This window comes from Streptomyces capparidis, assembly GCF_054782095.1.
Genome location: NZ_BAAGTD010000015.1, coordinates 1 through 111241, shown reverse-complemented (window position 1 = coordinate 111241; position 111241 = coordinate 1). Strand labels below are relative to the sequence as shown.

Below are 111241 nucleotides of genomic sequence, written 5' to 3'. Positions count from 1 at the left end.
GGCCGGGAGGCCGGGAGGCCGGGAGGCCGGGAGGCCGGGAGGCCGGGAGGCCGGGAGGCCGGGAGGCCGGGAGGCCGGGAGGCCGGTCCACGGTGCCGCCGTGGCGGCACCTGTGGACCGGCCCCGGGTGGATCCCTTCGCCACCGCGCTCGCCGGGCCCGCCCCAAGGGGGCGGGTCACTCCGTGTCGAGGCCCCGCTGGATCGCGTAGCGGACCAGTTCCACGCGGTTGTGGAGCTGGAGCTTGCCCAGGGTGTTCTGGACGTGGTTCTGCACGGTGCGGTGGGAGATGACCAGCCGTTCGGCGATCTGCTTGTAGGACAGGCCCTTGGCCACCAGCCGCAGCACCTCCGTCTCCCGGTCCGTCAGCCGCGGCGCCGCGGGCTCGTCCGCCCGCTTCGGCTCCGGGTCCGCCGCCAGCCGCCGGTACTCCCCCAGGACCAGCCCGGCCAGGCCCGGTGTGAACACCGGGTCGCCCACCGCCGTCCTGGCCACCGCGTCCAGCAGCTCGTCCCGCCCCGCCGACTTCACCAGATAGCCCGTGGCGCCGGACTTCACCGCCTCCAGCACGTCCTCGTGCTCGCCGCTCGCCGAGAGCACCAGCACCCTCAGCCCGGGGTCGGCGCCGACCACCTCCCGGCACACCTCCACCCCGGGCAGCCCCGGCAGGTTCAGGTCCAGGACCAGCACCTGGGGCCGCGCCGCGCGGGCCCGCCGCACCGCCTCGGGCCCGTCCCCGGCCGTGGCCACCACGTCGTAGCCCGCCTCCGCGAGGTCCCTGGCCACGGCCTCCCGCCACATCGGGTGGTCGTCCACGACCATGACGCGGACGGCGCCCTGCGTCGCTTGCTCCACTGCCGCTGCTCCTTCCGGTGCTCGCCTCACGCCCGTGCCCGGCGGCGCGCGGCGCGGGGCAGACGCAGCTCCACCTCGACGCCCTGCCCGGGCACAGCGTAGAAGTCCGCCTCCCCGCCGAGGTCGCGCAGCCTGCCCCGGATGGACTGGGCGACGCCCAGCCTGCCCTCGCGCGCGGCCTCGGCCAGCCGCTCCGGCGGGCAGCCCGGCCCGTCGTCGCGGACGCTGACCAGCACTTCGTCGGGGGCCTCCTCGATCAGGATCCAGGCGTGCGCCTCCTCGCCCGCGTGCCTGCGCACGTTGTCCAGCGCGGCCGACACCGCGGCGGTGACCTCCCGCGCGGCGTGCGCGTCCAGCGGCACGGGCGTGCCCGGCGAGGACACGGTCACCCGCGGCCCGGCCAGCGGGCACATCAGGGCGCGCAGGTCCAGCTCGCCCGGGGCGCCGGGGGGCGCGGCAGCGGCGGCCGTGGCGGGGCCGCCCGCGGACGGCGGGGCCGTCCCCGTCACCAGGGCCCGCAGCGCCACCTCCTGCTCGCCCGCCATCCGGCCCAGGTCCGCCGCCTCCCCGCCGATCTCCGCGCCGCGCCGCTGCACCATCGCCAGCACCTGGAGCACGCTGTCGTGGATGTCCCGGGCCAGCCGCTCCCGCTCGCGGGTGGCCGCCTCGATCCGCAGCGCCCGGGTGAGGGTGCGCTCGCTGGCGCGGCCGAGCTCGACGACGTAGCCGACGGCGGAGGCGGACACGAAGAGCAGCACGATGTTGTGCGTGTTGCGCTCGGTGACGTCGCCGCGCTCGATCACGTTGCACACGCCGATCAGCACCGAGGCGAGCGCGCCCCAGCGCCAGCCGCCCTTGATGGCGAACGCCAGCACGGAGGTCGCCGCCCAGATCGTCGGCAGGGTGGCCTGGCCCTCGGCGATCTGCTCGGGGTCGGCGAAGACGCGGGTGAGGATGATGCCCGCGGTGGCCAGGGACAGGTCGACGACCAAGAACGGCCTGGTGCAGCGCCGCGCGCCGCCCAGGCGGGGCAGGGTCACCAGGGACCACACGGTGAGCACGGCCAGGTACGCCCAGCCGCCCTCGGGGTGGCGGTACTCGTCGAAGGAGACGCCGTAGCGGAACAGCGCGTAGCCGAGGGTGATCAGCCGCAGCGCGATCAGCGCCCGCCACAGCGGCTGCTCCAGCGTCATCGCGCCGGGCGGCGCGATCCTGTCCGCGGCAGCCCGCACCAACCGCCTGACCATGCCTGCTCCCCCGCTCATCGGTTCCCGGCGCCGGACGTGCGGTGCAGGGTAGCCGGTGCGGAGGGGCGCGGCCCGCGGCGGGACGACGACGGGACGGGGGCGGGGAGGGGGACGGGGACGGGGCTGGGCTACGCGGCCCGGCCGGTGTCCTCGCCCGCGTCGGTGTCCGCCGCCCCCGGGTTCTTCTCCCCCGCCTTGCCCGCCGCCCTCTCGGCCGCCTTCTCCGCGGCCCGCTCGGCCTTCCGCGCCTCCTCGATGCTGCGCTTGGCCTCGCTGGCGTAGACGTCCACGTACTCCTGGCCGGACAGCCTCATGATCTCGTACATCACCTCGTCGGTGACCGAGCGCAGGATGTAGCGGTCGTTGTCCATGCCCTGGTAGCGGCTGAAGTCCAGCGGCTTGCCGATGCGGATGCCCGGGCGCATCAGCTTCGGCACGACCTTGCCCGGCGGCTGGATCTTCTCGGTGTCGATCATCGCGACGGGGATGACCGGCGCCCCGGTGGCCAGCGCCACCCGGGCCAGGCCGCCGGGCTTGCCCCGGTACAGCCGCCCGTCCGGGGAGCGGGTGCCCTCCGGGTAGATGCCGAACAGCTCGCCGCGCTCGATGACCTGGATGGCGCTGCGCACCGCCGCGTCGCCCGCGCCGCGCGCGCCCGAGCGGTCCACGGGAAGCTGGCCGACGGCCCGGAAGAAGGCGGCGGTCGCCCGGCCCTTCACACCGGTGCCGGTGAAGTACTCCGACTTGGCGACGAAGGTGATCTTCCGGTCCACCACGGCGGGCAGGAACATCGAGTCGGAGAAGGACAGGTGGTTGCTCGCCAGGATCGCCGGACCCTCCCGGGGGATGTTCTCGAGACCCTCCACCCACGGGCGGAAGACGACGCGCAGCAGCGAGCCGACGGACAGTTTCATCACGCCGTAGAACAACACCGGGGACCTCCTGTGCTTGACACGGGGAACCCTAGTACCGATTCCGCCGGGCGCCGCTCCTCACCGCCCTGTGAACCGCCTCGCCGCCGTCCGCCGCCTCCCTCCGCCCGGGGCGTCCCGTCCCCCGGCGCCTTCCCCGCGTGGGGTGGCGCACCACCAAAACCTGTTCGAAATCGGCCCGTACGCTCTCGACACGGGTCGAGTACCATGCGCCCGAGGTCCGCCTTTCCACGCACGCCCTTTCGTTCCCCGCTCCGCCTCCAGCCACGAGGAGCCCCAAGGTGCCGCTGATCCCCGGAGCCGAGCCGTTCCGCCACGAGGGCGGGGAGGTCGGTGTGGTGCTGAGCCACGGATTCACCGGATCGCCGCAGTCCATGCGCCCGTGGGCGCAGTACCTCGCGGCGCGCGGCCTGACCGTCTCCGCGCCGCTGCTGCCCGGGCACGGCACCCGCTGGCAGGACATGCAGCGCACCGGCTGGGAGGACTGGTACGCCGCGGTGGACCGCGAGGTGCGCAGGCTCTCCGAGCGGTGCTCGCGGGTGTTCCTGTGCGGCCTGTCCATGGGCGGCGCGCTGGTGCTGCACGCCGCGGCGCAGCACGGCCCCGCCGTGTCCGGGGTGGTGCTGGTCAACCCGTCGGTGCAGTCCGACCGGGCGGTGATCGCGGCCGTGCCGGTGCTGCGGCACCTGGTGCCGTCGGTGCCCGGGGTGATCTGCGACATCGCCAAGGAGGGCGTGGAGGAGTCCGGGTACGACCGGGTGGGGCTGCACGCGCTGCACGGCCTGGCGCGGCTGTGGAAGGTGGTGCAGGCGGAGCTGGCGCGGGTGAGCCAGCCGGTGCTGCTGCTGCACAGCCGGGTGGACCACGTGGTGTCGCCGCGGAACTCCGCGACGGTGCTGGGCGGCGTGGCGTCCACGGACGTGACGGAGGTGTGGCTGGAGCGCAGCTACCACGTGGCGACGCTGGACCACGACGCCGAGCTGATCTTCTCCCGGAGCTGGGACTTCATCCGGCGGCTCGCACCCGAGGCGCAGGCCCCGGCCGAGGCGGTGGCCGAGGCGGAGTCGGTGGCCCGGGCGGAGGCCGTCGCGGCGGGCGCCGCGGACGGCAGCGCGGACCGGAGCGTGCTCGTGGACGGGGCGGTGCCCGAGGCGGAGGCGGGCAGTGCCTGAGGAGCGCGAGGAGCGCGAGGAGCGGGACCGCCGCCCGCAGGACGACGACGCGGTCTGGGAGCAGTTGGTCGCCTCCTTCGCCGCGGACCCGCCGTCCGGCGGCGCGCGGCCGTGGCCGGAGGCCGAGCAGGTGGACGACGACCGGGACGACGGCGAGCGGGCCGGCGACGGCGACCGGAACGCCGACGACGCCGACGACCGGAACGCCGACGACGCTGACGACCGGGACGACGACGAGGGCGAGGACACGGCGGGCGGCCCGGGCGACGGGTCGCTGAACACCACCCGCAGCATCCTCGTCGCCACCGGGCCCGTCCACCACCCGCGCGAGCTCGGCCCCCGCGACCACGAGGAGGTGGAGGACGAGGACCACTTCGTGCCGCCGCCCCCGCCGCCGCTGCCGAAGGTGGACACCACCACCAAGTTCGCCTGGATCGCGGTGCTCGGCGGGCCGCTGCTGCTCCTCGCGATGGTGCTGGCCCAGCAGCCGATCACCTGGTGGATGGCCGTGCTGGGCGTCGGCGGCTTCCTGGGCGGCTTCGGCACCCTGGTCTTCCGCATGCCCGACCGCACCGAGGAGGACGAGGAGGACCCGGACGGCGGCGCGGTGGTGTGACCCGCGCCGCCGGGCCCGCGGCCGGGGTCAGGCCCTCAGGCGCACCGCGGCCAGCACCGGGCGGTGGTCGCTGGCCGAGGCCAGGTCCGACTCGGTGACGCCGGGCAGGTCCTCGGGGACGCCGCAGCCCAGGATCTCCACGTCGCGGGTGGTGAACACGCCGTCGATGCGCTGGTACGGGTCGCGGGCGGTGGAGGTGAAGGTGCCGCCCCAGGGCGCCGCGGCGTGGGCGTCGCGCAGCTCGCCCGCGAGCAGCTCCCACGACTTGCCCTCGGGCCGCTCGTTGACGTCGCCCGCGGCCACCGCGTACCGCTCCCCGGTGTCCGCGAGCCGCCGCAGCAGGGCCTGGGCCTGCTCGTGCCGCTCCGCGGCGTGCAGGCTCAGGTGGCAGCTCACCACCGCGAGGCGGGCCGCGCCGAACTGGAGGGTGGCGGTGGCGAAGCCGCGCCGGTGCGCGCCGGAGGTGCGGGGCAGCAGCACGTCCTCGGCGGTGAGCACCCGGGCGCGCAGCGACGCCAGCAGCAGCGGGCCCGCCGCGGGCTGCCCGCCGGTGACCACGGTCAGGCCGCAGTCCCTGGCCAGCCAGGCGGCCTTCTTGCGCCACCGGTAGAAGCGCGGGGCCTCCTGGACGCAGACGACGTCCGGCGCGCACGCCCGGACCACCCGGACCAGCGCGTCCCTGTCGTCCCGCAGCGAGCGCACGTTGTAGCTGAGGATCCGCACCACCGCGGAGCCGTCCGCCTCGGTGTGCGACTCCGGGAGGCCGCCGGGCTCGGGGCCGTGCCGCGGCCCGTCCTCGCGCTCCGCCCGCTCGCCGTCCCGGCCGGGAATGCCACCGCCTGACGCCATCATCGTTCGCCTCGCTCTCAGCGCCTTGAAGCACCCATCCCCCGCACGGCCGCCGGCGGGCTCAGGGGCCCGGCCGGCCGGCTGTGGACGCCAAGATAGCGGGGCGGGACGGCACTTGGGCGGGCAGGCCCGGCCTCGTGGGAGGCTGGACGGCCGGGCGCGCGCACGGCCCGGCCGTCCCCGCGGGCGAAGGCCCGGCCCCGAGGGCGGCAACACGGCCCCGGAGGGGCGGCCTCTCAGCCCCCGAGGGCGGGCACTCAGCCCTGGCGGGCCAGGTCCGCCGCGCCGACCAGGCCGGCGCGCCCGCCCAACTGGGCCACCAGGACCTGGGCGTGCGGCCGGTGGGTGCCGCCGACCAGCCAGCGGCGGAAGGACTTGCGGATCGGCTCGATGACCACGTCGCCCGCGTCGGACACGCCGCCGCCGACGATGAACGCGGACGGGTCGAACAGCGACGCCAGGTCGGCCAGACCCGCGCCGGCCCAGCGGGCCAGCTCGCGGAAGGAGTCCACGGCCACCGGGTCGCCCAGCTCCGCGGCGCGGGTCACGTGCTGGCCCTCGATGCCGTCGGCGGTGCCGTCGCCGAGGCCGAGCAGGGTCTCCGCGTTCTCCGGGGTGGCGGTGGCCCGCTGCCTGGCGTACCTGACCAGGGCACGGCCGCTGGCGTACTGCTCCCAGCAGCCCTGGCTGCCGCAGCCGCACAGCAGCCCGTCCGGCACCACCCGGATGTGGCCGAACTCCCCGGCGACCCCGAACCGGCCCCGGTGCAGCCTGCCGCCGATGATGATGCCGCCGCCCAGGCCGGTGCCGAGGGTGATGCACACGACGTCGTCGTGGCCCTGGCCCGCGCCGAACCGGTACTCGCCCCACGCGGCCGCGTTGGCGTCGTTCTCCACCACCACCGGCAGACCCACGCGCTGCTCGACCTTGTCCTTCAGCGCCTCGTGCCGCCAGTCGATGTTGGGCGCGAACAGCACGGTGGCCCGCTTGTCGTCCACGTAGCCGGCGGCGCCCACGCCCACCGCCTCGATCTGGCCGTGGCCGGAGCAGACCTCGCGCACCGCGTCGGCGATGGCGTCAACGACGCCCTCGGGGGTCGCCGGAGTCGGCACCTTGACCGTCTCGAGAATCGCACCTTCCTCGTTGACGACGCCGGCCGCGATCTTCGTGCCGCCGATGTCAACGCCGATGGCTAGTCCCATGTGTCCCTCAGTCGCTCGGTCGATCCCCGCTGGGGGTAACCGTACCGTTCCGGCCGGACAACCGGCTCGAACGGGGGCAGGGCGGGGGTCCGCCGCGGATCCGGCGGGGTACGGGTCGGACGCGCTCAGTCCAGGTCGATGCGCTCGCTGCTCGGGGGCTCCCCGTCCGTCCACCGCTTCTCGTGGTCGGTGACGGCGGCGCGGTACGCGGACAGGAGCTCGTTGCCCGCGGCCGCCAGGTGGTCGAACAGCTCGGGGTTGCGGTCCCTGGCCTGCCCGATGGCGGACCTGGCCTGCGACAGCAGCATCTGGGCGGGCAGGCCCAGCGGCCCGCTCGCCTCCTGCACCCGGTCGGCGACGGCCTCGGCGAGCTTGCGCAGCTCGTCGGCCGCGCTGCCGGGCTCCTTCGCCTGCCGCACCCGGCGCCGGGACGCCTGTTCCGCGGTGTCCTCGGCGCACGCCGTCGCCCAGGCGTCCTCGTCCGGGCTCTCTTCGCGGGAGGGCAGGGGTTCGCTCATGGGTCGCTCCTGACTGCGGTGGGTGCGGTGCTGCGGTGCTTGCTGGCTGCGGTGCTCGGGGCTGCGGTGCTTGCTGGCTGGGGTGCTTGCCGGCTGGGGTGCTCGCCGGCTGGGGTGCGGGCGGACCGGCGTGTGACCCGGCCCGGACGTGCACGGCGACCGGCCGGTGGGCCTCAGGGCGCGTCGCCTCGGCGGCACGGGTCGCGGAGCCGCTCCTACCGACGGTACCGGACGGTGTCAACGGGCACCCCCGCCGCGCACCGGGTCAGCCGCGCGGCCACAGACCGGGATCGGGCACGAACCGCACCCGCAGCTCCCCGTCCTCCAGGCGGGCCCCGGCCGCGTCGCAGCGCCGCAGCGCGGACGGGAGCGGGACGACGCGGCGGAAGCCGCCCACGTCCAGCACCAGCTCGTCGCCGTGCCGGGCCAGCTCCAGCTCCGGCCGCCGCGCGCCGGGCAGCGGCAGCCGCCACACCAGGGTGCCGTCCTCCTCGTCCGGGCCGACCGTCCACGGGTCGGGCGCGGGCCCGCCGGGGCGCGGCGGCACGTGCAGGGCGCGGCCCACCAGCGCCAGGTCGTCCCCGCCCACCGGGTCGCGGCCCAGGTCGGGCAGCTCGAGCACGGGGGCGCCCGCGGTGTCCAGCTCCTTGAGCGCCTGGCGCTGCCCGGCGGCGGCACCGGCGAGCCACGGGTCGGCGGAGCCGTCCGGCAGCAGCCGGTTGGCCAGCACCGCCTCCGGGCGGTGCCCGAGCAGGGCCAGCGCGGGCAGGGCCGCGCGCAGCCGGGCGGCGGAGTGCGGCCCGGGGACCAGGACGGTGCGGACGGTGGTGGCGCCGTCGCGCAGGACCCGCTCCACGGCGGCCAGCGCGGCGTCGGCGCGCCGGGCCGCGTCGTACAGCTCCTCCGGCGGCATCGGCACGCCCGCGGCGGCGGCCAGCAGCGGGCGCAGGGCGCGGGCGGCCTGCCGCCGCTCGGGGAGCAGGCGGCGCAGATGGCGGCGGAGCCGCTCGGGCAGGGCCAGCGCGGACAGGGCGGCGGGCAGCGGCGGGGCGTCCACCACCAGCACCTCCCAGCGCGGGTCGGCGGCGTGCGCGGCGAGCGCGCCGAGCAGGGCGGCCTCGGCGTCGCCGGGCAGCTCGGCGCGCTCCAGCGGGTCCAGGGGGCGGACGCCCAGCAGGCGGGCGGCCAGGTCCAGGGCGCGGGCCGCGGCGGTGCCGCCGCCGGGGCGGGCCAGGACGGCGTGCAGGCCGGGCTCGACCTGCTCCGGCTCCCCCGCGGGGACGGGGCGGGCCAGGACGCCGGGCAGCGCCGGGTCACCGGACAGCAGCAGCACGCGGGCGCCGGAGCGGGCCGCCGCGACGGCGGTGGCCGCGGCCGCGGTGGTGCGCCCCGCGCCGCCGGAGCCGGTGACCAGGACGGTGCGGGCGAGCCCCGGCGCGCTCAGCGGGAGCCGCCCGCCGCGGGGCTCTCCACGCGCTGCTTCAGACCGGACAGGGCGCGGTCGATGATGACCTTCTCCGCCTTGCGCTTGATCATGCCCAGCATGGGGATCTTGACGTCCACGGCGAGCTGGTAGGTGACCTCGGTGCGGCTGCCGTCGCCGAGCGGGGCGAGCGAGTAGGTGCCGTCCAGGGCGCGCAGCATCGTGGAGCGCACCAGCGTCCAGCTCACCTCGCGGTCGCCGTCCCAGGTGTAGGCGAGGGTGTGGTCGTCGCGGATGGCGCCCGCGTCCAGCAGCAGCCGCACCTCCTCGGCCCGGCCGTCGGCGCCCGTCTTCACGATCTCGGCCTCCTTGACCTCGCCGGTCCACTCCGGGTACCGGGCGAAGTCGGAGATCACCGCCATGACCTCGGCGGGGCTCGCCTCGATCGTGATGCTGGACCTGGTGTGTTCGGCCATCGCCGGGTCCCTCCGGGACTGTCGCGTACATGCGTGCGGGTCTGGTGTGACCTGGAAGATTACTCCCTCGCCCGGTCCGCGCGGCCCAGGAGGCGGCCGCCGTGCCGCGGGGAGTTCACCACGTGAGCACCCATGGCCTGCCCGTCGACCGGAAGTGACCGACATTGACGCACTCGGTGGTGCCGATGCGCATCCGCGCGGACAGCGGCTGGTGGACGTGGCCGAACAGGGCGTAGCGCGGCCGGGTGGCCCGGACCGCCTCCAGCAGGGCCTCGCTGCCCCGCTCGAAGCGGCGCGCCACCACGTCGTAGGTCAGCTCGGGCACGGCCGGCGGGATGTGGCTGCACAGCACGTCCACCGGCCCGAGGGCGGCCACCTTGGCGGCGTAGGCGTCCTCGTCCACCTCGTACGGGGTGCGCATGGGGCTGGGCAGGCCGCCGCCGACGAAGCCGAACGTCCAGTCGCCGATGCGCACCGTCTCGCCGTCCAGCACCGTGGTGCCCTCCCGGGCGAACTCCGGCCACAGGTGGGGCATGTCCACGTTGCCGTAGGTGGCGTAGGTCGGGGTGGGCATCGCCGCGAACAGCTCCGCGTACTGCTTGCGCACGGCCGCCTCGATGGCGCTCTCCCGGTCCATGCCCGCCCACAGCCGCGCGCTCATCGCCCGCGCCTCGTCGAACCGCCCGGCCGTGCGCAGCTCCACCACGCGGGTGGCGGCCTCCGCCCCGAACAGGTCGGGGAAGATCCCGCGGGAGTGGTCGGCGTAGTCGAGGAACAGGATCAGGTCGCCGAGGCAGACCAGCGCGTCCGCGCCCTCCCCGGCCCTGGCGAGGGCGTCGTGGGCGCCGTGGACATCGCTGACGACATGGACCCGCATGCGGACACCCTAGCCGGGCGGCGGCGGGATGATACCGGCCGGGGCGCCAGGAGGCAGGGCCGTTTCGCGGCGGCGGGGTCTCGGGGCAGCGCGGCTCCGGGAGGCGGCCGCGGGGGGCGGCTGTGGGGCGGAGGGGCGCGGGGGCCCGCGCCCGGCGGCGGGCGGGAGGCTACGCGCGAGTCACCTCCGAACTCACGTAGTGTTCCGGAAGGAGGCTCCGTCCGCGCAACCGCGGGCGCGGTGGGGTAAAGAACCAGCCAGCCCCGCCGCCGCTGTGTGACACGAGGAACATTGAGGGCCGACCCCCTACCTGAATTGTTTACCGGTCGGTAGCGTCCCGGGCAGTCCAGCGAAGCACCCCCGCTGGGGACACCGCCGTCACGCCGCCGGCGCCGATGAGGAGCAGCAGTCTTGCGCGAGTTCAGCCTTCCGGCCCTGTACGAGGTACCCGCGGACAGCAATCTGACGGATCTCATCCGCAGCAACGCCACGCGGCACCCCTCACGTGCGGTGATCAGCAGAAAGACCGCCGGGGCGTGGCAGGACGTGACCGCGGCCGAGTTCCTCGCGCAGGTGCGCTCGGTCGCCAAGGGCCTGATCGCCTCCGGGGTCCGCCCCGGTGACCGGGTTGGCCTGATGTCGCCCACCCGGTACGAGTGGACGCTGTTCGACTTCGCGGTCTGGACGGCGGGCGGCGTGTCCGTGCCCATCTACGAGACGTCCTCCGCGGAGCAGGTCGAGTGGATCCTCAACGACTCGGGCGCGGTCGGCTGCATGGTCGCCGACGCCTCCCACGAGGCGGCCGTGGAGTCGGTGCGGGAGCGGCTGCCTCAGTTGAAGAACGTCTGGCAACTGGAGGCGGGCGCCGTCGAGCAGCTCGTGCGGGCCGGGGAGGACATCGCCGACGGGACCGTCGACGAGCGCACCGCGATCGCCAGGGCCGACTCCCCCGCGTCCATCGTCTACACCTCGGGCACCACCGGCCGCCCCAAGGGCTGCGTGCTGACGCACCGCAACCTCCTCGCCGAGACCGGCAACACCGTGGAGCGGCTGCGGACGCTGTTCCACGAGGACGCCTCGGTGCTGCTGTTCCTGCCGCTGGCGCACGTGCTCGGCCGCATGGTGGAGATCTGCGCGATGCTGGCGCCGATCCGGCTCGGCCACGTCTCCGACGTCAAGCAGCTCCAGGGCGAGCTGGCGTCGTTCCGGCCCACCCTGGTCGTCGCGGTGCCCCGGGTGTTCGAGAAGGTCTACAACGGGGCGCGGGCCAAGGCCGAGGCCGACGGCAAGGGCCGCATCTTCGACCTGGCGGCGAACTGCGCCATGGAGTACAGCCGGGCGCTGGACACCCCGTCCGGTCCCGGCCTGCTGCTGCGGCTCAAGCACCGGCTGTTCGACAAGCTGGTGTACGGCAAGCTGCGGGCCGCGCTGGGCGGCCTGGCCACCCACGCCGTGTCCGGCGGCGGGCCGCTCGGCGAGCGGCTCGGGCACTTCTACCGCGGCATCGGGTTCGTCGTGCTGGAGGGCTACGGCCTGACGGAGTCCTTCGGCGCCACCACGTTCAACCCCCTGGAGCGGCAGAAGATCGGCACCGTGGGCCAGCCGATCCCCGGTTCCGGGGTGGGCATCGCCGAGGACGGCGAGGTGCTGCTCAGCGGCGGGCACCTGTTCTCCGGCTACTGGAACAACCCCTCGGCCACCGAGGAGGTGTTCGACGGCGACTGGTTCCGCACCGGCGACCTCGGCCAACTGGACGAGGACGGCTACCTGCGGCTCACCGGCCGGAAGAAGGAGATCATCGTCACCGCGGGCGGCAAGAACGTGGCCCCCGCGGTGATAGAGGACCGCATCCGGGCGCACGCCCTGATCGCCGAGTGCATGGTGGTCGGCGAGGGCAGGCCGTTCGTGGGCGCGCTGATCACCCTCGACGAGGAGTTCCTCGGCCGCTGGGCGGAGCAGCGGGGCAAGGCCGGGCGGGGCGCCGCCGAGCTGCGCGGCGACCCGGAGCTGCTCGCGGCGGTGCAGGCCGCGGTGGACGACGGCAACAGCGGGGTGTCGCGGGCCGAGGCGGTGAAGAAGTTCCGCGTCCTGGACGCGCAGTTCAGCGAGGAGGGCGGGCATCTGACGCCGTCGCTGAAGCTGAAGCGGCACCTGGTGCTGAAGGACTTCTCGGACGAGATCGAGGCGATCTACCGCTAGCCGGGGGGCCGGGCACGCGGGTCCGGGGCGGCGCCCCGGACCCGGGAGGGCGCGGCGCGGCCGGGCTCACAGCAGGGCGGCGAGCCGCCGCGCCAGCAGGTCCCAGCGCCACGCCTCCTCCACCCAGGCGCGGCCCCGCTCGCCCATGCGGCGGCGCAGCTCCGGGTCCGTGAGCAGGCGCACCACGCGCTCCGCGGCGGCCTCGGGGGAGCCGCCGGGCACCACGTAGCCGGTCTCGCCGTCGAGCACCGCGTCGGGCGCGCCGCCGGAGTCGCCCGCGATCACCGGCAGGCCCGTCGCCGACGCCTCCAGGTAGACGATGCCCAGGCCCTCCACGTCCAGGCCCCGCCGCCGGGTGCGGCACGGCATCGCGAACACGTCCCCCGCCTCGTAGTGCGCGGGCAGCTCCGCCCACGGCACCGCGCCGGTGAACACCACCGCGTCGCGCACCCCCGCGGACTCGGCGAGCCGCTCCAGGCTCCGGCGGTACGGGCCGCCGCCGACGACGAGCAGCGCCGCGTCCGGCACCCGGGCCAGCACCCGCGGCATCGCCCGGATCAGCGTGTCCTGCCCCTTGCGCGGCACCAGCCGGGACACGCACACCACCACGGGCCGCCCGGTCAGCCCCAGCCGCTCCCGCACCGCGGCGCCGCCCGCGCCCGGCCGGAACGCCCGCTCGTCCACGCCCGGGGTCAGCCGCACCATGCGCTCCGCCGCCCGCGGGCTCAGGGCCGGGGCGATCCGGGAGCGGGTGTACTCGCCGAGGTAGGTGAGGGTGTCCACGCCGTCCCCGATGCGGCGCAGCAGCGCCCTCGCCCCGGGCAGCGCCGCCCAGCCCGCCTCGTGGCCGTGGGTCGTGGCGACGATGCGCTCCGCCCCGGCGCGGCGCAGCGCGGGCGCCATCAGGCCCAGCGGGGCGGACGCGCCGAACCACACCGACGAGCACCCCTCCGCCCGGAGCAGCTCCGCCGCGCGCCGCGTCACCCTGCGGGTGGGCAGCAGCACGGAGGCGCGGTCCCGCACCACGGGGAAGGGCTGCTCCCGGTCGAACCGCGCCACCTCGGCGCCGTCCTTCCAGGTGGAGGCGTAGACCACCACCCGCGCGGGCTCCAGCCGCAGCGCCATGCTGTGCACGAACGCCTGGATGCCGCCGGGGCGGGGCGGGAAGTCGTTGGTGACGATGAGGGTCTTGTCGGTCATCACGGCGAGGTTAGCGGGAAGGGCGGGCGCGGACGGCGGGGAGGTAGGGTCGGGGACCGTCGTACGGAAAGCAGCGAGACCGGGCGGGGCCGTGACCAGCGCGCAAGAGGATCTCTCCGGCCGGGTCGTCCCGGCGGCACCGTCCGTCTCCCTGCCACGGCGCGCCCTGGCGGTGTGCGGGGTGCCGCTGGCCGTGTACACCGCGGCGGCGGCCCTCCAGCTCGCCGTGCTGTGGCTGATGATCCCCCCGGGCAGCGAGGAGGGGGTGCGGGAGCGGCTGCTGTCCTGGGACGGCAGGCTGTACCTGCACACCGCCGAGCACGGCTACCCGCAGGGCCTGGAGTACCGCGCCGACGGCACCCTCGCCGGGAGCAACCTCGCGTTCTTCCCCCTCTACCCCGGCAGCGTCCGGCTGCTGCGCGAGCTGACCGGCCTGGGCTGGGAGACCTGCGCCCTCACCTCCGCCAGGCTCGCCGGGGCCGCCGCCGCGGTGCTGGTGCACCGGCTCGGCCTGCGGCTGTACGACCGCAGGGTCGCGTTCGCCCTGACCGCGCTGGTGTGCGTGCAGCCCATGGCCGTGTCGCTGTCCATGGCCTACACCGAGAGCCTGTTCCTGGCCCTGGCCGCGGGCACTCTGCTGGCCGCGCACCGCCAGGCGTGGCTGACCGCCGGGGTGTGCGGGCTGCTGGCCGGGCTGACCCGGTCCACGGCGGTCGCGGTGGCCGCGGCGCTGGCCGTGGCCGCGGGCATCGCCATGTGGCGGGAGCGGCGGGTGCTGTGGCGGGCCGTCGCCGGGTGCGCGCTGGGCGCGGCGGGCGTCCCCTCGTACCTGCTGTGGGTGGCGCACAGGACCGGGCGGCTCGACGGCTGGACGGCCGTGCAGGAGGCGGGGTGGGGCACCCACTGGGACTGGGGCGCGGCCACCGCCCGGTTCTTCGCCGACACGCTCCGCGTCAGCGACGGGTGGGTGGCGCTGAGCGTGGTGCTGCTCATCGCGTTCACCGCGGTGGGCTGCGCGCTCGCGGTGCTGGACCGGGTGTGGCCGCCGCTGGCCGTGCACGGGCTGCTGGTGCTCGCGCTGACCGTCGGCCAGACGAACTACTACCACTCCAAGCCGCGCCTGCTGGTGCCCGCGCTGCTCGCGCTGGTCCCGGTGGCCGTGGCCCTGGCCAGGACGAGGACCCGCACGGCGGTGCTGGTGGGCGCGGCCCTGGCGCTGTTCGGCACCTGGTACGGCGCCTACATGATCACGGCGTGGCGCTTCGCGGTGTAGTCGCGCCCGCCGCCCCCGCGCGCCGCGCCGCCCACTCCCGGGCGGCGGCGACGCGCTGCACCGCGCTGGGGTGGGTGCCGTACAGGGCGTGCAGGAGGCGGGGCGGGTCCACGTCGGCGACGTTGGCGACGGACAGCCTGCGCTGCATGGCGACGAACGCCTCCGGGTCGCCGGTCAGGTCCAGGGCGTGCCGGTCGGCGCGGGCCTCCACGCGGCGGCTCACCGCGCGCCCGGCCGGGCCCGCCACCGCGGCCAGCAGCGCCGCCAGCGCGGCCAGCAGGAACACCGAGCCGGGGTCCCGGACGCGGTCCGCGCCGGCCGCCCGCAGCAGCGGGTCCCAGCTCGCGGCCGCCGCCAGCAGCAGCGTCCCGGCCGCGGCGCCGAGCGCGCCGAGCGCGGTGCCCCGCGCCACGTCCCGGTGCCGCACGTGCCCGAGCTCGTGCGCGACCACCAGCTCCACCTCCCGCGGCTCGGCCCGCTCCAGCAGCGTGTCGAAGACGACGACCCGGCGGGTGGCGCCGAACCCGGACACGTACGCGTTCAGGGCGGTGGTGCGGCGGGAGGCGTCGGCGACGAGGACGTCGCGCACCGCGACGCCGTCCCGCCGCGCCAGGTCCAGCAGCGCGGTGCGCAGCTCGCCCTCCGGCAGGGGCGTGAACCGGTTGAAGACGGGTTCCAGCAGCAGCGGGGCCACCCAGGACAGCAGCACCGACACCGCGGCGGCGCACCCGGCGGCGGCCCACCACCAGGTGTCCGGCCAGGCCCTGGCCAGGGCGTACCAGCCGAGGACGGCGCCGGCGGCGAGCGGCAGCGACACCAGCAGCCCGCGCAGCACGTCCGCCCACCAGCCGCTCCGGCCCTGCGTGACCAGGCCGAACCGGCGCCGCGCCGCCGTCACCCGGGCGCTGAACGGCAGCCGCACCGCCGTGCCCACCGCGACCAGCGCCGCCGCGCCCCACAGCGCCCGCGCCCACCAGGGGCCGCCCACCGCGTCCACCACCGCGGACCCGGCCGGGGTCAGGCCGAGGGCGAGCAGCGCCGCCAGGGAAGCGGCGCGGCCGGCGAGCGCGGGCGGCCACTGCGCGCGGCGCAGGGCGCGCCCGCGCTCCCGCTCCTCGTCGGTGAACACCTCGGTGACGGCCCCGCGGGCCCGCCCGGCCTGGCTCATCGCAGCTCCTCCTGCACATAGGCGCGCCACCGCGCGGTGAAGTCCGCGAGCCCGACGCCGAGCACGGACCGCATCCGGGCGTCCAGCTCCCGCTCCCCGCCCACGCCGCGGCCGGCCGCGCGGTACAGCTCCTCCAGCCTGTCCTGCCCCCAGGTGGCGGCGGTCATCCGGCAGGCCAGCCACGCCATCTCGTACGCCTGCGCGAGCCCGTCGCGCCCGGCGGAGAAGTCGGCGTCGCCGGGCAGCCGCTGCGGGACGTGCCCGGCGAGCACGTCGCGCCGCAGCTCGGGCGCGACCTCGGCCGGGGAGCGGCCGGTGCGGGCGTAGGCGACCCAGTCGGCGAAGCCCTCCGACAGCCACACCGGCGTGGCGGGCGTGGTGGCGCGGCGGGTGGCGACGTGGGTGGTCTCGTGGGTGAGCACCACCTGGCGGCCGAACGCGCTCAGGTCCCGGTAGGCCTCCGGGTTGACCAGGATCCGGTCGGCGGAGGCCGCGGAGGCGCCGCGGGCCTGGGCGGTGGTGACGGCGGCGATGCCCGCGTAGCTCTCCTCCGGGGCGCCGAGCAGCTCGGCCATCTGGCGCTGCGTGGCGGGCACCAGCACCACCACGGTCCCGCCCCAGCCGTCCGGCCACACGGCGCGCACGGCGGGCACCGCCCGGTCCGCCTCGGCCGCGCGGGCGCGCAGGTCCCGGAGCCCGCCGAGGCCGAGCACCAGGCTGTGCTCGCCGCGCACGGCCCGCACCGGCCCGAAGTCCCACAGTTGGGCGGTGCCGCCCGCGTCCCCGGTGAGGGTGACCCGGCCGTCGCGGGCGGCGAAGGTGAACCGCTCGGCGGCGGTGACGGGCCCGGTGTCGTGGCCGGTGAGGCGGTAGCGCAGCTCGACGTCCGCGGTGGTGCCGCGGATCCGCAGCAGCCGGTAGCCGTAGGAGGCCAGCGGCACCTCGGCGAGGTTGCCGAAGCGTGCGGCCTCGCGGCGGCGGAACGGCCCCGGCGCGGTGTCCCGCAGGAACGCGGCCCGGTCCCGCTCGACCACGGCCTCGCCGCGGCGCCGCAGCAGCTCGGTGAGGGCGGCGCGGGTGCCGGGCTCCGTGTCCCGCCCGGTGAGCGGCGGCACCAGGAACAGCGCCGCGAGCAGCACCGCGGCCGCCGCGACGACGGCCGCGACCGCGCGCGGCCCCGGCGCGAACCCCCACCGCCGGCCGCTCACGTCCACGGCCCGATCCTAGGCCGCTCCGGCCGCTCCGGCCGTCACACCCGGGTCACCGCGTGCACCGGCATCATGTCCACCGGGTCGTAGCGGACCCGCGCCCCGGGGTAGGGCGCGTGGATGACCCGGCCGCCGCCGACGTACATGCCGACGTGGCTGGCGTCGCCGCGGTAGGTGACCAGGTCGCCCGGCCTGGCCTGGGACAGCGGCACCCGGGTGCCCGCGCCGGCCTGGGCCTGGGAGGTGCGGGGGATGGTGATCCCGGCCTGCCGGTACGCCCAGTGGGTCAGGCCCGAGCAGTCGAACGCGTGCGGGCCCGCGCTGGCCCAACTGTAGGGGGAGCCGAGCGCCCCCATCGCCGCGCGCACGGCCGTCGCGGCGCGCCGGGAGGACGCCGGGGGGCCGTGCGGGGCGGCCACGGGCCGCCCGGCCCCGCCGTGCATCAGGCGCAGCCGGGCCCGCTCCCTGGCGTCGAGGGTGTGCAGCAGCCGCCGGGCCGAGGAGAGCTTGCGCTGCACGGTGCGCTTGTGGCGGGCCAGGTCGGCGCGGGCCTCGGCCAGATCCTCCAGTTCGGCGGCGGCCTCGGCCCGCCGCTGCCCCAGGTCCCGCTGGGCGTGGCGCAGATGCCGCAGGTCGGCGGCCTGGCGGCGGCCGACCTGGCTGAGCACAGCGGCGCGCTCCAGGTACTCGTCCGGGTCGGAGGAGAGCATGAGCTGGAGCTCGGGGTCCACGGCGCCGCCGCGGTACTGCGCGGCGGCCAGGGCGCCGAGGGCGTCGCGCATCCGGTTGATGACGGCCTGGCCGCGGGCCACCCGGTCCTGGAGGCGGCCGGCGCGCCGCTTGGAGCGCTGCTCGCGCTCCTTGGCCCCGTTGTACTTCTCGGTGGCCGCCTCGGCCTGCTCGTAGAGCCGCTCGACCTCGGCCTTCACCTCGTCCGCGTCCGTCTGCGGCACGGCGTCCGCGACGGGGGCGGCCGTGAGCGCGGCGACGAGGGTGGCGGCGCCCGCGGCCGCCACGGCGAACGGAGTCACCCGCGCCGTGCCCGGCTGCGGGGAACGTCGGTGGGACCCCACTTAAGGCGGACTCCTTCTTCCGTGCAGCCGCCTTCTCCCGGGCCTCGGCCGGACCGCGGCCCGCTCCCGGTGCCCGGTCCGGCTCCCCGTCACGGCCGTGCCGGGCTCCGGCGGAACCTCCGCGCCGTCACCCTCGGTGGGCGATCGACTACGCGGAGCTGCGGGGCAGACACTAGCCAGATGGGGCGGCGACACAAAGGTCCTGCGACTCAACCGCCACCGGGGCGCACCAAACACCGCAGGTCACCCGGCATGTGCGACAACACGGCGCCCCATGCGTTCACCCGTACGGGCGCCGCGGAGGAGTCCGCGAGGGCCGAGGAGGGGCCGAGGAGGGCCGGGGGCACGCGCCCGGCCCCACGACGACGCGGACCCCGCCCGGAGGGGGCGGGGTCCGCGGAGGAAGAGGGAAGCCGGGCCGCGGCCTCAGATGCGGACCGCGAACTGCGGCTCCATGTAGCTGAGCGTCTCGTAACGCACGTTGGCGCCGGGCTTGGGGGCGTGGAGCTGCATCCCGTTGCCCACGTACAGGCCCACGTGGTGGAAGTCGCTGTACTGGATGATCAGGTCACCGGGCTGCGCCTGACTCAGCGGGATGCGGGTGCCGGCGTTGGCCTGGGCCTGCGAGGTGCGGGGGATCGTCACGCCCGCCTGCGCGTACGCCCAGGAGGTCAGACCGGAGCAGTCGAAGGAGTTCGGGCCGCTGCCGCCCCACACATAGGGCGAGCCGATCTTCGTCTTGGCGGCCGCCAGCGCGGCGGACGCGCGCTGCGACGCCGGGACGCCGGTGACCAGGTCCTCGCGGGAGCCGCTGTCGCGGGAGGCGCGCTCGCCGCCGCTGTCCTGCTGGGGCGCGGTGACCTTCGCGCGCTCCTCGGCGGTCAGCGTGTTGAGGAGGTCCTGGGCCTTCTTCAGCTTGGCCTGAACGTCCTTCTTGTTCTTGGCGAGCTGCTTGCGGGTCTCCTCGAGGTCCTCGAGCTTGTTCGCGGCCTCCTCGCGCTCCTGGTCGAGGACCCGCTTCTGCTCCTGGATCTCCTTGATGGACTCCGCCTGCCGGGTGCCGACCTGGTCGAGGGCCGACGCCTGGTCGAGGTAGCTGTCCGGGTCGGAGGAGAGGAACAACTGGACGCTCGGGTCCATGCCGCCGTTGCGGTACTGGGAGCTGGCGAGGGTGCCCAGGTCGCTCTGGAGGTCGTTCAGCTCGGACTGCTCGCGGGCGACCTTGTCCTGGAGGTCGTCGACCTGCTGCTGGAGCTTGTCCTGCTTCTCCTTCGCGCCGTTGTACTTCTCGGTCGCGATCTCGGCGTCGTGGTAGAGCTTGTCGACCTGCTCCTTGACCTCGGACTTCGAGGGCTTGGCCGGGGCGGCGTTGGCAGCCTGGCCCGACAGCACGACCGCTGCCGCGGCAGCGGTGGTGAGCACGGTCACTCGTGCCTTGCCGGCCTGCTTGGGACGACGGTGGGACGCCACGAAGGCGAACTCCTTCTTCCTCAGTCCGCCTACCGGGTGAGCTGACGGGTTCGGGCCGGAAGCTGCCCTACGACGCGTCACCGACCCGCTTCCGCGGGGCGGCCCTCGCGCCGATTCACCCCGGAAGGACCCCTCTGGGAGGGAATGGGTCCCCGGCTCCGCGTTCCGGCGATTTCACCCTGCCAGGACGGGACTCGGCGGCACCCCCGCCGTCATCCGGGCTGGATGAACGACCAGGCGGAGGTTCGAGCCCCGACCATAGTGACCCGACGGCGATCGCTTCAAATCTTCCGGAAGAAAAAGTGGGGCACGCCGCAAATTAATTTGCCTCTTACCACGCCACGTGACAGGCGGGAGACACAGCGTCTGGCCGGAAACACCCATTCCGGACACGCTGTGCCGCAGGTCACACCGACCGCGACGCGAGGACGCAAACGGACATGAGGGACAGGTTCCCTGAATTGCCGTGAGTCGTCCGCATTCCCCTGGCGGGGCATCCGCATGACGCCCTTTCCGGAAAATTCCGACACCCCGCGCACACCCGCTCCGACGCCTCCGCCATTCACGGGGCCGGTGGAAGCGGGGCCGAAAAGGCGGAAAAGGGGACAGCGCGCACCCATCGAATGAACGGGGCATCACGGAGCATCAGCGGCCGAAACGCACGCGCTCGTGCGCGATGCCGCACGGGCGCCGCCCCCCCGCGGCCGGGGCTCGTGGAAGCGGGGTCCGGGGGCGGCGACGCGCCGTCAGCCGCGCGCCAGGCGCCGCAGCAGCAGCGTGGACGCCACCGGCCGCGCGCCCGCCCGGCGCACGCCGTCGGCGACCTCCCGGTCCGCCGAGACCACCACCACGGGGCGGCCCGGCGGCTCGGCGCGCACCAGACGCCGGATCAGCTCGTCGGCGGTCTCCCCCGGTTTGCTGAACAGCACCCGCACCCCGCGCGGCGGCGCCAGCAGCACCGGCCCCTCCAGCTCGGCGCCGTCGAACACGCACGTCACCTCGGCGCCGCTCTGCGCCGCCAGGCCGGAGAGGCCGCCGAGCAGGCGCAGCCGCTGCTTGTCCAGCGGCATCGTGGGATAGCCGGTCTTGGTGACGTTGTAGCCGTCCACGACCAGGTGCGCCTGCGGCAGCGCCAGCAACTGGTCGAGCAGCGCCGGGTCGTCCTCGGACAGGGCGCGGCGCGCGATGTCCTTCGGGGTCATCCGGCCGGGCGCGACCGCCTCCACGGTGTCCGCCGGCCTGCCGGTCGTCGGCGGCAGCGCCAGCTCCCTGCGCAGGCCCTGCGCGGCGTCGAGCACCGTGTCCAGCAGCAGCCGCAGCCGCATGTCCTCCACGCTGCGCCCCTCGCGGGCCGCCCTGCGGCTGGCCTCCAGCGCCGACTCGGTCTCGGCCAGCCGCGCCCGCAGCCGCCGCGCCTCGCTCTCCGCCGCCGTCCGCTCGGTGGCGGCCGCGCCGCGCACCGCCTCCAGCTCCGCCTGCGCCTTGCGCAGCTCGGCCTCGCCGCGCCGCACGTCGTTCACGGCGCTGCGCAGCTTGCGCTGGAGGGAGTCCGCCTCCTTGCGGGCCGCCTCCAGCTCGGCGCGCGCCTTGTCCGCCTCGGCGCGGGCGCCGGCGCGCAGCTCGGCGAGCTCCGCCTTGACCCGCGCCAGCTCGCGCAGCGCCGCCTCGTTCGCCCGCTCGCTGCGCTCCCGCTCCGCCTCGTCGCCCGCCGCGACGACCTGCTTGGTCCAGCCGGGCGGGCGCAGCAGGTACGCGGCGGCGGCGACGTCGAGGGGGTCGGCGGCGGCCGGGACCGTGCCCGCGTCCAGGGCCTCGGCCAGCTCCGGCTGGGCCTGGCGCAGCCGCGCGGCCATGCGGTGCCGGAACGCGGCGTCGCCCTCCAGGGCGGTGGCCAGGGCCGTGGCGGCGAACTTGGCCCGGCGGGCGGGGGTGAAGCGGGCGTACTGGCGCAACTGGGGCGGCAGTTCGGCGAGGCCGAACGAGCCGAACGCCTCGGCGGCCAGCCCTATGACCCGGCGGCGCACGCCCTCGGGCAGCGGCCGGTCCAGGACCTCCTCGGGAGGCGACTCGCCCGCGTCGCGCCCCGGCGGGGCGTCCGCCCGTGCCCGGTCCGGTTCCGTCCGCGCCTGCTCGCCCTCACGTTCCCTCACGTCCGCCGCTCCGTTCTCCGACCCGCCGCCCTTCCACGGGGGTGCGGCGTGCCGCGCTCCGCGTCTTCCGGCGCCTCCCCGTGTGTCGCCCGCTGTCGTCCTCATTCATTGTCTCCCGGCCGGGCCGGGCCCGTAATCAGCTCCCCGGCCGCTCGACCAGCTCCACCTGGTCCACCGCGTTGCACCAGCGGCAGCGCACCGACTCGATGGTGTCGCTGAGCACCTGGCGCTCCTCCACGGCGGGCTCGCCCGCGAGGTCCAGGTGGGTGTACTCCACGACCCGGCTGGTGCGGGTGACGTCGAACCGGGTGAGGTTGCCGCACAGGGTGCAGCGCCATCTGGTCCGCTCGGTGGGCACGGGAACCGCCATGGTGGTCGTCCTTGTCTGCGTGTCGGTCAGTGTCGGTGCCGCCGTCCGGCCGCCTTTCCCGGCGGCCCCGTCCCGCGCTGCGGGCAACCCTACGGCCTGCGGAGGCGTCCGTGTCGCGGGATACGCTGGTCCGCGCAGCGCTACCTGGGCGACCCGAGGAGACAGCCACCGTGATCACCGCGATCGTGCTCGTCAAGACCAACGTGGACCGGATCCCCGAGATCGCCGAGTCGATCGCCGCGCTGGACGGGGTCAGCGAGGTCTACTCGGTGACGGGCGCCTACGACCTGGTGGCCATGGTGCGGGTGCGGAACCACGAGGACCTCGCCGACATCATCCCCGGCCGTCTCAACAAGGTGCCAGGGGTGACGTACACCGAGACCCACGTGGCGTTCCGCACCTACTCCCAGCACGACCTGGAGGCGGCGTTCGCCATCGGCCTGGAAGCCTGACCCCGGCGCCCCGCCCGGCGCCGAGCCCGGTGCCCCGCCCGGCGGCTAGTCCTCCGCGGGGCCCGCGGCCAGCTCGCGCACCGCGGCCAGGAACCGGTCCACGTGCTCGTCCGGCGTGCCGACGCCGAAGCTCACCCGCACCGCGTGCAGCGTGCCGGGCGCCCCGTCGCCGTCACCGCACTCCCCGGGCACGTCCGCGGCCTCGCCCAGCAGCACCCGCACCAGCGGGTGCGCGCAGAACAGGCCGTCGCGCACCCCGATGCCGTACCGGTCCGACAGCGCCCGGGCGAACGCGGAGCTGTCCCGGCCCGCCACCACGAACGACACCACGCCCACCCGCGGCGCGTCCGGCCCGAACAGCGACAGCACCCGCACCCCCGGCACCGCGGCCAGCCCGGTCAGCAGCCGGTCCAGCAGCAGGCGCTCGCGCGCCACCAGGCGGTCGAACCCGGCCTCGGTCAGCGCCCGGCACGCCGACGCGATCGCGTGGGCCCCGATCACGTTCGGCGACCCGGCCTCGTGCCGCGCCTCCGAGGTGTGCCAGTCCACCCGCAGGCCCCCGCCGTCCCGCACCACCTGCCTGCTCGCGCCGCCGCCCGCCAGGTAGGGCTCGGCCCGGCGCAGCCAGTCCGCGCGCCCCGCCAGCACCCCGGCGCCGAACGGGGCGTACAGCTTGTGGCCGGAGAAGGCCACCCAGTCCACGCCGAGCCCGGTCACCGACACGGGGTGGTGCGGGGCGAGCTGCGCGGCGTCCAGGACGATCCGCGCGCCGTGGCGGTGGGCGGCCGCGGCGAGGTCGGCGACGGGCCACAGCTCGCCGGTGACGTTGGAGGCGCCGGTCACGCACACCAGGCGGGGTCCCCCGCCGGTGTCCGCGGCGAGGGCGCGCTCCAGCGCCTCGACGGCCTGCCGCGGGCCGCGCGGGGCGGGCAGGCAGACCACCTCGGCGCCCCGCCACGGCAGCAGGGCCGCGTGGTGCTCGGTCTCGAACACGTACACGCGGGTGCCCGGGGGCAGCGCGGCGGCCAGCAGGTTCAGCGAGTCGGTGGTGGAGCGGGTGAACAGGACCTGGTCGTCCTCCCGGCAGTCCAGGAAGTCCGCCACCTCGGCACGGCTGCGCTCGTACAGCTCGGTGGACAGGCGGGAGAGGTACCCGGCGCCGCGGTGGACGCTGCCGTAGTAGGGCGCGTACGCGGCGACGTCCTCCCACACCCGGCGCAGGACGGGGGCGGACGCGGCGTGGTCCAGGGCGGCGTAGGGCGCCTCGGTGCCGTCGGCCAGGGGGACGAGGACGTCGTGGCCCAGCACCGGAAGCGGCAGGGCGCCGCCGGTGGCGGGGCGGGGGGCGGTGCGGACGGGGGAAGAGTGCAGAACCATTGCGGAAGCTCCCATACCGGACAGGAAGACGATTCCGCGGGCACCACCCGCTGGGGGCATGCGCCGAGACGTGAGGAGCCCGCGCTTGCCGCGGGCACCCGCGCCCACGGCCCGGTCATCACCCGGGGCACCCCGCCACGGACGGAGGGTTGCCGGACAGCGGGCCGGGGCCTTGATCGCTGTCACTCGTGACCTGCGGTGGAGTATGGCACAGCCCCGGACGCCCCTCCCAGGGCGGCTCAGAGTGTGGAACGGGGGCGGGGGCGGGCGCCCCGGCCCGGGGCCGCCCGGGCGAGGCGGGCGCCGGGGGCGGCCGGGGCGGGCCGCGCACGGCACGGCGGCCCGTCCGCCCCCGCCCGCCCGGCGCCTACTTCTCCGGGGCGTCCTTCGTGGCCTCCACCCAGCGGTCCAGGGTCATCCGGGCGGCGCCGGAGTCGATGGAGCGGGCGGCCCTCTCCATCCCGGCCGCGATCTGCTCGGTGAGCGGGGCGTCCGTCTGGTCCACCGCCACCAGCGCCGCCGCCGCGTTCAGCAGCACCGCGTCCCGCACCGGCCCCCGCTCCCCCGCCAGCAGTCGCCGCGCCACCGCGGCGTTGTGCGCCGCGTCCCCGCCGACCAGGGCGCTGACCGGCACCAGGTCAAGGCCCACGTCCCGCGGGTCGAACGCCTCCCGGGTGACGCGGCCGTCCCGGACCCGCCACACCTGGGAGGTCGCGGTGGTGGTGAGCTCGTCCAGGCCGTCGTCGCCGCGGAAGACCAGCGCGGACACCCCGCGGTCGGCCAGCACCCCGGCCACGATCGGCGCCATCCGCGCGTCCGCGACGCCGGTGGCCTGGGCCCGCACCCGCGCGGGGTTGGTCAGCGGGCCGAGGAGGTTGAACGGGGTGGCGATGCCCATCTCGCGGCGCGCCCTGGCCACGTGCCGCAGGGCCGGGTGGAACTTCACCGCGAAGCAGAAGGTGATGCCCGCCTCCTCGGCGACCGCGGCCACCCGCTCCGGGGACAGCTCCAGGTTCACGCCCAACTGCCCCAGCACGTCGGAGGCGCCGCTGGCCGAGGAGGAGGCGCGGCTGCCGTGCTTGACCACCCGCACCCCGGCGCCGGCCACCACGACCGCGGACATGGTGGAGATGTTGACGGTCTTCGCGCCGTCGCCGCCGGTGCCGACGATGTCCACGGTGGGCCCGGGCACCTCGATCAGCCGGGCGTGCGCGTACATGGCCCGGACCAGGCCGCTGATCTCGGCGACGGTCTCGCCCTTGGCGCGCAGCGCGACGGCGAACGCGGCGATCTGGGCGTCGGTGGCCTCGCCGCTCATGATCTGGTCCATCGCCCACGCGGTGTCGGCGGCGGAGAGGTCCTCGCGGCGCAGCAGCGCGTTCAGCACGGCCGGCCAGGAGGTGGCCCGCGCGCGGTCGCCGCCTGCGGGGGTCGCATCGCTCATGGTCCACGCTCCAGTGGGTCGGCCCCCTCGCGCACGGGGCGAGGGGCGCGTCGACGAAGGACGCCGACCACCCTACTGAGCGGGCCGACCGCGGGCGTGGCTGAGTCCGGCAGGCGGGACGCGCCCGGCCGGGGCCGCCCCGCCCGCCCGGGGCCGCTACGAGGCGAGCTGCCGTCCGAGCCTGGCCCGCAGCAGGCCGGCGAGGGACTCGGCGCAGGCCACCGGGTCGACGGGGTGGGTGACCGCGGCGTCGGAGCGGCTCCAGGTGGCGAGCCACGCGTCCTGGGGCCGTCCGATGAGGAGCAGCACCGGCGGGCAGTTGAAGATCTCGTCCTTGACCTGCCGGCACAGGCCCATGCCGCCGGCGGGCACGGCCTCGCCGTCGAGCACGCACACGTCCACGCCGCCGCTCTCCAGCGCGGAGACCACGGCGGGCGCGGTGGCGCACTCCAGGTACTCCACCGGGGGCAGGTCGGGGGCGGGGCGGCGGCCCACGGCGAGCCTGACCTGCTGACGTGTGTTGGCGTCGTCGCTGTACACCAGCACGGTGGCCGTCCGGCGCGCGCTGTCCGTCATGTGCGGTACCCCCAGAAAGTGATCCCGGCTACTGCCCGGATGCTACTCCGGTCAGGGCCGCCCGCAGCAGGGTGCGGACCCTGCAAGATCGCCGTTTCCCCGCTCGTTCGTCCCTTGGGGGGACCTCGGCGGCGCCGGCGTGACGCGCCCGGGCGTAATCCGGGAGGAACCACCCGGCCGGGTGCCCGCCCGGGGCCCCGCGCCGGGCCCCGCCCGACCCGCCGGAGCGGCCCGGATGCCTTGACACACCGAAGGGGACCCCCCGGTAGTGAAGGCCGGATAAGCGACCGACATAATGTCGGCGTGGCGACAGCAACAGCAGTAGATACCGGGCACGCGCACCCGTCGGTCAACCGGCCGAACCTGGTCAGCGTCGGAACGATCATCTGGTTGAGCTCCGAGCTGATGTTCTTCGCGGCCCTCTTCGCGATGTACTTCACCGCCCGCTCGGTGAGTGGCCAGGAGTTCTGGGACGAGAAGAACTCGGCACTGAACCTGCCGTTCGCGGCGACCAACACCACGATCCTGGTGCTCTCCTCGCTGACGTGCCAGCTCGGCGTGTTCGCCGCCGAGCGCGGTGACGTCAAGAAGTTGCGCCTGTGGTTCATCATCACGTTCATCATGGGCGCGATCTTCATCGGCGGCCAGGTGTTCGAGTACACCGAGCTGGTCAAGCACGAGGGCCTCACGCTCTCGTCCGACCAGTACGGCTCGGTGTTCTACCTGACCACCGGCTTCCACGGGCTGCACGTGACGGGCGGCCTCATCGCGTTCCTCCTCGTGCTCGGCAGGACGTACGCGGCCAAGAGGTTCACGCACGAGCAGGCCACCTCCGCGATCGTCGTGTCGTACTACTGGCACTTCGTCGATGTCGTCTGGATCGGCCTCTTCGCCACGATCTACCTGATCAAGTAGTCACATGATCAAGTAACCGGACATGCCTGGTCAGCACGCTGCGCGACCGGCCACGACGAACTCGACGAACACTGACGCTGAAGATCCTGACACCGGGGTAATCCGTGAAAAAGCTCTCCGTGCGACGGCGCCACCCGCTGGCGGCGCTCGTCGTCCTACTCTTCGCGCTCGCGGCCACCGGGGGGCTGTACGCCGCGTTCGCGCCTGCCGAGAAGGCGAACGCCGACTCGTCCTCCCAGTCGCTCGCGATCGAGGAGGGCAAGAAGCTGTACGCCGTCGGCTGCTCGAGCTGCCACGGCACCGGCGGGCAGGGCAGCAGTGACGGCCCCTCCCTGGTGGGCGTCGGCGCCGCGGCGGTCGACTTCCAGGTCGGCACCGGCCGTATGCCCGCCCAGCAGCCCGGCGCCCAGGTGCCGGAAAAGCCCAAGGTCTACACCCAGGCCGAGATCGACCAGTTGGCCGCGTACATCGCCACGCTCGGCCCCGGTCCCTCCGTGCCCTCCGAGAAGAGCTACGACCCGAGCGACGCCGACCTCGCCAACGGCGGCGAGCTGTTCCGCACCAACTGCGCGCAGTGCCACAACTTCCGCGGCCAGGGCGGCGCCCTGACCAAGGGGAAGTTCGCCCCAAGCCTGGAGGGCTCCTCCGCGAAGCACATCTACGAGGCGATGCTCACCGGCCCGCAGAACATGCCGTCCTTCCCCGACAGCCTGATGCCGGAGGAGGACAAGCGGGACGTCGTCGCCTACGTCCGCCAGGTCACCGCCGATGACGACCCCAACCCGGGCGGTCTGTCCCTCGGCAGCCTCGGCCCCGTGACCGAGGGTCTCTTCGGTTGGATCTTCGGCCTCGGCGCGCTGATCGCCCTGGCCTGCTGGATCGCCGCCAGGAACGCCAAGGCGAGGAAGTCATGAGCAGCCGTCCCGACGACAACGACACCAACGAGCCCGAGAACCTGCCGGAGAAGCACGGGCAGTCCGGGCACCTGGAGGAGACGGGCTCCCCGTCCTTCCCCGACCCCGGCCTGCCGCCGCACGAGCCGCGCCGCCAGGACATCGACGAGCGCGCCGCCCAGCGGTCCGAGCGCGCCGTCGCCCTGATGTTCACCATCTCGATGCTGGCCACGGTCGCCTTCATCGCCTCCTTCGTCGCCTTCGACAAGGAGAAGATCGTCCACATCTGGCCGTTCGGCCACGTGAGCATCCTGAACTTCGCGCTCGGCACCACCCTGGGCATCGCGCTGTTCTGCATCGGCGCGGGCGCGGTCCACTGGGCCCGCACGCTGATGGACGGCCACGAGATCGCGCAGGAGCGCCACCCGGTCTCGGCCACCCCCGAGGTCCGCGAGCAGGTGTTCGAGGACTGGCAGACCGGTGTCCGCGAGAGCCAGTTCGGCCGCCGCAAGCTGGTCCGCAACACCATGTTCGGCGCGCTGGCCCTGGTGCCGCTGTCGGGTGTGGTCCTGCTGCGCGACCTCGGGCCGCTGCCCGAGAACAAGCTGCACAAGACCGCCTGGGCCAAGGGCAAGCTGCTGATCAACCAGAACACGCACGAGCCGATCAAGCCGTCGGACGTGACCGTGGGCTCGCTGGTCTTCGCCGCGCCCCAGGGGCTGGACGAGCACGACCACGACTTCCAGCAGGAGATCGCCAAGGCGGCCCTGATGATCATCAGGCTGGAGCCGGACGACATCAAGGACAAGCGCGAGCGCGAGTGGGCCTACGAGGGCATCGTCGCCTACTCCAAGATCTGCACCCACGTCGGCTGCCCGATCAGCCTGTACGAGCAGCAGACGCACCACGTGCTGTGCCCGTGCCACCAGTCGACCTTCGACCTGGCCGACGGCGGGCGGGTCATCTTCGGCCCCGCGGGTCACGCTCTCCCGCAACTGCGGATCGGCGTGAACGAAGAGGGTTACCTCCAGGCTCTCGGCGACTTCGATGAGCCCGTCGGCCCGAGCTTCTGGGAGCGCGGATGAGTACCACGAGCGGCAAGCCGGGCGGCAAGGACTCCAAGGGGGTCCGGGCCGCCGACTGGGCGGACGGCCGGCTGGGCATCTACGGCCTGGCCAAGGCCAACATGCGCAAGATCTTCCCGGACCACTGGTCCTTCATGCTCGGGGAGATCGCGCTCTACAGCTTCATCATCATCATCCTCACCGGCGTCTACCTCACGCTGTTCTTCGTCCCGAGCATGGGGCACGTCACCTACGACGGCTCCTACGTCCCGCTCCAGGGCGTGCAGATGTCGGAGGCGTACGCCTCGACGCTGGACATCAGCTTCGACGTGCGCGGCGGTCTGCTGATCCGGCAGATCCACCACTGGGCGGCCATCGTCTTCATCGCGGCGATGATGGTCCACATGATGCGGATCTTCTTCACCGGAGCCTTCCGCAAGCCGCGTGAGATCAACTGGCTGATCGGCTGGACCCTGCTGTTCCTCGGCATGTTCGAGGGCTTCTTCGGCTACTCCCTGCCGGACGACCTGCTCTCGGGCACGGGCATCCGGTTCATGGAGGGCGCGATCCTCGCCACGCCGCTGATCGGCACCTACCTGTCGATGTTCATCTTCGGCGGCGAGTTCCCCGGCCACCTGATCATCCCGCGCCTGTTCACCATGCACGTGCTGGTGGTGCCGGGCATCATGCTGGGCCTGCTGGTCGCCCACCTGATCCTGGTCTTCTACCACAAGCACACCCAGTTCCCGGGCCCCGGCCGCACCAACAACAACGTGGTCGGCGCCCCGCTGCTGCCGGTGTACACGGCCAAGGCGGGCGGCTTCTTCTTCATCGTGTTCGGCGTCATCTCCCTGATGGCGGCGATCGCCACGGTGAACCCGATCTGGGCGTACGGTCCATACCGGCCGGACCAGGTGTCCACCGACGCCCAACCCGACTGGTACATGGGCTTCTCCGAGGGCCTGATCCGCGTCATGCCCGGCTGGGAGATCACGGCCTGGGGCCACACCCTGGCACTGGGCGTGTTCGTCCCGCTGATGATCTTCCCGCTGGTGCTGCTGGCGATCGGCGTGTACCCGTTCATCGAGGCGTGGATCACCGGTGACAAGCGCGAGCACCACCTGCTGGACCGCCCGCGCAACGCCCCGGTCCGCACCGGCCTCGGCGCCGCCTGGATCAGCCTGTACCTCATCCTGCTCATCGGCGGCGGCAACGACCTGTTCGCGACCCACTTCCATGTGTCGATCAACGCGATCACCTGGGCGATCCGGATCGGGTTCTTCGTGGTCCCGGTGGTCGTGTTCATCGTGACCAAGCGGATCTGCCTGGGCCTCCAGCGGCGCGACCGCGAGAAGGTGCTGCACGGCCGGGAGACCGGCGTGATCAAGCGCCTGCCGCACGGCGAGTTCATCGAGGTGCACGAGCCGCTGCCGCAGGACAAGCTGTTCCTGCTAACGCAGCACGAGCAGCGCACGCCGTACGAGGTCGAGGAGGGCGTCGACGAGAACGGCGTCGCCCGCAAGGTGACGCTCTCCCAGAAGCTGCGGGCGAAGCTGTCCAAGGGCTTCTACGGCGAGAGCTCGCAGATCCCGAAGCCGACGGCGGAGGAGCACGCGGAGATCACCTCAGGACACGGCCACCACTGAGCCGGGTCCCCGCACCCGCACGACGAGAGGGCCCGCCCCGGACCACACGGTCCGGGGCGGGCCCTCTCACTTCGCCCTCGTTCGGGGCCGGGCCCGCCGGGGCCTACAGCGCGCCGTCCAGCCGTGCCCGCTGCTCCGGCGTCAGCTCCAGGTCCACCGCGGCCAGGCTCTCCTCGAGCTGGGCCACGGAGGAGGCGCCGACCAGGGGGATCATCGGGATCTCGCCGCCGATCAGCCAGGCCAGCACCACCTGGTTGGCCGTGGCGCCGGTCTCCTCGGCGACCTGCCGCAGCGCCGCCAGTCGGGCGGGAGTGCCCGCGTGGTCGAACGAGGAGTCCAGCGGCCGGTCCGCGCGGACGTAGGCGCCCGACAGCAGCGGCGAGTACGCCACCAGGGCGAGCTCGGGCTCGGCCCGCAGATAGGACAGCAGCTCGGCGCCGAGCACCCCCGGGTTGCCGTCCGGGGAGCGCAGGCTCGGCAGGTCGGTGCGGCGCCGCAGATAGCTGTGGTGGTACTGGAGCACCTCCCAGCCCGGGAGCCCGGCCGCTGCGGCCAGCGCCCGGCCCCGCTCCACCCGCCACGACCAGTGGTTGCTCACCCCGAGCAGGCCGACGGTGCCCTCACCGACGAGCTCGGCGAAGCTCTCCACGCTCTCGGCGAGCGGCACCGCCATGTCCTGGGCGTGCGCGTACAGCAGGTCGATGCGGTCCACGCCGAGCCGCTCCGCGCTGCGCTCCGCGGACTCGCGGATCACCTTGGCGGACAGGCCCTCGACGTGGAGGGAGAGCTCCGTGGCGGGGGCGAGGGGCCGTCCGCCGAGCTTCGTCGCGACGACCACCTCGTCCCCGATTCCGCGGCTGCGCCGCCACCGGCCGAGCAGCGCCTCGCTCTCCCCGCCCCGGGTGCCGTTCACCCAGTACGCGTAGTTGTTCGCGGTGTCCACGAACGAGCCCCCGGCCTCGACGTACCGGTCCAGGATGGCGAAGGACGTGGCCTCGTCCACGGCGGAGCCGAACAACATGGCGCCCAGGCTCAGCACGCTCACCCTGCGGCGGGTCGCCGGGTCCCGGCCGATCACGCGGTACTTCATGGGTGGGGTTCCCCCTCGTCGGGCCCGCTCGGTCGGCGGGCGTGGGGGTCCGAGTCTCGCTGTTGGAGCGCACTCGATGTCAACGCGGCCGGCCTGCCCGCGCGCCGGCCTGCCCGCGCGCCCGGCCGCTCAGCCGGCCAGGGGGCGCAGCCGGGCGCCTTCGGCGACGGGACGCCCGCCGAAGGCGCCCTCGGTGGCCTGGTTGAGGGCGCTGCCCGCCCGCCACCGGTCCCAGGGCAGGTTCCAGTCGCCGAAGCCGTTGCCGAAGGCCGGCATGGTCTCGCCCCTGCTGCCCACGACCTTCACCAGGTCGCCGGGGCGGACCAGGTCGTAGAACCAGCGGGCCGCCTCCTCGCTCATGCCGGTGCAGCCGTGGCTGACGTTGGCCCGGCCGTGGTGGCCCGCCGACCAGGGCGCCGCGTGGACGTACTCGCCGCTCCAGGTGATGCGGGTGGCCCAGCGGACCTGGAGGTCGTAGGACTCGGCGCTGCCCTCGGGGATGCCGACGGTGGTGCTCCGCATCCGGACCAGGGCCTGGCGCTCCAGCACCACCTTGGTGCCGTTGCGGGTCTCGAAGCCCGGTTTGCCGGTGGTGACGGGGATGACGCGCAGCGGCGTCCCGTCGCGGTACACGGTCATCCGGTGCGCTGCCGCGTCCACCACGGCCTCCACCCGGTGGCCCGTGGTGAACCGCGCCGAGGCGTCGGGCCCGCCGTGCAGGCCGGGCTGGACCTGGACGCCGTGGAGGGCGGAGCGCACCGTGACGGCGGCTCGGGCGGGCCAGTAGTCCTTGGGGCGGTAGTGCAGGGTGCGGTCGTCCACCCAGTGCCAGTGGCCGGTCACCTCGGGCCGGGACGTGACCCGCAGGCCGCGCTCCACCAGGGCGCGCGCCGCCCGGTCGGTGACGGCGTGGCTGAGCTGGGCGGTGACGGGCTGGCCCACGCCGTAGGTGCCGCCGTCGGAGGGGGTGAGGGTGGCGCGCAGCAGCTTGTCGGCGGGGGCCGTGGTGAAGGCGAAGGCGCCGCGGCCCTCGTGGCCCTTGCGGTTCACCGTCCGCACCCGCACCGTGTAGTGCAGGCCCGCGGCGAGCGGGGCGCTGCTGCGCCAACTGACCCCGCCGGGGGCCAGCTCGCCGCGCAGCGCCCGGCCCGCGGCGTCGGTGACCAGGACGTCGGTGATCCTGCTGCCCTTCGCCTTGCTGGCCACGACGACGTGCCGGTCGGGGTCCACCCGGTCGCTGCCGTGCGCCGGGCTGACCTCGACGTGGTTGGACACGTCGGTGGGCCGGGCCGCGGGCGGTACGGGGTCGCCGCAGGCGAGGACCACGGCCGCCAGCGGCATGCCTATCAGGGTTCCGTAGGTGAGCTGCCGGGGGATGTGCGGCCGTATCGCGGGTATCTTCGTCACCTTGCGCCTCCCGTGGTGCCGTGAGGGGTCTTCAGAGTGCGGCACGGGGGGCCGGTCGGCGCACTGGTGGCGCCCGGGATTGCGCCGCCCGGGTGGCGGCGGGCGGCCTTTCGGGGGACACGCCACGGGGCACGGGGGCGCGGGAGCGGGAAAGGGGCCGGCCCCGGCACCGTCGTCGGACGGTGCCGGGGCCGGCCCTGCGGCAGGTGGGGCGGGGGCTCAGTAGCGCTGGTTCTCTCCGCGATAGAACTCGAACACCCAGCCGAACAGGCCGAGGAAGAGGATCGGCAGGGAGAAGAACAGCAGCCACCAGCCGAAGACGATGCCGAGGAAGGCGAGCGCGCCACCGGCCGCGAGGAAGAGCGGCTGCCAACTGTGCGGGGCGAAGAAGCCCAGCTCGCCGGCGTCGTCCGCCACGTCGGCGTCCTTGCGGTCCTGGGCCCCGGTGTCCACCCGGCGGGCGGTGAAGACCAGGTAGTACCCGACCATCAGGGCCAGGCCGAACGACAGGACCAGCGCCGTGGTGCCGGCCGGCTCCTTGGACCACACGCCGTACAGGACGGCCATGCCCAGGATGAAGACCGCCAGCCCCAGGAACATCTTGCCTTGGACCTTCACTGCTGGCCCTCCTTGTCCTTCGCGTCGGCGCTGGAGGTCAGCACCAGGTCAGAACTGGACTCGCCGTAGTTCTCCCACTGGTCCAGGGCCGCGACCTCGGGGTGGTGCAGGTCGAACGCCGGGGACTCGGAGCGGATGCGGGGCAGGGTGAGGAAGTTGTGCCGCGGGGGCGGGCAGGAGGTCGCCCACTCCAGCGAGCGGCCGTAGCCCCAGGGGTCGTCCACCTCGACCTTCTTGCCGTACTTGGCGGTCTTCCAGACGTTGTAGAAGAACGGCAGGATCGACATGCCGAGCAGGAACGAGAAGATCGTGGAGATCGTGTTCAGCGTGGTGAGGTTCTCGGTCGCCAGGTAGTCGGCGTAGCGGCGGGTCATGCCCTCGGCGCCCAGCCAGTGCTGCACCAGGAAGGTGCCGTGGAAGCCGATGAACAGGGTCCAGAAGGTGACCTTGCCGAGCCGCTCGTCCAGCATCTTGCCGGTGAACTTCGGCCACCAGAAGTGGAAGCCGGAGAACATCGCGAACACCACGGTGCCGAACACCACGTAGTGGAAGTGGGCCACCACGAAGTACGAGTCCGAGACGTGGAAGTCCATCGGCGGCGAGGCCAGGATGACACCGGTCAGACCACCGAAGGTGAAGGTGATCAGGAAGCCGATGGCCCACAGCATCGGGGTCTCGAAGCTCAGCGAGCCCTTCCACATGGTGCCGATCCAGTTGAAGAACTTCACACCGGTCGGTACCGCGATCAGGAAGGTCATGAACGAGAAGAACGGCAGCAGCACCCCGCCGGTGACGTACATGTGGTGCGCCCACACCGTCACCGAGAGGCCGGCGATGGCGATGGTGGCGGCGATCAGGCCGCCGTAGCCGAACATCGGCTTGCGGCTGAAGACCGGGATGACCTCGCTGATGATGCCGAAGAACGGCAGCGCGATGATGTACACCTCGGGGTGGCCGAAGAACCAGAACAGGTGCTGCCACAGCAGCGCTCCGCCGTTGACGGGGTCGAAGATGTGGCCGCCGAACTTGCGGTCCATCTCCAGCGCGAACAGAGCGGCGGCGAGCACCGGGAAGGCCAGCAGCACCAGCACACCGGTGAGCAGCACGTTCCAGGTGAAGATCGGCATCCGGAACATCGTCATGCCGGGCGCGCGCATGCAGATGATCGTGGTGATGAAGTTGACCGCGCCCAGGATGGTGCCGAAGCCGGAGAGGGCCAGACCCATGATCCACATGTCGGCGCCGATGCCGGGCGAGCGGACCGCGTCGGACAGCGGCGCGTAGGCGAACCAGCCGAAGTCGGCCGCGCCCTGCGGGGTCAGGAAGCCGGCCACCGCGATCAGCGAGCCGAACAGGTAGAGCCAGTAGGCGAACATGTTCAGCCGCGGGAACGCCACGTCGGGCGCGCCGATCTGCAACGGCATGATCCAGTTCGCGAAGCCGGCGAACAGCGGCGTCGCGAACATCAGCAGCATGATCGTGCCGTGCATGGTGAACGCCTGGTTGAACTGCTCGTTCGACATCACCTGCGTGCCCGGCCGGGCCAGCTCGGCGCGCATGAACAGCGCCAGCACACCGCCGATGCAGAAGAAGGCGAACGAGGTGACCAGGTACATGGTGCCGATGGTCTTGTGGTCCGTGGTGGTCAGCCACTGGACGACGATGTTGCCCTTGGGCCTGCGGCGGGCCAGTTGCCCTTCGAGGGGCTCGACGGCGGCACCCAGGGACTCGTTAGAGGTGCTCACTTGTGCTCACTTCCCGCCTCGTGCTGCTCGCTGCCGGTCTCCGGCCGCTCGGCGTCCTTGAAGCTGGCGATGCCGGCCTTCAGGTAGCCGGTCTGCCCCTTCTTCTCCAGGTCCTTCAGGTGCGCCCGGTACTCCTCCGGGGAGACGACCTTGACGTCGAAGAGCATGCGGGAGTGGTCCACGCCGCACAGCTCGGCGCACTTGCCGAGGTACGTGCCCTTCTTGTTCGCGGTGATCTCGAAGCGGTTGGTGTGCCCGGGGATGACGTCCTGCTTGAACAGGAAGTTCGGCACCCAGAAGGAGTGGATGACGTCCCGCGAGGTGAGGATGAACTGCACCGTCTCGCCCTCGGGCAGGTACAGGGTCGGGCGCTCGCCCGGGGTGCCCCACTCGTAGACGCCCTCGGCGCCCTCGGGAACGCGCTCGAGCCAGTCGTCGTCGATGGCCTCGAGCTCCGCACTGTCCTTCAGGGAGGTCTTCGGCGTGGCCTTGTCGCCGTCGACGTCCTCCATGTAGTTGAAGGCCCAGCTCCACTGGAAGCCGATCACGTTGATCACGTGGTCCGGCTTCTTGGAGGTCTCCAGCAGTTCGGCCTCGTCCCGCGCGGTGAAGTAGAACAGGACCGCGATGACGATGAGCGGGACCACCGTGTACAGCGCCTCGATGGGCATGTTGTACCGGGTCTGCGGCGGCACCTCCACCTTGGTGCGGCTGCGGCGGTGGAAGATGACGGCCCACAGGATCAGGCCCCACACCAGCACGCCGACGGCCAGCGCGGCCGCCCAGGAACCCTGCCACAGCCGGATGACGATGGGACCCTGCTCCGTGGCGGGGCTGGGCAGACCGAGCCTGGGGAAGTCTTCGTAGGAGCAACCGGTGGCGGTCGCCAGGACCAGGCCCGCGACGAGCGCCTGCGGCAGCTTCCGCCGCATCGAGCGCCGCGGCGAGCGGTCGGAGCCGTTGGGACTCACGTAGCGCCTTCCCGAGAGTCTCGCCCGCGATTTCGCCTGGCCGCCGAGACCTTGTGGCGGTCCGGCCCTGCGCGGGCAGGGGTTTGGATGTTTATGCGGACCAAACCCTACTGGACGCCTCTCGGGCGGCTGCGGGCAGGTGGGGGTACCACGGCGTGGCGGGCGGCGAGGGGGTGATTCGCCCTTCAGGCGGGCCGGAGAACGCCCGCTCGGCGGGGACCGGGGCGCGGTCCCGGCGGGGTCCAGGGGGCGGGGCCCCCGGCCTCCGGAGGAACCCCTCCCCCGCCCCGGCGCCGCGCCGCCCGCCCGGCGTTGCGGGAGTTACCGTTCCAGCGTGCCCTACTTCGACGCCGCCTCCTCCGCCCCCCTCCACCCCGTGGCGCGGCAGGCGCTGCTCGCCGCGCTGGACGAGGGCTGGGCCGACCCGGCCCGCCTGTACCGGGAGGGGCGGCGCGCGCGGATGCTGCTGGACGCCGCTCGGGAGACCGCCGCCGAGGTGGTGGGCTGCCGTCCGGACGAGCTGACGTTCACCTCCTCGGGGACCCAGGCGGCGCATCTGGGGGTGCTGGGCGCGCTGGCCGGGCGGCGCCGGGTGGGCCGCCGTCTGGTGGTGTCCGCCGTGGAGCACTCCTCGGTGCTGCACGCGGCCGAGGCGCACGAGGCCGCGGGCGGCACGGTGGAGCGGGTCGGCGTGGACCGGACCGGGCGGGTGGACCCCGCGGCGTTCGCGGCGGCGCTGACCGCGGACACGGCGCTGGCCTGCCTCCAGTCGGCCAACCACGAGGTCGGCACCGTGCAGCCGCTCGCCGAGGCGGCTCGGGCGTGCCGGGCGGCGGGGGTGCCCCTGCTGACGGACGCGGCGCAGAGCCTGGGCCGGGCGGAGGTCCCCGCGGGCTGGTCGCTGCTCGCGGCCAGCGCCCACAAGTGGGGCGGGCCGCCCGGGGTGGGGCTGCTGGCGGTGCGCAAGGGGGTGCGGTTCCGGGGGGTGCTGCCCGCGGACGAGCGGGAGCGCGGGCGGGTCCCGGGGTTCGAGAACGTGCCCGCGGTGGTGGCCGCCGCCGCGTCGCTGCGCGCGGTGCGGGCGGAGGCGGACGCGGAGGGCGCCCGCCTGTCGGCGCTGGTGGACCGGATCAGGGCGCGGGTGCCGCGGCTGGTGCCGGACGTGGAGGTGGTGGGCGACCCGGTGCGCCGCCTGCCGCACCTGGTGACGTTCTCCTGCCTGTACGTGGACGGCGAGGCGCTGCTGCACGGCCTGGACCGGGCGGGGTTCGCGGTGTCGTCCGGGTCGTCGTGCACGTCGAGCACGCTGACGCCGAGCCATGTGCTGCGCGCCATGGGTGTGCTGTCGGAGGGGAACGTCCGGGTGTCGCTGCCGCACGGCACCACCGAGGAGGACGTGGACCGCTTCCTGGACGCCCTTCCTGAGGTGGTGCGGGAGGTCAGGCGGGAGCTGGGCGCGCCCGAGGGGGAGCCGGGGCCCGGCGCGGCGGGGGACGCCCCGGCGCTGGTGGTGGACGCGCTGGGCCGCCGCTGCCCGATCCCGGTGATCGAGCTGGCCAAGCGGATCGGGCAGGCGCCGGTGGGCGGTCTCGTCGCGGTGCTGTCGGACGACGAGGCGGCCCCGCTGGACGTGCCCGCGTGGTGCGGGATGCGGGGGCAGGAGTACGCGGGCGAGCGCCCGGCGCACGAGTACGGCGCCGGGCGCGGCACGGCCTACCTGGTGCGGCGGCTGGTGTAGGGCCCGTCGTCGGCGACGGGCCCCGGCGGCCGGGCGGGCCCCTACGCCGCCAGGTGGGCGCTCACCTCGGCGGCGGCCGGCTCGCCGTACGCCTTGGTGAAGCGCTCCAGGAAGTCGTCGCGGCGCAGCTCGTACTCCTGGGTGCCGACCGTCTCGATGACCAGCGTCGCCAGCATGCAGCCGACCTGGGCGGCGCGCTCCAGGCCGAGGTCCCAGGACAGGCCGGCGAGGACCCCGGCGCGGAACGCGTCGCCGACGCCGGTCGGGTCGGCCTTGCGGGTCTCCTCCGGGCAGGTGACGGCCACCGGCTCGGCCCCGGCCCGCTCGATCCGGGCGCCGCGGGGGCCGAGGGTGGTGACGCGGGTGGCGACGCGGGCGAGGATGTCCTCGCCGGACCAGCCGGTCTTGCTCTCGATGAGGGCGCTCTCGTACTCGTTGGTGAACAGGTACCGCGCCCCGTCGACCAGCCGCCTGATGTCCTCGCCCTCCATCCGGGCGAGCTGCTGCGAGGGGTCGGCGGCGAACGGGATGCCGCGGGTGCGGCACTCGTCGGTGTGCCGCAGCATCGCCTGCGGGTCGTCGGCGCCGATGAGCACCAGGTCCAGGCCGCCCACCCGGTCGGCGACGGGCCCCAGCTCGATGGAGCGGGCCTCGCTCATCGCGCCGGCGTAGAAGGACGCGATCTGGTTCTGGTCGGTGTCGGTGGTGCACACGAACCGCGCGGTGTGGTGCGTCTCGGAGATGTGGACGGACTCGGTGTCCACGTTGTGCCGCTCCAGCCAGGACCGGTACTCGGCGAAGTCGGCGCCCGCCGCGCCGACCAGGATCGGCCGCAGCCCGAGCACGCCCATCCCGAAGCAGATGTTGGGGCCCACGCCGCCGCGGCGCACCTCCAGGTTGTCGACCAGGAAGGAGAGGGACACCGTGTGGAGCTGGCCCTCCACGAGCTGCTCGGTGAAACGGCCCGGGAAGGTCATCAGATGGTCGGTGGCGATCGAGCCGGTGACAGCGATACGCACGGCTGGCTGCTCCTTGGGGGGTGGACGGGGGATGACGCTGCGACCGGCGTCCTCGGGCCGCCCGGTCACGGTACCGGGCGGCCGGGCACGTTCGGTCCAGCCCCGGTCGACTCCCGTAAATTACCCAGAGGTATGCCTGCTGCGGGCGCCGCGCGAGGCATAGGGTCGCCGACGAGCGGCCCTTTCCGCCCGTCTCCACCCCCTCCCCCGACGGCCGCCGCACAGGAGTCCTCTCATGTCCGACCGCCCCGCCCCCCGCAGCACGGCGTCCGCCCACGCGGAGCCGGAGTCGCTGGCCGAACTGGTAGGCGACGGCGCGCGGCTCGCCCCGCGCTGGCCGGTGCCGCACCGGGACCAGGCCGCGCCCTCGGCCGCGTGGGACCGCATCCACGGCGTCCGCGTCCCGGCCGCCTCCGCCCACCTGGTGGAGGGCATGTCCGGCTACGGCGGCTGACCGCCCGCGCCGCCGCTCCCGCGCCCCGCGGAACCGGACGGCGGGCCGCTCCGTCACAGTGACGGACCCGCCCGGGTCCGTCGAAGGTAAGAGCGGAGCCGAAGGAGCGCAGCCGTGGGCAGCGACGACACCACGAAGGGCACACCGGAAGCCGAGCCCCCGGCCCCCGGCGAGCAGACCGCCGGCGAGCGGGCCGCGCCCGGCGGGGAGCCCGCGGCCGACGGGCCGGGCGGCGACGGGCCGGACGGTGGGCAGCCGGACGGTGGACAGCCCGAGGCCGAGAGGTCCGACGCCGAGCAGCCGGACGGCGCGCGGCCCGGCGGTGACGTGCGGGCCGCCGACGACGAGGACGACCGGCCCGGCGAAACCGGCCCGGCCACGGGCGAGGAGGTGCCCGGCGCCGGGGCCGAGCCCCCGGTGCGGCGGCGCAGGGTGGCGCTGGTCGCCGCGGTGGCCGCCGCCGTGCTCGTCATGGGCGCGGGCGGCACGCTGTTCGCGGTGAACGACTCGGACGGCCCGGCGTCCTCGGCCGGAAGCGGCCCCGAGCTGCTCCGGCTCGACGGATACGGCGGCACCTCTGCGGACGCCGCCGAGCGCGCCGTGGGAGCGCAGGAGCCCTGGCCCGCCACCGCGTTCCGCACCGCGAAGCCGCTGCCGAAGGGGCCGAAGTCCGCCCGGGTGCACGAGGCGTCCCGCCCGGTGACCGAGCGGGACGCGGCGGCGCTGGCGAAGGCGCTCGGCGTGCCCGGCGAGGTCCGCCTGCGCAACGGGTCGTGGACGGCGGGCGCGGCGCACGGACCGGCGCTGACGGTGGACCGCAGGGCGCCGGGCGCCTGGTCGTACGTGAGCGCGAGCCTCGACGCCCCGTGCGAGAGCGCCGCCGGGTGCGCGCGGAAGGCGCCGGGCGGCCCGGTGTCCGCCGCGGAGGCGGAGCGCACGGCGCGGCCGGTGCTCAAGGCGCTGGGCCTGGCGGACGCCGCCGTGGACGCCTCGCACACCGCGGGCGACGAGCGGATCGTGACCGCCGAGCCCCGGGTCGGCGGCCTGCCGACGTACGGCTGGTCCACCTCGCTGCACATCGACCGGGACGGGGTGGACTCGGCCAGCGGCACCCTGGTGCGGCCGGAGCCGGGCGAGGAGTACCCGGTGGTGAGCGCGGAGCGGGCGCTGAAGGAGCTGTCGGCGCCGCCGGTGGGCGTCGCGGACGTCGCCGAGCCCGCCCCGCCCGCGCCGTGCGGGCCGCCCGGCGAGTCCCGCGAGGGGGCGCCGCAGGGGAAGCGGGGCGCGGAGCAGGGCGGCCAGGTGGCGCCGATGGACGCCGAGACCATGGCGCCCGACACCGGGCCGGCCGAACCGGCGCCGCCGCGCTGCGCGCCGGTGGGGAAGCCCAAGGCCCCGCTGCTCAAGGCGAGCCCGCGGGCGCCGGAGCCGTCCCAGGTGGTGAAGGCGGAGTTCGGCCTGTCCTCGCAGAGCGTCGCGGGGCAGCCCGCGCTGGTGCCCTCGTGGCTGTTCACCGTGGAGCAGCCGGGCGCGGACCACACCTTCACCCTGGTCCAGGTGGCGGTGGACCCGGTGTACATCACCCGTGCCGTGCCCGCCCAGGACCTGCCGACCTCCGCGCCGGGCGCGCCCACGTCGGCGCCGGGCGACGGCGGCGGCGACAGCGGGTCCGAGCCGCTGAAGGCGGAGTCGTACGCGGTGGACGGCCGCACCCTGACCGTCCGGTTCTGGGGCGGGGTGTGCGAGGACTACACGGTGCGGGCGAAGGAGTCCGCGGACCGGGTCGAGGTGACGGTGACCGGCAAGGAGCGCGACCCCGGCGCGGCGTGCATGGCGATCGCGCGGCGCTTCGACGAGCCGGTGCGGCTGAAGGCGCCCCTGGGCGACCGCGCGGTCGTGGACGCCCCGACCGGTGAGCGCCTGCGGCAGCCGCGCAAGTAGCGGGCCGCGGACGGAGCGAAAAGGAGGGCGGCGGCCACCCCGGTGGGGTGGCCGCCGCCCTCACACGCGGAGCGGGATCCGGCTCAGTGGAACGAGTCGCCGCAGGCGCAGGACCCGGTGGCGTTCGGGTTGTCGATCGTGAAGCCCTGCTTCTCGATGGTGTCCACGAAGTCGATGGAGGCGCCGGTCAGGTACGGGGCGCTCATCCGGTCGGTGACCACCCGGACACCGTCGAACTCCTTGACGACGTCGCCGTCGAGTGCGCGCTCGTCGAAGAAGAGCTGGTACCGCAGGCCGGAGCAGCCGCCGGGCTGGACGGCGACCCGCAGCGCCAGGTCGTCGCGGCCCTCCTGCTCCAGCAGGCCCTTGACCTTCGCGGTGGCGGCCTCGGACAGGATGATCCCGCTGTCGGCGGTGGTCTCGTCCTGAACGGTCATCTGCATACTCCCAGGTCGTACGGACTGCTGCCGCCGGGTTCAACCGGCGAGAGCCCGGTTTCATTTCCGGGCGCGGCGGTTGGTCGGTCTTTCGGTGTCAATGCTCGCACATCGCTCCCCGCCCGGGGCACCGTGGAAAGCCGTGAATCAGGCGACATCGGCCGCCGGGACCGGCCCGCGGGGGCGGCGGGCGGCACTCGCCCGGTCCCGGGGAGCCCCGGCCGTGATGTGGTGCACATGACGGCGTCCGTCATCGTCAGAGTGACGCGAACGCGTTATCATTGGATAGCGTCAGTTAGACGAAAAGTGCGTCATCCAACTGGCCGGGTCCCGCGGCCGTACCGCCCCACAAGGCGCCGTACGGCCGCTCGTACCGCGCCGAGCCGACCGAGAAGAAAGGGTGCGTGTCCCGTGACCACCACCCAGCCTGTGGACCTCGCCCCGGGACGGGTCGAGGAGCCCCAGCCCACTCCCCTGGCCCTGCTCCTGCTTGGCCGCGCCGCAGACCCGCGGAGCGAGCGCGGCGTCGAGTGCCCCGGCGACCTGCCCGCGCCCTCCGACCCCGGCCTGGTCGAGCGCGCCCGCGCCGCCAAGGAGCGCCTGGGCGAGCGGGTGTTCGTGCTCGGACACCACTACCAGCGGGACGAGGTGATCCAGTTCGCCGACGTCACCGGGGACTCCTTCAAGCTGGCCCGCGAGGCGGCGGCCCGCCCGCACGCGGAGTACATCGTCTTCTGCGGCGTCCACTTCATGGCCGAGAGCGCGGACATCCTCACCTCGGACGCCCAGCAGGTGATCCTGCCGGACCTGGCCGCGGGCTGCTCGATGGCGGACATGGCGACCGCCGAGCAGGTCGCCGAGTGCTGGGACCAGCTCACCGAGGCCGGTGTGGCCGACGTGACCGTGCCGGTGTCGTACATGAACTCCTCCGCCGACATCAAGGCGTTCACCGGCGCCCACGGCGGCACCATCTGCACCTCCTCCAACGCCCGGCGCGCCCTGGAGTGGGCCTTCCAGCAGGGCGAGAAGGTGCTGTTCCTGCCGGACCAGCACCTCGGCCGCAACACCGCCGTCCGCGAGATGGGCTTCTCCCCGGACGACTGCGTGGTCTACAACCCGCACAAGCCCGGCGGCGGCGTCAGCCCCGAGCGACTGCGCCAGGCCCGGATGATCCTGTGGCGCGGGCACTGCTCGGTGCACGGCCGGTTCAGCCTGGACTCGGTGGAGGAGGTGCGCGCGCGCATACCCGGGGTGAACGTCCTGGTGCACCCGGAGTGCCGCCACGAGGTGGTGTCGGCCGCCGACCACGTCGGGTCCACCGAGTACATCATCAAGACGCTGGACGCCGCCCCCGCCGGGTCGGCGTGGGCGGTCGGCACCGAGCTGAACCTGGTGCGGCGGCTGGCCAAGGCCCACCCGGACAAGACGATCGTCTTCCTGGACCGCACGGTGTGCTTCTGCTCCACCATGAACCGCATCGACCTGCCGCACCTGGTGTGGGCCCTGGAGTCCCTCGCCGACGGCAAGGTCGTCAACCGGATCCAGGTCGACAAGGAGACGGAACACAACGCCAAACTCGCCCTGGAACGCATGCTGGCCCTCCCGTAGGGGGTGCCGGCGGCGGGGGTGCTTCACGGGGGCGGCCGCCCCCGTGAAGCAAGAGCCCTCTCCCCGGCCGCCCGGCCGCCCGGCGTGGCCCGTCGGGGGGTTGCGGGGGTACCGGGGGCCGGGGTCAGGATTGCGGGATGCTGCTGCGTCACGTCCACGACACCGAAGACGACGCCGAGGCGGTCAGGGCGGTCACCGCGGCCGCGTTCGGGGATCCCGTCGGCGGCTGGCCGTGGGAACGGGTCGTCCGGCACAACAGCAGGGTCCGCCACCTGGCCCGCACCGACCCGGGCGGCTGCTGGCTCGCCCTGGACGAGGCGGGCGGGAACGCGCTGGGCGCCGCCCTGTCGCTGCGCCGCGAGGGCGTCTGGGGGCTCTCGCTGTTCGCGGTCGTCCCCGAGGCCCAGGGCAAGGGCATCGGCAAGGCCCTGCTGGACCGGGCGGCGGCCCACGGGCGGGGCTGCCTGCGCGGCATGATCTGCGCCTCCAGCGACCCGAGGGCGGCCAGGCGCTACCGCAAGGCGGGCTTCACCCTGCACCCCGCGATGCGGCTGAGCGGCATCGTGGAGGACCGCTCGGAGCTGCCCGACGCGGACGGGGTCCCGGTGCACCCGGGCTCCGCGCACCACCTGCACCTGCTGGACTCGGTGGACCGCAGGCTGCGGGGCGGCGCGCACGGCCCGGACCACGAGGAGCTGCTGCGCCACCACGGGCTGCTGGTGGTGGACACGCTGGTGGGCAGCGGCTACTGCTATCTGCTGGAGGGGCGGGTCGAGCTGCTGGCCGCCACCTCGCGGCGGGTCGCGACGGCCCTGCTGACCCAGGCGCTGCTGGCGATGCCGCGGGGCACACAGGTGCAGGTCAGCGATCTGACCGCGGAGCAGGACTGGGCGATCGACGTCGGCATGGCCGCGGGGCTCACCCTGTCGAACGCGGGCTACCTGTGCCTGCGCGGGATGCGCCCACCGATGCCGTACATCCCGTCGGACGCGTACCTGTAGCGCGCGGGCCCGCGGCACGGGGCGGGGCGGAGCGCCGCCGCACGGTCCAGGCGGTGATGACCGCGCGGCGGCAAGGAGGGCGCGCCCGTCAGCCGGGCAGCAGCCCATCGTCGCTGAGCATGGCCCTGACCTCCTTCAGCGAGGAGTCCCGGGCCGGCAGGATCAGCTCCGACGGCTCCAGGGCGTCGTCCGGAAGTCGCTCCCCGAGCTGGTGCACCGCGTCGAGCAGCGCGCCCAGCGTGAGCCGGAACGCGGGCTCGTCGCCCTTGTCCACCGCGGTGAGCAGCGCCTCGTCGAACTCGTTCAGCCTCGCGAGGTGGGCGTCGGACAGCTTCAACTGGCCCTCCCCCATGATCCGCACGATCATGCGGGCCTCCTCACATCGGGTCGGCGCCGCGCGGCGCCTGGCCCTTCGCCTAGCTCTTGTCGAACTTCGGCCGGTCCTGGGCGGGGGACTGGCCGCTCTCGATGGCCTGCTGCGGCGACCCGCCGGACAGCTCGGCCTTCATCCGCTGGAGTTCCAGCTCCACGTCGGACCCGGACGACAGCCGGTCGAGCTCGGCGGTGATGTCGTCCTTGGCCAGGCCGCTGTGGTCGTCCAGCGCGCCGGAGGCGAGCAGCTCGTCGATGGCCCCGGCCCGGGCCTGGAGCTGCGCCGTCTTGTCCTCGGCCCGCTGGATCGCCAGCCCGACGTCGCCCATCTCCTCGGAGATGCCGGAGAACGCCTCGCCGATCCGGGTCTGCGCCTGGGCCGCGGTGTAGGTGGCCTTGATGGTCTCCTTCCTGGTTCGGAAGGCGTCCACCTTGGCCTGGAGCCGCTGCGCCGCCAGCGTCAGCTTCTCCTCCTCGCCCTGGAGGGTCTGGTGCTGCACCTGGAGGTCCTGCACCTGCTGCTGGAGCGAGGACCTGCGGGTGAGCGCCTCGCGGGCCAGGTCCTCCCGGCCGAGGGCCAGCGCCTTGCGCCCCTGGTCCTCCAGCTTCGCGGACTGCTGCTGGAGCTGGTTCAACTGGAGCTCGAGACGCTTGCGCGACGTGGCCACGTCGGCGACCCCGCGGCGTACCTTCTGGAGCAGCTCCAACTGCTTCTGGTACGAGTAGTCGAGTGTCTCCCGCGGGTCCTCGGCCCTCTCCAGGGCCTTGTGGGCCTTCGCGCGGAAGATCATTCCCATCCGCTTCATGACACCGCTCATGGGCCTCGCGCGCCCCCTTCTGCGACTGCACCGCCTATACAGACCCCACAGTACGGGCCGTGGTTCCATTACCGCACTGTTCGGCGCCGGATGCGCTCCTCCTCCAGAACGATCGGGGCGCGCCCGGGTCCGGCGCAGGGAGTAGGTGACCGCTTCGGGCCCGGCCGCCCGACACCGGCCGCCTGATACCGGATCGTTCCCCCACCGGCTGGGGTCCAACCCCGGCCAGCACGTACTCTTCCCTTGTGTTCCGACGTCGTTCCAAGGATGAGCAGGCCGCGACCGCCACGGTCGAGCCGCCGGTGACCGGCCCCCGCGACCCGCAGGCCCCCAAGGGTCGCCCGACGCCCAAGCGCAGCGAGGCCCAGAGCGGGCGGCGCACGCGGGTGACCGGGCCGACGAACCGCAAGGAGGCCGCGCGGCGCGCCCGCGAGCAGCGCCGCGCCGATCTGGCCAAGCAGCGCGAGGCGCTGGCCTCGGGTGACGAGCGCTATCTGCCGCCGCGCGACAAGGGCCCGGTGCGCAAGTTCGCCCGCGACTACGTGGACGCGCGCCTGAGCGTCGCCGAGTTCTTCCTGCCGATGGCCGTGCTGATCCTGGTGATGAGCATGCTGCCCAACGCGGAGCTGCGGCAGGTGTCGCTGCTGGGCTGGCTGGTCGTGATCGCGATGATCGTCGTGGACTCGTTCCGCACCGGCTTCGGCGTCAAGCGCCAGGTCGCCAAGCGCTTCCCGGACGAGAACCGCAAGGGCATCGTGGCCTACGCGCTGATGCGCACCCTCCAGATGCGGCGGCTGCGGCTGCCCAAGCCGCAGGTCAAGCGCGGAGCGAAGGTCTGAGCGGCGCGTTTCCTCCCGTCTGGGCCGAGGCTGTGGGCCCCGGCCCCTCCCTCGGCCCGTCCCGCTTCTCGGCGGGCGCGGCGACCTGGCTGCACCGCCTGGGCGCGCTGCGGGACACCGTCCGGCAGGAGCTGGTCGCCCGCCAGCTCGCCGCCCACCTGCCGCGGGACACGTCCCTCGACGTGCTGGACGCCGGGTGCGGCCAGGGCACGCAGGCGCTGCGGCTGGCCCGCGCCGGGCACCGGGTCACGGGCATGGACCCCGACCCGGGCATGCTCCAGGCCGCCTCGGCCACGCTGGGCGCCGAGGCCCCCGAGGTGCGGGCGCGGGTCCGGCTGATCCGGGGCGACGGCCGCGAGGTGGGCCGCCACTTCGGTCCCGGCAGCTTCGACGTGGTGCTGTGCCACGGCGTGCTGATGTACCTGGAGGAGCCCGACCCGATGCTGGCGGCGCTGGCCCGGGTGCTGCGTCCCGGCGGGCTGCTGTCGCTGCTGGTGCGCAACGGGGACGCCCTCGCCATGCGGCCGGGGCTCGCCGGGGACTGGGCGGGGGCGCTGGCCGCGTTCGGCACCGACCTGTACACCAACCGGCTGGGGCTCACCGCCCGGGCGGACCGCCGCGAGACCCTGACGCGGACGCTGCGCGAGATAGGGGTGCCGCTGCGCGAGTGGTACGGGGTGCGGGTGTTCACCGACAACGCGCCCGACGGCGCCCCGCTGCCGGAGACCCCCGCCGAGCTGGCGGCGCTGCTGGCCGCGGAGGACGAGGCGGGCCGCCGCGACCCGTACCGCGCGGTGGCGGCGCTGCTGCACCTGTGCGGGGTGCGGGGCTGACACCCCGCGCGGGCTCCGGGACGCCGCGGCCGCGGCTCCGTCGGACGGCGGCTCCTTCGGACGGCGGCGGCGCCGGACGGGGCCTGCCGTCCGGGCCCGTGGCCAGCGGGTTAGGGTCGCGTTCATGGAATTCCGGCACCTCGGGCGCAGCGGCCTGATCATCAGCGAGATCTCCTACGGAAACTGGCTCACCCACGGCTCCCAGGTCGAGGAGGACGCCGCGACCGCGTGTGTGCGCGCCGCCCTCGACGAGGGGATCACCACGTTCGACACCGCCGACGTCTACGCGGCCACCCGCGCCGAGACCGTCCTCGGCAACGCGCTGAAGGGCGAGCGGCGCGAAGGGCTGGAGATCTTCACCAAGGTCTACTGGCCGACCGGTGAGGGCAGGAACGACCGCGGCCTGTCCCGCAAGCACATCATGGAGTCGATCAACGGCTCGCTGCGGCGGCTGCGCACCGACTACGTCGACCTGTACCAGGCGCACCGGTACGACTACGCCACGCCGCTCGAGGAGACGATGGAGGCGTTCGCCGACGTCGTCCACTCCGGCAAGGCCCACTACATCGGCGTCTCCGAGTGGCGCGCGGAGGAGATCCGCGCCGCGTACCCGCTCGCCCGCGAGCTGCGGATCCCGCTGGTGTCCAGCCAGCCGCAGTACTCGATGCTGTGGCGGGTGATCGAGGCCGAGGTCGTGCCGGTCTGCGAGGAGCTGGGCCTGGGGCAGATCGTGTGGTCGCCGATCGCGCAGGGCGTGCTCACCGGCAAGTACCTGCCGGGGCGGACACCGCCGGAGGGCAGCCGCGCCACGGACGCCAAGGGCGGCGCCGACATGATCAGCCGGTGGCTGCGCGACGACGTGCTCGAGCGCGTGCAGCGACTGCGCCCGCTCGCCGAGGAGGCGGGGCTGACCATGTCGCAGCTCGCGGTGGCGTGGGTGCTCCAGAACCCCAACGTCTCCTCCGCGATCATCGGGGCCTCCCGGCCCGAGCAGGTCAAGGAGAACGTGCGGGCGGCCGGGGTGAAGCTGGAGGCGGAGCTGCTCGCGAGGATCGACGAGGTGCTCGACCCGGTGGTGGAGCGGGACCCGGCGCTGACGGTGAGCCCGGCGCAGCGGCCCTGAGACGGCACCGGGGGCGGGCGCCGCGTCCGCGCGGGCCCGCCCCCGGCCCGCTCACACCTCGTGCAGGCTCATCGGACCGTAGATCTTCGCGCCGTCTTCGAAGAGCACGACCTGGTCCACACCGCCCTCGCGCAGTTCCTTCCAGTGCTCGCCGAGCCAGCTCTCGGCGTCGCTCTGGGTGCTGAACTCCTCCGGCTCCACCGCCGGAGGGACCTCGGTGCCGTCGGACCTCTCGAACCGCCACGTCCACGCCATTGATTCGTCTCCTCGAACGATGCGTCCGGTGGTGCCGTGCCCCCGCAGCGTATCCGGGGATGATCGCCGGGGCGACGACACCGCAGGGGGCCTCGGGCCCGGGCGGGGGCGGGTGGGCGGCCTCCGGGAGTCGCCGGGGCGCCCGGGGACGCGATGCCGGCGGGGCGTACGGGGACAGGGCGGTCGCCGAGGGCCGCGGCCGGGCCCCGTGCGGGGGCGGAGGGCGGGGTGGTCTGGTCGGATGGCTGGTGGGGGACCGTGGGAAGAGGCCAGGGGACGTGACATGGAAGTGACACTGCTCGGCACCGGAGCGCCGCCGGGGCTGCCCCGGCCCGACTGCCCCTGCGCCGTGTGCGCCACCGCCACCGGGGCGGAGGCGCGGGGGGCGACCTCGCTGCTGGTCGGGGACGCCCTGCTGCTCGACCTGACCGCGGGCCTGCCCGTGGCCGCGGCGCGGGCGGGGCGGGCGCTCGGGCGGGTGGAGCACGTCCTGCTGTCCCACCCCCACCAGGGCCCGCCCCTGCCGGTGCCGGACGGGCTGCCCCCGCCGGGCCGGGCCCCGGAGGGGCAGGAGAGGCTGCTCGGCGCGTACCGGGTGCGCGCGGTCGCGGTGGACGCGCCGGGCACCGGCTACGAGGTCGCGGACGGCGAGGGCGCCCGGCTGCTGTACCTGCCCCCGGGCGCGGGCCCCGCCGGCACCGCCGCGCCCCAGTTGCCCCTGGACGCCGTGCTGCTCGACGTCCTCGGCCGCCCGGACGCGCTGGCCAGGCTGCGGGAGACCGGCGCGGTGAACGGGGCCACGGACGTGATCGCGGTGCACCTGGACCACACCGTCCCGCCGGGTCCCGAGCTGCGCCGCAGGGCCGGGGCGCTGGGCGCCCGGGTGCTCGCCGACGGCGCGTCCCTGCGGGTGGGGGCGGGCGCGGCGGCGCCGCCCGGGCCGCCGCGCCGCACCCTGGTCCTGGGCGGGGCGCGGTCCGGGAAGTCCCTGGAGGCCGAGCGGCGGCTGGCCGCCTTCCCCGGCGTGGTGTACGTGGCCACGGGCGGCACCCGGCACGGGGACGACGAGTGGGCGCGGCGGGTGGCGGCCCACCGGGAGCGCCGGCCCGCCTCGTGGCGCACGGTGGAGACCTGCGACCTGGAGCCGCTGCTGGCCGAGGAGGGCCCGCCGCTGCTGGTGGACTGCCTGTCGCTGTGGCTGACGGCGGTGATGGACGAGTGCGGCGCCTGGGACGACGCGGCGTGGGCCGCCGGCGGCGAGCGGCGGCTGCGCGGGCGGGTGGACGCCCTGGCGCGGGCCTGGCGGGCCACGTCCCGCACGGTGGTGGCGGTCAGCAACGAGGTCGGCAGCGGGGTGGTGCCGGCCACCGCGTCGGGGCGGCGCTTCCGCGACGAGCTGGGCCGGCTCAACGGCGCGGTGGCGGCGGAGTCCGAGGTGGTGCTGCTCGCGGTGGCGGGCCAGGTCCTGCGGGTGAGGTGACGCCGTTAAGCTCCGGGGTGTGAGCCTGAATCTCGATGACTTCGCCGACCTCGTCGAGCGCCCCGACCCCGCGTTCCCCCGCGCCGCCGAGGAGCTGCGGCAGCGGCTCGTCCCGCGGCCCGGCTCCCTCGGCCGACTGGAGGAGTTGGGCGACTGGCTCGCCGGGGTGCAGGGGCGCTGCCCCACCCGGCCGCTGGAGCGCGTGAGGGTGGTGCTGTTCGCCGGCGACCACGGCGTCGCCGGGTACGGCGTGTCCGCGCGGCGCCCCGGGGACACCGTCCGCCTGGTGCGGGACGTGCTCGACGGCGAGGCGCCCGTCAGCGTGCTGGCCCGGCAGACCGGGGCGCAGGTGCGCGTGGTGGACATGTCCGTGGACTGCGACCCCGCCGAGTTCCCCGCGGACGTCACCCGCTACCGGGTGCGCCGCGGCTCGGGCCGGGTGGACGTGGAGGACGCGCTGACCGCCGAGGAGGCCGAGCGGGCGTTCCGCGCCGGGATGGCCGTCGCCGACGAGGAGGCCGACTCCGGCACCGATCTGGTGGTGCTGGGCGACCTGAGCGTGGGCGGCACCACCGTCGCGGGCCTGCTGGTGGCCGCGCTGTCCGGCACGGACGCCTCCGCGGTCACCGGGCGGGGCTCCGGCGTCGACGACTTCACGTGGATGCGCAAGTGCGCCGCGATCCGGGACGGGCTGCGCCGGGCCAGGCCGGTGCTGGGCGACCACATGGCGCTGCTCGCGGCGTGCGGCGGCGCCGACGTGGCCGCGATGACCGGGTTCCTCACCCAGTGCGCGGTGCGCCGCACCCCGGTGCTGCTGGACGGCGTGGTGTCGGCGGCGTGCGCGCTGCTGACCCAGCGGATCGCCTTCCGCGCCCCCGACTGGTGGCAGGCCGGGCACTCCTCGGGCGAGCCGGCGCAGGCCAAGGCGCTGGACCGGCTGACCCTGGAGCCGCTGGTGGACCACAAGGTGGCGTACGGGGAGGGCGTGGGCGCGCTGCTCGCCCTGCCGCTGGTGAAGGCCGCCGCCGGGCTGCTCGCCGAGCTGCCGGAGCGGGCCGCGGAGACGGAGGGGGCCGCGGAGGCAGAGGAGGCCGCGCCGGAGGGAGCCGCGCCGGAGCAGGCCGGGTCGGAGGAGGCCGCGGATGGCGTGGACGCCGAGAAGGCCGTGACGGACGCGGCGGGGCCGGCGGAGCCGGAGCGGGCCGACGGGTGAGCCCGCCCCTGCCGCCGGGCGACGGACTGCGGTTCGCGTTCGGGACGCTGACCGTGCTCCGGGTGCGCGTCACCCGCTGGGACCGCCCCGCCGCGCGCGCCGGGATGCTGTGGGCGCCCGCGGTGGGCCTGGTGGTCGGCGGGGCCGCGGCGGCGCTCGGCGCCGCGGTGCTGGAGCTGGACGGCGGGCCGCTGCTCGCCGCCGCCGCCGCGGTCGCGGTGCCCGCCGTCCTCACCCGCGGCCTGCACCTGGACGGGCTCGCCGACACCGCCGACGGCCTGGGCAGCAACCGGCCCGCCCCGCAGGCGCTGCGCGTGATGAAGGCGTCCGACATCGGCCCGTTCGGGGTGCTGGCGCTGCTGTTCGCGGTGCTCGCCCAAGTCGCCGCCACCGCGCGGCTGTACGAGAGCGGCTGGGCGGCGGGCTCCGCCGGGGTGGTGCTGGCCGCCATCACCGCGCGGCTCGCGCTGACCGCGGCGTGCCGCACGGGCGTTCCCGCGGCCCGCCCCGACGGCCTGGGCGCGGCCGTGTGCGCCAACGTGCCGGTGCCCGCCGTCGCCGCGCTGACCGCGGGAGTGCTCGCGGCGGGCGCCGCGGGCGGGGCGGTGCTGGCGGGCCCGGGCTGGGCGGGCCGCGCGGTGCTCGCCGTGCTCGCCGGCCTGGCCGCGGCGGAGCTGCTGCTGCGCCGCTGCCGCCGCCGTTTCGGCGGTGTCACCGGTGACGTGCTCGGCGCGCTGGCCGAGACCGCGGCGACCGCCGCCGTCGTCGCGGTGGTCCTGTCCTGACCCTCCGGCACCGGGTGAGCGTAGGCTCGGTGCCGGCACCCGTCCTCCATGCCCGACAGGGGCTGACCGCGGACGCGATTCGACACGACTCGGAACAGGAAGACCGTGACTGCACTCAATTTCAGTAGCTCATCCGCGGCCTCGCTGCGCGCGGACGCCGTCGTCGTCGGCGTGGCAAAGGGCCCGAACGGCCCGGTGCTCGCCCCTGGTGCCGAAGAGATGGACAAGGCGTTCGACGGCAGGCTCGCCCAGACCCTGGAGACGCTGGGCGCCTCGGGGGCCGAGGGCGAGGTGACGAAGCTGCCCGCGCCGCAGGGCGTGAAGTCCCCCGTGGTGCTGGCCGTCGGGCTCGGCGAGGCCCCGCGCGACGGCGCCGGCTACCAGCGGGAGGCGCTGCGCCGCGCGGCGGGCGCCGCCGCCCGCACCCTGGCCGGCTCCAGGAAGGGCGCGTTCGCGCTGCCCGTCGCGGAGGCCGCCGACGCCGAGGCGGTGGCCCAGGGCGCGCTGCTCGGCGCCTACGCGTTCACCGCCTACCGCACCGGCGGCGCCAAGGGCGCGGCCAAGCGCGGCGCCAAGGCCGACGGCGCGGCCGACGGCGTCAAGCAGCCCCTCGCCGAGGTGACCGTGCTCGGCGTCAAGCCGCGCGACAAGGCGTACAAGGCGGCGGCCGAGCGCGCCACCGCCGTCGCCGACGCCGTCAACCGGGCCCGCAGCCTGGTCAACACCCCCTCCAACGACCTCACGCCGCAGGACTTCGCCGCCCTTGCGCTCTCCGAGGGCAAGGAACTCGGCCTGAAGGTGGAGGTGCTGGACGAGAAGGCCCTCGCGAAGGGCGGCTACGGCGGCATCCTCGGCGTCGGCCAGGGCTCGGCCAACCCGCCCCGGCTGGTGCGGCTCGCCTACACCCACCCGAAGGCGAAGACCTCGCTGGCGTACGTCGGCAAGGGCATCACCTACGACTCCGGCGGCATCTCCCTGAAGCCGGCCGGCCACAACGAGACGATGAAGTGCGACATGGCCGGCGCCGCCGCCGTGCTCGGCGCGGTGTTCGCCGTGGCGCGCCTGGGCCTGCCGGTCAACGTCACCGGCTGGCTGGCGCTGGCCGAGAACATGCCGTCGGGCACCGCCACCCGCCCCGGCGACGTGCTGCGCATGTACGCGGGCAAGACGGTGGAGGTGCTCAACACCGACGCCGAGGGCCGCCTGGTGCTCGCCGACGCGCTCGCCCGCGCCTGCGAGGAGAAGCCGGACCGGGTGGTGGACGTGGCCACGCTCACCGGCGCGATGGTGCTGGCGCTGGGCACCCGCACGTTCGGCGTGATGTCCAACGACGAGGCGTTCCGGGAGAAGGTGCACCTGGCCGCGGGCCGCGCCGGCGAGCAGTCGTGGCAGATGCCGCTGCCGCCGGAGCTGCGCAAGGGCATGGACTCGCCGGTGGCGGACATCGCGAACATGGGCGAGCGGATGGGCGGCGCGCTGGTGGCCGGCCTGTTCCTGAAGGAGTTCGTCGCCGACGGCACGGTGTGGGCCCACCTGGACATCGCGGGCCCGGCGTTCAACGAGTCCGTCCCGTTCGGCTACACCCCCAAGGGCGGCACCGGCACGGCGGTGCGCACCCTGGTCCGGCTCGCGGAGGACGCCGCGGAGGGCGCCCTGTAGGAGCCTCGGCGGGGGCCAGGGTTCACTCCTTGGCCCCCTGGGCCCACCCGTCCCCCGGGGCCCGGGGCGCAGGCCCGGTGGGAGCCCGCGGGGCGCAGCCCTCGGCGGGGGGCCGGGCGGAGCCCCCGGCGTCCGGGGAAGGACCCCCGAACCCCCGCTACTCCAGCAGCCTCTTGCGCTCCTCCGCCTGCCGGCGGTTCCAGTCCCGCATCCGCTGCGGGTAGCCGACGACCTGCGCCTCGTACAGGGGTATGCGCAGCTTCTCGGCGAGGGCCTGCGCGGCGCGGCGGTCGCCGACCCGGCGGCGGGTCCACTCCCCGTCCGCCGCGATCAGGACGACGGTGGTCGCGGTGACCGCGGTGGCGGGTTCGACATAGGCCTCGACGCCGCGCCTGCTGGCCGCGAACTCGGCGAGGTGCCGCTCGCCCTCGGAGAGCTCCTGTCGTCCGGTGCGGGAGGGCTCGGCCCCGCGCCGCCGCCCGCCTCGCCGGAAAAGCCCCATCTCGCCCCTCCATTGCCGCCCCACCCTTGTTGACCGGCCACTCTACGGGAGCACGAGGGACGCGGCCCAGGCCGCGAAGACGATGGGCCGGCCGGGCGAACGGCCCGGTCGCGGGGCCCGCGGAGGGCGGCCCCGCATCCCCGGCCCCGGACGAGGAGTGCGAAGATGGTCTACCGGCACGACAGGCCGGATCCGGGCCGACCACGGGGTCGGCCCGTCACCCGGTCCACCCGACCGGTCATGGCGCAGGGCAGGCAGGAGAGGACGTGACGTGGCGAACGACGCCGGCACCGTTTTCGACGTAGTGATCCTCGGAGGCGGCAGCGGCGGCTACGCGGCCGCGCTGCGCGCCTCCCAATTGGGCCTGGACGTCGCGCTGATCGAGAAGGACAAGGCGGGCGGCACCTGCCTGCACCACGGATGCATCCCCACCAAGGCGCTGCTGCACGCGGGCGAGCTCGCCGACCAGGCGCGCGAGAGCGCCCAGTTCGGTGTGCGGGCCTCGTTCGAGGGCATCGACATGGCGGGCGTGCACGCGTACAAGAACAGCGTGATCGCCGGACTGTACAAGGGCCTCCAGGGGCTGCTGGCCTCCCGGAAGGTCACCTATGTGGCCGGGGAGGGGCGGCTGGTGTCGCCCACCGCGGTGGAGGTCGCCGGGCGGCGGTACGAGGGGCGGCACGTCGTGCTGGCCACCGGTTCCGCGCCCCGGTCGCTGCCCGGCCTGGAGATCGACGGCGAGCGGGTCATCACCTCCGACCACGCCCTGGTCCTGGACCGGGTGCCGAAGTCGGCGGTGGTGCTCGGCGGCGGCGTGATCGGCGTGGAGTTCGCCTCCGCGTGGCGGTCGTTCGGGGTGGACGTCACCATAGTCGAGGCGCTCCCCCACCTGGTCCCCGCCGAGGACGAGGGCAGCTCCCGGCTGCTGGAGCGGGCGTTCCGCAGGCGCGGCATCTCCTTCGAGCTCGGCGCCCGGTTCGCCGGGGTCGAGCACACCGCGGACGGGGTGCGGGTCTCGCTGGAGAGCGGCAAGGTCCTCGAGGCCGAGCTGCTGCTCGTGGCCGTCGGCCGCGGGCCGGTGTCGGCGGGGCTCGGGTACGAGGAGGCCGGGGTCGCCATGGACCGCGGGTACGTCCTCGTCGACGAGCTCATGCGCACCTCGGTGCCCACCGTCTCGGCGGTGGGCGACCTGGTGCCGACGCCGCAGTTGGCGCACGTCGGCTTCGCGGAGGGCATCCTCGTGGCGGAGCGGCTGGCCGGCCAGCGGACCGTGCCGATCGACTACGACGGCGTGCCGCGCGTGACGTACTGCTCCCCCGAGGTCGCCTCGGTGGGCATCACCGAGGCCAAGGCCAAGGAGCTGTACGGCGCCGACAAGGTCGTCACCCTGAAGTACAACCTGGCCGGCAACGGCCGGAGCAAGATCCTGAAGACCCAGGGCGAGATCAAGCTCGTCCAGGTCAGGGACGGTGCCGTGGTCGGCGTCCACATGGTCGGCGACCGGATGGGCGAGCAGGTCGGCGAAGCCCAGCTCATCTACAACTGGGAGGCGCTGCCCGCGGAGGTCGCCCAGCTCATCCACGCGCACCCGACGCAGAGCGAGGCCCTCGGCGAGGCTCACCTGGCACTGGCGGGCAAGCCACTGCACGCCCACGACTGACCCAGGACACGCCACTCATCCGCACAGAAGTAATAAGGAGCAACTGAAACCATGGCGGTCTCAGTAACACTGCCCGCGCTCGGCGAGAGCGTGTCCGAAGGCACCGTCACTCGCTGGCTGAAGGCCGAGGGTGAGCGGGTCGAGGCCGACGAGCCGCTGCTCGAGGTCTCCACCGACAAGGTCGACACCGAGATCCCCGCGCCCGCCTCCGGCGTCCTGGCCTCCATCAAGGTCAAGGAGGACGAGACGGTCGAGGTCGGCGCCGAGCTGGCCGTGATCGACGACGGGAAGGGCGCGCCCGCCGCCCCGGCCGAGCAGCAGGCGGCCCCGGCCGAGCAGGCCGAGCCGGCCCCGCAGCAGGCCGAGCAGCCCGCCCCGCAGGCCGAGGCCCCGGCCCCGCAGGCCTCCGCCCCGTCCGGCGGCGGCTCCGCCGAGGGCACCCCGGTGCTGCTGCCCGCGCTCGGCGAGAGCGTCACCGAGGGCACCGTCACCCGCTGGCTGAAGCAGGTCGGCGAGCAGGTGCAGGCCGACGAGCCGCTGCTGGAGGTCTCCACCGACAAGGTGGACACCGAGATCCCCGCCCCGGCCTCCGGTGTGCTGCTGGAGATCAGCATCGGCGAGGACGAGACCGCCGAGGTGGGCGCGCAGCTCGCGCTGATCGGCGCCCCGGGTGCCGCCCCCTCCTCCGCCCCTGCCCCGGCCGAGCCCGAGCCGCAGCCCGCCCCCGAGCCGGCTCCGGCGCCCGCCCCGGCCCAGCAGGCCCCCGCCGCGGCGCCCGCCCCGGCCCCGGCCCCGGCGCCGCCCGCCCCGGCCCCCGCCCCGCAGGCGCAGCCCGCCCCCGCCCCGGCCCCCGCCGCCGAGCCCGCCCCGGCCCCGGCCGCGCAGGCCCCGGCCGCGCAGGCCCCGGCCGCCCCGGCGGAGAACGGCGAGGGCTCCTACGTCACCCCGCTGGTGCGCAAGCTCGCCGCGGAGCACGGCATCGACCTGGCGTCGATCAAGGGCTCCGGCGTCGGCGGCCGCATCCGCAAGCAGGACGTGCTCGCCGCCGCCGAGGCCCGCAAGGCCGCCGCCGCGGCTCCGGCCGCCGCTCCCGCCGCGGCCCGCCAGGCCGCGCCGGTCGCCCCGTCGCCGCTGCGCGGCCAGACCGTGCCGATGAGCCGCATCCGCAAGGCCATCGCCAAGCACATGGTCAACTCGCTCAAGGTGTCGGCGCAGCTCACCACCGTGGTCGAGGTGGACGTCACCCGGATCATGCGGCTGCGGGCGCGGGCCAAGCAGAGCTTCCTCGAGCGCGAGGGCGTCAAGCTCTCCCCGCTGCCGTTCTTCATCAAGGCGGCGACGGAGGCCCTGAAGGTCCACCCGATCGTCAACGCCCGGGTGAACGACGACGACACGATCACCTACCACGACGTGGAGAACGTCGGCGTCGCGGTGGACACCGAGAAGGGCCTGTTCGTCCCGGTCATCCACAACGCGGGCGACCTGAGCATCGCGGGCATCGCCCGCCGCGTGGCGGACCTGGCCCAGCGCACCCGCGAGGGCGGCCTGAAGCCGGACGAGGCCACCGGCGGCACCTTCACCGTCACCAACACCGGGTCGCGCGGCGCGCTGTTCGACACGCCGATCCTCAACCAGCCGCAGGTCGGCATGCTGGGCGTGGGCGCCACCGTCCGCCGCCCGGTGGTGGTCAGCAGCCCCGACCTCGGCGAGACCATCGCGGTTCGCGACATGGTGTACCTGGCCCTGTCCTACGACCACCGCATCGTGGACGGCGCCGACGCGGCCCGCTTCCTGACGACCGTCAAGGCCCGTCTGGAGGAGGGCGCCTTCGAGGCCGACCTCGGCCTGTAACGGCCCCGGCCCCGCGCGCGCGGCAGGCCCCGGCGCTCCCCCGTGGGCGCCGGGGCCTGCCCCGTTCTCCCCCGCCTCCCCCCGCCCCGCCCGCTAGCCGACCGGGCGGCCCATCAGCACGTCGTCCACGTACCGCCCGTCCAGGAGGAACTCCCCGGGCAGCACGCCCTCGACCGTGTAGCCCGCCTTCTCGTACAGCCGCCGCGCCCGCGCGTTGTGGCCCAGCACCCGCAGGGTCAGCCGCCGCGCGCCGCGCCGCAGCGCCTCGGCGTACGCCGCGTCCAGCAGCGCCCGGCCCACCCCGCGGCCGCGCGCCGCCGAGTCCACCAGCAGGCCCTGGATCTGGAGGACGTGCGCGTTGCTCGGCAGCGGCGTCGGCGGGACCAGCCGCAGATAGCCGACGAGACGGCCGGCGGCCTCGGCGACCAGGTAGTGCCCGGGCAGGCTGCGGGGCTCGTGGAAGAACGGGCTGCCGGGCTCGGGCCGCGGGCCCACCGCGGACTCGGTGGACCACTCGCGGCGGTCCAGCTCCGCCAGCGGCGCGTCGTCCTCGGGCCGCGCGCCCCGCACCCGCACCTCGTGTGCCGAATCGTCAGACATGCCGGCCACCCTGCCAGGGACGCCGCGCCGGACGCGCCCCGTTTTCCTCGCCCGCCCCACCCCGTTCTTCCCCGCCCCCCGGTGATTCCCGCCACCCGTCCGGCCCGTCCGGCCGTCGCCCGTGGGTCGGTTTCCCGTCGGCGCCCCGCGCACGCGAGGATGGGGCCATGCGTGTCGCGGTCACCGGTTCCACCGGACTCATCGGCTCCGCCCTGGTGCGCTCCCTGCGCGCGGACGGGCACCACGTCGTGCGCCTGGTGCGGCGCGAGGCGCGCGCCGCGGACGAAGTGAGCTGGGACCCGTCCCGGCAGAGTGTGGACACCGGCGCGCTGGCCGGCACCGAGGCCGTGGTGCACCTGGCGGGCGCCGGGGTCGGCGACCACCGCTGGACCGCTGCCTACAAGCGCACCCTGCGCGACAGCCGGGTGCTGGGCACCGCCGCGCTCGCCGAGGCCGTCGCCGCGCTCGACCCCGCGCCGCGGGTGCTCCTGTGCGGCACCGCGATCGGCTTCTACGGGGACACCGGGCAGCGGGCCGTCGACGAGTCCGCGCCGCCGGGCACCGGGTTCCTCGCCGACCTGTGCCAGGACTGGGAGGCGGCCGCCGCGCCCGCCCAGGAGGCCGGGATCAGGACCGTCATGGCCCGCACCGGCCTGGTCGTGGCGCGGGCCGGCGGGGCGTGGGGGCGGCTGTTCCCGCTGTTCCGGGCCGGGCTCGGGGGGCGGCTGGGCGACGGCCGCCAGTACTGGAGCTTCATCTCGCTGCGCGACGAGGTGGCCGCGCTGCGCTTCCTGCTGGACACCGACGGCATCTTCGGCCCGGTGAACCTCACCGCGCCGAACCCGGTCACCAACCGCGAGGTCACCGCCGCGATGAGCCGCGCCCTGCGCCGCCCCGCGCTGCTGCCGGTGCCCGCCCCCGCGCTGCGGCTGGCGGTCGGGGAGTTCGCCGGCGACGTCCTGTCCAGCCAGCGGGTGCTGCCGGCCCGGCTGCTCGACTGCGGCTTCACTTTTGTTCACCCGAATGTCGACGAAGCGATAGGTGCGGCCCTGTCCGAACACGGGTAGGCGCGCCCCCACTGGCCACCCACAACCCCCACCGAACCGTACAAACCACCGCATCACGCCGGGGTGGCCTGCCTCCGTCCGCGTGCGGTCGAAGCGTCGCGCGCTGCCGAACGGGGCATGTCTGAACGTGATGCGGGGACACACCCGACCTCGGGGAGGGGCAGAACCGTGCTCATACAGCCACGCAACGCCGACGTCATCGTCGTGGGCGCAGGAGTCGCGGGACTCAGCGCGGCACACCACCTGGTCGCGGCGGGGCTGACCGTCGCCGTGCTCGAAGGGTCCGACCGGGTGGGCGGCCGGATGGCCACCGACATGGTCGCCGGGTTCCGGCTCGACCCCGGCAACCACCTGCTCAACACCTCGTTCGCCGAGCTGCGCCGCACCCCGGGGCTCGAGGGCCTGCGGATGCGCCAGCTCTCCCCCGGCGTGCTGGTGCGCGGCGGCGGGCGCAGCTACCGGGTCGGCGAGCAGCGCCGCCCCCGTGAGGGCCTGTCCCTGCTCATCGGCGGGGTGGCCCGCACCCCGTTCGGCGGAGCGCTGGACAAGGCCCGGGTCGGCGCCACCCTGACCCGTCTCGCCGCCACCCCCACCGGCAGGCTGCTGGCCAGGCCCGAGACCACCGCGGCGGAGGCGCTGTCCGCGCGCGGCTACTCGCCGCGCACCGTGGAGTTCCTCCGGCCGCTGCTGTCCGCGCTGCTCAGCGACCCCGCGCTGGGCACCAGCAGCCGCTGCGCCGACCTGGTGCTGCGCGGGTTCGCCCGGGGCCGCCTGTGCGTGCCCGAGGGCGGCTCCGCGTCCGTGCCCGAGCTGATGGCCAAGGCCCTGCCGCCCGGCAGCCTGCGCCTGGGCACCCGGGTGACCTCGGTGTCCACCAACGAGGTGGTCACCGAGGAGCAGGGCTCGATCCGCTGCCGCGCCGTGGTGGTGGCGACGGGGGCGCGGCCCGCGGCGGCGCTGCTGCCCGGACTGCACGTCCCGGAGTTCCACCCGGTCACCACGCTGCACCACGCCGCCGACGCCCCGCCGCTGCGGGAGCCGGCGCTGGTGCTGGCCGCCGACCACCGCGGCCCGGTGGCGTACTCGGTGGTGGCCAGCGAGATCGACCCGGGGTGCGCCTCGGACGGCAGGGCGCTGGTGTCCTCGACGGTGCTGGGCCCCCCGTGGCGGGACCGGGACGAGCTGGACCGCGCGGCGCGGCGCCACCTCGCCGACCTGTACGGCACCGACACCGGCAACTGGGAGCTGCTCGCGGTGCGCCGGGACCGGGACGCCGTGCCGGCGATGCCCGCGCCGCACCATGTGCGCCGCCCGGTGCGGCTGCTCAGCGGCCTGTACGTGTGCGGCGACCACCGGGACATCAGCACCGCGCAGGGCGCCCTGTCCTCCGGCCGCAGGGCCGCCCACCACCTGCTGCGCGACCTGGGGGTGCCGTTCGTCGCCGACGCCGCCGCGGGGCTGGCGGCGGCCTGACGGGCGGGGGCCCGGCGCGTCCGCGGCGCCGGGCCCCCGCCCGCGGCTCAGGCGCCCGGGGCGTGCGCGGTCAGGCCCACGGCCGCGGCCCGCTCGTGGAAGGCGCGCACCGCCGGGGAGTCCCGGTACTGCTGCAACTGGCGGCTGAACTCCCGCAGGTACTCCATCGCCCGGGACGAGCGCATCTCGGCGGCCTCGCGCAGCGCCTGCGTGCCCGCCTGGCACGCCTGCTCCACCTCGCCGAGCCCGAGCCGGGAGGCGGCCAGCACGGTGCGGCAGAACACCCGGCTGCGGGCGTACGCGGGGGCGCGCAACTGGAGCGAGCGCTCGGCGTAGCGGACGGCCGAGCGGTACTGCTCCAGGTCCCGGTGGCAGTGCGCGAACTCGTCGTTGAGCTGGGCCTCGTCGAAGAAGCGCACCCACCCGGGCAACTCGTCGCCCGGCTTGGCCGCCTCCAGGGCGCGCTCGGCCTTGATCAGCGCCGTGGTGCAGGCCCTGGAGTCGCCCAGCAGGCCGTGCCCGCGCGCCTCCGCCGCGTGCAGCAGCGACTGCACGACGGGCGGCGCGCCGGCGCCGACGCCCTGCTGGGCGACCCTGGCCAGTTGCACCGCCTCCCGGCCGTGCCCCAGGTAGACGGCCTGGCGGCTCATGGTGACCAGCACATAGGCGCCGTACACCCGGTCGGCCGCGGCCTGGGACAGCCGCAGCGCCTGCACGAAGTACCGCTGGGCCAGGCCGTGCGCGCCGATGTCGTAGGAGGTCCAGCCGGCCAGCCGGGTCAGGTCGGCGACGGCGCCGAACAGGGCCCGGCCCACCGTCTCCCCGTAGGTGCCGCGGAGCATGGACTCCGCCTCGTTCTCCAGGTAGCGCACCAGGGCCTGGCGGGCGTGGCCGCCGCCGTAGGCGTTGTCCAGGGCGCGGAACATCTCGCCGACGGCGTGCAGCGCGGCGATGTCGCCCTGGCCGACCCGCACACCGGGGCCGCGCTCGGTGCCCGGGCCCGGCAGGCGCCCGGCCGCCTGGCCCGGGACGCGCCCGTTGGCCTGCGCCGGGACCCGGGCCCGGTCGGCCGGGCGCGGCTCGCGGGCCACGCGCTCGTCGGCGCGGCCGATGAGCCAGTCCCGGCTGGGCACCACCAGGCCGGCCGGGGTGAAGGCGATGCGGCGCAGCTCGGCGTGGGTGCCGGTGTCCTTGCGCCACAGGCCGCTGACGATGTCCACGGCCTCCTCGGGGGTGGCGGCGAACTCCAGGCCCGCGTAGACCGGGGCGCACGCGTCCAGGCCCAGGTCCTGCGCGGTGAGGCGCCGCCCCAGGCGCCGGGTGAACACCTCGGCGATCAGGGCGGGGGTGGTGCCGCGCGGCTGCTGTCCGCGCAGCCAGCGGGTGACGGAGGTCTTGTCGTAGCGCAGGTCGAGGCCGTGCTCCACGCCGAGCTGGTCCACGCGTCTGGCGAGCCCCGCGTTGGAGAAGCCCGCCTCGGCGATGAGCGCGGCCAGTTGATGGTTCGGGGAGCGCTGGGCGGATCGGTCGGTCATCGCGCTGCCGTCTCCTGTCTTTCGAGCACGGCTGTCTCGAGCGGTGCTGCCTCGAGCGCCGCGGCTCGAGCGCGGCTGTCCCGAGCGCGGCTCTTCGTGTGTCGGCTCGTCGTTCCGTAAGGGACGCCCCGGACAGTGGCTGCCGGTTTTGGCCCTGGGTGATCGGTCGGCGCGAATGTAACGAGCGCCAGCGCCCGACTCACCACGTCTGCCCCTAATTCGCCGGATCGGGTGAACCAACTGCGGCGATCCGGTCGCAACCTTGGCGACAAGCCACGCAAAACGGCGCTCTGTGGTATGAAGCACCGCCCGCACCTCCGGGCGCCCCCCGCGGGCGGTCCGGGACACGGACGTACAGTGACTTGTGTCCCGCGGACGTCCCTCCGACACCACCGGGCGCCGGGACGCGCACCCGCAAGCCGTCGCCGGCCACCGCCGGCCAGCGCACAAGGAGAAGCCGTGAGCGATCTGCGGTTCGTCCACCTCGGGTTCGGCGCCGACGCCGTCGAGTACACCCGGGCCTGGGACGAGCAGCGCCGGGTGCACGAGGCCCGGTTCCAGGACGAGATCCCGGACACCTGCCTGATGCTGGAGCACCCGCCGGTGTACACCGCGGGGCGGCGCACGGCCGACGACGAGCGCCCGGTGGACGGCACCCCCGTCATCGACGTGGACCGCGGCGGCAAGATCACCTGGCACGGCCCCGGCCAGCTCGTGGGCTACCCCATCCTCAAGCTGCCCCGCCCGGTGGACGTGGTCGCGCACGTGCGGCGGCTGGAGGAGGCGCTGATCAGGGCGTGCGCCGAGTTCGGCCTGGAGACCACGCGGGTGGAGGGCCGCAGCGGCGTGTGGGTGCTCGGCGACCCGGTGCCCCGCACCGGCGGCCTCGACCTGCGGCTGAGCCCCGGGCTCCGCCGGGAGGCGGACGACGAGTTCGACCCGCGGCTGGCCGGCCCGGAGTACGCGCCGTCCAACGCGGGCCAGCGCGGCGAGGACCGCAAGCTGGCCGCCATCGGCATCCGGGTGGCCAGGGGCGTGACCATGCACGGGTTCGCCCTGAACTGCGACCCGGACAACACCTGGTTCGACCGGATCGTGCCGTGCGGCATCCGCGACGCCGGGGTGACGTCGCTCTCGGCGGAGCTGGGCCGCCGCATCACGGTGACCGACGCCCTCCCGGTGGTGGAGAAGCACCTGGCGGACGTCCTGACCTCTGCGGAGCCCCTGCCCCGGGCGAGCTGAACGCCCGGCCGCCGCGGACGCCCCGCGCCCCGGTACCCGCGGTGGCCCCTCCCCCACGGAATGTTCCGCGCGTCGATGGGGTTGAAGGCCCTGAAAGCCGCGGAAATGCACGGCGTAAGCTGGTCAGAGCCGAAGAATCTCAGCCGAGGGAGCTCCACGTGTCCGCTGCCGCCCCGGGAGGGTCCACCGCGCCAAGCCCTGACGGCAGGCGACTGCTGCGGCTGGAGGTCCGCAACAGCCAGACCCCGATCGAGCGCAAGCCCGAGTGGATCAAGACCCGGGCGAGGATGGGTCCCGAGTACACGGCGCTCCAGGGCCTGGTGAAGCGCGAGGGCCTGCACACCGTGTGCCAGGAGGCCGGCTGCCCCAACATCTTCGAGTGCTGGGAGGACCGCGAGGCCACGTTCCTCATCGGCGGCGAGCAGTGCACCCGTCGCTGCGACTTCTGCCAGATCGACACCGGCAAGCCCGCCGCCCTCGACCGGGACGAGCCCCGCCGCGTCGCCGAGTCCGTCCGGGCGATGGAGCTGAAGTACGCCACCGTCACCGGAGTGGCCCGCGACGACCTGGCCGACGGCGGCGCCTGGCTGTACGCCGAGACCGTCCGCCAGATCCACGCGCTGAACCCCGGCACGGGCGTCGAGCTGCTGATCCCGGACTTCAACGCGGTCCCCGAGCAGCTCGCCGAGGTCTTCTCCGCCCGCCCCGAGGTGCTGGCGCACAACGTCGAGACGGTGCCGCGGATCTTCAAGCGGATCCGCCCCGCGTTCCGCTACGAGCGCTCCCTGGAGGTGATCACCCGGGCCCGCGAGGCCGGTCTGGTCACCAAGTCGAACCTGATCCTGGGCATGGGCGAGGAGCGCGAGGAGATCAGCCAGGCCCTCACCGACCTGCACGCCGCGGGCTGCGAGCTGATCACCATCACGCAGTACCTGCGGCCGACCGTGCGGCACCACCCGGTGGCGCGCTGGGTGAAGCCGGAGGAGTTCGTGGAGCTGAAGGAGGAGGCCGAGGAGATCGGCTTCGCCGGGGTGATGTCCGGGCCGCTGGTGCGCTCCTCCTACCGGGCCGGCCGCCTGTACCGGCAGGCGATCGAGCGCCGCGGCGAGGCGGTGCGGGCGGCGCAGGCCGTCTGAGCCGCCGGCCGCGGGGCCGAAGCGGGACGGCGCCGCGGCGGCGGCCCGCTCCCGCGCGCCCGCGGCCCCCGGCGCCCACCCGTGCCCCGTCCGGGAGCGGATCCGCCCGTCACCCGATCGGCGGCGCACCACGTCGCATCCTTTCCGTCCGTTTTTCATGCTTGTTTGACCGGCCGGTCACCGACTGGTAACACCGGTTCGTGACCCTTGGTACAGGGGCGCTCCCTCCCCGCTGGGGGCGCACCCCGTCCACGGCCGAAGAAGGAGGGGCACCATGCAGACCGACGCCGTGCACGGCAGCCGCACCACCCGCCACTTCCCCCGCCCCGTCGCCGGGGCCCTGCGGGCGGTGGAGACCTATCTCCTGCGCGGCGGCGGCCAGCGCACCGCGCGGCGCAACGCCTGGAGCGCGGTCTGCGAGGACCGCCGGCGCGCCCAGGACAGGATCGAGGCCCAGAGCGTCCTCGACTCCTTCCGCGCGGGCACCGCCGACCCGAAGGCCCTGTGACGCCGGAGCGCCACCGGCCCGGCCGATTCTTCCCCTCCCAGCCCGGCCGGGCCGGCCCCGCACTCGCCCACCCGGCCCCTTTTCGTCATGGCCACATCCGGCACGTATCCTGTGCGGCATGGCGAGGAAGGAAGCATCCGAGAGCGAGAACCCCGGGCGGCTGAAGCAGATCCGCCTGGCTTACCAGATGACGAAGCGGGTCGATCCCAGGGTCGGGCTGATTGTCGCGGCCGTGGGCATCCTCACCTTCGGTGTGGCCCTCGCCATCGGCTTCCTCATCGGCCACCCGATCTGGCTGGGCATCCTGGGCTTCCTGCTGGCCTTCCTGGCCATGGCGATCGTCTTCGGCCGCCGCGCCGAGCGGGCCGCCTTCGGCCAGATGGAGGGCCAGCCCGGGGCCGCGGCCGCCGTGCTGAACAACATCCGCCGCGGCGGCTGGACGATCACCCCGGCCGTGGCCGCCAACCGCAACCAGGACGTGGTCCACCGCGCCGTCGGCCGCCCCGGCATCGTCCTGGTCGGCGAGGGCAACCCGAACCGGGTGCGGCACCTGCTGACGGCCGAGAAGAAGAAGATGGCCCGGATCGTGGCGGACGTGACCGTCACCGAGATCGTCGTCGGCGACGGCGAGGGCGAGGTGCCGCTGAAGAAGCTCCAGAGCACCCTGATGAAGCTGCCCCGCGTGGTGCCCGCCGCCCAGGTCACGGAGATCAACGACCGGCTGCGCGCCCTGGGTGACCTGATGAGCAAGATGCCGATCCCCAAGGGCCCGATGCCGAAGAACATCCGGATGCCGAAGGGCCGCTGACCGCCCCGCTTCCCGCACCGTCCGACATCGACCACCGACATCGACCACACGGCCCCGTGACGAGATCTCCCGTCACGGGGCCGCTCCGCCTCACCGGATCCGTTAGATCCGCACCTGCACGGCCTTCACGGCCTTGTCGTGCAGGCCGCGCGTGTCGCGGTCCCACACCACCGCGGGCACCACGAGCACCAGCAGGAACGTCCGCAGCATCCCCCACAGCAGCCCCAGCGGCCGCCCGTCGAGCCGCACCACCCGCAGCCCGAACAGCCGCTTTCCCGGGGTGCAGCCCACGGTGCCGACGAAGAGGGTGCCGGTCACGAAGAACACCACGCTCGCCCACACATTGGCCGACTGGGCGTCACCGCGTGCGATCAGGCCGTATGCGATCAGCACGCACAGCGCCCAGTCCACGAAGAGCGCTCCGAGGCGTCTGCCGATCGGTGCCACCGACCCGGGCCCCTCCTCCGGCAGGCCCAGCCGCTCGCCGCGGTAACCGAAGTCCACGCCCATGTCCTCGGCCGCGGCGCGAGGTCCGGAGAGCCACGATCCGATCGCTCTTCTGGTGTCCACGACACAACGGTAACGCGCGTGTCGCGGGCCGTCGCGCTCCGGGCTCGGTTAACGCGCGTGAAACATTTGGGTCACGCTCGAGAAATCGGGACTGCCTAGGGTCAAGGGCGTGCTGGGCCCCTTCCTGCGCTTTTGCTCGGGAGGGCGGGACGGCCCGCCAGTCACGATCAAAGCCCCGCGCGCGGGGCGAGGAGGATGGATGTTCCAAAACGCCGACGAGGTGAAGAAGTTCATCTCGGACGAGGACGTCAAGTTCGTGGACGTCCGGTTCTGCGACCTGCCCGGCATCATGCAGCACTTCACGGTCCCGGTCGAGGTCTTCGACCCGGCCGAGAACCTGATGTTCGACGGGTCGTCGATCCGCGGCTTCCAGGCCATCCACGAATCCGACATGGCGCTGGTCCCCGACCTGAGCACGGCCCGGGTCGACCCGTTCCGCCGGGACAAGACCCTCAACATCAACTTCTTCATCCACGACCCGCTCACGGGTGAGGCGTACAGCCGCGACCCGCGCAACGTGGCGAAGAAGGCCGAGGCGTTCCTCGCGGGCTCCGGCATCGCCGACACCGCGTACTTCGGCCCCGAGGCCGAGTTCTACGTCTTCGACAGCGTCCGCTTCCAGACCAGCGCCAACGAGTCGTACTACCACATCGACTCCGAGGCCGGCGCCTGGAACACCGGCGCGTTCGAGGACAACCGCGGCTACAAGGTCCGCTACAAGGGCGGCTACTTCCCGGCCCCGCCGGTCGACCACTTCGCCGACCTGCGCGCCGAGATCTCCCTGGAGCTGGCCAAGGCCGGCCTCCAGGTCGAGCGGCAGCACCACGAGGTGGGCACGGCCGGCCAGGCCGAGATCAACTACAAGTTCAACACGCTGCTGGCCGCCGCCGACGACCTGATGCTCTTCAAGTACATCGTGAAGAACGTCGCCTGGCGCAACGGCAAGACCGCGACCTTCATGCCCAAGCCGATCTTCGGCGACAACGGCTCCGGCATGCACTGCCACCAGTCGCTGTGGTCCGACGGCTCCCCGCTCTTCTACGACGAGCAGGGCTACGCGGGCCTGTCCGACACCGCCCGCTACTACATCGGCGGCCTGCTCAAGCACGCCCCGTCGCTGCTGGCCTTCACCAACCCCACGGTGAACAGCTACCACCGCCTGGTCCCGGGCTTCGAGGCCCCGGTGAACCTGGTGTACTCGCAGCGCAACCGCTCCGCCGCGATCCGCATCCCGATCACGGGCGCCAACCCCAAGGCGAAGCGCATCGAGTTCCGCGCCCCGGACTCCTCCGGCAACCCGTACCTGGCGTTCGCCGCCATGCTGCTGGCCGGCCTGGACGGCATCCGCAACAAGATCGAGCCGCTGGAGCCGGTGGACAAGGACCTCTACGAGCTCCCGCCGGACGAGCACGCCGCGGTCCCCCAGGTCCCGACCAACCTCTCCGCCGTCCTCGACTCCCTCGAGGCCGACCACGAGTACCTGCTCCAGGGCGGGGTCTTCACCCAGGACCTGATCGAGACCTGGATCGACTTCAAGCGCACCCAGGAAATCGCCCCCATCCAGCTCCGCCCGCACCCGCACGAGTTCGAGCTGTACTTCGACGTGTGACCCGCGGATCCCCGCACGAAGGCCGCCACCCCACTCCGGGGCGGCGGCCTTCGCCGTCGAGGGCCCGGCACGGCGGGGGGCGAGGTCGCGCCGCGGGCGGCGCCGGTCCGGGTCAGACGCGGCGGCGGGCGTAGGTTTCGATTTCGAATTTCATGCGGGGGTCGGCCAGGCCGCACACCAGCATGGTGGCGGCCGGGCGCGCGCTGCCGAAGGCGCGGCGCAGGGTGGGCCAGCAGGCGGGGAAGTCGTCGCGGTCGGGGAGCAGGTAGCGGACGCGGACGACGTCGGCGAGGGTGCAGCCCGCCTGGGCCAGGGCGTCCGCCACGTTGCGCAGCGCCTGCTCCGCCTGCTCGGCGACGTCGTCGGAGATGGTCATGGCGGTGTAGTCGAAGCCGGTGGTGCCGGAGACGTGGACCCAGTCGCCGTCCACGACGGCGCGGGCGTAGCCGATCTCCTCCTCGAAGGTGGAGCCGCTGAGGATCGCCCGCCGTTCTCGCGTGTCGGTCATGGGGGGACGGTAGGAGGGCGGGCGGTGATATGTCCAATAGCGGGGGCGGGGGTTGCTGATATCTCTGGGCGTATGGAATCGCGTATGGACTCGCCGGCGGACGGGCCCGTCCCCGGCCGCGCGGACACCCCGCCCGAGCTCGCCCTGCACCAGTTGCACGCCTTCGCCGTGCTCGCGGACGAGCTGCACTTCGGGCGGGCCGCCGAGCGGCTCGGGATCGCGCAGCCGCCGCTGAGCCAGCGGATCAGGCGGCTGGAGGAGCGGGTCGGGCACGCGCTGTTCGAGCGGGGGCCCGGCGGGGTGGCGCTGACCGCGGCGGGGCGGGAGCTGCTGCCCGCGGCGCGGCGGGCCCTGGACGAGGTGGCGGCGGGGCTGACCGCGGCGCGGCGGGTGGGCGACGGGGAGGCGGGGGTGCTGCGGGTGGGGTTCGCGGCGTCGCTGGCGCTGACCGTCCTGCCCGGTGTGCTGCGCGCCTACCGCGAGCGGTGTCCCGGGGTGGATCTGCGGATCCGGGAGATGACGACGGCGCCGCAGGTGGCCGCGCTGCGGGACGGGGTGATCGACGTGGGGCTGATGCGGGAGCCGCCGCGGGTGCCGGGGCTGGCGGTGGAGCCGGTGCTCTCGGAGGGGTTCGTGGCCGTGCTGCCCGCGGCGCACCCCCTGGCGGCCCGGCGCACGGTGCCCGTGGCGGCGCTGGCCGGGGAGCCGTTCGTGCTGCTGCCCAGGGACGCGGCGCCGACCGTCCACGACCGGATCGCCGGGCTGTGCCGTCAGGCGGGGTTCGAGCCCCGGGTGGGGCAGCGGGCCGTGGAGTGGCAGACGGTGTGCGCGCTGGTGGGGGCGGGGCTGGGGGTCTCGCTCGCCCCGGCGGGCGTGCGGCGACTGCGGGTGCGCGGGGTGGCGTGCCGCGGGATCGAGCCGGGCGGGGCGCGCACGGTGGTGGGGGTGGTGTGGCGGGCGGAGGAGCGCGGCGCGGTGGTGCGGCGCTTCGTGGAGACGGTCCGACCGCGGTGACGCGCGTCAACCGCACGGAGGCGGGGGCCGTGCATCCCCCCGCGGATCCAGGGCCCGCCGCCTCCGTGTCCTGCCACCCCTTCTCCCGCGTTCCCGGGCCAGGACGGCCCGCGTTCGCGGCAGAAGTCAAAAAGACGTGCTTCTTGACGTGAGACCAGGAAGAACGGTACTAACGGGACCGTTGCCCAGCTACCCGTAAAGCGCGGACCCCGGCCGGAAAACGCGGTTTTCCGTGAGGATTTCATATGACTGATGGCTCGGCTCCTTCACCCGGTCTGCGCACGCTGGTGGACAGTCACGACCTCGACGAGACACGGGACATCATCAGCTCCGCCTACAGCCCGTACGACCTGAGCTGCCTGGGCAGGACCGAGGACTTCTCCGCGTGGTACGCCGAGGGTGGCTTCCCCGGCGTGACCATCTCCGACCTGGCCTACGGCGCCGAGACGCTCGTCGCGCCGGAGCCGCTGAGCAGTTATCTGCTGGTCTGCCAGCTCACCGAGGGCCGGGTGCGGGTGCTGTCCCCCGGCCGGGAGGAACGGGACGTGGCGGCGGGCCAGTTGTACGTCCTGGACCCGTACCGCAGCTTCAAGGTCCACTGGCAGCCGGGCGCCCGGATGGTCACGATCCGGCTGCCGCGGGACCTGGTGGAGCGCGCCGCCGCCGACTCCCTCGGGGTGGACGGGCAGGTGAAGGCCAGGTTCACCCTGGGCCCCGCCATCTCCGCGGAGGCGGGGAAGTCCTGGTGGCGGGTGGCCGACACGCTTCAGCGGGAGGTCATGGAGGGCGGCATCGCCATGACCAGCCGTCTGGTGGCGACCAATCTGGCGCAGACCGCCGCCGCCACCCTGGTGGAGACCCACCGCCTGGTCACCGACGGGGTGGACAGCCGCCGGCCGGGTGTGGTCGCGCACGCGGCGGTGCGCCGGGCCGTGCTGTACATGGAGGAGCACGCCCACGAGCCGCTCACCCTGCGCGAGGTGGCGGCGGCGGCGCGGCTGAGCCCGCGGGCCCTCCAGGAGGCGTTCCGCCGCCACCTGGACACCACGCCGCTGGCCTATCTGCGGGACATCCGGCTGGTGCGCGCGCACGGCGACCTGGCGGCCGGCACCAGTGACCCCCGGGTGACGGTCACCGGCGTCGCCTACCAGTGGGGCTTCACCAACCTGGGCCGCTTCTCCGCGCTGTACCAGCAGCGCTACGGCCGCCCCCCGTCGGGGACCTTACGCGGCTGACCGGCCGCGCACCGGCCGGTCGGCGCGGCCCGGTCGGCGCGGCCCGGTCAGCGGCTCGGTCAGCGCGGCTCGGTCAGCGCGGCTCGGTCAGCGCGGCTCGGTCAGCGCGGCTCGGTCAGCGCGGCTTGGTCAGGTACTCCTCGGCGCGGGCCAGCACCTCCACCACCTGGAGGCCGAACGCGGCGTCGCAGGCGTGCGGGCGGCCGCTGCCGGCCGACTCCAGCAGGGCGTCCACGGCCCGGCCGAGCGCCGCGACGGGATCCCGGCCGCCCGCGGGCAGGCGGCTCACCCCGGCGTCGCCGCGCAGTTCGACGGCGGTCCCGGCGGCGGCGGGCGGGGCGGTCAGGCTCAGCGCCGCGGTGCTGGACGCGCCGCCGCAGTGGCGCAGCACCAGGTGGACGGTGTCGCCGGGGCCGCGCGCCGCGGTCACCTCCTCGGCGCCGCCGAGCACGGGCAGCAGCACGGACAGGGCGTGCGGCCCGACGTCCCACAGGGCGCCCCGGTCGCGGCGCCACGGGGACGCCGCGTACGGGCTGCCGTCCCGGCCGAAGACGGCGCCCAGCACATCGGCGCGCGCGGTGAACCAGCCGCCGGCGGCGGCCTGCTCCTCGGTCCAGGCGGCGCTCGCGGCGTCGAAGCGGATGGTGAAGAACACCACGGACGCCACGCCCGCGCCGCTCACCGCGTCGGCGACGCCGCGGGCGGCGGCCACCGAGGTGGCGAGCGGCTTGTCGAGCAGCAGGTGGCGGCCCGCCCCGGCGGCGCGGACGGCGACCTCCGCCTGGATGTCGGGGGGCAGCGCCACCGCCACCGCGTCCACCTCCGCCAGCAGTCGGTCCAGGTCGGCGTAGGGGCGGACGCCGAAGTCGGCGGCCAACGCCGTGGCGGCCTCGGGGCGGCGGCCCCAGATGCCGGTGAACTCCAGGCCCGGGTGGCCGTGCAGGGCGGGCGCGTGGGTGTTCCTCGCCCAGGGGCCGGTGCCGAGCAGTCCGATACGCACGCTGTCACCTCTCGTCGCGGACGTTGGCGGGGGCATCGTCGATCAGGCCCGTACCCTGCCGTCACCGTGCTCAGACAGCGCACCCGCCCCGGATGCCACCGATGTGGTCACCGCCGGTTCGGAGCGGCGGGCCCGGCGGATTGGCGGCGGGGCGGACGGCGCGGCGGACGGCGGACCGGCGGCGAGGGGGACGCCCGCCTCCGGGGCGCATCCGGGGCGCGGAGGACTGCCGGGCGCTTCGGCGGGTACCCGGGTGCGCCGGGGCACGCGGGCGGGACCGGACGGCGGGTTTCACCCGGACACTCCCCACAAGCCTCGTTTCACGGACATCCCCGACTTGTGCGACATGCCACCCCCGGGAACGGGACAGGCTAAGAGAGAAGAGGCGGCGCCGGGCCGGTGCGGCACCGACCGCCGCGAGCGAAGCGGCCGCGAGGAGGACCATGGCATGCCTCAGGATCTCGACATCTCACTCCACCACCGCCCCGACGGCACCGTCTACGCCCGGCTGTCGGGGGAGCTGGACTACGGCAGCGGCGGCCATGCGCTGGCCAGGCTGAGCGACGCGGTGCGGGCGGGCCACACCCTGCTCCTGGTGGATCTGGAGCACCTGTACTTCTGCGACTCCTACGGCCTGGCCTGCCTGCTCGGGCTGCGCAACTTCGCGGCCGGCCGGGGCGCGCGCATACGCCTGGTCAACGTCTCCCGGCAGCCGCTGCGGGTGCTGCGGACCACCGGCACCTACGAGCTGCTCACCGGGCCCGCCCCCGACCTCGTGGACGTGGTGGAGGAGTCCGCCCGGGACACCGTCCACGACGCGTCGGCGTGAACGGCGCCCCGGGGCGGGGGCGGGGCGGCGCGGGTCAGGCGCGCCAGGTGTCGTTCAGCGCGACCAGGCCGGACGGCGGGACCGTGGCGGTGCGGTCGGCGCCGGACTCCCAGGTGAAGGAGCCGTCGCTCTCGCGGCGCAGGTACTTGTACGGGAAGGTGGTCCCGGCGGGCAGCGCCACCTGGAGCCGCCAGACCGGGTACCCGGCGGAGGACAGGGGCAGCGAGCGGTCGGGGGCCCAGTTGCCGAGGGCGCCGATGCCGCCGGTGACGTGGATGTCCTGGCCGACCGCGGTGGTGGCGGTGACGTTGAAGGAGGCGCCGGTGGCCGCGGAGCCGGAGGAGACGCGGGCGCCCACGTGCAGGGCGACGGCGTCGTTGGCGCCGACGGTGGCGGTGAAGGTGCCGCCGGAGCCGACGGTGTGCACCGGTCCCGTGCAGCGGCCGTCCGCGGTGACGTCGCCGTGCTGGACGTCGCAGTAGGTGCCGGCGGGCAGCGAGGTGGTGAAGGTGCGGGTGAGCGCGGACGTCTCGTGGTTGATCGCCACATACGCCCGGTCGCCGCGGCCGAAGGCGACGGCGTCGTTGCCGTTGGACCACCAGTGGGTGATGCCGGTGCCCGCCGCGGTGTTGCGGAAGGCCACCATGTTGGCGATCTGGCGCCAGGCGTGCTGGCACTTCCAGCCGTCGCTGTAGCAGGAGTTCACCTGTCCGCCGAGCGGCGGGCCCGCGTCGTGGTCGGTGAACTCGTAGCCGCTGTACACGTTGGGCGAGCCGTAGGGGTGGGCCAGCATGAAGACGTTGGCCAGGGTGTAGTCGGCGCCGTGTTTGTAGGTGAGGGTGGAGCCGTTGCGCTCGGTGTCCCAGTTGTCGACGAAGGTGCGGGCCTTCCCGCCCGGCAGGTAGCCCCACGCCTCGCCGAAGTTGCTCAGGTACGACAGTCGCTCGTCGAGGAACATCCGCTTCAGGTCGCGGCCGTAGCGGAACTCGTCCACGTCGCCGTTGCCGGTGTACTCGGTCGGCTGCACGGCCTCGCCCGCGCCGTGGATGACCTCCTGCACCCAGAACTTCCCCTGGTCGCTGGTCCTGGCCTTGATCGCGGCGATGTCGGCGGCGGGCATGTGCTTGGCCGCGTCGATCCGGAAGCCGTCCACGCCCAGGGAGATCAGGTCATTGAGGTAGCCGGCGATCCGGCCGCGCACGTACTCGCTGCCGGTGTCCAGGTCGGACAGGCCGACCAGCTCGCAGTTCTGGACGTCGCCCCGGTCCCGGTAGTCGGAGATGGGCCGGCGGCAGGAGTGGAAGTCCTGCGTCTGGTAGTACCCGGGGTAGTCGTACTTGGTGTACGGCGAGCCGCCGGTGCCGGTGCCGCTGCCCGCCGACATGTGGTTGATCACGGCGTCGGCGATGACCTTGACCCCGGCGGCGTGGCAGGTGCGGACCATGTCGGCGAAGGCGGCCCGGTCCCCGAGGCGGCCCGCGATGCGGTAGCTCACCGGCTGGTAGGACGTCCACCACTGGGCGCCCTGGATGTGCTCCTGCGGCGGGGAGACCTCCACCCAGCCGTACCCCTTGGGGCCGAGGGTTCGCGTGCACTCCCGGGCGACGGAGGAGAACTTCCACTCGAACAGGGTGGCGGTGACGTCCTTGGTGCCGGGCGGGGCCGCCTGGGCGGTCTGCTGGGACAGCCCGGCGACGCCGAGCGAGGCGCCGAGCAGCAGCGCCAGGCCGGCGGCGACGGGTCTTGGGGTGCGGGATCCGATGGCCACGGTGGTCTCCTGGTGGGGGATTCCTGGTGGGGCAGGTGTGCCGCGCGGGCGGCGGGCGGGCGGCGACGCGCACGGCCCGCCGGACGAGGGGGCCCGAACATGCCGATACTTGCCAGGACTTGCGGAAAATCGCGGTAACAAGCGCGCAACCTTCCAGTGCGAGGTGACCGTAGGGGCGCGCCCATCGGGCGTCAAGGGAGCTCGCGGCCCCTGTTCCGGAGGCGGGGCGCGGGCCCGTTCACCGGAAGGTCACGATTCGGAAATCTGAGCAGCGTTCCCCCTGCAAGGTCTTTCGCAAGCTCCGCAAGCGCTGTTACCTTCCTCGGCAGCCCGAGGTCGGGCCAGCCTCTTCAAGGAGTTCCCATGCGACGTGGCATATCGATCGTGGCGGCGGTCGCCGCCCTGGCCCTGGGGGCCACCGCCTGCGGTGACGACGGCGGCGACAGCTCGCAGAAGGCCAAGGACCCCGCCGAGGTGTCCGGCACCGTCACCTGGTGGGACACCTCGGACGCCACGAACGAGGCCCCGGCCTACCAGGAGCTGATCAAGCAGTTCGAGGACAAATACCCCAAGATCGACGTCAAGTACCAGAACGTCCCGTTCGCCGACGCGGAGCAGAAGTTCAAGACGGCGGCGCAGAACGGCGAGGGCGCCCCCGACGTGCTGCGGGCCGACGTCGGCTGGACCCCGGGCCTGGCCGCGCTCAGCTACCTGGCCCCGCTGGACGGCACGGCGGCCCTGAAGGACACCGACGACGTGATGCCGGTGCCCGCGCAGAGCGCCGAGTACGACGGCAAGACCTACGGCGCCCCGCAGGTCACCGACTCCCTCGCGCTGCTGTACAACAAGGAGCTGTTCGCCAAGGCCGGGGTGGCCAAGCCCCCGACCACCTGGGACGAGCTGAAGACGGCGGCGAAGGCGATCAAGGACAAGACCGGCGCCGACGCCCTGTACCTCAACCCCGACAGCTATTTCGCGCTGCCGTTCGTGTGGGGCGAGGGCGGCGACATGCTGGACGTGGAGAACAAGAAGATCCTGGTCGACTCCCCGGAGTCGGTGAAGGGCATCGAGATCGCCAAGGAGCTCGTGGACTCCGGCGTCGCGGTCAAGCCCGACCTCACCGACGGCTACAACAACATGCAGGCGTCGTTCAAGGACGGCGACGTCGCCATGGTGATCAACGGCCCCTGGTCGGTGGCCGACGACTTCACCGGCAAGGCGTTCAAGAACCGCGACAACCTCGGCATCGCCCCCGTCCCGGGCGGCAGCGCCGGCTCCGCGTCACCGATCGGCGGCCACAACCTGGTGGCCTACGCGGGCTCGGGCAACCTGGACGCCGCCTACCTGTTCATCGAGTTCATGACGTCGGCCAAGAGCCAGGAGTTCGTCTCCACCAAGCTGGGCACGCTGCCGACCCGCACCTCCGCCTACACCCCGGCCGTCACCGCCGACCCGGTGAAGAAGGCGTTCAAGACCGTGCTGGACGGCGCCAAGGCCAGGCCCGCCGTGCCCGGCACCGGTGACCTGTTCAACCTGTGGACCCAGAACTACACCAAGATCCTGGGCGGTTCGGCGTCGCCGGAGAAGGGCCAGGGCAAGACCGCCGACCAGTGGAAGAAGCAGGTGCTGAAGGACTGGTCGTGACGGGCCGCAGGCACATCGCGCACCACGGCCGCACCAGCGGGAGAGAGCCCTCGTCATGAAGTCAGCCACCGCCGTCGCGCCCGAGCGGGCGCCGTCCGGGCGGGCGCCCGCGCCCCGTCCGTGCACCGGGGTGTGGACCCGGGTCAGACGTTCCTTCGACCAGTACTGGTACGCCTGGGCGATGGTGCTGCCGGTGGTGGTGGTCCTCGGCGTGCTCGTGGGCTACCCGCTGGGGCGCGGCGTCTACCTGTCGTTCACCAACGCCAACGAGATGAACGTCGCCAAGGACATCGGCGTCAACCACGTCCCGGCGACCTATGACTTCATCGGCCTGGACAACTACTGGGACATCCTCTCCGGCGCGGAGGGCACCTTCTACCCGCGCCTGGGCTGGACCGTGGTGTGGACGGTGTCGTGCGTGTTCTTCCACTACACCATCGGTCTCGGCCTGGCGCTGCTGCTCAACCGCGAGGTGCGGTTCCGGGCCGTGTACCGGGTGCTGCTGATCCTGCCGTGGGCGGTGCCGGCGTTCGTCGCCGCGTTCTCCTGGCGGCTGATGTTCAACAGCCAGTACGGCGTGTTCAACGTGTTCCTCACCGAGCTGGGGATGGACCCGGTGGACTGGCTGAACAGCCCCACCACGCAGAAGGTCGCGGTGGTCGCGGTCAACGTGTGGCTGGGCGTGCCGTTCATGATGGTGGCCCTGCTCGGCGGCCTCCAGTCCATCCCCAGGGAGCTGCACGAGGCCGCGGAGATGGACGGCGCGAGCGCCTGGCAGCGGTTCCGCCATGTGACGCTGCCGGGCCTGCGCCCGGTGAGCAGCACCGTCATCCTGCTCGGCACGATCTGGACGTTCAACATGTTCCCGATCATCTTCCTGATGCTGGGGCAGGCGAACAGCTCCGAGAGCGAGATCCTGGTGACCTACGCCTACCGCCTGGCCTTCGCCGGGGTGCGGGACTACGCGGGAGCGGCCACCTACGGCATCTGCATCCTGTCGATCCTGCTGGTGTTCTCGGTCTTCTACCGCCGGATGCTGGCCCGTCAGGAGGAGGTGCGATGAGCGGCGAGAACATCGCGGCCCGGCCGGTCGCGGCACCGCGCGAGCGGGCCGCGGCCCGCGGCCGGGGCCGGGTGGCGCGGGGGCGCGGGCAGCGGTCCCCCGGCGCGTCCGTGGCGCTGCACCTGGCGCTGATGACGGCGAGCGCGATCGCGGTCTTCCCGGTCCTGTTCGTCTTCTTCATCTCCCTGCGCGACCGCGACGGCTGGCAGGACCCGCTGGACTTCGGGGACGGCCTCGGCCTCGGGAACTACCGGCACGTGCTGTCCGACACGGAGTTCGCGCGCTGGTTCCTCAACTCCGTGATCGTCTCCGGGGCGACCATGGTGGTGGGGGTGTTCATCGCGGCCAGCGCCGGGTACGCGATCTCGCGGATGCGCTTCCCCGGGCGCCGCTCGCTGATGTGGACCTTCCTGATCACCCAGATGTTCCCCGTCGCCGTGCTGATCGTGCCGCTGTACAACATCCTGGGCACCCTGGACATGCTGAACAGCTACACCGGCCTCGTCCTCACCTACTGCTCGGTGTCCGTGCCGTTCTGCGCCTGGATGCTCAAGGGGTACTTCGACACCATCCCGATGGAGATCGACGAGGCGGGCCGGGTGGACGGCCTCACGCCGTTCGGCACCTTCTACCGCCTGGTGCTGCCGCTGGCCCGGCCCGGCATCGCGGTGACCTCGTTCTACACGTTCCTCACCGCCTGGGGCGAGGTCGCGTTCGCCCGGGCGTTCATGAGCAGCGACGACATGGCGACGCTCTCGGTGGGGCTCGGCTCCTTCATCGGCCAGCACAAGCAGGAGTGGGGGCTGCTGACGGCGGCCTCCGTAATGATCACCGTTCCGGCGGGGATCGTGTTCTTCTTCGCCCAGAAGCACCTCGTCTCCGGCCTCACCGCGGGCGGCACCAAGGGCTGACCCCCTTGGCCGCCCGCGGCCCGGCCCCCAGCGCGTGCCCGCACGGTCTCCTCCGCACGCACACCCGATTCCCCGAAGGAAGCACATGACCCAGGACCTCGCCCGTTCCGTCCGCGACCAGGCCGTCCCCGCCGCGACCGGCTGGTGGCGCAGCGCCGTCATCTACCAGGTGTACGTGCGGTCGTTCGCGGACTTCGACGGCGACGGCGTCGGCGACCTGCGCGGGGTGCGCAGCCGCCTGCCCTACCTGGCCGAGCTCGGCGTGGACGCGCTGTGGCTGACCCCGTTCTTCGCCTCGCCGCAGGCCGACGGCGGCTACGACGTGGCCGACTACCGGGCCGTGGACCCGCTGTTCGGCGACCTGTCGGACGCCGACGACCTGGTGCGCGAGGCGCACGCCCACGGCCTGCGGGTGATCGTGGACGTGGTGCCGAACCACACCTCCGACCAGCACGCCTGGTTCGCCGAGGCGCTGGCGGCGGGGCCCGGCTCGGCCGCGCGGGCCCGCTACCACTTCCTGCCCGGGCGGGGCGCGGACGGCGAACTCCCGCCGAACGACTGGGAGTCGGTGTTCGGCGGGCCCGCGTGGACGCGGGTGCCGGACGGCGAGTGGTACCTGCACCTGTTCGACCCCAGGCAGCCGGACCTGAACTGGGAGAACACCGAGGTCCGCGAGGAGTTCGAGTCGATCCTGCGGTTCTGGCTGGACCTGGGCGTGGACGGCTTCCGCATCGACGTGGCGCACGGCATGGTCAAGGCGCCGGGCTACCCGGACATCGGGCAGGCCGAGCAGGCCAGGCTGATCGGCGCGCAGCAGCTCCCGTTCTTCGACCAGGACGGGGTGCACGAGATCCACCGCTCGTGGCGCCGCCTGCTCGACAGCTACCCGGGCGAGCGGGTCGGGGTGGCCGAGGCGTGGGCGCCGAACGCGGAGCGCCTGTCGCTGTACGTGCGGCCGGACGAGCTGCACCAGGCGTTCAACTTCCACTACCTGACCGCCGAGTGGGCGGCGGGGGCGCTGCGCGCCGTCATCGACGAGTCGCTGGCCGCCGCCGGTTCGGTGGGGGCGCCGAGCACCTGGGTGCTGTCCAACCACGACGTGCAGCGGCACGCCACCCGGTACGGCGGCGGCGAGGCGGGGCTGCGGCGGGCGCGGGCCGCGTCGCTGCTGATGCTGGCGCTGCCGGGCTCGGCGTACCTGTACCAGGGCGAGGAGCTGGGCCTGCCCGAGGTGCTGGACCTGCCGGACGAGGTGCGCCAGGACCCGTCGTTCTTCCGTGACAACGGGCAGGAGGGGCTGCGCGACGGCTGCCGGGTGCCGCTGCCGTGGTCCGGCGACCGGCCGCCGTACGGGTTCGGCCCCGGCGCGAGCTGGCTGCCGCAGCCGCCGGAGTGGCAGCGGTACACGGTCGAGGCGCAGAGCGGCGACCCGCGTTCCACGCTCGAGCTGTACCGCTCGGCGCTGCGGCTGCGGCGCGAACTGCCCGGGCTGGGCGACGGCCCGCTGGAGTGGCTGGACGCGCCCGAGGGCGTCCTGGCGTTCCGGCGCCCGGGGTTCGTGTGCACGGCCAACACCACCGGGCAGGCGGTGGAACTGCCCGTGCCGGGCCGTCCGCTGCTCGGGACGGCGCCGGTGGAGTTCGCCGACGGGAGGGTGCGGCTGCCCGGGGACACCTGCGTGTGGTGGGCCCTTTAACGATGCGAGCGGTATCGTCCAACGGTATGACCGCAAGGCTCGCTGACATCGCGGCCCAGGCGGGGGTCAGCGAGGCCACGGTCAGCCGTGTGCTCAACGGCAAGCCGGGGGTCTCGGCCACCACCCGCCAGGCCGTGCTCACCGCGCTCGACCTCCTCGGGTACGAGCGCCCCGTACGGCTGCGCCAGCGCAGCGCGGGGCTGGTCGGCCTGGTCACCCCCGAGCTGGAGAACCCGATCTTCCCGATGTTCGCGCAGGTGATCGGCCTGGCGCTGGTCCGGCAGGGCTACACGCCGGTGCTGTGCACGCAGACCGCGGGCAGTTCCACCGAGGACGAGCTCACCGAGATGCTGGTGGACCGGGGCGTGGCCGGGATCATCTTCCTGTCCGGGCTGCACGCGGACACCACCGCGGACATGTCCCGGTACGACCGGCTGACCGGGCAGGGCGTGCCGTTCGTGCTGGTCAACGGGTTCACCGAGCGGGTCGCCGCGCCGTTCGTCTCACCGGACGACCGGGCGGCGGTCCGCCTGTCCATCACCCACCTCGCCGCGCTCGGGCACCGGCGCGTCGGGCTCGCGGTCGGGCCCAAGCGGTTCGTGCCGGTGCTGCGGAAGATCGAGGGCTTCGTGAAGTCCATGGAGGACGTCCTCGGGATGCCGCCGGAGGAGTCGCAGGCGCTGATCCAGCACTCCCTGTACACGCTGGAGGGCGGGCAGGCCGCGGCGTCGGCGCTGCTGGAGGACGGCTGCACCGCGGTGGTGTGCGCCAGCGACATGATGGCGCTCGGCGCGATCAGGGCGGCGCGGGAGCGCGGCCTGGCGGTGCCGCGGGACGTGTCGGTGGTGGGGTTCGACGACTCGCCGCTGATCGCGTTCACCGACCCGCCGCTGACCACGATCCGTCAGCCGGTGACGGCGATGGGCCAGGCCGCGGTGCGGGCCCTGCTGGAGGAAATCGGTGGCACCCCGGCGCCGCACAGCGAGTTCGTGTTCATGCCGGAGCTGGTGGTGCGCGGCTCGACGGCCTCGGCACCCAAGGGGCGGGCGGACGGCTGAGCGCGGACCCGGAGGGACGCGGACCCGCACGGCCTTCCGGCCGCCCCGCCCGCGTCCCTCCGGGTCCGGCCGCTCCCCCGGCGCCCGGCCGGATCCCGCTCCGCCGCAAGGTGGAGGGGGCGGGGCAAAGACCCGACCGGAGGATGATCGGCCGCCTTGGGGGTCTCTGGCAGACTATGCCCCCATGGGGGTACCTGCCGTGAACTCCAGGTCCGACCGGAAGGCCGCCATCCCGCCGCTGAGGCGCCCCGTGGCCCTCGGTGCCGCACGCGCCCGCCTGCGCACCGCCCGGCGGCCCCGCCTCGGCGTCGAGCTGCTGCTCATCGCGGTCGCGTACTGGGTGTACTCGCTGGTGCGCAACGCGGTTCCCGAGCACGAGGCCGCCGCCATGCGCCACGCCGACCAGGTGTGGGGCCTGGAGGCCGCGCTCGGCCTGGACGTCGAGCGGGCCGTCAACCACGCGGTGAACTCGGTGACCTGGCTGATCGTCGGGATGAACTACTACTACGCGACGCTGCACTTCGTGGTGACCCTCGGCGTGCTGGCGTGGCTGTTCCGCCGTCACCCCGGCCGCTACGCCCCGGCGCGCCTGGTGCTGCTGTCGATGACCGGGATCGCCCTGGTCGGCTACTACCTCTACCCCCTGGCCCCGCCCCGGCTGATGGAGGGCGAGGACTTCGTGGACACGGTGCTGGTCCACCACACCTGGGGCTCGATGGCCTCCGGCGACCTGGCGAACGTCTCCAACCAGTACGCGGCGATGCCGTCGATGCACATCGGCTGGTCCGCCTGGTGCGGGGTGGCGCTGGTGCTGCTCGCGCGGCGGCGGTGGGTGCGGGCGCTGGGGGCGGTGTACCCGTTCGCGACGCTGACGGTGATCGTGGCCACGGCCAACCACTTCTGGCTGGACGCGGTCGGCGGGGCGCTGTGCCTGGCCGCGGGCTCCGGGGTCGCGTACGCCGTGCACGGGCGGTGGCCGCACCGGTTCCCGCGGCGGCCCGAGCCGGTGCCGGCGGCGGGCGGGCAGCCCGTACCGGTGCCGGCGCCCGCCGCCCCGGAGGCTTCCCCCGGGGCGGCCCCCACCGCCCCCGCCGCCCGCGCGGACCGTCAGACCTCCGGCGCCCAGTCGTAGAACAGCCGGTCCACCACGCCGCGGGCCCGCCGGGTGGTGCGCCGGTACCGCTCGAGCAGCTCCCCGAGGTGGCCCGCCTCGACACCCAGGTAGTGGGCGACCCCGGCCAGCTCCCTGGTGTCGGAGGGGAAGGTGTCGCCGGGGCGGCCGCGGACCAGCATCACCGCGTTGCGCACCCGGGCGGCCAGCACCCATGCCTCGTCGAGCACCCGCGCGTCCGCGTCCGTGACCAGCCCGGCCTCGCGGGCCGCGGCCAGCGCGGCCCTGGTGCCGGTGGTGCGCAGGCCCGGCACCCGCGCGCCGTGCCGCAACTGGAGCAGTTGCACGGTCCACTCCACGTCCGACAGGCCGCCGCGGCCCAGCTTGGTGTGCAGGGTCGGGTCGGCGCCGCGCGGCACCCGCTCGTTCTCCATGCGGGCCTTGAGCCTGCGGATCTCCCGCACCGCGTCCTCGCCGACGCCCTCGGGCGGGTAGCGCAGCGGGGCGACCAGCTCCATGAAGCGGGCGGCGAGGTCCGGGTCGCCCGCGACCGGCGCCGCGCGCAGCAGCGCCTGCCGCTCCCAGGGGCGGGCCCAGCGCCGGTAGTAGGCCGCGTAGCTGGCGAGGCTGCGCGTCAGCGGGCCCTGGCGGCCCTCGGGGCGCAGGTCGGCGTCCACCGCGAGCGGCGGGTCGCTGCTCGGCACCTGGAGCAGCCGGCGCAGCTCGTTGGCGAGCCGCAGCGCCGCCCGGGACGCCTCCGCCTCGTCGGCGCCGTCCAGCGGCTCGTGGACGAACAGCACGTCCGCGTCGGAGCCGTAGCCGAGCTCGCCGCCGCCGAAGCGGCCCATCCCGATGACGCAGAACCGCACCGGCGGCGGCTCCCCGGTGTGCCGGCGCACCGCCTCCGCGGCGGCCAGCAGCGCCCCGGAGAGGGTGGCCGCGTTGATGTCGGTCAGGGCCCGGCCCACCGCGCTCACGTCATCGGCGAACCAGCCGATGACGTCGGCGGCGGCGGTGCGGAACAGCTCGCGGCGGCGCACGCCGCGGGCCACGGCCGACCCGAGCTCGGGCGTGCCCGCCCGCCCCACGGCCGCGGCGATCTCCTGCTCCAGCGCGGCCCTGGCGCGCGGCCGCAGCCCCTCCGGGTCGCCGAGCAGGGCGACGGCCTCGGGGGCGCGCATGAGCAGGTCAGGGGCGAGGCGGCCGGAGGACAGCACCCGGGCCAGGTTCTCCGCCGCGGCGCCCTCGTCGCGCAGCAGCCGCAGGTACCACGGGGTGCGGCCCAGCGCCTCGGAGACCTTCCGGAAGCCGAGCAGCCCGGCGTCGGGGTCGGCGGAGTCGGCGAACCAGCCGAGCAGCACCGGCAGCAGGGTGCGCTGGATCGCCGCGGCGCGGCTGACCCCGGCGGCCAGCGCCTCCAGGTGGCGCAGCGCCGCGGCCGGGTCCTGGTAGCCGAGCGCCTCCAGCCTGGTCAGCGCGGCCTGCGGGGACAGGCCGGTCTCGCCGGGGGCCAGGCGGGCGGCGGCGTCGAGCAGCGGCCGGTAGAACAGCTTCTCGTGCAGGCGCCGCACCTCCACGGCGTGCCGCCGCCACTCCCGGCCCAGCTCGGCCACGGGGTCCGCGCGCAGGCCGAGGGAGCGGCCCAGGCGGCGCAGGTCGGCCTCGTCGGACGGCACCAGGTGGGTCCTGCGCAGCCGGAACAACTGGATGCGGTGCTCCATGCGGCGCAGGAACCGGTAGGCGTCGTCCAGCGCGGCGGCGTCGGCGCGGCCCACGTAGCCCCCGGCGGACAGGGCGGCCAGCGCGGTCAGGGTGGTGGGGCTGCGCAGGGACGCGTCCACCCGGCCGTGGACGAGCTGGAGCAACTGGACGGCGAACTCCACGTCGCGCAGGCCGCCGGGGCCGAGCTTCAGCTCGCGGTCCACCTGCTCGGGCGGGATGTTCTCCACCACGCGGCGGCGCATCTGCTGCACGTCGGTGACGAAGTTCTCCCGCTCGGCGGCCTGCCACGCCAGCGGGGCCACCGACTCCGTGTAGGCGCGGCCAAGCTCCTCGTCGCCCGCGACCGGGCGGGCCTTGAGCAGCGCCTGGAACTCCCAGGTCTTGGCCCAGCGGCGGTAGTAGGCGAGGTGGCTGGACAGGGTGCGCACCAGCGGGCCGTTCCTGCCCTCGGGGCGCAGGTTGGCGTCCACCGGCCAGATGGTGCCCTCGGCGGTGGTGTCGGAGCAGACGCGCATCATGCGGGCGGCGAGGCGGGCGGCGGCCTGGAGCGCCGCGGACTCGGTGGCCTCCCCGGCGGGCTCGGCGACGAAGATGACGTCCACGTCGGAGACGTAGTTCAGCTCGTGGCCGCCGCACTTGCCCATGCCGATGACGGCCAGGCGGCAGGCGCGGGCGTCGTCCGGGGCCTCCTCGGCGGCGACGGCGAGCGCGGCGCGCAGCGTGGCGGTGGCCAGGTCGGCGAGCTCGGCCGCGGTCTCGGACACGTCCGTGGTGCCGCACACGTCGCGGGCGGCGATCGCCAGCAGGCAGCGGCGGTAGGCGGCGCGCAGCGCGTCGGGGCGGCGGGCCGGGGCGACGCCGTCGGCCCACACCCGCTCGCGCAGCGCCTTGGCGAAGTCCTCGGTGCCCGGGTGCATGTCGGCGACGTCGTAGGTGACCAGGGCGTGCCAGTCGCCGGGGTGGCGGGCGAGGTGGTCGCCGAGCGCGGCGGACGCCCCGAGCACCCCGAGCAGCCGGTCCCGCAGCGGCTTGGCGGTGATCAGGGTGTCCAGCAGGGCGCCGCGCTCCGCGCCGTCCAGCGCCTCGGCGAGCCTGAGCAGGCCGGCCAGCGCCAGATCGGGGTCGGCGGTGGCCCCGAGCGCGCCGAGCAGCGCCGGGTCGGAGCGCACGGCGGCCAGCGGCGCGGAGTCCAGGGCCTGCTCGGCGGAGCGCGTGTCGGTGAATCCGTAGCGGACCAGCCGCGACTGCGCGCTGGTCCTGCGGCCTGCGGGTACGCCCACCGTCGGCTCCCTCCCGTCCCGGCCCGAGATCACGGGCCGAGAACGAGAATATGCGGGCCGGACCCGGGGACGGGGACGCGCCCCTGCCCAGGACGCGAGCCGCCGCCTCCCGCGGTCCCCCCACCCGGCGGCCGCGCCGCGGGTGGGGGTTCGCCGCCTCCGCGGCCGTGGCGCTGCGGGGCGCGGCCTACAGCACCGGCAGGCTCTTCCTCAGCTCGAACGGGGTGACCTCGGAGCGGTACTCCTCCCACTCCTGCTTCTTGTTGCGCAGGAAGAAGTCGAAGACGTGCTCGCCCAGGGTCTCCGCGACCAGTTCGCTGTGCTGCATGAGGTCGATGGCCTCGCCGAGGTTCTGCGGCAGCGGTTCGATGCCCAGGGCGCGGCGCTCGGAGTCGGTGAGGGCCCACACGTCGTCGTCGGCGCCGGGGGGGAGCTCGTAGCCCTGCTCGATGCCGTGCAGGCCCGCGGCGAGCAGGACGGCGTAGGCGAGGTACGGGTTGCAGCCGGAGTCCAGGGAGCGGACCTCGACCCGGGCGGAGCCGGTCTTGCCGGGCTTGTACATGGGCACCCGGACCAGCGCGGAGCGGTTGTTGTGGCCCCAGCAGATGTAGCTCGGCGCCTCGCCGCCCGCGCCCGCGGTGCGGTTGGTGCCGCCCCAGATGCGCTTGTAGGAGTTGACCCACTGGTTGGTCACGGCGGAGATCTCGGCGGCGTGTTTGAGCAGGCCCGCGATGAAGGAGCGGCCGATCTTGGACAACTGGTACTCGGCGCCGGACTCGTAGAAGGCGTTGCGGTCGCCCTCGAACAGCGACAGGTGGGTGTGCATGCCGGAGCCGGGGTGCTCGGAGAACGGCTTGGGCATGAAGGTGGCCTGCACCCCCTGTTCGAGGGCGACCTCCTTCATCACCAGGCGGAAGGTCATGATGTTGTCGGCCGTGGACAGCGCGTCGGCGTAGCGCAGGTCGATCTCCTGCTGGCCGGGGGCGCCCTCGTGGTGGCTGAACTCCACGGAGATGCCCATGGCCTCGAGCATCGTGATGGCCTGGCGGCGGAAGTCCTGGCCGACGCGCTGCGGGGTGTGGTCGAAGTAGCCGGAGGTGTCGGCGGGCTCGGGCCGGGTGCCGTCGACGGGCTTGTTCCTCAGCAGGAAGAACTCGATCTCCGGGTGGGTGTAGAAGGTGAACCCGAGGTCGGAGGTCTTGGCGAGTATCCGCTTCAGCACATGGCGGGGGTCGGCGTACGACGGGGAGCCGTCCGGCATGAGGATGTCGCAGAACATCCGGGCCGTGCCGGGGGCCTCGGCGCGCCAGGGGAGTATCTGGAAGGTCGACGGGTCCGGTTTGGCGAGCATGTCGGACTCGTAGACGCGCGCGAAGCCCTCGATGGCCGAGCCGTCGAAGCCGATGCCTTCGTCGAACGCCTGCTCGAGTTCGGCGGGGGCCACCGCGACCGACTTCAGGAAGCCGAGGACGTCGGTGAACCACAGCCGCACGAACCGGATGTCGCGCTCCTCCAGGGTGCGGAGCACGAACTCCTGCTGCTTGTCCATGGGCACAGTCTCACCTCTGCTCTTTTCGCGCGTGTTACGCGCGGTCGCCTCCCGCCCATCATGGACCACGATCACCCGGACGTCGCAACAGGTGGAGGCGGCGCGGGCGTGGCGGGGGGATCGGGGCGGACCCGCGGGGGAAGCAGCGGTTCCGCCGGCCACACGGCGGAGGCGGCTGCATACAAAGGGGCACCGGCGGCGCCCGCGCCACGCGGCCCGCGGGTTTTACGTCACATTGACGCGAAGGGTCGGGGCGGGCCGCCCACCCCTCGCTTAGGCTGGCGGTGTGCCTCAACTACGCCTCGCCCTGAACCAGATCGACAGCACCGTAGGCGACCTCGCCGGCAACGGCGAGGCGGTCGTGCGCTGGACCCGGCACGCCGTGGACGGCGGCGCCCACCTGGTCGCCTTCCCCGAGATGGCACTGACCGGCTACCCGGTCGAGGACCTGGCGCTGCGCCCGTCGTTCGTCCGGGCCTCGCGGGCGGCGCTGGAGGCGCTCGCCGGGCGGCTGGCCGCCGAGGGGCTCGGGGAGGTGCCGGTGATCGTCGGCCACCTCGACCGCAGCGAGAAGGGCAAGCCCCGGTACGGCAGGCCGGCCGGCGCCCCGCAGAACGCCGCGGCCGTGCTGCACCGCGGCGCGGTGGCGCTGCGCTTCGCCAAGCACCACCTGCCCAACTACGGCGTCTTCGACGAGTACCGCTACTTCGTGCCCGGCGACACCCTTCCGGTGATCCGCGTGCACGGGGTGGACGTGGCCCTGGCCATCTGCGAGGACCTGTGGCAGGACGGCGGGCGGGTCCCGGCGGTCCGGGCGGCCGGCGCCGGGCTGCTGGTGTCGATCAACGCCAGCCCGTACGAGCTGAACAAGGACGACACCCGCCTGGAGCTGGTCTGCAAGCGCGCCCAGGAGGCGGGCTGCACCCTGGCCTACGTGGCCATGATGGGCGGCCAGGACGAGCTGGTGTTCGACGGCGACTCGATCGTGGTGGACCAGTACGGCGAGGTCCTGGCCCGGGCCCCGCAGTTCGAGGAGGGCTGCGTCCTGCTCGACCTGGACCTGCCCGCGGCGGGCCCGGCGCCCCGCGGCACCACCGACGACGGCCTGGAGATCGAGCACGTCATCCTCTCCGGCGAGCCCCTGGCCCCGTACCCGCCGCTGGTCCTCGGCGGGGAGGCGGAGCGGCTCGGCGACGACGAGGAGATCTACACCGCCCTGGTCATCGGGCTGCGCGCGTACCTCGCCAAGAACGGGTTCCGCACCGTGCTGCTCGGCCTGTCCGGCGGCATCGACTCGGCGCTGGTCGCGGCGATCGCCTGCGACGCGCTGGGGCCGGAGAACGTGTACGGCGTCTCCATGCCGTCCGGCTACTCCTCCGAGCACTCCCGGACGGACGCCGCCGAGCTGGCCCGGCGCACCGGGCTCAACTTCCGCACCGTTCCCGTCGCGCCCATGGTGCACGCCTACCAGGAGTCGCTGGGCCTGACCGGTCTCGCCGAGGAGAACCTCCAGGCGCGGGTGCGCGGCACCACCCTGATGGGCATCTCCAACCAGGAGGGCCACCTGGTGCTGGCCACCGGCAACAAGTCGGAGCTGGCCTGCGGGTACTCCACGCTCTACGGCGACGCGGTGGGGGCGTTCGCGCCGATCAAGGACGTGCCGAAGACGGCGGTGTTCCGGCTGGCCCGCTGGCGTAACGACGCCGCGGCGAGGCGGGGCGAGACGCCGCCGATCCCGGAGAACTCCATCACCAAGCCGCCGAGCGCGGAGCTGCGGCCGGGGCAATTGGACACCGACTCGCTGCCGGAGTACTCGGTGCTCGACGGGATCCTCGACCTGTACGTGGAGCAGGACCTGGGGCGCGAGGAGATCGTGGCGCGGGGGCTGGACGCGGGGCTGGTGGACCGGGTGCTGAAGCTGGTGGACACGGCCGAGTACAAGCGGCGGCAGTACCCGCCGGGGACGAAGATCTCGCTGAAGGCGTTCGGGCGGGACCGGCGACTGCCGATCACCAGCCGGTGGCGGGAGGGGGCCGCGGGGGCGGGGGGCTGAGGGGCGCCTTGCCGGCGGGGCGGAGGTGGGGGTGCGGGTTGGGGGTGTTTTTTTGGGGGGGCTCCGGAGGCCAGGAGGCTGCGCCCCTGGACCCCCACCGGGGGCTGCGCCCCCGGGCCCCCGGCCCTGCGGTCCCCCGCCCCGTGGGTGTCTACCCGTCCGACGGTGACCAGCGGCTCAGCAGCGGGTCCGCCACGGTGCGGGCGAAGGGGCACAGGGTTTGGCCGTGGGTGGTGAAGAGGGTGTCCCGGGACGGGTAGTGGCCCAGGTCCGCCAGGACGTGGGCGGACAGGTCGCAGGTGGAGCACTCGCCGGGGCGGCTGGTCGCCCCGTCCCAGTCCACGGCGGTGCGGGAGACCGCGTCGAACAGGGTCTCCCCGGAGGCGTTGGCGAAGCCCGTCACGCCGTCCGCCGCCAGCTCCGGCAGCGGGCCGTACAGCTCGGACACCGGCACCCAGCCGTCCGCGAGGCGGAACTCCGGCCAGGCCAGCACCACCTGGTCCGGCACCAGCGCCCGCAGTCGCGGGAAGCGCGGGTACCAGAACGCGCCGTCCACGATCAGGCCCCGCACCCGGGTGGGCACCCCGGACGCCCGGGCCAGCGCCTCCAGCACCGCCATGCGCTGGCTGCACGAGCCGCGCCCGCGGCGCAGCGTCACCGACACCGGCTGCTGCTCCGCCACCGCGTACACGGGGCGGACCTCCCGGGCGAGCCGGGTGTGGGCGGCGCGCAGCAGGCGGCGGGGGTCGCCGTCCGCGGCGGGGAGGCGGGCGAGCAGGGCGGCCACGCGGGGGTGGCGCCAGTCCAGGATCCGGGTGGGGTCGGTCCCGCCGGGGACGGGCGGCGCCGGGGGGCCGGGCAGGGGGCGGCGGGGGCGCAGCAGGGAGCTGGTCATGGGCTCACTTCACGTTCAGGTCGGCGGCGACGGGGCGGTGGTCGCTGCCGGTGGCGGGCAGCACCCAGGAGTGGGCGGGGGTGACGCCGCGCACCAGGATGTGGTCGATCCTCGCCATCGGGAACCCGGACGGCCAACTGAAGCCGAAGCCGTCGCCGGCCGCGCCCTGGGCGGAACGCAGCCCCGAGGTGACCGGGGCGAGGCTGCGGTCGTTGGCGGTGCCGTTGAGGTCGCCCATGAGGACCACCCGCTCCAGCGGGTCGGCGGCGATCTGCCGGCCGAGCAGCTCGGTGGTGCGGTTGCGCTGATTGGAGGTGAAGCCGCTGGAGTCCACCCGCACCGACGCCAGGTGCGCGACGTAGAACTTCACCGGGCCCTGCGGGGTGCGGACCTGGGCGCTGAGCGCGCGCGGCCAGCCGATGCCGATGTCCACCGTCCGGCCGTCGGAGACCGGGTAGCGGCTCCACAGGCCGACGGTGCCGCGCTGGACGCTGTAGGGGTACTTCTCGGCCAGCGCCTTCTCGTACACCGGCCGGGCCTCCTCGCTGAGCTCCTCCAGCGCCACCACGTCGGCGCCCGCGGCGATCACCTGGCGGGCGGTGCCCCGCGGGTCGGGGTTGGCGGCGTCCACGTTGTGGGTGAGGACCCGCAGGTTGTGCGGCCCGCCGCCCTTGCCGGGCATCACCAGGCCGCCGAACAGGTCCGCCCACACCACGGCGGGCACCAGCAGGGCGACCAGCGCGGTGGCGGAGCGCCGCACCAGCGCGCACACCAGCAGCACCGGCACGGCGAGGCCGACCCACGGCAGGAACGTCTCCAGCAGGCTGCCGATGTTGCCGACGGAGTTGGGCACCCAGTCGTGCAGCAGCATCAGCAGGCCGACGAGCACCGCGAGCACGGCCGGGATCCAGCCGCGCCGCCATGTCCCGGCCCAGCGGCTCCGCCCGCCCTCACCCCCGCCGGTGCCTGAGGAGCGGGCCCCGGGCCGGAGCCTCCGCCACAGCGCGCGCGCCGTGGGGCGGCCCGCGGCCGCGCCTTCCGGGTGCGTGCCGGTGGTGGTGGTCTGCGCCATGAGTCGTCCGTCCCTGAACGCTGGTCAGGGGCCGGGTGCGGCCCCCGTCTCGAACAGTTGCCCGTGCCCCTCTCCGACGTCCGGGGCACGGTCGAGGGTTCCGACGGGTGGGGACCCTATCCCATCGGGGAACCAACCGGGACGAAACAACAACGCCGCCGTTACCGTTTCCGGACGCCGTCGAGGACGGCGTCCACGATTCTGTCAGGCAGCCCGGGGTCGAGCGGCGCCCACTCGTGCAGCAGGGCGCGCACCAGCATGGGCGAGATGAACAGGGACACCATCAACTCCACGTCCAAGTCGCCGCGGAGCTCGCCGCTCTCCACTCCGCGCCGCACGACCCGGCGCAGCAGCTCGCGGCGCGGCTCGACGACCGTCTCGTGGTAGCGCCTGCGCAGCGCCGGATGGCGCATCATCTCGTTGTTCACGAACCGCAGCAGCGCGGACTCCCGCTTGGTGACGCCCCGTCTGCGCACCCACTCCACCAGGGCGACCAGGTCGTCGCGGGCGCTGGTGCCGGACAGCTCGGGCAGCGGCACGTCCTCCAGGACGGCGACGGCGTCCAGGACCAGCGCGTCCTTGTTCGGCCAGCGGCGGTAGATGGTGGCCTTGCCGACGCCCGCGACCTTGGCGACGCGCTCCATGGACAGCTCGCCGAGGCTGGTGCCCTCCTCGAGCAGGTTCAGCACGCCCTCGATGATGGCGCGCTCGGCCGCCTCGCTGCGGGGCCGCCCGCGGCGGGGCGCCTCCGGCTGCCCGGGCACCCGCCCGTCCCCGCCGCGCCGCCCGCGCCCGGCGCCCGCGCCCCCGCCCGCGCCCCTATCCCCCGGCCGGCCGTCCCGGACGCCCCCCGCCCCGGCATCCACCGTGGAATCCACCCTGGAGCAGCCCCTTCCCGATCCCGTGCCTAGCCTTTCCCGCCGATCGCCGTAGTCTGCCCGGCCCCCTCGCCCGCGCGCCCGCCGGGTGGGGGCGCGGCCCGCCGGGGCAGGAAGACGAACGCCACCGCGGCGCCGAGGAACGCCACCGCGGCGGAGCCGACCGCGGTGATGTGCATGGCGTGGACGAACGCGTCGTGGGCGGGCTCCACCAGGGACCGCCCGGCCGGCCCGAGGCGCCGGGCGACGGCGAGCGTGGCCTCCACCGACTCCCCCGCCTCGTGGCGGGCGCCCGCCGGCACCGCGTCCAGGTGCCCCTCGACGCCGGAGCGGTAGCCGGTGGACAGCACCGAGCCGAGGACCGCGACCCCGAGCGACCCGCCGACCTGGCGGAAGGTGTTGTTGATCGCCGACCCGGACCCGGCCTTCTCCCGCGGCAGCGCCGACATGATGGACACCGTGGCGGGCGGCATCACGTGCGCCATCGCCGTGCCCTGGCAGAAGAACAGCACGCACAGCACCCAGATGGGCGTGTCCTCGCCCAGGGTCAGGAACCCCAGGAACGTGAGCCCGATCAGGGTCATGCCGCCGCCGCAGACCGCGGACACCCCCAGCCGGTCGACGACCAGCCGGGCCCGGGGCGCGAAGAGCATCTGGGCGCCGGCCAGCGGCAGCAGCAGCAGACCGGACTGGAAGGGGGTGTAGCCGCGCACGCTCTGGAGGTAGAAGACCATGAAGAAGGTCACCCCCATCAGGGCGAAGAACACCAGGCCGATGCAGGTGACGGCGGCGGAGAAGCGCGGGTCGCGAAAGTAGCCGACGTTCAGCGCCGGGTGGTCGCTGCGCCGCTCGTGCAGCACGAACGCGGTCAGCACCGCCAGGCCGCCGAGCATGGCCGCCAGCACCTGCGGGTCGGCGAAGTCGGCGAGCTGGCCGCCCTTGATGATGCCGTAGACCAGCAGGACGAGCCCGGCCACGGACAGCAGCACGCCGACCGGGTCGAGCCTGCCGGGGCGGGGGTCCCTGGAGTCGGGGACGATCCAGGACATGGCGACGACGGCGACGGCCACGATCGGCACGTTGATCAGGAACACCGAGCCCCACCAGAAGTGCTCCAGCAGCGCGCCGCCGGTGATCGGGCCGACGGCGATGGCCAGGCCCACGGCGCCGGCCCAGACGCCGATGGCCTTGGGCTGCTCGTCGCGTTCGAAGACGTTCATGATGATGGCGAGGGTGGCGGGCATCACGAACGCGCCGCCGAGGCCCATCAGGGCGCGGAAGGCGATCAGCTCGCCCGGCGAGCCGGCGAAGGCGGACAGGGCCGAGGCGGCCCCGAACACCAGCATGCCCGCCAGCAGCGTCTTCTTCCGGCCGACGCGGTCGCCGAGCAGCCCCGCGGTGAACAGCAGGCCGGCGAAGACCAGCGTGTAGGAGTTGATGGCCCACTCCAGCTCGCTCTGCGTGGCGCCGAGGCCGACGGGCTCCGGAGTGGCGATGGTCTTCATGGCCACGTTCAGGATGGAGTTGTCGAGCACCACCACGAACAGGCTGAACAGCAGGACGGCGAGGATCCCCCAGCGGCGCCGGTGCACCGCCTCGGGGACCCGGTGGGTGGTGTTGTCCATGCGGTCCACGCTACCCGCTTTACGATACGGAACCGTCTCGTATCGCAAAGCTTGGGCAAATCGTCCGGTCGCGCCGGGTCCCCGGAATCCCGCGTTCCACACCTCCCCGCGCGCGTGGCCGACCCCACCCCGCCCGGCCTTTCCCGCCGCGCGCGGGCGTGCCAGCATGGAGGTGATCCGGGGACGCCGTGAGGGCGCCTCGAGACGACGACGAGGAGCATCGCCATGGCTCAGGCCCAGGCTGCCCGCGCGACCGACAGCAGCACCGCGCTGTACGGGGGGACGGGCACCCGACGCATCACCGTCCGCGACATCGCCGCGGCCAAGCGGCGCGGCGAGAAGTGGCCCATGCTGACCGCCTACGACTCGCTGACCGCCTCCGCCCTCGACGAGGCCGGGATCCCGGTCCTGCTGGTCGGGGACTCCGCGGCCAACGTCCACCTCGGTTACGACACCACCGTCCCGGTCACCGTCGAGGAGATGCTCATGCTCTCCGCGGCCGTGGTCCGGGGCACCCGGCGCGCCATGGTCGTCAGCGACCTGCCGTTCGGCTCCTACCAGGAGGGGCCCGTGCAGGCCCTGCGCACCGCGGCCCGCTTCCTGAAGGAGGCCGGGTCCGGCGCGGTGAAGCTGGAGGGCGGGGCGCGGACCCTGCCGCAGATCGAGACGCTGGTGCAGGCCGGGATCCCGGTGATGGCGCACCTCGGCCTCACCCCGCAGTCGGTGCACGCCTTCGGCGGCTACACCGTGCAGGGCCGCAGCGAGGAGGCCGCGCACCAACTGCTGCGGGACGCCAAGGCGGTGCAGGACGCGGGCGCCTTCGCGGTGGTGCTGGAGCTGGTCCCGGCGGAGCTGGCCGCCGAGGTCACCCGCTCGGTGGACATCCCGACGGTCGGCATCGGCGCGGGCCCGCACTGCGACGCGCAGGTGCTGGTGGTGACGGACATGGCCGGGATGGGGGCGGGCCGCACGCCGCGGTTCGTCAAGACGTACGCCAACCTGCGCGCCGACCTCCAGGGCGCGGCGCGGGCCTTCGCCGAGGACGTGGTGGGGCAGGCGTACCCGGCGGAGGAGCACAGCTTCCACTGACGCGCCGAACGCGCCGGCACGCCCGGCGCCGGCACGCCGAACGCGGGTCCGACGGGCGCCCGGGGTGATCCCCGGGCGCCCTTCTCGCCTCCGCGCGCCGGGGCCGTCGGGCGGGGCGGGAACGCGGAGGGTGCGGCGCGGCGTTGAGCCGGGTGCCAGGGCCGGTGCTCGCCGCACCGGGGGAGTCGTCGTCGGGGGAGAGCGGATGGACACCGTCAACGCCGTGCGCCGGGGGCGCGCGGACCGCCGGGTGAGCCCGGTCTTCCTCGGGCTGGTGGCGGTGACGCTGGTCTCCGGCTGGGGCGTGTGGCGGCTCGCCGAGGACGGCTCCACCGCCTGGGACGGGCGCGGGGTCGGCCTCGCGGTGTTCACCTTCGTCGTCGCCGCCTGGGTGGTGTCGCTGTGCCTGCACGAGTACGCCCACGCGCGCACCGCGCTGCACGGCGGGGACACCTCGGTGGCGGAGAAGGGCTACCTCTCGCTGAACCCGGCGCGGTACGCCAACGCGCTGCTGAGCGTGGCGCTGCCGGTGCTGTTCGTGGTGCTCGGCGGGATCGGGCTGCCCGGCGGGGCGGTGTTCATCGAGCGGCACCGCATCTCGGGGCGGCTGCGGCACAGCCTGATCTCCGCGGCGGGGCCGCTGACGAACGTCGCGTTCGCGGTGGTGCTGATGCTGCCGTTCCTCTTCCCCGGTCTGCTCCCGGACGGCACGCCCGGCGTGTTCCTCGCGGCGCTGGGCTTCCTGGCGCTGCTCCAGGTGAGCGCGGCGATCCTGAACCTGCTGCCGGTGCCTGGCCTCGACGGGTACGGCGTGATCGAGCCCTGGCTGTCGGAGCGCACCCGCAGGCAACTGGAGCCGTACGCCCCCTTCGGCCTGCTCGCGGTGTTCGGCTTCCTGTGGATCCCCGAGGTCAACGAGGCGTTCTTCGACCTGGTCGACCTGGTCATGGGCGCGTTCGACGTACCGGAGTGGATACCGTCCTACGGGTACGAGCTGTTCAAGTTCTGGAACTGAGGACCGGGCCGCGGGGCCCGGCCCGGCGGCGGGCCCGGCGGACCCCCGTCCGCGCGCCGGCCCCGCCCGGGGCGGGGCTCAGTGGGCGCGGTGGGCCAGCCTGGCGCGTTTGTAGTAGTACCAGGCCATGTTGCTGGACAGGCCCGCCAGCAGGACCCACACGATGCCCAGCCAGCTCCCCTGGGCGAACGACACCACGGCTGCCGCCGCCGTGAGCAGGCACACGAACGCGGCGAAGACGGCGATACCGAAACGGGGCATGGGGGGCGGCTCCAGGCTGGACACGGACACGAACCGCCCCCATTGTCACCCATCGCCTCACACGTCGGTGAGCCGCAGTCCCGCGTGCGCCTTGTACCGGCGGTTCGCCGAGATCAGGTTGGCCACCAGCGCCTCCACCTGGTGCGCGTTGCGCAGCCTGCCCGCGTAGATCCCCCGCATCCCGGGGATGCGCCCGGCCAGCGCCTGCACCGCGTCGGTGGCGTCGCGGTCCTCGCCGAGCACCATCACGTCGGTGTCGATCTCCTCGATCCCGGGGTCCTGGAGCAGCACTGCCGACAGGTGGTGGAACGCCGCGGTCACCCGAGAGTCCGGCAGCAGCGCCTGCGCCTGCTCGGCGGCGCTGCCCTCCTCCGGCCGCAGCGCGTAGGCGCCCTTCTTGTCGAACCCGAGCGGGTTGACGCAGTCCACGACGATCTTCCCGGCCAGCTCGCCGCGCAGCGCCTGAAGCAGCTCCCGGTGCCCCTCCCAGGGCACGGCGACGATCACGATGTCGCTCCTGCGGGCGCACTCGGCGTTGTCCGCGCCCTCCACCCCGCCGCCGATCTCGGCCGCCGCGGCCCGCGCCCGCTCGGCGCTGCGCGAGCCGATCACCACCCGCTGCCCGGCCCTGCCGAGCCGGTAGGCCAGGCCCCGGCCCTGGTCGCCGGTGCCGCCGAGCACGCCGACCACCAGGCCGGAGACGTCGGGCAGGTCGTGGGGGGACCGCTTGGGCGCGGTCGTCGTCGCGTTGTCTGTCATGCACCCGATCCTGCCAGCCGGGTGCGGGGCGTGCCGCTCCGGTCCCCCGCGCTCACCGCAGCAGGTCGCGGACGGGGATCCGGCGGAAGGTGATCGTGGTGTAGGGGTTCCAGTCGCCGGTCTCGTACAGCAGGCCGACGGTGTCCTCGTCCACGCGGACCAGGTCGGAGTAGGCGGCGGGCAGCCCGGACGCGGTGTGCACGGGCTGCCAGGTGACGCCGTCGTCGAAGCTGGCCCGCACCTGCATCAGCGCCCTGGCGCCGGGGTCGGCCGGCCCCGAGTACAGCAGCACGCCGTGGTCGGGCAGGGACAGCACGCTGCCCTCGACGACCGGGGTGACCAGGCCCGCCTGGGGCCGGAAGGGCCGCTCCAGGGTCTCGCCGCCGTCGGTGGAGCAGGCGTCGCCGCGGGTGCCGGGGGCGGTGGAGTCGGTGCGGGTGTTGAAGTAGACCCGGCCGTCGGGGAGCTCGGCGGCGGTGGTCTCGTTGACGTTGAGGTAGCCGTCGGGGTTGTCGTCGACGTAGCCGATCCGCCAGGTCTCGCCGCCGTCGTCGCTGATCAGGTCGTGGCCGCCGTAGTACTTGCCCTCCAGGCCGGTGTCGCTGCCGGTGGGCGGCAGGGAGTGGTTGGCGGGCACGACGACCCGGCCGTCGTGCGGGGGGCGGCGCAACTGGACGGCGTGGCCGGGCCCGGTGGCGTACCAGCGCCACTCCGGCCGCTTGGCCTGCTCGGTGATCTCCCGGGGGGTGGACCAGGTGATCCCCTCGTCGTCGCTGTGCTGCACGTACACCCGGCGGCCGTCCTCGGGGGAGACCTGGCCGCGCCGGATGGCGTCCTCGGTGGCGGCGGCGGCGTTGTGCACCTGGAGCAGCAGGATCCGGCCGCTGTCCAGGGCGACGGGGGCGGGGTTGCCCGCGAGGTCGGTACCGTTGGCGGACACCACGCACAGCGGGCCCCAGGTGCGGCCGCCGTCGGCGGAGCGGCGCAGCACGATGTCGATGTCGCCGTGGTCGGCGGCGGAGGAGCGGCGGCCCTCGGCGAAGGCGAGGAGGGTGCCGCCGCCGGTCGCGACGACGGCCGGGATGCGGAAGCTGGCGTACCCCTCGGTCCCCGCCCGGTAGGGGACGGAGCTCTCGGCGGCGGACTCGGTGGTGCGGGACGGCATGGTTTCCTCCCGGGCGGCCGGAGCGTCGGCGTTCCGGGCGCGGGGGTTCCCGCGCCCGTCCGTCGAGGGACCGTAGGCACAGCGCCGGTGGTCGTCAAGGGAGCCCCCGGGGGCCCAGCCGGTGATCGGGCCGATCAGCAGCAGGCCCGCGGCGGCGGCCGCCACCCGCCGGCCGAGGCCGGACCCGCGCGCGTGTCGCGCCATGCGGCAGCTCCCCTGGCATCGTCGGAACGGGCGTCCGCAGGGAGTCGCGGGATCGCCGGGCGAGGGTCGCGGTGCGGCCGGCGCCCTCCCCGGGCCGGCCGCCGAGGAACCCCAGGTGGGTGTCGCGGCTCCGACACCGGATCATGCCGGGGGACGGGCGGCCGCCCCGGCCCGGCGCGCCGGGGGGCCGTGCGCGTACGCCGGGTGGCCGCTTTCCGCCCCGGACGCGGGGGTACCGGCTGCCCCGAGTCATGGAGTGCGCCCGGCCGGGGTATTCGCCCGGAGGGTGCGCGGCCCGCGCGTCCCCGTCCCCGACCGGTGGAGGCCCTCATGCCCGTCCCCTCCCCGCTGCGCGGCGTGGTGCCGCCGCTGTGCACGCCGCTGACCGCGGCCGGCGAGGTGGACACCGGTGCGCTGCGGGCGCTGGTGGAGCACCTGCTCGGGGCGGGGGTGCACGGCCTGTTCGTGCTGGGCACCACCGGCGAGGCCCCGTATCTGACCGACGCCCGGCGCCGCACCGTGGTGGAGACGGTGGTGCGGGCCGCGGCCGGGCGGGTGCCGGTGCTGGCCGGGGTCATCGACACCGGCCCGGAGCGGGTGCTCGACCACGCCAGGGCCGCGACCGACGCGGGCGCCGACGCCCTGGTGGCGACCGCGCCGTTCTTCTCCCCCACCCACCCCGCGGAGATCGCCGCCCACTTCCGGCGGGTGAGCGCGGGCGCCCGGCTGCCGCTGTTCGCCTACGACAACCCGTCCACGGTGCACACCTCGCTGCCCGCCGCCGTCGTCACCGAGCTGGCCGAGGAGGGCACGCTGGCGGGCCTGAAGGACTCCAGTGGCGACGTCGGGGCGCTGCGGCGGCTGCTGGCGGGGCTGCGGGAGCGGGGGCTGCTGACGAGGTTCAGCGTGCTCACCGGCTCGGAGCTGACCGTGGACGCGGCGCTGCTGGCCGGGGCGCACGGGGCGGTGCCGGGCCTGGCCAACGTCGATCCCGGCGGGTTCACCAGGCTGTACGCGGCGGCGTCGGCCGGGGACTGGGCGGCGGCGGCGCGGGAGCAGGAGCGGCTGGCGGCGCTGTTCGCGATCACGGAGGCCGGCGACCCCGCCGCCATGGGCCGGGGCTCGTCCGCGTTCGGGGCGTTCAAGGCGGCGCTGCGGCTGCTGGGCGTCATCGACTGCCCGGCGACGGCCGCGCCGCAGGTGCCGCTGGACCGGGCCGCGGTGGAGCGGGTCCGCGCGGCGCTGGCGGACGCCGGGCTGATCCGCGCCGTGACGGCCTGAGCGGGGTGAAAACCGCTTGCCCGCGGCGCGGGCCGGGCCGCAGCATGCCCCCTTGTGACCGCCGCCGACCCGCCCGCGGAGCAACCCGCCGATCAACCCGGGGAGCAGCCCGCGAATCAGCCCGCAGGACCCGCCGCCCCGGCCCCGGGCGCCCTGCCGGCCCCACCGGTCCCGCCCGGCCCGCGGCGGCTGCGGGCGCTGCTGCCCGACACCCGCCCCTGGCACTCCTCGCGGGACTTCCGCCTGATGTGGTGCGCCGGCGCGGTCACCGTCTTCGGCTCGTTCCTGACGTTCGTGGCGCTGCCGCTCCAGGTGAAGGAGATCACCGGCTCACCGGCCGCGGTCGGCGCCATCGGCGCGGTGGAGATCGTCCCGCTGATCGTCTTCGGCCTGTACGGCGGGGCGCTGGCCGACGCGGTGGACAAGCGCAGGCTCATCGTGTGGAGCGAGGTGGGCCTGGGGCTGCTGGCGGTGGTGCTGCTGGTCAACTCGCTGCTGCCGGACCCGATGCTGTGGCCGCTGTACGTGGTGGCGGCCGCCGCCAGCGCGCTGGCGGGCATCCAGCGCCCTGCGCTGCACTCGGTGGTGCCCCGCATCGTCCCGCACGACCAGCTCACGGCCGCCGCCGCGCTGAACTCGCTGCGCTGGCAGATCGGCGGCGTCGCGGGACCCGCGCTGGCCGGGGTGCTGGTCGCGTACGCCGGGGTGCGGACGGCGTACGCGCTCGACGCGCTGACGTTCGCGGTGTCGGTGGCGCTCGCGGTGCGGCTGAGCCCGTTCCCGTCCGCCGGCGGGGCGGAGAGGCCGTCGCTGCGGGCGATCGCCGAGGGGGCGCGCTACGCGTGGGGCCGCAAGGAGCTGATGGGCACCTATGTGGTGGACGTGGCCGCCTGTGTGCTGGCCTTCCCGCTGGCGCTGTTCCCCTTCCTCGCCGACGACCTTGACGCCGAGTGGTCGCTGGGCCTGATGTACGCGGCGCTGCCCGCCGGGTCGCTGCTGGTCAGCGCGACCAGCGGGTGGATGTCGCGGGTGCACAGGCACGGGCTGATGGTGGTGTGCGCGGCCACCGCGTTCGGCCTGGCGGTGGCGGCGGCCGGGTGGCTGCGCAATGTGTGGCTGGTGCTGCTGTGCCTGGTGGCGGCCGGGTGCGCGGACATGGTCAGCAGCCTGTTCCGCTCCACCATCTGGGACCAGACCATCCCGGACGAGCTGCGCGGCCGCCTGGCCGGGATAGAGCTGCTCAGCTACTCGGTGGGCCCGCAGGGCGGCCAGTTGCGGGCGGGCGGCACGGCGGCGCTGGTGGGCGTGCGCACCTCGCTGTGGAGCGGCGGCCTGGCCTGCGTGGCCGCGATGGGGCTGCTGGCGCTGGCGCTGCCGAAGCTCATGACGTACGACGGCCGCACCAACGAGCACGCGGTGCGCAGGCGGGAGCGGGCCGCGGGCGCGGGGTGACCCGGCGACCCGGCGGGGTCACTGCCCGGCCTCGCGCCGCTCCCCGTCCCGCCAGCGGGGGTCGTTCTCCCACACCAGGTTGCGCTCCGCCGCCGTCCGCATGGCGTGCTCCGCCTGCTCCCTGGTGGGGTAGGGGCCCATCCGGTTCTTCGCCGGGCAGTCCGGGCCCTCCTCCACCGTGGCGTGCTTCAGGCAGTAGAACCACTCCCCCGGCCTGCCCGTCGGCTTCCTGAACCGCATCGTCGCCTCCCCGCGCTCACCGGCCCGCCGCCGCCCGCGTCCCCGCGGCTAGACTCCGGGCCATGTCTGTTCTGGTTCCCGGCAAACTCTCGCCGACACGCTCCGTGCCCGCGAGCATCCCGCGCCCGGAGTACGTCGGGAAGACCGCCCCCGCCCCGTACGACGGCCCGGAGACCCAGTCCCCCGAGACCATCGAGAAGATGCGCGTCGCCGGGCGGATCGCCGCCCGGGCGATGGAGGAGGCCGCCCGGCACATCGCGCCCGGTGTGACCACCGACGAACTGGACAGGATCGCGCACGAGTACCTGTGCGACCACGGGGCCTACCCGTCGGACCTGGGCTACCGGGGCTTCCCCAAGTCGATCTGCACCTCGGTCAACGAGGTCATCTGCCACGGCATCCCCGACTCCACCGTGCTGCGCGACGGCGACATCGTGAACCTGGACGTGACCGCCTTCATCCACGGCGTGCACGGCGACACCAACGCCACCTACCCGGTCGGCGAGGTGGACGAGGAGTCGCGGCTGCTGGTGGAGCGCACCCGCGAGTCGCTGAACCGGGCCATCAAGGCCGTCCGCCCCGGGCGGATGGTCAACGTCATCGGCCGGGTCATCGAGTCCTACGCCAAGCGGTTCGGCTACGGCGTGGTGCGCGGGTTCACCGGGCACGGCATCAGCACCGCCTTCCACTCCGGGCTGATCATCCCGCACTTCGACGACCCGCGCGCCACCACGGTGATGCGGCCCGGCATGACGTTCACCATCGAGCCCATGCTCACGCTCGGCACCCACGAGTACGAGTTCTGGGACGACGGGTGGACGGCCGTCACCAAGGACCGCAGCCGCACCGCCCAGTTCGAGCACACCCTGGTCGTCACCGAGACGGGCGCGGAGATCCTCACGCTCCCGTAGCGGCCCGGCGCCCCGTCGCGGCTTGTCCCGGCCCCGCGGCGCCGGCGGCGGGCGGGCGCAGTAGGGTGCTCCCGTCTCCGGCGGCCGTGACGGACGGCCGCGCGACTCACGATGGCGAGGACGATGGCGAGGACGCGTGTTCGGGCCGGTGGCAGCGCGGGGCGTGGCCGTCCGCTGCTGCGCCGCGCCGCCGCCGTGGTGGTGGTCCCGGTGCTGCTCGCCGCCTCCGGCTGCGTGACCGTGCACGGCGAGACGGCGCTGGTGCCCGCGGTGGACAGGGCGCAGGCGCCGAAGGTCCTGGAGCGGTTCGTCACCGTCACCAACCGGGCCAACCGGGAGCTGGACCCCGAGCTGAACGCGACCGTCGAGACGGGCGTGCTGGGCGCGATGGACGAGGCCACGCTGAAAGTGCGGCGGGCGAAGAAGCCGGAGGGCGACCCCGGCTACCGGCCGCTGGAGCTGTCCGACACCCGCTACCTGGTGCCGGAGCTGCGCGGCTGGCCCAAGTGGTTCGTCGCCGACACCGCGAACAACCGCGGCGGGGACCGCTGGCTGCTCACCTTCACCCGCGGCGGCGCCGACGAGCAGTGGCGCGCCTCCTACCTGCTGGTGCTGCCGGAGGACGGCATGCCGTCCTTCGCCACCGACGAGGACGGGTACGCGCAGGCCGTGGCCCCGGACGCCACCGGGCTCGCCGTCCCGCCCGGGAAGCTGGCCGCCGCGTACACCGCGTACCTGAAGGACGGCGGGCCGGAGGGCTCCTTCGCGGACGGTCCGCAGACCTCGCAGTTGCGGGCGGCGCGGGAGAAGGAGAAGAAGACCGCGCGCTACGTCACGCTGTTCGTGGACGAGGCGGCGAAGGAGGAGGAGTTCGCGCCCGTGGCGCTGCGCACCTCCGACGGCGGGGCGCTGGTGCTGTTCACCTCCCGGCACAGTTGGAAGGTCGTCCACGCCCAGGGCGTCCCGCTGCCGCGGGCGGACGAGTACACCGAGACGCTGATGACGGGGACGCCCAAGCGCGCGGTCACCCGCACCGCGCTGGCCGAGCAGGCGGCGCTGGTGCCGAAGGGCTCCGGCGAGGTGCGGGTCGTCAGCCGCATCATGGGAATCGTCGCGGCCCGGGGCGAGTGACCCGGGAGCGGCCCGCCTGCCACTCCCGCTCCGCGGCGGCCTCGCCCGCGGCCTCCGCCGCGGCGCAGGCGTCGGTGAGCACCTCGAGCAGCGCCAGCGGGTCGGGCAGCGGCTCGGCGGGGCCGCGCAGCCAGGTCACCTCTCCCCCGGCCGGGTGCCGGGACGGCGGCAGCAGCACATAGCTGCCCCGGCAGTGCCAGCGCAGCCCCGGGTGCTCCTCCAGGGTCTCGGGGTGGCAGTCCAGGGCGCACGGCCACCACTCGTCCTCGTCGGCCGGGGTGCCGCGGGTGGCGGTGAAGAACAGGTGGCGGTCCGGGCCGCACAGGGCCACGGGGCCGACGGGCAGGCCGCGCTCCTCCAGGCGGCGCAGCGCGACGGCGCCGGCCTCCGCGGGGACGTCGAGCACGTCGTGGTTGCGGCCGGTGGCGGTGACGAAGTTGGCCGGCTGCGGGGCGCGCAGCCAGCGCCGCACCTGCTCGGGGTCGGTGGTGGCCTGGGTCTGCCAGGCGAAGGACACCGGGTGCATGCCCGGCGAGGGACAGCCGATGCGGTCGCAGGAGCAGCCGTACTCGAAGGGATGGGCGGCGGGCGCCACGGGGAACCCGGCGGCCACGGCGCCGAGCAGCAGGTCCTCGCGGCTCGCCGCGCTCTCGCCGCCGTCCGCGCGGCGGCGCCTTCGCAACCACTCGGAAACCCTGCCTCTGCGCTCCATCGAGCCCCTCTCCTCGGCCACGCTCCATGGTCCACAGTACGGAGCCGCGGCGGTGTACGAGGGGGAAACCACGGATGGTGTGGCGATCATCCTGCCCGGCGGTGTGTTTCCCGCTGTTCCCGGGGTGGTCGAGGTTTCCGACAGATTGTCGGCAAGCCATTGACTTAGGTAAGCCTAACTCGGCAGACTTGCCGGTGGGCGGCCGGACCGGCCGTGCCCTTCCCCCGCACCGGAGGTCCTCATGGAGCCGTTCTCGACCGTCCTCCGCACCGCCTCCCGGCACGAGCACGAGGCGGTCGGGCGGTCGCCGTTCATGGGGAACCTGCTCGGCGGGCGCCTGGGCGTGGCGGCGTACACCCGGCTGACGGGGCAGCTCTGGTTCGTCTACCGGGCCCTGGAGGAGCGGGCCGGGGACCTGGCGCGCGACCCCGTGGCGGGGCCGTTCGTCCGGGCGGAGCTGATGCGCGCCCCCGAGCTGGAGCGGGACCTGGCGCACCTGGCGGGCCCGCGGTGGCGGGAGGGCCTGGAGCCGCTCCCGGCCACGGCGGCGTACGCGGAGCGGGTCCGCGAGGTCGCCCGCGACTGGCCCGCGGGCTATGTGGCGCACCACTACACCCGCTACCTGGGGGACCTGTCGGGCGGGCAGGTCATCCGGTCGATCGCCGAGCGCACCTGGGGGTTCGAGCGGCACGGGGACGGGGTGCGGTTCTACGTCTTCCGGGAGATCGGCAACCCGGCGGCGTTCAAGCGGGAGTACCGGGAGCTGCTGGACGCGCTGCCGCTGAACGAGATGGAGCGGCACCGGGTGACGGAGGAGTGCCGCCGCGCCTTCGCCTGCAACGCGGCCCTGTTCGCGGACCTGGACCGGCAGTTCCCGCTGACGGCGTGAGGCCGCGGGGCGGGGAAGGCGCGGCGCGCGGCGGGGCCGCCCCGGGGCGCGGCTCCGTTCCCGGCCGCCGCGCCCGGCGGGGCCCCGCCAGGCGGGGTGCTACTCCCGGTCCGCGGCGAGCAGCTCCGCGATCTGGACGGCGTTCAGCGCGGCGCCCTTGCGGAGGTTGTCGCCGGAGCAGAACAGGGCCAGGCCGTGCTCCACGGTCTCGTCGCGGCGGATGCGGCCCACGAAGGTGGGGTCCTGGCCCGCGGCCTGGAGCGGGGTGGGGATGTCGGACAGGGCCACGCCCGGGGCGTCCGCGAGCAGTTGCCTGGCGCGGGCGGGGGTCAGCTCGCGGGAGAAGCGGGCGTTGATCTGGAGGGAGTGCCCGGTGAAGACCGGCACCCGCACACAGGTCCCGGACACCTTCAGGCCGGGGATGCCGAGGATCTTGCGGCTCTCGTTGCGGAGCTTCTGCTCCTCGTCGGTCTCCTCCGCCCCGTCGTCCACCACCGTCCCGGCCAGCGGCAGCACGTTGAACGCGATCGGGCGGGCGAACTTCCGGGGGGCGGGGAAGTCGGCCGCGGAGCCGTCGTGGGTGAGCGCCGCCGCCCCGGACGCCACCGCGCGGACCTGCTCGTCCAGCTCGGCGACGCCCTCCAGGCCGCTGCCGGACACCGCCTGGTAGGTGGAGACGACCAGGCTCACCAGCCCGGCCTCCTCGTGCAGCGGGCGCAGCACCGGCATGGCGGCCATGGTCGTGCAGTTGGGGTTGGCGATGATGCCGAGCGGCCGCTCCCCCGCGGCGTCCGGGTTGACCTCCGCGACGACCAGCGGCACCCGCGGGTCCATCCGCCACGCGGAGGAGTTGTCGATCACGACGGGCCCGGCGGCGGCCACCTTGGGCGCCAGGGCCCTGCTGGTCTCCTTGCCCGCCGAGAACAGGACCACGTCCAGCCCGGTGTAGTCCGCCGTGGCGGCGTTCTCGACGGCCACCTCGGTGCCGTCCCACTCCAGGGTGCGCCCGGCCGAGCGGGCGGAGGCGAACAGGCGCAGCCGGTCCACGGGGAACTTGCGCTCCGCCAGGACCCGGCGCATCACGCCGCCGACCTGCCCGGTCGCTCCTACAATGCCGATCTCCATCCGGCGAGCCTAACCGGGCACCCGCGCCCGGCCGCAATCGGATATCGGCCGGGCGCGGGGGCGCGGGCGGGCTCGGAGGGCTCGGTCGGGGGCGCGGTCAGGGCTTGCGCGCCACCGCGCCGTAGATCGATATGCGGAAGTCGTCGATGTCGCAGGGCCGGTCGGGCCGCCACCGGTGCACCACCTGGATGCCGGGATCGACGATCTCCAGGCCGGTGAAGAACCGCTCCATCCCGGCGCGGTCCACGCCCCGCAGCCGGGTGCTCGACCGCTCCTCGTAGACCTTCATCCCGTGGGCCAGCGCGTCCTGCCTGGCGATGTCGGTCCCCAGGTGGCTGAGCGCCAGCCAACTGCCGGACGGCAGGGCGTCCACCAGCCGCCGGACGATCCCGTAGGGGTCGCTCTCCTCCGCCACGAAGTGGAGCACCGCGATCAGCGTGAGCGCCACGGGCTCACCGAGGTCGAGCGTGGCCCGCAGCTCGGGGGAGCTCAGGATGGCCTCGGGGTGCTCCAGGCAGGCGTCGATGTAGGCGGTGCGGCCCTGCGGGGACGAGGCGAGCAGGGCGCGGGCGTGGACGAGCACGATCGGGTCGTTGTCCACGTACACCACCCGGGACTCCGGGGTGACGGACTGGGCGACCTCGTGGAGGTTGGGCGAGGTGGGGATGCCGGTGCCGACGTCGAGGAACTGCCGCACGCCCTGCTGGGCGAGGAACCGCACCGCGCGGTGCATGAATAACCGGTTCTCCCGCATGGCGTCCTTCGGTCCCGGCTCCATGGCCAGGAGATGCTCCGCGGCCTCGCGGTCGGCGGCGTAGTTGGTCTTGCCGCCGAGGATGTAGTCGTAGATGCGGGCCGAGTGGGCGACGTCCGTACGCAGGTCGACCGGCTCCTTCTGGCCGTCCGCCGGCCTCATCCACTCCGGCGTCTCCTTGGTCCCCGGTATCTCCTCGGCCTGTGGGGTCCGCCGAGCCTCCGGTGTCTGACGCGCCTCCGATGTGTCCGCCACTCCTGCCCCTCCCGAATCAGCGGTGCCGCACGTCACTTGACGGCCTGTCGGGGGCATACTAGGGCCTGTCGTCGAATCCCCGTCGTCGCCCGGAGGGCGGCCCCGCGGCGTCTGGTGCGTGCTCTCGGCGTGCCGGGCGGAAGTCCTCGTACCGGGTCGTACTCGGGCTTTCGCCCGGTGCGGCGAGAGTGCGTGCCAGGCGTCGCGGGGCAGACGGGGATTCGACGACAGGCCCTGGGTTCGCTCGGGCAACGGAGCGGCCCCGGACGGTGGTTCGGGCCGTCCGGGGCCGCTCCCGTGCCGCGCGGGGGGCCGGGAGGAGGGGTCAGCCCAGCAGCTCCACCTCGGCGAGGGTGGCGCCGCCGCCCGACGGCTCCAGCCGGTAGTGGGTGTAGGAGCCGGGCGCGTCGATGGCGAACACCCTGGTCTGCCGGTCCCAGTCGAACGACTCCCCGGCGCGGCGGTCCAGCACCTGCCACCGCTCGCCGTCCCGCGAGCCCTTGAGCACCCAGCCGTCCGGTGCCGCGCCGCGCCCGGCGGAAGTGAGGGTGTAGGAGGTGGGCCGGGCGGCGGCGCCGAGCTCCAGTTGCGCCCACTGAAGGGCGGTGCCGGTCGCCGAGGTGTTGTCCACCAGCGCGGCCGCGTTCCCGCCGCCGCCGACGGAGACCTCCGTCGCCGGGGAGGTGCGGTCCGCGGGCGGGACGGGGGGCTCGGTGCCGCGGGTGAGGGAGGTGGGCCCGGCGTCCTCGCCGGTGCCCCACGCGGACGGCCGCGGGCCCATGTCGAACGTCAGCGTGCCGCCCCTGGCGAGCAGGTCGTGCGGCAGCGCGGTGGAGTCCCACCGCTCCCCGTTGACCCTCAGGCCCTGCACGTACACGTTGCGGGCGCTGTTCCGCGGCGCCTCGATCACCAGGTCCCGCCCGTTCTCCAGGTGCACGGTGGCCCTGGTGAACAGCGGCGAGCCGACCGCGTACTCGGGCGCGCCCATCACCAGCGGGTAGAAGCCGAGGGCGCTGAAGACGTACCAGGCGGACATCTCGCCGTTGTCCTCGTCGCCGGGGTAGCCCTGGCCGATCTCGCTGCCGGTGTAGAGCCGGGAGAGCACCTCGCGGACCCGCTCCTGGGTCTTCCAGGGCTGCCCCGCGGCGTCGTAGAGGTAGGCGATGTGGTGGGCGGGCTGGTTGCTGTGGCCGTACATGCCCATGCGCACGTCGCGGGCCTCGGTCATCTCGTGAATGATCCCGCCGTAGGACCCGGCGAACCGCGGGGACGCGGTCTCGGGGGTGGCGAAGAAGGTGTCGAGCTTCTCGGCCAGCTTGTCCCTGCCGCCGTGGAGGTTGGCCAGGCCCCTGGTGTCCTGGGGCGCGGTGAAGGCCATGGTCCAGCCGTTGGTCTCGGTGTAGTCGTGGCCCCACACCCGGGGGTCGTACTCCTGCGGGGACAGGCGCCGGGTGCCGTCGGGGTTCCTGCCCTGGAAGAAGCCCACGGACTCGTCGAACATGTGGACGTAGTTGCGGGCGCGGCCCAGGAAGTAGGCGTGCTCCTCCCGGTACCTGGGCTCGCCGGTCTTCTCGTACAGCTTCTTCGCCATCTGCGCGATGCCGAAGTCGTTGAGGTAGCCCTCCAGGGCCCAGGACATGCCCTCGTGGGTGCGGGTGCTGGTGTAGCCGAGGAACACCGAGGTGTCCATGCCCTTGCGGCCCACCCCGGAGCTGGGCGGCGCCACGGTGGCGTTCTTCACCGCGGCCCGGTAGGCGGCCTCGGCGTCGAACTCCACGCCCTTGAGCCAGGCGTCGGCGAACGCCACGTCCGAGCTGGTGCCGGTCATCAGGTCGGCGTAGCCGGGCGAGGACCAGCGGGAGATCCAGCCGCCGTCCTTGTACTGCTGGACGAAGCCGTCCACCATCTCCCCGGCCTTCTTCGGCGTCAGCAGGGAGTAGGCGGGCCAGGTCGTCCGGTAGGTGTCCCAGAAGCCGTTGTTGACGTAGACCTTGCCGTCCACGATCCTCGCGCCGGTGGCGGTGGGGGTGTGCTCGCCGGTGCCGGGCGAGAACGGGCTGGCGTAGCGGTACTCCGGACGCCGGGCGGTGCCGGTGTCCTCGAACCCGGAGTTCGGATACAGGAACAGCCGGTACAGGTTCGAGTAGAGGGTGACGAGCTGGTCCCTGGTCGCGCCCTCCACCTCGATCACGCCCAGGAGGCGGTCCCAGGCCCGCTGGGCGCGGGCGGACACCGACTCGACCGTGTCGGAAGCGGAGACCTCCTGCCGCAGGTTCGCCCTCGCCTGCTCGGTGCCGATCAGGGAGGTGGCCAGGCGCAGCGTCACGGTGCGCTCCTCGCCCGCGTCGAAGCGGTACCAGCCGGTGACGTTCTCGCCCCCGCCGCCGGACGGGCGGCCGCCGGCGGTGACCGGCCGGTCGAACTCCCCGTACACGAACAGCCTGGTGGCGCCCGTGGACAGGCCGCTGCGCACGTCCGAGTACGCGGTGAAGGAGCCGCTTCCCGGGTCGAGGGTCAGGCCGCCGTCGCCGGTGACGTTGTCCAGGAACACGCTCGCGTCGTCGCCGGGGAAGGTGAAGCGCATGACGGCGGCGTGGTCGGTCGGGGCGATCTCCGCCTTCAGGCCGTTGACGAAGGTGACGGCGTACCGGTGCGGCTTCGCGGTCTCCTGCTCGTGGCGGAACGGCAGGGCGCGGGCGGTGCGGGAGGCGTCCGGGGTGCCGGGCGCGGCGGACGGCATCACCTGGAACGTCTGCCGGTCGCCCATCCAGGGGCTCGGCTCGTGGCTGGCGCTGAACGCCTGGAGCCGGGGCAGGTTGGCGTCGTCGTTGAACCGGGCGTAGTCGTACAGCCAGCTCGTGGAGGCGGCGTTGGTCACCGGCGTCCAGAAGTTGAAGCCGTGCGGGACGGCCGTCGCCGGGAAGTTGTTGCCGCGGGAGAAGGCGCCGCTGGAGTTGGTGCCGCGGGTGGTGGAGACGTAGTCGGACAGGTGCGCCTCCGGCCGCTGCGGGGGCGCGGACGCCAGCTCCACGTCGTCCACCCAGCCGCGGAACTGCGCCGGGCCCTTCGGCGCGTCGTAGGCGACCAGGATCCGGTCCACGGTGCGGCCCGCGGCGACCGCGCCGATCAGCGACTCCTTGTGGTTCCACTGGTTGACGTACAGCGTCTTCGACTCGCCCTGCCCGCGCGGGCTGAGCCGGGCGCCGTGCTGGTCGGTGGCGTTCAGGTCGCTGAGGTAGGTGCCGTCGGTGAACGCCAGGTCCACCGAGGCGTGGGTCGCCGGGTAGTTCAGGTCCGTCTCGGGCATGGACGGGAAGATCCGGTACGACAGGCGGGTGCGGGGCGTCACCCGCACGTCCACGTCGAACACCTTGTTGTAGGAGTACGCCCGGCCCTCGGGCTTGTGGGTGCCCCCGTAGCGGAGGGCGCGCAACCCGGTGAAGCCCGCGTTGGCCTTGGCGGTCGGCGACCCCGAGGGGCCGCGGTGGACGGCGCTGCGCATGTCGGAGGGGGCGGGCGGGGCGGTGTCGCCGTCGGAGAGCTGCACCTCGGCGAGCTGGACGAGGCCGGCCCCGGCGTTGCGGGTGATCTCCAGCCGGTAGTGGCGGTGGGCGGTGGTGTTGCCGGTGTCGAACGTCCTGGTCTGGTGGCGCTGCTCGAAGGACTCGCCGGTGCGGGTGTCCAGGTCGGTCCACCGCTCGCCGTCGTCCGAGCCCTTGAGCGTCCAGTCCCTCGGGTCGCGCTCGGCGGCGTCGTTGGCGGAGGTGAGCGCGTACCTCACCACGGCGACGGGCTCCTGGAGCTCGAACTCCACCCAGGCGGTGCTCTCGAAGACCAGCCACTTGGTGGTGGTCTCGCCGTCCACGAGGTTCTCCTTCACCTCGCCCGCCGCGGCGTACTCGCCGCTGGCGCGGACCTCGGTGACGCGGTCGGTGACGTTGCCGGGGATGCCGGTGCTCACCGCCCCGTCCACGCCCGAGGCGCGCTTCTCGCCGTCGGGCCCGCTCTCGACGGTGTCGCGCCAGTCGGGCTGGGGGTCACCGGACTCGAAGGAGGACGCGAAGCTCAGCTCCGGGCCGGTCGCGGGCGCCCGCGGGGCGGCCACCGCCGCGCCCTGGGCCGTCACGACCAGCACGACGGCCGCCACCAGGGCGGCCGCGCGTCCGTGTCCCGTGCCACGCCGTCGTCTGCGCTGCATACCGGACCTCTCCTGTTCACCGGGGCGCCGGCGCCGCGGGCTCCCCGCGGTTCGACAACGTTGTCTCCTTGGTGGGCGAGAACAAGGTCGCGTCAGTGACATGGCAATGTCAAGGGTGGTGAAGGGACGGCGGTGCGGGATTGAGTCAGCGGCAGGCTACCGGGGCCCGGGCGGGCCCGGCGGGCAACACGCACGGCCCCGGCCCCGCCGGGCCGGGCCGCCCCGCCCCCGCGCGGACCGCGCGCCCCCGGTCGCGCGCCGGCGCGCCGTTCCCGGCC

At 74.4% G+C, this 111241-nt stretch carries 97 protein-coding genes and 2 riboswitches; of the genes, 47 read left to right on the top strand and 50 right to left on the bottom strand.

Translation table 11 applies throughout. The annotated features are described in order from the left end of the window. Positions 1-176: 176 nt before the first annotated feature. The 3 genes from ACYVO2_RS14810 to ACYVO2_RS14800 form a co-directional block, all read right to left on the bottom strand. Positions 177-821, bottom strand: coding sequence for a response regulator (locus ACYVO2_RS14810; protein ID WP_461008282.1), 645 nt, complete (start codon positions 819-821; stop codon positions 177-179). Between the two features lie 59 nt (positions 822-880). Further along, positions 881-2101, bottom strand: a complete 1221-nt coding sequence (macS, locus tag ACYVO2_RS14805) for a MacS family sensor histidine kinase (protein WP_461008237.1) — start codon at positions 2099-2101, stop codon at positions 881-883. A gap of 128 nt (positions 2102-2229) precedes the next feature. Next, positions 2230-3030: a lysophospholipid acyltransferase family protein gene (locus tag ACYVO2_RS14800; protein ID WP_461008281.1), complete on the bottom strand. Its 801-nt coding sequence runs from the start codon at positions 3028-3030 to the stop codon at positions 2230-2232. A 284-nt stretch (positions 3031-3314) separates the two neighbouring features. Between ACYVO2_RS14800 and ACYVO2_RS14795 the strand changes: the two genes are divergently transcribed. Both ACYVO2_RS14795 and ACYVO2_RS14790 read left to right on the top strand, forming a co-directional pair. Further along, positions 3315-4205, top strand: a complete 891-nt coding sequence (locus tag ACYVO2_RS14795) for an alpha/beta hydrolase (protein ID WP_461008236.1) — start codon at positions 3315-3317, stop codon at positions 4203-4205. Beyond that, positions 4198-4821, top strand: coding sequence for a hypothetical protein (locus ACYVO2_RS14790; protein WP_461008235.1), 624 nt, complete (start codon positions 4198-4200; stop codon positions 4819-4821). Before ACYVO2_RS14795 ends, ACYVO2_RS14790 begins: the two co-directional genes overlap by 8 nt. A gap of 27 nt (positions 4822-4848) precedes the next feature. On the opposite strand, the gene ACYVO2_RS14785 is transcribed toward ACYVO2_RS14790, so the two are convergent. The 6 genes from ACYVO2_RS14785 to ACYVO2_RS14760 form a co-directional block, all read right to left on the bottom strand. Then, positions 4849-5670, bottom strand: a complete 822-nt coding sequence (locus ACYVO2_RS14785; protein ID WP_461008234.1) for an endonuclease/exonuclease/phosphatase family protein — start codon at positions 5668-5670, stop codon at positions 4849-4851. Positions 5671-5927: 257 nt separating this feature from the next. Next, positions 5928-6872, bottom strand: coding sequence for an ROK family glucokinase (locus tag ACYVO2_RS14780; RefSeq protein WP_461008233.1), 945 nt, complete (start codon positions 6870-6872; stop codon positions 5928-5930). A 125-nt stretch (positions 6873-6997) separates the two neighbouring features. Beyond that, positions 6998-7390, bottom strand: a complete 393-nt coding sequence (locus tag ACYVO2_RS14775) for a DUF5304 family protein (RefSeq protein ID WP_461008232.1) — start codon at positions 7388-7390, stop codon at positions 6998-7000. A 265-nt stretch (positions 7391-7655) separates the two neighbouring features. Next, positions 7656-8834, bottom strand: a complete 1179-nt coding sequence (locus ACYVO2_RS14770; protein ID WP_461008280.1) for an ArsA family ATPase — start codon at positions 8832-8834, stop codon at positions 7656-7658. Then, positions 8831-9289: an SRPBCC family protein gene (locus tag ACYVO2_RS14765; RefSeq protein WP_461008231.1), complete on the bottom strand. Its 459-nt coding sequence runs from the start codon at positions 9287-9289 to the stop codon at positions 8831-8833. Before ACYVO2_RS14765 ends, ACYVO2_RS14770 begins: the two co-directional genes overlap by 4 nt. 115 nt (positions 9290-9404) lie before the next feature. Continuing rightward, complete coding sequence (locus tag ACYVO2_RS14760; protein WP_461008230.1) at positions 9405-10166, bottom strand: metallophosphoesterase family protein; 762 nt, start codon at positions 10164-10166, stop codon at positions 9405-9407. 411 nt (positions 10167-10577) lie between these two features. On the opposite strand from ACYVO2_RS14760, the gene ACYVO2_RS14755 reads away from it, so the two are divergent. Next, positions 10578-12365, top strand: a complete 1788-nt coding sequence (locus ACYVO2_RS14755; RefSeq protein WP_461008229.1) for an AMP-dependent synthetase/ligase — start codon at positions 10578-10580, stop codon at positions 12363-12365. Positions 12366-12431: 66 nt separating this feature from the next. Here the strand turns inward: ACYVO2_RS14755 and ACYVO2_RS14750 are convergent, their stop codons facing one another. Further along, positions 12432-13565, bottom strand: a complete 1134-nt coding sequence (locus ACYVO2_RS14750) for a glycosyltransferase family 4 protein (RefSeq protein ID WP_461008228.1) — start codon at positions 13563-13565, stop codon at positions 12432-12434. Positions 13566-13656: 91 nt separating this feature from the next. Between ACYVO2_RS14750 and ACYVO2_RS14745 the strand changes: the two genes are divergently transcribed. After that, a complete protein-coding gene (locus ACYVO2_RS14745) occupies positions 13657-14838 on the top strand; it encodes a mannosyltransferase family protein (RefSeq protein ID WP_461008227.1) in 1182 nt (393 codons plus the stop codon). Here ACYVO2_RS14745 and ACYVO2_RS14740 read toward each other — a convergent pair. From ACYVO2_RS14740 to ACYVO2_RS14715, 6 genes are all read right to left on the bottom strand, one after another. Beyond that, positions 14813-16006 carry a M48 family metalloprotease gene (locus tag ACYVO2_RS14740; RefSeq protein WP_461008226.1) on the bottom strand — a complete coding sequence of 398 codons (1194 nt, stop codon included), beginning with the start codon at positions 16004-16006 and terminating at the stop codon, positions 14813-14815. The two genes, ACYVO2_RS14745 and ACYVO2_RS14740, sit on opposite strands and share 26 nt — an antisense overlap. Next, positions 16003-17220, bottom strand: coding sequence for a hypothetical protein (locus ACYVO2_RS14735; protein ID WP_461008225.1), 1218 nt, complete (start codon positions 17218-17220; stop codon positions 16003-16005). The genes ACYVO2_RS14740 and ACYVO2_RS14735 overlap by 4 nt, the downstream gene beginning before the upstream one ends. A gap of 35 nt (positions 17221-17255) precedes the next feature. Next, positions 17256-18287: an NlpC/P60 family protein gene (locus ACYVO2_RS14730; protein ID WP_461008224.1), complete on the bottom strand. Its 1032-nt coding sequence runs from the start codon at positions 18285-18287 to the stop codon at positions 17256-17258. A 426-nt stretch (positions 18288-18713) separates the two neighbouring features. Continuing rightward, on the bottom strand, positions 18714-19757 hold the full coding sequence (locus ACYVO2_RS14725; protein WP_461008223.1) for a C40 family peptidase: 1044 nt from the start codon (positions 19755-19757) through the stop codon (positions 18714-18716). 10 nt (positions 19758-19767) lie between these two features. Further along, positions 19768-19938: riboswitch (cyclic di-AMP (ydaO/yuaA leader) on the bottom strand. A gap of 565 nt (positions 19939-20503) precedes the next feature. Beyond that, positions 20504-21907 carry an NYN domain-containing protein gene (locus tag ACYVO2_RS14720; RefSeq protein ID WP_461008222.1) on the bottom strand — a complete coding sequence of 468 codons (1404 nt, stop codon included), beginning with the start codon at positions 21905-21907 and terminating at the stop codon, positions 20504-20506. Positions 21908-22043: 136 nt separating this feature from the next. After that, the gene (locus ACYVO2_RS14715; protein ID WP_461008221.1) at positions 22044-22277 is read right to left on the bottom strand and encodes a hypothetical protein; all 234 of its coding nucleotides are present in this window, start codon (positions 22275-22277) and stop codon (positions 22044-22046) included. Positions 22278-22447: 170 nt separating this feature from the next. Here ACYVO2_RS14715 and ACYVO2_RS14710 point away from each other — a divergent pair, with 170 nt between their 5' ends. Further along, positions 22448-22729, top strand: a complete 282-nt coding sequence (locus ACYVO2_RS14710) for an Lrp/AsnC family transcriptional regulator (protein WP_461008220.1) — start codon at positions 22448-22450, stop codon at positions 22727-22729. Positions 22730-22774: 45 nt separating this feature from the next. On the opposite strand, the gene ACYVO2_RS14705 is transcribed toward ACYVO2_RS14710, so the two are convergent. The 3 genes from ACYVO2_RS14705 to ACYVO2_RS14695 all read right to left on the bottom strand — a co-directional run bounded on the left by ACYVO2_RS14705 (position 22775) and on the right by ACYVO2_RS14695 (position 26126). Continuing rightward, positions 22775-24106: an aminotransferase class V-fold PLP-dependent enzyme gene (locus ACYVO2_RS14705; protein ID WP_461008219.1), complete on the bottom strand. Its 1332-nt coding sequence runs from the start codon at positions 24104-24106 to the stop codon at positions 22775-22777. 76 nt (positions 24107-24182) lie between these two features. Further along, a riboswitch (SAM riboswitch) is annotated at positions 24183-24300 on the bottom strand. Positions 24301-24473: 173 nt separating this feature from the next. Beyond that, entirely contained in the window at positions 24474-25550 is a 1077-nt protein-coding gene (gene trpD, locus ACYVO2_RS14700; RefSeq protein ID WP_461008218.1) for an anthranilate phosphoribosyltransferase, read from the bottom strand. Between the two features lie 156 nt (positions 25551-25706). Beyond that, a complete protein-coding gene (locus ACYVO2_RS14695) occupies positions 25707-26126 on the bottom strand; it encodes a hypothetical protein (protein ID WP_461008217.1) in 420 nt (139 codons plus the stop codon). A 303-nt stretch (positions 26127-26429) separates the two neighbouring features. On the opposite strand from ACYVO2_RS14695, the gene ctaE reads away from it, so the two are divergent. The 4 genes from ctaE (at position 26430) to qcrB (ending at position 30644) form a co-directional block, all read left to right on the top strand. Further along, positions 26430-27041, top strand: a complete 612-nt coding sequence (ctaE, locus tag ACYVO2_RS14690; protein WP_461008216.1) for an aa3-type cytochrome oxidase subunit III — start codon at positions 26430-26432, stop codon at positions 27039-27041. Between the two features lie 104 nt (positions 27042-27145). After that, positions 27146-27955, top strand: coding sequence for a cytochrome bc1 complex diheme cytochrome c subunit (qcrC, locus tag ACYVO2_RS14685; RefSeq protein ID WP_461008215.1), 810 nt, complete (start codon positions 27146-27148; stop codon positions 27953-27955). Further along, complete coding sequence (gene qcrA / locus ACYVO2_RS14680; protein WP_461008214.1) at positions 27952-29019, top strand: cytochrome bc1 complex Rieske iron-sulfur subunit; 1068 nt, start codon at positions 27952-27954, stop codon at positions 29017-29019. The genes qcrC and qcrA overlap by 4 nt, the downstream gene beginning before the upstream one ends. Then, positions 29016-30644, top strand: coding sequence for a cytochrome bc1 complex cytochrome b subunit (gene qcrB, locus ACYVO2_RS14675; RefSeq protein ID WP_461008213.1), 1629 nt, complete (start codon positions 29016-29018; stop codon positions 30642-30644). Before qcrA ends, qcrB begins: the two co-directional genes overlap by 4 nt. A 103-nt stretch (positions 30645-30747) precedes the next feature. Here qcrB and ACYVO2_RS14670 read toward each other — a convergent pair whose 3' ends face one another. From ACYVO2_RS14670 to ctaC, 5 genes are all read right to left on the bottom strand, one after another. Further along, positions 30748-31734, bottom strand: a complete 987-nt coding sequence (locus ACYVO2_RS14670) for an aldo/keto reductase (RefSeq protein ID WP_461008212.1) — start codon at positions 31732-31734, stop codon at positions 30748-30750. Between the two features lie 129 nt (positions 31735-31863). Beyond that, the gene (locus ACYVO2_RS14665; RefSeq protein WP_461008279.1) at positions 31864-33075 is read right to left on the bottom strand and encodes a L,D-transpeptidase; all 1212 of its coding nucleotides are present in this window, start codon (positions 33073-33075) and stop codon (positions 31864-31866) included. A 285-nt stretch (positions 33076-33360) separates the two neighbouring features. Further along, a complete protein-coding gene (locus ACYVO2_RS14660) occupies positions 33361-33759 on the bottom strand; it encodes a cytochrome c oxidase subunit 4 (protein WP_461008211.1) in 399 nt (132 codons plus the stop codon). Further along, positions 33756-35504, bottom strand: a complete 1749-nt coding sequence (ctaD, locus tag ACYVO2_RS14655) for an aa3-type cytochrome oxidase subunit I (RefSeq protein WP_461008210.1) — start codon at positions 35502-35504, stop codon at positions 33756-33758. Before ctaD ends, ACYVO2_RS14660 begins: the two co-directional genes overlap by 4 nt. Next, entirely contained in the window at positions 35501-36475 is a 975-nt protein-coding gene (gene ctaC, locus ACYVO2_RS14650) for an aa3-type cytochrome oxidase subunit II (protein ID WP_461008209.1), read from the bottom strand. The genes ctaD and ctaC overlap by 4 nt, the downstream gene beginning before the upstream one ends. Positions 36476-36809: 334 nt before the next feature. Between ctaC and ACYVO2_RS14645 the strand changes: the two genes are divergently transcribed. Further along, positions 36810-38213 (top strand): aminotransferase class V-fold PLP-dependent enzyme, encoded by a 1404-nt coding sequence (locus tag ACYVO2_RS14645; RefSeq protein ID WP_461008208.1) that lies wholly within the window; start codon positions 36810-36812, stop codon positions 38211-38213. 41 nt (positions 38214-38254) lie between these two features. Here the strand turns inward: ACYVO2_RS14645 and ACYVO2_RS14640 are convergent, their stop codons facing one another. Further along, on the bottom strand, positions 38255-39232 hold the full coding sequence (locus ACYVO2_RS14640; RefSeq protein WP_461008207.1) for a carbohydrate kinase family protein: 978 nt from the start codon (positions 39230-39232) through the stop codon (positions 38255-38257). 235 nt (positions 39233-39467) lie between these two features. Between ACYVO2_RS14640 and ACYVO2_RS14635 the strand changes: the two genes are divergently transcribed. Continuing rightward, a complete protein-coding gene (locus ACYVO2_RS14635) occupies positions 39468-39686 on the top strand; it encodes a hypothetical protein (RefSeq protein ID WP_461008206.1) in 219 nt (72 codons plus the stop codon). Between the two features lie 114 nt (positions 39687-39800). Next, on the top strand, positions 39801-41627 hold the full coding sequence (locus ACYVO2_RS14630) for a hypothetical protein (protein ID WP_461008205.1): 1827 nt from the start codon (positions 39801-39803) through the stop codon (positions 41625-41627). Between the two features lie 83 nt (positions 41628-41710). Here ACYVO2_RS14630 and ACYVO2_RS14625 read toward each other — a convergent pair whose 3' ends face one another. Further along, a complete protein-coding gene (locus ACYVO2_RS14625) occupies positions 41711-42064 on the bottom strand; it encodes a HesB/IscA family protein (RefSeq protein ID WP_461008204.1) in 354 nt (117 codons plus the stop codon). Positions 42065-42475: 411 nt separating this feature from the next. Between ACYVO2_RS14625 and nadA the strand changes: the two genes are divergently transcribed. Together nadA and ACYVO2_RS14615 are read left to right on the top strand one after the other, a co-directional pair. Continuing rightward, on the top strand, positions 42476-43672 hold the full coding sequence (gene nadA / locus ACYVO2_RS14620; protein ID WP_461008203.1) for a quinolinate synthase NadA: 1197 nt from the start codon (positions 42476-42478) through the stop codon (positions 43670-43672). A gap of 137 nt (positions 43673-43809) precedes the next feature. Further along, positions 43810-44673: a GNAT family N-acetyltransferase gene (locus ACYVO2_RS14615; protein ID WP_461008202.1), complete on the top strand. Its 864-nt coding sequence runs from the start codon at positions 43810-43812 to the stop codon at positions 44671-44673. An 88-nt stretch (positions 44674-44761) separates the two neighbouring features. Here the strand turns inward: ACYVO2_RS14615 and pspAA are convergent, their stop codons facing one another. Then, a complete protein-coding gene (pspAA, locus tag ACYVO2_RS14610) occupies positions 44762-45040 on the bottom strand; it encodes a PspA-associated protein PspAA (protein WP_461008201.1) in 279 nt (92 codons plus the stop codon). 49 nt (positions 45041-45089) lie between these two features. Then, positions 45090-45863 carry a PspA/IM30 family protein gene (locus ACYVO2_RS14605; protein ID WP_461008200.1) on the bottom strand — a complete coding sequence of 258 codons (774 nt, stop codon included), beginning with the start codon at positions 45861-45863 and terminating at the stop codon, positions 45090-45092. Between the two features lie 245 nt (positions 45864-46108). Here ACYVO2_RS14605 and ACYVO2_RS14600 point away from each other — a divergent pair, with 245 nt between their 5' ends. From ACYVO2_RS14600 to ACYVO2_RS14590, 3 genes are all read left to right on the top strand, one after another. Further along, complete coding sequence (locus tag ACYVO2_RS14600; RefSeq protein ID WP_461008199.1) at positions 46109-46702, top strand: DUF3043 domain-containing protein; 594 nt, start codon at positions 46109-46111, stop codon at positions 46700-46702. 98 nt (positions 46703-46800) lie between these two features. Further along, entirely contained in the window at positions 46801-47535 is a 735-nt protein-coding gene (locus ACYVO2_RS14595) for a class I SAM-dependent methyltransferase (RefSeq protein WP_461008278.1), read from the top strand. A gap of 124 nt (positions 47536-47659) precedes the next feature. After that, positions 47660-48658, top strand: a complete 999-nt coding sequence (locus ACYVO2_RS14590) for an aldo/keto reductase family protein (RefSeq protein WP_461008198.1) — start codon at positions 47660-47662, stop codon at positions 48656-48658. Between the two features lie 51 nt (positions 48659-48709). On the opposite strand, the gene ACYVO2_RS14585 is transcribed toward ACYVO2_RS14590, so the two are convergent. After that, positions 48710-48913 (bottom strand): hypothetical protein, encoded by a 204-nt coding sequence (locus tag ACYVO2_RS14585; protein WP_461008197.1) that lies wholly within the window; start codon positions 48911-48913, stop codon positions 48710-48712. A 283-nt stretch (positions 48914-49196) separates the two neighbouring features. Between ACYVO2_RS14585 and ACYVO2_RS14580 the strand changes: the two genes are divergently transcribed. The 4 genes from ACYVO2_RS14580 (at position 49197) to ACYVO2_RS14565 (ending at position 54050) form a co-directional block, all read left to right on the top strand. Beyond that, complete coding sequence (locus tag ACYVO2_RS14580; protein WP_461008196.1) at positions 49197-50393, top strand: bifunctional adenosylcobinamide kinase/adenosylcobinamide-phosphate guanylyltransferase; 1197 nt, start codon at positions 49197-49199, stop codon at positions 50391-50393. A 19-nt stretch (positions 50394-50412) separates the two neighbouring features. Continuing rightward, entirely contained in the window at positions 50413-51606 is a 1194-nt protein-coding gene (gene cobT, locus ACYVO2_RS14575) for a nicotinate-nucleotide--dimethylbenzimidazole phosphoribosyltransferase (RefSeq protein WP_461008195.1), read from the top strand. Continuing rightward, positions 51603-52391 (top strand): adenosylcobinamide-GDP ribazoletransferase, encoded by a 789-nt coding sequence (locus tag ACYVO2_RS14570; RefSeq protein ID WP_461008194.1) that lies wholly within the window; start codon positions 51603-51605, stop codon positions 52389-52391. The genes cobT and ACYVO2_RS14570 overlap by 4 nt, the downstream gene beginning before the upstream one ends. 105 nt (positions 52392-52496) lie before the next feature. Beyond that, complete coding sequence (locus tag ACYVO2_RS14565; protein ID WP_461008193.1) at positions 52497-54050, top strand: leucyl aminopeptidase; 1554 nt, start codon at positions 52497-52499, stop codon at positions 54048-54050. A 157-nt stretch (positions 54051-54207) separates the two neighbouring features. Here ACYVO2_RS14565 and ACYVO2_RS14560 read toward each other — a convergent pair whose 3' ends face one another. Further along, entirely contained in the window at positions 54208-54552 is a 345-nt protein-coding gene (locus ACYVO2_RS14560) for a hypothetical protein (protein WP_461008192.1), read from the bottom strand. 271 nt (positions 54553-54823) lie between these two features. Here ACYVO2_RS14560 and lpdA point away from each other — a divergent pair, with 271 nt between their 5' ends. Both lpdA and sucB read left to right on the top strand, forming a co-directional pair. Next, on the top strand, positions 54824-56212 hold the full coding sequence (gene lpdA, locus ACYVO2_RS14555) for a dihydrolipoyl dehydrogenase (protein WP_461008191.1): 1389 nt from the start codon (positions 54824-54826) through the stop codon (positions 56210-56212). Between the two features lie 51 nt (positions 56213-56263). Continuing rightward, entirely contained in the window at positions 56264-58063 is a 1800-nt protein-coding gene (gene sucB / locus ACYVO2_RS14550; protein WP_461008190.1) for a 2-oxoglutarate dehydrogenase, E2 component, dihydrolipoamide succinyltransferase, read from the top strand. 93 nt (positions 58064-58156) lie between these two features. Here sucB and ACYVO2_RS14545 read toward each other — a convergent pair whose 3' ends face one another. Then, entirely contained in the window at positions 58157-58663 is a 507-nt protein-coding gene (locus tag ACYVO2_RS14545) for a GNAT family N-acetyltransferase (protein ID WP_461008189.1), read from the bottom strand. 167 nt (positions 58664-58830) lie between these two features. Here ACYVO2_RS14545 and ACYVO2_RS14540 point away from each other — a divergent pair, with 167 nt between their 5' ends. Both ACYVO2_RS14540 and ACYVO2_RS14535 read left to right on the top strand, forming a co-directional pair. After that, positions 58831-59730, top strand: coding sequence for a TIGR01777 family oxidoreductase (locus ACYVO2_RS14540; RefSeq protein ID WP_461008188.1), 900 nt, complete (start codon positions 58831-58833; stop codon positions 59728-59730). Between the two features lie 168 nt (positions 59731-59898). Next, a complete protein-coding gene (locus ACYVO2_RS14535) occupies positions 59899-61203 on the top strand; it encodes an NAD(P)/FAD-dependent oxidoreductase (RefSeq protein ID WP_461008187.1) in 1305 nt (434 codons plus the stop codon). A 47-nt stretch (positions 61204-61250) separates the two neighbouring features. Here the strand turns inward: ACYVO2_RS14535 and ACYVO2_RS14530 are convergent, their stop codons facing one another. Further along, a complete protein-coding gene (locus ACYVO2_RS14530; RefSeq protein WP_461008186.1) occupies positions 61251-62738 on the bottom strand; it encodes a regulator in 1488 nt (495 codons plus the stop codon). A gap of 459 nt (positions 62739-63197) precedes the next feature. Between ACYVO2_RS14530 and lipB the strand changes: the two genes are divergently transcribed. From lipB to ACYVO2_RS14510, 4 genes are all read left to right on the top strand, one after another. Further along, positions 63198-63980 (top strand): lipoyl(octanoyl) transferase LipB, encoded by a 783-nt coding sequence (lipB, locus tag ACYVO2_RS14525; protein ID WP_461008185.1) that lies wholly within the window; start codon positions 63198-63200, stop codon positions 63978-63980. Positions 63981-64138: 158 nt separating this feature from the next. Next, positions 64139-65116 (top strand): lipoyl synthase, encoded by a 978-nt coding sequence (gene lipA / locus ACYVO2_RS14520; protein ID WP_461008184.1) that lies wholly within the window; start codon positions 64139-64141, stop codon positions 65114-65116. A gap of 274 nt (positions 65117-65390) precedes the next feature. After that, positions 65391-65624 carry an SCO2195 family GlnR-regulated protein gene (locus ACYVO2_RS14515; RefSeq protein WP_461008183.1) on the top strand — a complete coding sequence of 78 codons (234 nt, stop codon included), beginning with the start codon at positions 65391-65393 and terminating at the stop codon, positions 65622-65624. Between the two features lie 118 nt (positions 65625-65742). Beyond that, complete coding sequence (locus ACYVO2_RS14510) at positions 65743-66432, top strand: DUF4191 domain-containing protein (RefSeq protein WP_461008182.1); 690 nt, start codon at positions 65743-65745, stop codon at positions 66430-66432. Between the two features lie 102 nt (positions 66433-66534). On the opposite strand, the gene ACYVO2_RS14505 is transcribed toward ACYVO2_RS14510, so the two are convergent. Further along, positions 66535-67002 carry an RDD family protein gene (locus ACYVO2_RS14505; RefSeq protein WP_461008181.1) on the bottom strand — a complete coding sequence of 156 codons (468 nt, stop codon included), beginning with the start codon at positions 67000-67002 and terminating at the stop codon, positions 66535-66537. A gap of 199 nt (positions 67003-67201) precedes the next feature. Between ACYVO2_RS14505 and glnA the strand changes: the two genes are divergently transcribed. Further along, positions 67202-68611, top strand: coding sequence for a type I glutamate--ammonia ligase (glnA, locus tag ACYVO2_RS14500; RefSeq protein WP_461008180.1), 1410 nt, complete (start codon positions 67202-67204; stop codon positions 68609-68611). Between the two features lie 112 nt (positions 68612-68723). Here glnA and ACYVO2_RS14495 read toward each other — a convergent pair whose 3' ends face one another. Next, on the bottom strand, positions 68724-69119 hold the full coding sequence (locus tag ACYVO2_RS14495; RefSeq protein ID WP_461008179.1) for a RidA family protein: 396 nt from the start codon (positions 69117-69119) through the stop codon (positions 68724-68726). A gap of 84 nt (positions 69120-69203) precedes the next feature. On the opposite strand from ACYVO2_RS14495, the gene ACYVO2_RS14490 reads away from it, so the two are divergent. Both ACYVO2_RS14490 and ACYVO2_RS14485 read left to right on the top strand, forming a co-directional pair. Continuing rightward, positions 69204-70133 (top strand): LysR family transcriptional regulator, encoded by a 930-nt coding sequence (locus tag ACYVO2_RS14490; RefSeq protein WP_461008178.1) that lies wholly within the window; start codon positions 69204-69206, stop codon positions 70131-70133. A gap of 245 nt (positions 70134-70378) precedes the next feature. Further along, positions 70379-71368 (top strand): AraC family transcriptional regulator, encoded by a 990-nt coding sequence (locus ACYVO2_RS14485; RefSeq protein ID WP_461008177.1) that lies wholly within the window; start codon positions 70379-70381, stop codon positions 71366-71368. A gap of 115 nt (positions 71369-71483) precedes the next feature. Here the strand turns inward: ACYVO2_RS14485 and ACYVO2_RS14480 are convergent, their stop codons facing one another. Then, positions 71484-72368, bottom strand: a complete 885-nt coding sequence (locus ACYVO2_RS14480; protein WP_461008176.1) for a Gfo/Idh/MocA family protein — start codon at positions 72366-72368, stop codon at positions 71484-71486. A 448-nt stretch (positions 72369-72816) separates the two neighbouring features. On the opposite strand from ACYVO2_RS14480, the gene ACYVO2_RS14475 reads away from it, so the two are divergent. Continuing rightward, positions 72817-73197, top strand: a complete 381-nt coding sequence (locus ACYVO2_RS14475) for an STAS domain-containing protein (protein WP_461008175.1) — start codon at positions 72817-72819, stop codon at positions 73195-73197. Positions 73198-73231: 34 nt separating this feature from the next. Here ACYVO2_RS14475 and ACYVO2_RS14470 read toward each other — a convergent pair whose 3' ends face one another. After that, complete coding sequence (locus ACYVO2_RS14470) at positions 73232-74965, bottom strand: carbohydrate-binding module family 20 domain-containing protein (protein ID WP_461008174.1); 1734 nt, start codon at positions 74963-74965, stop codon at positions 73232-73234. Positions 74966-75328: 363 nt separating this feature from the next. Here ACYVO2_RS14470 and ACYVO2_RS14465 point away from each other — a divergent pair, with 363 nt between their 5' ends. The 6 genes from ACYVO2_RS14465 (at position 75329) to ACYVO2_RS14440 (ending at position 82469) form a co-directional block, all read left to right on the top strand. Continuing rightward, on the top strand, positions 75329-76609 hold the full coding sequence (locus tag ACYVO2_RS14465; protein WP_461008173.1) for an extracellular solute-binding protein: 1281 nt from the start codon (positions 75329-75331) through the stop codon (positions 76607-76609). Positions 76610-76664: 55 nt separating this feature from the next. After that, on the top strand, positions 76665-77672 hold the full coding sequence (locus tag ACYVO2_RS14460; RefSeq protein WP_461008172.1) for a carbohydrate ABC transporter permease: 1008 nt from the start codon (positions 76665-76667) through the stop codon (positions 77670-77672). Further along, positions 77669-78583 carry a sugar ABC transporter permease gene (locus tag ACYVO2_RS14455; RefSeq protein WP_461008171.1) on the top strand — a complete coding sequence of 305 codons (915 nt, stop codon included), beginning with the start codon at positions 77669-77671 and terminating at the stop codon, positions 78581-78583. Before ACYVO2_RS14460 ends, ACYVO2_RS14455 begins: the two co-directional genes overlap by 4 nt. Positions 78584-78668: 85 nt before the next feature. Further along, the gene (locus tag ACYVO2_RS14450) at positions 78669-80279 is read left to right on the top strand and encodes a glycoside hydrolase family 13 protein (RefSeq protein ID WP_461008170.1); all 1611 of its coding nucleotides are present in this window, start codon (positions 78669-78671) and stop codon (positions 80277-80279) included. Between the two features lie 26 nt (positions 80280-80305). After that, positions 80306-81337 (top strand): LacI family DNA-binding transcriptional regulator, encoded by a 1032-nt coding sequence (locus ACYVO2_RS14445; protein ID WP_461008169.1) that lies wholly within the window; start codon positions 80306-80308, stop codon positions 81335-81337. Positions 81338-81521: 184 nt separating this feature from the next. Continuing rightward, positions 81522-82469 carry a phosphatase PAP2 family protein gene (locus ACYVO2_RS14440; protein WP_461008168.1) on the top strand — a complete coding sequence of 316 codons (948 nt, stop codon included), beginning with the start codon at positions 81522-81524 and terminating at the stop codon, positions 82467-82469. Here ACYVO2_RS14440 and ACYVO2_RS14435 read toward each other — a convergent pair. Both ACYVO2_RS14435 and ACYVO2_RS14430 read right to left on the bottom strand, forming a co-directional pair. After that, entirely contained in the window at positions 82445-85450 is a 3006-nt protein-coding gene (locus ACYVO2_RS14435) for a bifunctional [glutamine synthetase] adenylyltransferase/[glutamine synthetase]-adenylyl-L-tyrosine phosphorylase (protein WP_461008167.1), read from the bottom strand. The genes ACYVO2_RS14440 and ACYVO2_RS14435 overlap by 25 nt on opposite strands. 187 nt (positions 85451-85637) lie before the next feature. Next, complete coding sequence (locus ACYVO2_RS14430) at positions 85638-86999, bottom strand: glutamine synthetase family protein (RefSeq protein ID WP_461008166.1); 1362 nt, start codon at positions 86997-86999, stop codon at positions 85638-85640. Positions 87000-87285: 286 nt separating this feature from the next. Here ACYVO2_RS14430 and ACYVO2_RS14425 point away from each other — a divergent pair, with 286 nt between their 5' ends. Further along, positions 87286-89052, top strand: coding sequence for an NAD+ synthase (locus ACYVO2_RS14425; protein WP_461008165.1), 1767 nt, complete (start codon positions 87286-87288; stop codon positions 89050-89052). A 151-nt stretch (positions 89053-89203) separates the two neighbouring features. Here ACYVO2_RS14425 and ACYVO2_RS14420 read toward each other — a convergent pair whose 3' ends face one another. The 4 genes from ACYVO2_RS14420 to ACYVO2_RS14405 all read right to left on the bottom strand — a co-directional run bounded on the left by ACYVO2_RS14420 (position 89204) and on the right by ACYVO2_RS14405 (position 93522). Then, positions 89204-89947 carry a transglutaminase-like domain-containing protein gene (locus ACYVO2_RS14420; protein ID WP_461008164.1) on the bottom strand — a complete coding sequence of 248 codons (744 nt, stop codon included), beginning with the start codon at positions 89945-89947 and terminating at the stop codon, positions 89204-89206. Between the two features lie 4 nt (positions 89948-89951). After that, on the bottom strand, positions 89952-91019 hold the full coding sequence (locus tag ACYVO2_RS14415) for an endonuclease/exonuclease/phosphatase family protein (RefSeq protein WP_461008163.1): 1068 nt from the start codon (positions 91017-91019) through the stop codon (positions 89952-89954). 161 nt (positions 91020-91180) lie between these two features. Then, entirely contained in the window at positions 91181-91783 is a 603-nt protein-coding gene (locus ACYVO2_RS14410; protein WP_461008162.1) for a TetR/AcrR family transcriptional regulator, read from the bottom strand. Between the two features lie 143 nt (positions 91784-91926). Continuing rightward, positions 91927-93522, bottom strand: coding sequence for a DHA2 family efflux MFS transporter permease subunit (locus ACYVO2_RS14405; protein WP_461008161.1), 1596 nt, complete (start codon positions 93520-93522; stop codon positions 91927-91929). A gap of 225 nt (positions 93523-93747) precedes the next feature. Here ACYVO2_RS14405 and panB point away from each other — a divergent pair, with 225 nt between their 5' ends. Next, positions 93748-94611: a 3-methyl-2-oxobutanoate hydroxymethyltransferase gene (panB, locus tag ACYVO2_RS14400; protein ID WP_461008160.1), complete on the top strand. Its 864-nt coding sequence runs from the start codon at positions 93748-93750 to the stop codon at positions 94609-94611. Between the two features lie 205 nt (positions 94612-94816). Continuing rightward, entirely contained in the window at positions 94817-95626 is an 810-nt protein-coding gene (locus ACYVO2_RS14395) for a site-2 protease family protein (RefSeq protein ID WP_461008159.1), read from the top strand. Between the two features lie 78 nt (positions 95627-95704). On the opposite strand, the gene ACYVO2_RS14390 is transcribed toward ACYVO2_RS14395, so the two are convergent. From ACYVO2_RS14390 to ACYVO2_RS14380, 3 genes are read right to left on the bottom strand one after another with little or no spacing between them, the layout of a single operon-like run. Beyond that, positions 95705-95887 (bottom strand): hypothetical protein, encoded by a 183-nt coding sequence (locus ACYVO2_RS14390; protein ID WP_461008158.1) that lies wholly within the window; start codon positions 95885-95887, stop codon positions 95705-95707. 57 nt (positions 95888-95944) lie between these two features. Further along, positions 95945-96646, bottom strand: coding sequence for an NADPH-dependent F420 reductase (npdG, locus tag ACYVO2_RS14385; protein WP_461008157.1), 702 nt, complete (start codon positions 96644-96646; stop codon positions 95945-95947). A 52-nt stretch (positions 96647-96698) separates the two neighbouring features. Beyond that, complete coding sequence (locus ACYVO2_RS14380; protein WP_461008277.1) at positions 96699-97811, bottom strand: sialidase family protein; 1113 nt, start codon at positions 97809-97811, stop codon at positions 96699-96701. Positions 97812-98345: 534 nt separating this feature from the next. Here ACYVO2_RS14380 and ACYVO2_RS14375 point away from each other — a divergent pair. Together ACYVO2_RS14375 and ACYVO2_RS14370 are read left to right on the top strand one after the other, a co-directional pair. Further along, positions 98346-99296: a dihydrodipicolinate synthase family protein gene (locus ACYVO2_RS14375; protein ID WP_461008156.1), complete on the top strand. Its 951-nt coding sequence runs from the start codon at positions 98346-98348 to the stop codon at positions 99294-99296. A gap of 54 nt (positions 99297-99350) precedes the next feature. Continuing rightward, on the top strand, positions 99351-100748 hold the full coding sequence (locus ACYVO2_RS14370; RefSeq protein WP_461008155.1) for an MFS transporter: 1398 nt from the start codon (positions 99351-99353) through the stop codon (positions 100746-100748). A gap of 18 nt (positions 100749-100766) precedes the next feature. Here the strand turns inward: ACYVO2_RS14370 and ACYVO2_RS14365 are convergent, their stop codons facing one another. Continuing rightward, on the bottom strand, positions 100767-100988 hold the full coding sequence (locus tag ACYVO2_RS14365; RefSeq protein WP_461008154.1) for a hypothetical protein: 222 nt from the start codon (positions 100986-100988) through the stop codon (positions 100767-100769). 62 nt (positions 100989-101050) lie between these two features. Here ACYVO2_RS14365 and map point away from each other — a divergent pair, with 62 nt between their 5' ends. Both map and ACYVO2_RS14355 read left to right on the top strand, forming a co-directional pair. After that, positions 101051-101899 carry a type I methionyl aminopeptidase gene (gene map / locus ACYVO2_RS14360; RefSeq protein ID WP_461008153.1) on the top strand — a complete coding sequence of 283 codons (849 nt, stop codon included), beginning with the start codon at positions 101051-101053 and terminating at the stop codon, positions 101897-101899. A 123-nt stretch (positions 101900-102022) separates the two neighbouring features. Continuing rightward, positions 102023-103030: a hypothetical protein gene (locus ACYVO2_RS14355; RefSeq protein ID WP_461008152.1), complete on the top strand. Its 1008-nt coding sequence runs from the start codon at positions 102023-102025 to the stop codon at positions 103028-103030. On the opposite strand, the gene ACYVO2_RS14350 is transcribed toward ACYVO2_RS14355, so the two are convergent. Further along, positions 102999-103742, bottom strand: a complete 744-nt coding sequence (locus tag ACYVO2_RS14350; protein ID WP_461008151.1) for a bifunctional DNA primase/polymerase — start codon at positions 103740-103742, stop codon at positions 102999-103001. The two genes, ACYVO2_RS14355 and ACYVO2_RS14350, sit on opposite strands and share 32 nt — an antisense overlap. Positions 103743-103983: 241 nt before the next feature. On the opposite strand from ACYVO2_RS14350, the gene ACYVO2_RS14345 reads away from it, so the two are divergent. Then, the gene (locus ACYVO2_RS14345; RefSeq protein ID WP_461008150.1) at positions 103984-104631 is read left to right on the top strand and encodes a biliverdin-producing heme oxygenase; all 648 of its coding nucleotides are present in this window, start codon (positions 103984-103986) and stop codon (positions 104629-104631) included. Between the two features lie 99 nt (positions 104632-104730). On the opposite strand, the gene ACYVO2_RS14340 is transcribed toward ACYVO2_RS14345, so the two are convergent. From ACYVO2_RS14340 to ACYVO2_RS14330, 3 genes are all read right to left on the bottom strand, one after another. Then, complete coding sequence (locus tag ACYVO2_RS14340; protein WP_461008149.1) at positions 104731-105756, bottom strand: aspartate-semialdehyde dehydrogenase; 1026 nt, start codon at positions 105754-105756, stop codon at positions 104731-104733. Between the two features lie 97 nt (positions 105757-105853). Then, on the bottom strand, positions 105854-106672 hold the full coding sequence (locus ACYVO2_RS14335) for an SAM-dependent methyltransferase (protein ID WP_461008148.1): 819 nt from the start codon (positions 106670-106672) through the stop codon (positions 105854-105856). A gap of 418 nt (positions 106673-107090) precedes the next feature. Next, entirely contained in the window at positions 107091-110963 is a 3873-nt protein-coding gene (locus tag ACYVO2_RS14330; protein WP_461008147.1) for a GH92 family glycosyl hydrolase, read from the bottom strand. Between the last annotated feature and the right edge of the window lie 278 nt (positions 110964-111241).

Coding starts and splice junctions, on each gene's coding strand:
- ACYVO2_RS14810 (WP_461008282.1), bottom strand. CDS start 821: ATGGTCGTGGACGACCACCCGATGTGGCGGGAGGCCGTGGCCAGGGAC.
- macS (WP_461008237.1), bottom strand. CDS start 2,101: ATGGTCAGGCGGTTGGTGCGGGCTGCCGCGGACAGGATCGCGCCGCCC.
- ACYVO2_RS14785 (WP_461008234.1), bottom strand. CDS start 5,670: ATGGCGTCAGGCGGTGGCATTCCCGGCCGGGACGGCGAGCGGGCGGAG.
- ACYVO2_RS14780 (WP_461008233.1), bottom strand. CDS start 6,872: ATGGGACTAGCCATCGGCGTTGACATCGGCGGCACGAAGATCGCGGCC.
- ACYVO2_RS14775 (WP_461008232.1), bottom strand. CDS start 7,390: ATGAGCGAACCCCTGCCCTCCCGCGAAGAGAGCCCGGACGAGGACGCC.
- ACYVO2_RS14765 (WP_461008231.1), bottom strand. CDS start 9,289: ATGGCCGAACACACCAGGTCCAGCATCACGATCGAGGCGAGCCCCGCC.
- ACYVO2_RS14760 (WP_461008230.1), bottom strand. CDS start 10,166: ATGCGGGTCCATGTCGTCAGCGATGTCCACGGCGCCCACGACGCCCTC.
- ACYVO2_RS14750 (WP_461008228.1), bottom strand. CDS start 13,565: ATGACCGACAAGACCCTCATCGTCACCAACGACTTCCCGCCCCGCCCC.
- ACYVO2_RS14740 (WP_461008226.1), bottom strand. CDS start 16,006: ATGAGCCAGGCCGGGCGGGCCCGCGGGGCCGTCACCGAGGTGTTCACC.
- ACYVO2_RS14715 (WP_461008221.1), bottom strand. CDS start 22,277: ATGGCGGTTCCCGTGCCCACCGAGCGGACCAGATGGCGCTGCACCCTG.
- ACYVO2_RS14705 (WP_461008219.1), bottom strand. CDS start 24,106: ATGGTTCTGCACTCTTCCCCCGTCCGCACCGCCCCCCGCCCCGCCACC.
- trpD (WP_461008218.1), bottom strand. CDS start 25,550: ATGAGCGATGCGACCCCCGCAGGCGGCGACCGCGCGCGGGCCACCTCC.
- ACYVO2_RS14695 (WP_461008217.1), bottom strand. CDS start 26,126: ATGACGGACAGCGCGCGCCGGACGGCCACCGTGCTGGTGTACAGCGAC.
- qcrA (WP_461008214.1), top strand. CDS start 27,952: ATGAGCAGCCGTCCCGACGACAACGACACCAACGAGCCCGAGAACCTG.
- qcrB (WP_461008213.1), top strand. CDS start 29,016: ATGAGTACCACGAGCGGCAAGCCGGGCGGCAAGGACTCCAAGGGGGTC.
- ACYVO2_RS14670 (WP_461008212.1), bottom strand. CDS start 31,734: ATGAAGTACCGCGTGATCGGCCGGGACCCGGCGACCCGCCGCAGGGTG.
- ACYVO2_RS14665 (WP_461008279.1), bottom strand. CDS start 33,075: ATGCCGCTGGCGGCCGTGGTCCTCGCCTGCGGCGACCCCGTACCGCCC.
- ACYVO2_RS14635 (WP_461008206.1), top strand. CDS start 39,468: ATGTCCGACCGCCCCGCCCCCCGCAGCACGGCGTCCGCCCACGCGGAG.
- ACYVO2_RS14625 (WP_461008204.1), bottom strand. CDS start 42,064: ATGACCGTTCAGGACGAGACCACCGCCGACAGCGGGATCATCCTGTCC.
- ACYVO2_RS14615 (WP_461008202.1), top strand. CDS start 43,810: ATGCTGCTGCGTCACGTCCACGACACCGAAGACGACGCCGAGGCGGTC.
- pspAA (WP_461008201.1), bottom strand. CDS start 45,040: ATGATCGTGCGGATCATGGGGGAGGGCCAGTTGAAGCTGTCCGACGCC.
- ACYVO2_RS14605 (WP_461008200.1), bottom strand. CDS start 45,863: ATGAGCGGTGTCATGAAGCGGATGGGAATGATCTTCCGCGCGAAGGCC.
- ACYVO2_RS14590 (WP_461008198.1), top strand. CDS start 47,660: ATGGAATTCCGGCACCTCGGGCGCAGCGGCCTGATCATCAGCGAGATC.
- ACYVO2_RS14585 (WP_461008197.1), bottom strand. CDS start 48,913: ATGGCGTGGACGTGGCGGTTCGAGAGGTCCGACGGCACCGAGGTCCCT.
- ACYVO2_RS14580 (WP_461008196.1), top strand. CDS start 49,197: ATGGAAGTGACACTGCTCGGCACCGGAGCGCCGCCGGGGCTGCCCCGG.
- ACYVO2_RS14560 (WP_461008192.1), bottom strand. CDS start 54,552: ATGGGGCTTTTCCGGCGAGGCGGGCGGCGGCGCGGGGCCGAGCCCTCC.
- sucB (WP_461008190.1), top strand. CDS start 56,264: ATGGCGGTCTCAGTAACACTGCCCGCGCTCGGCGAGAGCGTGTCCGAA.
- ACYVO2_RS14545 (WP_461008189.1), bottom strand. CDS start 58,663: ATGTCTGACGATTCGGCACACGAGGTGCGGGTGCGGGGCGCGCGGCCC.
- ACYVO2_RS14540 (WP_461008188.1), top strand. CDS start 58,831: ATGCGTGTCGCGGTCACCGGTTCCACCGGACTCATCGGCTCCGCCCTG.
- ACYVO2_RS14530 (WP_461008186.1), bottom strand. CDS start 62,738: ATGACCGACCGATCCGCCCAGCGCTCCCCGAACCATCAACTGGCCGCG.
- ACYVO2_RS14515 (WP_461008183.1), top strand. CDS start 65,391: ATGCAGACCGACGCCGTGCACGGCAGCCGCACCACCCGCCACTTCCCC.
- ACYVO2_RS14510 (WP_461008182.1), top strand. CDS start 65,743: ATGGCGAGGAAGGAAGCATCCGAGAGCGAGAACCCCGGGCGGCTGAAG.
- glnA (WP_461008180.1), top strand. CDS start 67,202: ATGTTCCAAAACGCCGACGAGGTGAAGAAGTTCATCTCGGACGAGGAC.
- ACYVO2_RS14495 (WP_461008179.1), bottom strand. CDS start 69,119: ATGACCGACACGCGAGAACGGCGGGCGATCCTCAGCGGCTCCACCTTC.
- ACYVO2_RS14490 (WP_461008178.1), top strand. CDS start 69,204: ATGGACTCGCCGGCGGACGGGCCCGTCCCCGGCCGCGCGGACACCCCG.
- ACYVO2_RS14485 (WP_461008177.1), top strand. CDS start 70,379: ATGACTGATGGCTCGGCTCCTTCACCCGGTCTGCGCACGCTGGTGGAC.
- ACYVO2_RS14475 (WP_461008175.1), top strand. CDS start 72,817: ATGCCTCAGGATCTCGACATCTCACTCCACCACCGCCCCGACGGCACC.
- ACYVO2_RS14465 (WP_461008173.1), top strand. CDS start 75,329: ATGCGACGTGGCATATCGATCGTGGCGGCGGTCGCCGCCCTGGCCCTG.
- ACYVO2_RS14460 (WP_461008172.1), top strand. CDS start 76,665: ATGAAGTCAGCCACCGCCGTCGCGCCCGAGCGGGCGCCGTCCGGGCGG.
- ACYVO2_RS14455 (WP_461008171.1), top strand. CDS start 77,669: ATGAGCGGCGAGAACATCGCGGCCCGGCCGGTCGCGGCACCGCGCGAG.
- ACYVO2_RS14450 (WP_461008170.1), top strand. CDS start 78,669: ATGACCCAGGACCTCGCCCGTTCCGTCCGCGACCAGGCCGTCCCCGCC.
- ACYVO2_RS14445 (WP_461008169.1), top strand. CDS start 80,306: ATGACCGCAAGGCTCGCTGACATCGCGGCCCAGGCGGGGGTCAGCGAG.
- ACYVO2_RS14440 (WP_461008168.1), top strand. CDS start 81,522: ATGGGGGTACCTGCCGTGAACTCCAGGTCCGACCGGAAGGCCGCCATC.
- ACYVO2_RS14430 (WP_461008166.1), bottom strand. CDS start 86,999: ATGGACAAGCAGCAGGAGTTCGTGCTCCGCACCCTGGAGGAGCGCGAC.
- ACYVO2_RS14420 (WP_461008164.1), bottom strand. CDS start 89,947: ATGACCAGCTCCCTGCTGCGCCCCCGCCGCCCCCTGCCCGGCCCCCCG.
- ACYVO2_RS14415 (WP_461008163.1), bottom strand. CDS start 91,019: ATGGCGCAGACCACCACCACCGGCACGCACCCGGAAGGCGCGGCCGCG.
- ACYVO2_RS14405 (WP_461008161.1), bottom strand. CDS start 93,522: ATGGACAACACCACCCACCGGGTCCCCGAGGCGGTGCACCGGCGCCGC.
- panB (WP_461008160.1), top strand. CDS start 93,748: ATGGCTCAGGCCCAGGCTGCCCGCGCGACCGACAGCAGCACCGCGCTG.
- ACYVO2_RS14395 (WP_461008159.1), top strand. CDS start 94,817: ATGGACACCGTCAACGCCGTGCGCCGGGGGCGCGCGGACCGCCGGGTG.
- ACYVO2_RS14390 (WP_461008158.1), bottom strand. CDS start 95,887: ATGCCCCGTTTCGGTATCGCCGTCTTCGCCGCGTTCGTGTGCCTGCTC.
- npdG (WP_461008157.1), bottom strand. CDS start 96,646: ATGACAGACAACGCGACGACGACCGCGCCCAAGCGGTCCCCCCACGAC.
- ACYVO2_RS14380 (WP_461008277.1), bottom strand. CDS start 97,811: ATGCCGTCCCGCACCACCGAGTCCGCCGCCGAGAGCTCCGTCCCCTAC.
- ACYVO2_RS14375 (WP_461008156.1), top strand. CDS start 98,346: ATGCCCGTCCCCTCCCCGCTGCGCGGCGTGGTGCCGCCGCTGTGCACG.
- ACYVO2_RS14365 (WP_461008154.1), bottom strand. CDS start 100,988: ATGCGGTTCAGGAAGCCGACGGGCAGGCCGGGGGAGTGGTTCTACTGC.
- map (WP_461008153.1), top strand. CDS start 101,051: ATGTCTGTTCTGGTTCCCGGCAAACTCTCGCCGACACGCTCCGTGCCC.
- ACYVO2_RS14355 (WP_461008152.1), top strand. CDS start 102,023: ATGGCGAGGACGCGTGTTCGGGCCGGTGGCAGCGCGGGGCGTGGCCGT.
- ACYVO2_RS14350 (WP_461008151.1), bottom strand. CDS start 103,742: ATGGAGCGCAGAGGCAGGGTTTCCGAGTGGTTGCGAAGGCGCCGCCGC.
- ACYVO2_RS14345 (WP_461008150.1), top strand. CDS start 103,984: ATGGAGCCGTTCTCGACCGTCCTCCGCACCGCCTCCCGGCACGAGCAC.
- ACYVO2_RS14340 (WP_461008149.1), bottom strand. CDS start 105,756: ATGGAGATCGGCATTGTAGGAGCGACCGGGCAGGTCGGCGGCGTGATG.
- ACYVO2_RS14335 (WP_461008148.1), bottom strand. CDS start 106,672: ATGAGGCCGGCGGACGGCCAGAAGGAGCCGGTCGACCTGCGTACGGAC.
- ACYVO2_RS14330 (WP_461008147.1), bottom strand. CDS start 110,963: ATGCAGCGCAGACGACGGCGTGGCACGGGACACGGACGCGCGGCCGCC.